The organism is Pseudomonas sp. Irchel s3f7 (assembly GCF_900187615.1).
Lineage (GTDB): Bacteria > Pseudomonadota > Gammaproteobacteria > Pseudomonadales > Pseudomonadaceae > Aquipseudomonas.
In genome coordinates this window covers 115,343-230,685 of the sequence record NZ_FYDO01000001.1, presented here as the reverse complement: position 1 = coordinate 230,685, position 115,343 = coordinate 115,343, and the positions used below count along the sequence as shown (strand labels likewise).

Here is a 115,343-nt window from a genome sequence, read left to right as displayed (position 1 = left end):
TGGGCCAGTTGCGCCAACTCGGCGGTCGGCACACTCGTGGTGAATCCCTGAATGCTGTAGTTGCTCGCGTGCACGCGCATGATCAAGCCGCTGCGCGGGCTGATGGCCGCTTCATAGTCGCGGGCGTGGGTGCGGTTGGTGGTGCCGACTTCGTGCAGTTTTACCCCGGCACGGGCCATGATGTCGGGGATGCGAAAAGCGCCGCCGATTTCGATCAGCTCGCCCCGGGAAATGATGCCTTCCTTGCGCGCCCCCAGGCTGTTGAGGGTCAGCAGCACAGCGGCAGCATTGTTGTTGACCACGGTCACGGCTTCGGCGCCGGTCAATTCGCGGATCAGGCCCTCGATCAAATCGTCGCGGTCGCCACGCTTGCCGGTTTGCAGGTCAAATTCCAGATTGAGCGGATAGCGAGCGGCCATTTGTACGGCCTCTATCGCTTCTTCGGGCAACAACGCCCGGCCGAGGTTGGTGTGCAGGACGGTGCCGGTGAGGTTGAATACCCGCCGCACATGGCTGCGGTGTTGGCTGGCCAACCGCTCGCCGACCCTGCCCGCCAGCACCTCGGGGCTGACTTCAACCGGCGCGAGCAAACGCTGCTGAACATCGTCGCGCAACTCGTCGAGCAATTGACGCAGGGCGGCAAGTAACGCGTCGCGTCCAAAGCGCTCGGCCAACGGCTGGTACGCCGCATGACGCAACAGACTGTCAACGGAAGGCAAACGCAGGTGATGGCTGGCACCGCTGGCGGACATCTGGCACTCCTGAAATCGAAAGACCGTCGCGCCAGAGTGTAGACGCTGTGGTCATTCGTCTCCCGGAGCCAGCAACAGATTCGGCGCCAGGCGCTGGTAGCCGTCCTGGGCCAGGCGCATGTCGAGCATCAGGCTGGACAGGTCCGCCGACAGCGCTTCGGCATGGGCGTCGTTTTCCAGGTACAACAATTTCAGATACGTGTTGCAGCTCGGGCACATCTCGGCGCGCAACGGCGCCTGATTGGCGGCGTGGCGATCGTCCTCAAGACTGAGGTAATCCAGACCCTTGCTCTGTTCGCAGTACACGCATTTGACCCGCACCACATGCCATTCGCAGGCACACAAGGAACAGGCCAGATAGCGCAAGCCGTTGTGTTTGCCACGATTGCGAATCACCCCGGCCATGGCCGGTGACCCGCAGGCCGGGCATTGGCTGAGGCTGTCGCCGGGCTTGAGTTGCAGGTTGGGCGTGCTCAACAGCCAGTGGCTCCAGGCCGTTTGCAGGGCCGCACCGAGAAACGGCACCAACGCTGCCGGCACCAGCGAAAACTGGCCGCTGACCAGTGCCACCGCCCAGGCGCGTCGTTGGCCGGGACTGGCCTGGTTCAACGCTGCCAGAGCGTCGGTCACAGCCGGTTGCGACGGTGCCGGGTAGCTTTCCAGCAATGCATCGAGATACGGCTGCCAATCGTCCTCGCGCACCAGGCTGTCGGCCGCGAATGGCGGAAAGCCGTGTTGCTTGCACACCTCGATGCGTTGTAGATCCAGCGGTTCGCTCAGCGGCGGGTTGTCCAGCACATGCTGTTGCACCCGGCACAACCCGGCGATGAGGCGCAGATAATCGGCCAGCGGATGCCCCTCGGCCAGCTGTTCCAGGCGCTGGGCGCGCAGATCGAAAAGAGTGTGCGGCGGCAGGTGCAGAAACGGCGGCGAACTGGCCGCCGCTTCGATTTGTCCGGGTTCGAGGATGGTTGGCAACGGTCAGCCCTTTTTCGTGATCGGTGGTTTAGATGCCTCGTCACGGGTCACCTCGCGGTACCAGAGTTCATGGTGTTTCTTCGCCCAGGGACGGCTGACCCAGCCATGCAGCATGGCGCTGACCGAACCCTTGATCCAGAGTCCGGCGTAGATGTGCACGATGATGCTCAGGATCAGCACGAACCCGGCCAGCGCATGCAGCAACATCGCCCAGCGAATCGAGGTAATGCCGAAGTACTCGCTGAAATACGCCCGCCAGATCACCAGACCGCTGAACAACAACACCAGCATGCACAGCAGTAAAGTCCAGAACAGCAGCTTCTGCCCGGCGTTGTATTTGCCCACCGCAGGCACATCTTCCTCGTCATTGGCCATCACCCGATCGATCCGCCTGAGCCACAGGCGATCATTGGCAATGAAGAAGTTGGCGCGCCAGAAGCTCAACACCAGACCGAGGAAAAACACGAACATCAGCACCCCCATGAACGGATGCAGAATCCGCGTCCAGGGTCCGCCGCCGAACAGGTTGCTCAGCCAGAACAGCGCCGGATGGAACAACGCCAGCCCGGACAACCCGGCCATCAGGAACAGAATCGCCACCAGCCAGTGATTGGTCCGCTGGTTGCTGGTGTAGCGCAGGATGGTCTTGTTGCTCATGGCCTGTCCTCCCCGCGTGGATCGAAGGTATGGACCGCCGGATCAACCTCATGCACCGAGGTGTCCGGTGGACTGGGGTGCTCATCTTCCCCGACCCGGTTCGGCCCGATGCGCACATAGTGGAAGAACCCGGCCAGCACCGCTGCCCCCATGGCCAGCAGCGCCAGGGGTTTGCTGATGCCCTTCCACAATCCTACCAACGGGCTGATCGCCGGATGATCAGGCAACCCGGCATAAATCCGCGGCGTGTCGGCGTGGTGCAACACGTACATCACGTGGGTACCGCCAACGCCTTCGGGGTCGTACAGGCCAGCATTTTCAAAGCCGCGACTCTTGAGGTCGACGATGCGCTCGGCGGCATGTTCCTTCATGTCGTCCTTGGTGCCGAACACGATGGCGCCGGTTGGACAGGTCTTCACGCAGGCCGGTTCCAGCCCCACCGCCACCCGGTCCGAACACAACGTGCATTTGTAAGCTTTGTGATCCTTTTGCGAGATGCGCGGAATGTTGAACGGGCAACCGGTGATGCAGTAGCCGCAACCGATGCAATGATCCTGATCGAAATCGACGATGCCATTGGCGTGCTTGATGATCGCACCGGGGCTGGGGCACGCCGCCAGGCAACCGGGTTCGGCGCAGTGCATGCAACCGTCCTTGCGGATCAGCCACTCCAGGTTGCCGGCGTCGGTTTCGTGCTCGGTGAAGCGCATTAACGTCCAGGTTTCCGAGGTGAGGTCTTGCGGGTTGTCGTAGGTGCCATGGTTATGGCCGACCTCGTCGCGCAACTCGTTCCATTCCGAGCAGGCGACCTGGCAGGCCTTGCAGCCGATGCATTTGGTGGTGTCGATCAGCTTGGCGACTTCGTCCACGCCGCGCACCGAGGGCGCGGGTGTGGTGGTGGCCGAGCGGGCGATGATGTCTTGGCTGGCCATTTAGACTTTCTCCACGTTGACCAGGAATGACTTGGATTCCGGGGTCTGTGTGTTGCCATCGCCGAGGAACGGCACCAGGGTGTTGGTCAGGTAACCGTGTCGCGTGAGGCCGGTGAAACCCCAATGCAACGGGATACCGATCTGGTGCACCACCTGATTGTTGACCTGCAGCGGACGAATCCGCTTGGTCACCACCGCCACCGCTTCAATGAAACCGCGCTTGCTGCTGACCCGCACCCGGTCACCGGCGACGATGCCTTTCTCCTTGGCCAGCACTTCGCCAATTTCAACGAATTGCTCCGGTTGGGTAATCGCGTTGAGCTTGCAGTGCTTGCTCCAGAAGTGGAAATGCTCGGTCAACCGGTAGCTGGTGGCGGCGTACGGGTAATCCTTGGCCACGCCGAGGGTTTCCCATACCGAATCGAAGATTCGCGCGGCCGGGTTGCTGGTGGCTTTCTTGTTTTGCGGATGCAGCGGGTTGATGCCGATTGGCGTCTCGAACGGCTCGTAGTGTTCGGGGAACGGGCCTTCGTTCATCTTGTCGACGGCGAAGAACCGCGCCACGCCTTCGGGGTTCATGATGAACGGATTCATCCCCGCTTCCGGCGCCACGTCGGCCTTGTAGTCCGGCACATCGGTGCCGCCCCAGGCCTTGCCGTTCCACCACACCAGGCGTTTTTTCGGATCCCACGGCTTGCCGGACAAATCCGCCGAAGCGCGGTTATAGAGAATCCGTCGGTTCGCCGGCCAGGCCCACGCCCAACCTTGATGCTGATGCATGCCGAACGGATCGTTGTTGTCACGACGCGCCATCTGATTGCCCAACTCGGTCCAGCTGCCGCAGAAAATCCAGCACCCGGATGCCGTACTGCCGTCGTCCTTGAGTTGACCGAACCCGGCCAATTGCGCGTTGCCCTTGATCGCCGCGCCCGTCGCGTCGGTGAAATCCGTGGTGGCGTAGCCGTTGATTTCCTTGGCCAGTTCTTCCGGTGAAGGCTCGTGAGCAATCTTGTACGGCCACGACAGTTTCAGCATCGGATCGGGGTATTTTCCGCCCTCTTTCTCGTATCGCTGGCGCAGACGCAGGAACAGTTCACACATGATCCGTATGTCGGTGCGCGCTTCGCCGGGGCCATCGGCGCCCTTCCAGTGCCATTGCAACCAGCGGCTGCTGTTGACCAGAGAGCCGTCTTCCTCGGCGAAACAGGTCGTGGGCAAGCGAATGACTTCGGTCTGGATCTCGGCGCTGTTGACGTCGTTATACGGCCCGACCTTTTGCCAGAACTCCGAGGTCTCGGTGGCCAGCGGGTCCATCACCACCAGCCATTTCAGCTTGGCCAGTGCCGCCATCACCCGGTTTTTATCGGGCAGCGCGGCGATGGGGTTGAAGCCCTGGCACATGTAGCCGTTGACCTTGCCCTGGCCCATCAGGTCGAACACCTTGAGGATGTCGTAGTTGGGAATGTCCAGCTTCGGCAGGTGGTCGTAGGCCCAGTTGTTTTCGACCGTGGCATTGGCGCCGTACCAGGCTTTCATCAGGCTGACATGGAACTTGCCGTAGTTCTGCCAGTAGGACAGCTGCCCTGGGCGCAACGGTTTTTGCGTGCGCTTGACGATGTAGGCGTTGTAATCCTGCTCGGCATCGGTGGGCAGCGTGAGGTAGCCCGGCAGCGAGTTCGACAGCAGGCCCAGATCGGTCAGGCCCTGGATATTGGAGTGCCCGCGCAAGGCATTCACGCCCCCGCCCGGCATGCCGACGTTGCCCAACAGCAGTTGCACCATCGCCGCGCTGCGGATGATCTGCGCGCCAATCGAGTGCTGAGTCCAGCCCAGGGCATAGAGAATCGTCATGGTCTTGCCCGGTTGCGAGCACGTGGCGATCTCTTCCCAGATTTTTTGCATCGCATCGACCGGCATGCCACAGATCTGGCTCGCCAACTGGATGTTGTAGCGGCTGTAGTGCTGCTTCATCAGTTGATAGACGCAACGCGGGTCTTGCAGGGTCGGGTCGACTTTGGCGAAGCCGTCTTCACCTAGCTCATAACCCCAGCCGGACTTGTCGGTGTACGTCCGTTTGGCCGCGTCGTAACCGCTGAAAATCCCGTCCTCGAAGCCATACCCGGCTTTGACGATGAACGACACGTCAGTGTAATTGCGCACGTATTCGTGCTGGATCTTGTCCTCGGTCAGCAGGTAATTGATCAGCCCGCCCATGAAGGCGATGTCGGTGCCGGTGCGGATCGGCGCGTAAAAATCGGCCACCGAAGCGGTCCGGGTAAAACGCGGATCGACCACGATCAGCCGGGCGTTGTTGTGCGCCTTGGCTTCGGTCACCCATTTGAAGCCGCACGGATGCGCTTCTGCTGCGTTGCCGCCCATCACCAGAACCAGATTCGCGTTAGCGATATCGGTCCAGTGGTTGGTCATGGCACCACGGCCGTACGTCGGGGCAAGACTTGCCACCGTCGGGCCGTGTCAGACACGCGCCTGGTTATCAAACCCCAGTATGCCGAGACTGCGAATGACCTTGTGGGTGATGTAGCCTGCTTCGTTGGACGCCGCCGAGGCCGCGAGGAACCCGGTGGTGAGCCAGCGGTTCACCGTTTGGCCCTGGGCGTTTTTCTCGACGAAGTTGGCGTCGCGGTCGGCCTTCATCAGGTCGGCCACGCGGTCCAGTGCTTCATCCCAGGAAATGCGCGTCCACTCGGTGCTGCCGGGCTTGCGCATCTGCGGGTATTGCAGGCGTCCGGGGCTGTGAATGAAGTCCAGCAGGCCTGCGCCTTTGGGGCAAAGGGTGCCGCGGTTGACCGGGTGGTCGGCGTCACCTTCTATATGGATGATGTTTTGCGCGACATTCTTCGCATGATCGCCCTGGCTGTACATGATCAAACCGCAACCGACCGAGCAATACGGGCAGGTGTTGCGGGTTTCATGGGTGTGGGCGAGCTTGAAATGACGCACCTGTTCGGCAAAGGCAGCCGTTGGGGCCATGCCCAACGCGCCAAGGCTAGAGCCTGCAAGGCCGATACCGGCGACCTTGAAGAACTGACGACGGCTGAGATCCATCGTGCACTCCTGATCAGGTGGAACCCGGTACATGGCCGGGTCTTTTTGAACAACCACGGTGGCGGCAGTCTGAGTGCCGACACTTCAACTTTAGCCAATGCTGTCGAATTCACCATGACAACCGACCGTCGGACAAAATCAGCTTGCTGCGAAGACCCTTGTGGGAGCGAGCCTGCTCGCGATGGTGTGTCAGTTGACATCAGCGTATCTGACCCACCATCGCGAGCAGGCTCGCTCCTGCAGTAGGTTGGCGCTTATCATTGGCGCATGTTCAACCCCGCCTTACGAGACCGCGCATGACTTTCGACTTTGATCAGGTGTTCGACCGCCACAACACCGGCAGCACCAAATGGAGCCGCTACCCGGCCGACGTGTTGCCGATGTGGGTCGCCGACATGGACTTCGCCGCGCCGCCGGTGATTGTCCAGGCCCTGCAAAAACGCCTGGAGCACCCGATGGTCGGCTACAGCGTTGCCCAGGACGACTTGCGCGAAGCGATCGTCGCCGATCTCTGGACCAAGTACGCCTGGCGCGTCGAGCCGCAAGAGCTGATCTTCCTGCCGGGGGTCGAGTCGGGCTTCAACATGGCGCTCAAGGCGCTGGTACAGGCACAACAGAATGTCGTCGTGCAGGTTCCAAACTATCCGCCGCTGCGCCATGCGCCGGGGCATTGGGGGCTGAACAAGGTAGAGCTGAGTTTCGATTCGCTGCCGGACGGCACCTATACCACGCCGCTGGCAACGTTGAGCGAATCCTTGCAGGGCGGCGGCGCGCTGCTGCTGAGCAACCCGCACAACCCGTTGGGCAAAGCCTTTCCCCGGGAAGAGCTGCAAGCCATTGCCGATATCTGCATGGAGCACGACGCCTGGATCATCTCCGACGAGATCCACGCCGAGCTGTGCTTCGACGGCCGCACGCACATTCCGATGGCCACCCTGAGCCCGCAAATCGCCCAACGCACCATCACGCTGATGTCGGCGAGCAAGGCCTACAACATCGCGGGGCTGAAAACCTCGTTCATGATCATTCAGGACCGCCACGTGCGCGAGCGCGTCAACCACGCCCGATGCGGCATGGTCGACAGCGTCAACCCGCTGGGCATGGAAGCCACTCGCGTGGCCTACAGCGAAGCGGCGCCTTGGCTCGCCGAGTTGAAGGTTTACCTGCAAGGCAACCGCAATTACCTGGTCGACGCCGTGCGCACCCGTTTGCCGGGCATCACCATGAACGTTCCGCAAAGTACCTACCTGGCCTGGCTGGATTGCTCGGCGCTGGGGCTGGACAATCCGCAGCAGTTCTTCCTTGAACAGGCCAAGGTCGGCCTGAGTGCCGGACTGGATTTTGGCGATGACTGCAAGCAGTTCGTGCGCCTGAACTTCGGCTGCCCACGCTCGCTGCTGGAAGAAGGCCTGGCGCGGATGGAGCGCAGCTTGCGCAACCTCAAGGCCTGATTCTCCCCGAAGCCCCCCGCTACCCCCCCCCTGTAGCAAGCTTGCTCGCGATGGCGGTATCACAGTCAACATTTTTGTTGATTGACACACCACTTTCGCGAGCAAGCTTGCTCCTACAGGTTCTTGTGTGTGTCATTAAATCGATGCTGTTACGCGGTGGAATAATTGAACCCGTGGCGACCTCCAGGGCTCAACACCCTATAGGTCTTGATACCTGGAGGTCGTCATGTCCGCGCCCGTCTTCAAGCTGTTCACTCAACCGAACTTCGTCTGGACGGATATTCGCCAGGAAGAGGAAGCTCATCGCTGGATGTCACGTACCTTTGAGTCCATGCCCACGGTCAATCAATGCATCGGGTTTACCGCGCTCAACGTGCTTACCCCTGAGTCCCTGCGCGCTACAGTCAGTTGATGGACTTCACCGCCTGGGTGGCGGTGTTGGGTGCGGTGTTGCTGACACTGGCACTGACATCGTCTTACCTGCGCTGGCTGCCGGTGACCACTTCCGCGGTCTGCCTGGTGCTGGGTGTGGTTATTGGGCCGACTGGGCTGGGATTGCTCAGGCTCGATATCAAGGAAGCGGCGTTCTGGATGGAGCATCTGTCCGAAGTCGCCGTGCTTTTTTCACTGTTTGTCTGCGGCTTGAAACTGCGCTTGCCCCTTCGCGACCTTCGATGGCGAGTGGCATTCATCCTGGCGGGACCGGTGATGGTCCTGACCATTATCGGTGTCGGCTTATTGCTGCACTTCGGTTTTGCATTACCGTGGGGACCGTCGCTGTTGATCGGGGCGATCCTGGCGCCCACCGACCCGGTGCTGGCCTCACTGGTGCAGGTCAACGATGCCAAGGACTACGATACGGTACGGTTCGGGCTGACGGGCGAGGCTGGTCTCAACGACGGGATCGCCTTCCCCTTTGTCATCCTCGGGTTGCTGCTTATGCAGCACAGCGGCGACACGTACGCCTGGCTTGATAACTGGGCATTGAAGCAACTGTTGTGGGCATTGCCCGCAGGTTTGCTGACCGGGTACTGGATGGGGCGCGGCATTGGCCGCCTTACGCTGTTCATGCGCATCAGGAATGCCGACAGCACCTTCTCGCCCAATGATTACCTGGCCCTTGCCCTGATTGCCTTGGCCTATGTCGTGGCCGAAGCGATTCAGGGCTACGGTTTTCTCTCGGTGTTTGCCGCTGGCCTGGGGTTGCGTCAGGCCGAGGTCAGGACAGCGGGCGATGCCCACACACCGGCGGAGCATCTGGTTAAAGCGGTGGTAGGCCATCAGAACGTCGAACCCGAGGACGCGGTGCACGGTGACGTCGACAACCTTGAGGAATCTCAGGTTGCGGCCGGGATCATGATGGGCGATATGCTTTCATTTGGCAGCTTGGTGGAGCGCGCCATGGAAGTGTTTCTGGTGACGCTGCTGGGGGTGGTGCTGATCACCCACTGGGACTGGCGAGCCCTGGTGATTGCGCTGGTGTTGTTCGGGATAATCCGCCCCCTGAGCGTCGCGCTGATGCCGTGGGGCCGGTTGATCGATGGCCCGCAACGCCTGCTGATCGGCTGGTTCGGTATCCGCGGCATCGGTAGTTTTTACTACCTGTTCTATGCGTTGAACCATGACTTGATGCCGTCGGTCGCGACGTTATGCGCCGATATCACGCTCTCGGTCGTGGCGCTGAGCATTCTGGTACATGGCATCAGCACCCAGCCGATGCTGGCCCGCTACGAGCGGCGCAAGCGCCGTGTCACTTCATCGCCCGGGCGATGATTTCCACCAGGTTGAGCTGGGTAAACGGTTTGGACAGCCGGGGTAAATGAGCCGCAAACCCCTCAAGGCGCTCGGCATAACCGGTAGCGAGGATGATTGGCAACGCAGGATTCATCAGGCGGATGGCGTGGGCCAGTTGCGCACCACTCATCTGCGGCATGGCCATGTCGGTGATGACCAGATTGATATCCGGTTCGCTGTCGAACAGCTCCAGAGCCCGGGCCCCGGAAGCGGCACTGACGACCCGGTGTCCCAAGTCCTCCAGCAACAGGCTCGTACTGGTCAGTACCAGGCTGTCATCGTCCACCACCAGCACACACAGGCGAGGCACCGTAATGGCCGCCTCCTGCACCGCCGGTTTGGCGGCAGAGCCGTTGGTGGCAACCGGCAACCAGAGCTCGGCGGTCGTGCCAAAGTCCTTCCGGCTTTTGAGGATAAAGCGCCCACCCAGTTGCTCAATGAACCCATGCACCATCGACAGTCCGAGCCCTGTGCCTTTGCCGACACCCTTGGTGGTAAAGAACGGATCCATCGCAGAGGCCAGCGTGACTTCGTCCATGCCCTCCCCGGTATCGGTCACATCCAGGCAGACATAGCGCCCAACTGCCAGGGATGAACGGCTGCTTTCAGCGACCTCCTCTGTTCTTGCACTGATCAGGATTTTTCCGCCGAGGGGCATCGCATCCCGGGCGTTGGTCGCCAGATTGAGCACGGCCAGTTCCAACTGATTGACGTCAGCCAGCACGGGCTCCAGATCCCTTGGAAAACGGATCTCGACTTCCACAGAAGGCCCCAGCGAACTGCGCAACAGTCCGGAAATACCTTCGATCAGCTTTGGCAGCTGTACCGGTTCGGATTTGAGTTCCTGTCGCCTGGCAAAGGCCAGCATTCGCTGGGTCAGGGAAACGCCTCGCAAGGCGCCTTGGGTTGCGTTGTCGATCAGGCGGATGAGTTTTGAATCGTCTGTCACGCGTTTGCGCACGATTTCCAGATTGCCGAGGATCACCGTCAGCAGATTATTGAAGTCATGGGCGATCCCGCCGCTGAGCTGACCGATTGCCTGCATTTTCTGCGCCTGGAACAGCGCTTCGCGAGTGGTCTCGAGTGCTTGTTGGGCTTGCGTGACTTCGGTGATATCCCGGGTAATCTTGGCAAACCCGAGCAAGGTCCCGGTGTCGCCCCAGATCGGGTCCACGACCACATGGGCGAGGAACCGCGTACCGTCCTTGCGCACCCGCCAGCCTTTGTTTTCAAAGCGCCCCTCTCGAACAGCGACCTCCAGCGTGCGTTGCGGCTCGCCGGCAGCGCGGTCCTCGGGGGTGTAGAACATCGAAAAATGCTGGCCGATGACCTCCTCGGGAAAATAGCCCTTGATGCGCTGAGCCCCCGGATTCCAGTTGGTCAGCCGTCCATCCGGGGCAAGCATGTAGATCGCATAGTCCGTCACGCTTTGCACCAGCAGGCGAAACTGTTGCTCGCTTTGCTTGAGCACTTCTTCGGCCATTTTGCGGTCGGTCAGGTCCCGAGTGATCTTGGCGAACCCCAGCAAGGTGCCCGACGAGTCGCGAATCGGGTCGATCACCACATGGGACCAAAAGTGCGTGCCGTCCTTGCGCACCCGCCAGCCCTCACCTTCGAAACGCCCTTCAGTGAGAGCCGTGTCAAGCGCGCGCTGGGGCAACCCGGCACGGCGATCGTCTTCGGTATAAAAACGCGAGAAATGCTGGCCGAGAATCTCGGCTTCTTCATAGCCCTTGAAACGCCTGGCGCCAGCGTTCCAGCTGGTGATGATGCCATCGGGATCAATCATGTAGATCGCGTAGTCGATCACTGCATCGATCAGCAGTCGAAAGCGACTGTCGTCGATTGCGTTGGACCTGGTTCGATCTTCACTCATGGATGCGCCACCTGATTGTTTCTGTGGAGTATGCGACAAACCACCAAATTGGAAAGCTCGATTAACCGCGAACGGTAACTCGCATGAAAGTCTTCACCTGGTTGTCGCGGTCAATCGGAGTGTAGACAGGCCATGGGATCGCTCACATCGCAGGGTAAAGAGGCGAAGTAGAAATCGACCACCAACGGGGCAACAACTGCCTGACCTTGCCCTCGCCAAAGCGGTCATCAATCAACATCACCACCCCTTGATCCTGCTGGGTGCGAATCACCCGCCCCGCCGCCTGAACCACTTTCTGCACACCGGGAAACAGGTAGGTGTAGTCGTAACCGGCACCGAAGATCGCCGCCATACGATGTTTCAACTGTTCATTGACCGGGTTGAGTTGTGCCAGCCCCAAGGTGGCAATGAACGCACCGATCAGCCTCGCACCGGGCAAATCAATACCTTCTCCGAACGCCCCGCCGAGCACCGCGAAACCGACGCCTTGACCGTCGGCGCTGAACTGGTCGAGAAACTGCTGGCGTTGCTCTTCCGCCATGCCTCGGGACTGCGACCATAACTTGATATGCGGATGCCTCTCGCCCAGCAACTGCGCCACCTGCTGCAAATAATCGAAGCTGCTGAAAAACGCCAGGTAATTGCCGGGACGTTCGGTGAACTGCCTGGCGATCAGCGCCACTATCGGTTCAAGGGATGACTGGCGGTGAACGAACCGCGTGGAGATCTGGCTGACGATGTGTACTTGCAGTTGGTCGGCGTGAAACGGTGATTCAACGTCGATGCACACCGTGTCTGCCGGGGTACCCAGCAAATCGGCGTAATAGTGTCGGGGGCTGAGGGTCGCGGAAAACAGCACGGTACTGCGGGCAGCGGTCAGGCGGGGACGGATAAACCCCGCAGGCACCACGTTGCGTAAACACAACTGCGAGAGCGGGCGTTTGCGGTCGAGATCGCGCTTGCTGATATCGAACAGAAACTGCTCATCGAACAACTCGGCCACCCGGCCAAATTGCAGGATGTCGAAATAGAAGCTTTGCAGTGCGCTATCGAGTCCCAGGGGGTGATCGTTCAGATAGTCGCCAATGCTGGCGCTGCACGAAGACAATGCCTGAAGCAGTTTTTCCGGGGCCTTGTCATAGGCCTGATAGATGCCGATTTGCAGGTTATGCAGCGCATTCCATTCACGATTGACCCGTTGCAAAGGCTTTTTCAGTGCTTCGGGTGCCGATTTTCGCACGTCATTGAGTGCTGCTTGATCAAGGCTGGCGCTGTACATCTGGCGACCACGCTCCACCAGGTTGTGAGCCTCGTCGACCAGCACCGCGACTTTCCAGTTATTGGCCTGCGCCAATCCGAACAGCAAAGCGCTGAAATCGAAGTAGTAGTTGTAGTCGGCAACCACGACGTCCGCCCATCGCGCCATTTCCTGACTCAGATAATACGGGCAGACATCGTGCGCCAGGGCGACTTCGCGCAAGGCCCCCTGGTTCAACAGGCTCAACTGGCTGGCGGCCTGACGCGCCGCCGGCAGACGATCATAGAAGCCGCGAGCCAGCGGACAGGATTCGCCATGACAGGCCTTGTCCGGGTGTTCACAGGCCTTGTCCCGGGCGATCATTTCCAAAACCCGCAAGGGTGGCGCATCGACGCCTTCAAGAATCACCTGGGCGGCATCCAGTGCCAATTTTCGCCCCGGGGTCTTCGCCGTGAGAAAAAACACCTTGTCCAGTTCCTGCGGCGCCATAGCCTTGAGCATGGGAAATAACGTACCAAGGGTTTTGCCGATTCCTGTTGGGGCCTGGGCCATCAGGCAGCGGCCGGTGCTGACGGCCTTGTACACCGACTCGGCGAGGTGACGCTGCCCCGGTCGAAAGTCGGCATGGGGAAAGGTCAACTGTTGCGCCGCCCGATTGCGCCTTTCGCGATGGGCCATCTCCTGCTCGGCCCAATGCAGGAACCGCGCGCAATGCGCCTCGAAAAACGCTTGCAGCTCATCGGCGCCAAACGCTTCGGCCAGACAGGTTTCCTTCTCGCTGACGATATCGAAATACACCAGCGCCAGATTGATGTGTGCCAGATCGAGTTTTCGGCACATCAGCCAACCGTAGATTTTCACCTGGGCCCAGTGCAACTCCCGGTGGTTGGCGGGTTGCTTGCTCAAGTCGCCACGGTAGGTCTTGACCTCTTCCAGGCAGTTTTGCGCCGGGTCATAGCCGTCCGCCCTGCCCTTGACGGTCAATGTCTGAAAGCATCCTTCAAGGGCCACTTCGTTTTGATAGCTATCACTGCGACGAGACGCCACCGTGCGATGCCCGACAATGCCTTCCAGCGCTGTCGGTGACGGAGTGAAACGCAGATCGAGGTCGCCGACCTTGGCTGTGAACTCACACAGCGCCCGTACCGCAATGCTGTAGCTCAAGTGTCCGGCTCCGCCCATTGCACATAGCAGACGGCAATCGGCATCTGGTGTTCATGGCAGAATTCGAGCCAGCGAACCTGGTTGTCCTGAAGTCGATCCCCCGGCCCCTTGACCTCGATCATGCGGTAGGTCTTTTCCTGCGGCCAGAACTGGATCAGGTCCGGCATGCCGGCACGGTTGGCCTTGATGTCCAGCAACAGGCGGTTGAACCAGTGTTTGAGGTGCTCGGCAGGCAAGCAGTCCAGAGCCTGTTCGAGCAGTTCTTCGCTGAGCACGCTCCAGAACACGAACGGCGACTGCACGCCCCATTTGCTGGCATAGCGTTCGCGAATGGTCTGGCGGTAACGCCCGTCGTCGAGTTCATCAAGGCACGCCTGAAACAACGCTGCCCGACGGCCATGGAAGTCTTCGTTCAGCAAATCCACGGGCCCGCGCTGGAACGGGTTGAAAAAGGCCCCCGGCAACGGCGCAAAAATCGCCGGCCAGCACAGCAGCCCGAACAGCGAATTGATCAGGCTGTTTTCGACGTAATGCACCGGCGCCGTTTCTTCCGACAAATGCGCCTGAACATGAAACTCCACCGACAACGCCGGTTCGCCTCTGGGCAATTGCAGATCCAGCCGCTGCATGGACCGAGGTGACGCGCGTTTTATCGGCGGCCCGCCGAGCTTGCGACGTAACCTGGGCAACACGCGGAGCATTTGCTGTTGTTCGGCGGCACTTTCCGGCGCCTGTTCGGCTCGCGTCGCCAGTTCCAGGGCCAACTGGAATTCACCGCAGCGTTCCAGCACCCGAATCAACCGAGCGCGTGCGCCGGGATAGCTACATTGGCGGTACAGGTTCAAGGCCGTGGAGAAATCCGCAATGCGTTCACAGTGTTGGGCCATCTGGAACAGCAGCTTGCCACGTCGTCGTTGCAGCCAGGGGTTGTCCAACACCAACCCCGAAATCCGTTCAACCACTTCGTCCAGCGCCTCTGCGGCCTCGAACTGTTGCTGATAGTCGTGCAGCAGCAGGCAGGCATCCACATCGTCACGGCTGCGCAAGCCCCGTGAATCTGCGCAGAACTCGACTTTTTCGTAGGTGTAGACACCGAGGTCGGCCAACACGAACTCCGACCAGTCCTGATAAAGATTGCCGAAAAACATCAAGCGCAGTCGATCGCACAGGCCCATGATGGTCAGGCTGAACAAGCGCTCCTCCAGAGACGGGCACCAGTCGTTGAAGCTTTGCGTTTGCGGGAACTGTTCGCGCAATGCAGGCAGCCAATCGGTTTTTTTGCCCTTGGGCTGGTCGATGGCAGCGCTGAAACACTGGAGGATTTCCGCCTTGAGCAGCACCTCGAACAGCGTATCGATCGACAACGGCATGTGTTCATCGACCCACCCCAGTTCAAGCAGTGGTCCGGCTGCGGTGTCGATATCACCGATTTCGTCGTAATGCAGTTTGCTCGCCCTGAAGTGAATGCCTTTGCGCATCACCATCCTGACCAGGAGTGCCTTCGATTCACGGGGCAAGCGTTTGAAATCGCCAATGAAGGACTGCTCCTCGACGCTCAGCACATCGGCGTAGCGAAGCTCAAGCCAATCAAGCACTTGCATGAAGTTGTTGAGGTAATAGAACGGATCGTTAAGAGGGTTTGCAGTCACGGGTCATCGGGCCAAGGCTATCGAGTACTGGTTATGCATACAGATACCAGTTTCACTCAGTCCGGTGCAAACGGAAAAGGATCAATGGCAGCACAGTCCGCTATATTTTCAGGATGGGAGAACTTTCATCCGATCCACGACACCAATCGCGATAGCGCTGCAGCGGATCGGACTGGCCGCGCTGTTTCCTTTACGCAGGAGAGATGAACATGAACATCAAGACTCTGGGTCTACCCTTGGCAATAGCCGCTATTCTGGCGTTGGCCGGTTGCTCGACGCCAACCGTCGTAACCCTGCAGAACGGCACCCAGTATTTGACCAAGGACATGCCGAAAACCAAGACCAAAGACGGCTTCTACGAGTTCGAGGATATTTCCGGAGCGACGGTAAAGGTCAGGTCCGATGAAGTGGCTACGATTCGTCAGGAAGACTGATTTTATGGGCCGCGAGTAAAACCGACATGTTAAAGGTCACACCATTGCTGGTCTCCCTCCTCGCCGCCGCTGCATGCGCTTCGGTGAGCCTAAGTGCGGTTGCCGCCAAGCGTGCCCCCACCTTCAAGACCAGCTTCGACTGCGCGACAGCCCGTTTGCCGGTCGAGAAGCTTGTCTGCCAGGACGCTCGACTGGCACAGATGGATCTGGAACTGTCGCGGTTGTATCAGCTGGCGCTCACGGACCAACGCTCTGTTCCGCCCCCGGACAAGGTCGAAATCGACCAACGGTTCTGGATTGCCACCCGAAACCAGTGCGGCACCCAGGCAGACATAAAGACGTGTACGATCCGCAGTTATGCCGAGCGCGCCCATCAACTGCGCCAGGGCTCGGCCATTGCGAGGACCAAGGATCCAAGCCGGCAGACCGAGGGTCCGCTGGCCTTCCGTTGCGCAGGCTTGAACGCGCTCGTTGCAGCGACCTTCTTTACCGTCGAGCCGGGCGTGGTGTTCCTGGCATGGGCGAACAACTCGGTCGCCCTTACCCAGGCCCCCGGCAATCCGGGAGGCCAGTACGCGGGTAAAGATGTCAGGGGCAGTTACAGGTTTTGGCAGAACGGTAGCGACGTACTGTTCCAGGTCCCCGGTTCGGGGCAGATGAGTTGTGCGGCTGAACCCACGAGTTGATTGTCGAATTCCACAGCAATGGCAGCGGGACGTCCTGTCCCGGCTGCCTGATCAACAGTTTCAGCTACCGGTGCGAATCTTGTTCCACACCCGCGTCCGAACCCGGTCAATATTCAGCGGCATCGCCTCAAGCGCAAACAACTTGCCCATCATTTCCGGACTCGGATACACCTTGGTGTCGTTCTTGATCGCCGGGTCGATCAGGCTGTCCGCCTGTTCGTTGCCATTTGCGTAGTGCACGTAGTTGCTGACACCGGCCATGACGTCCGGGCGCAGCAGGTAGTTCATGAATGCGTAGCCGGCCTTCTCGTCCGGCGCGTCGACCGGCATGGCGACCATGTCGAACCAGATGGCGGCGCCTTCCTTGGGAATCGCGTAGCCGATGTCGATGCCGCTCCTGGCTTCCTTGGCACGGTTTTCCGCTTGCAGGATGTCGCCGGAGAAACCGACCGCCACGCAGATATCACCATTGGCCAGGTCACTGGTGTACTTGGACGAGTGGAAGTAACTGACATACGGCCGCACTTTCATCAGCAGGGCTTCGGCCTTTTTGTAGTCGTCCGGATTTTTGCTGTGAGGCGGCAACCCGAGGTAGTTCAGTGCGGCGGGCAGCAGTTCCGGGCCGTTGTCCAGGATCGCTACGCCACACTTCTGCAACTTCTCCATGTACTCGGGTTTGAAGATCAGGTCCCACGAATCCACCGGCGCGTTGTCGCCCAGCACCGCTTTGACTTTGGCAATGTTGTAGCCGATGCCGGTGCTGCCCCACAGGTACGGGAAGCCGTGTTCGTTGCCCGGATCGTTGGTCTGCAAGGCCTTGAGCAACACAGGATTAAGGTGTTTCCAGTTCGGCAATTGGCTCTTGTCGAGTTTCTTCAGCGCCCCGCCTTCAATCTGCCGGGCCATGAAGTGGTTGGACGGGAACACCACGTCGTAACCGGATTTGCCGGTCATCAACTTGCCATCGAGGGTTTCGTTGCTGTCGTAGACGTCGTAGGTGAAGGCGATGCCGGTTTCTTTCTGGAAGTTTTTCGTGGTGTCCGGCGCGATGTAGTCCGACCAGTTGTAGATTTTGACGTTTTCGGCCGCCTGGCTGATGGAGGCGACCAGCATCAATGGGGCCAGGGCGAGTGTCTTTCGGATCATGAGTCGATTCCTGAGGGTTGTTGTTATTGGCAGGCAATCAAAGGATCAAAAACCAGGCTTTTTAAAGAATCAGCACGTAGGTTTTGCGCACGGTTTCCTGGATATCCCAGATACCGAGGCTATTGGCAGGCATCATCAGTGCATCGCCGGCTTCGATGTGCAGCGGTTCGCCGCCATCGGGGGTGAAGGTGCAGCGACCCTGGATGAAGTGGCAGAACTCCTGGGCAACGATCTGCCGCCGCCAACGTCCCGGGGTGCATTCCCAGACGCCGGTTTCGACGCCGTCGTCGCGCTCGACGCTGGTGGTCGATGCCACGGCCACGGGTGTCCCCAGCGGCACGGCGACGGGGTTCGACTCTTCCAGCTTCAGGGTGGCGGTGTTCTTGAATTGCGTAATGCTCATGGGAATACCTGTCGAGAATAAAAGCCGTTAGTGCATGAAGCCTTCCATGAAACCCGCGACCCCGCTGGCCAGCTTGCGCCGCCAGGGTGCGGTGGCCGGGTTGGCCAGCGTCTGGTCTTCATGGACAAAGCTGCGGATGATCGCGTTGTAGCCGAGCCAGCGGACGGGCTCTGGCTCCCAGGTCCTGAGTGAGTCGAGACCGCCCTCGGGGATAACCCATGGCTGACGGACCCGTTCACTGTCCTGTTCAAGAATCAGGTCGGCCAAGGTGCGTCCACCGAGGTGGCTGGCCCCGACACCCTCCCCGCCATAACCGCCGGACAGCGCGATGCCATTGGCCCGATCACAGAGCATGTGTGGCTGGAACCGGCGAGACATGCCCAGATTGCCGCCCCAGGCATGGGTGATCTGCACGTTTTTCAATTGCGGGAACAACTCACCGAACAGATAGCGACGCAGCTCCTTTTCGTCGGTACTCAGGTCAAAATCGTGACGCAACTGACCCGCGAATTGGTAGCCGCCCCTGGCGCCGAAAATCAGTCGGTTGTCCGCGGTGCGCTGGCCGTAGGTCACTTGGCGGCTGGCTTCGCTGAACGCCTGGCCACGACTCAGACCGATTTCGTCCCAGGTGGCGGCCGACAGCGGCTCAGTCGCGACAATCAGGCTTTGCACCGGCAACTGATAGCGCCCCAGCGGCGGTAAGGTGACGGAGTAACCTTCCACTGCCGGCACTGTCCAGCGGCTGCGCACCGAGGCTTTCGCCGTGCGCAGGCTGCCCGACTGCCAATGGCTGACCGGGCTGTTTTCGTAGATTTTAACGCCCATGCGCTCAATGGTGCGGGCCAGCCCGCGCACCAGTTTGGCGGGGTGAATGGTCGCCACGTGTGGCGCGTAGATGCCGCCATAGGGTTTGGCTACGCGAATCTGTTGCGCCAGTTGCTCGGGGCTGAGCCAGCGGTAATCGCTTTCGTTGAGGCCTTGGCGGTAGAGGTCGTCCAGATAGGTGCGCAGGCTGGCTTCCTGCTCGGGATAGCGGGCAGCGCAATACAGCGCCCCGCCTTTGCGATAATCGCAGTCGATGCCTTCACGTTCGATGACAATTTCCACTTCATCGGGAATGCTGTGCAGCAAATCGTAGGAAGCCCGGCGATCCTCCGGCGACAAACCGGCAAGCAGGCGATCCTCACCCAGCAGGTTACCCATCAGCCAGCCGCCGTTGCGACCGGACGCGCCAAACCCGGCGGTTTGCGCTTCAACGATGGCAATGCTCAGGCCGGGGGCCTGGCGCTTGAGGTAGTAAGCCGTCCAAAGTCCGGTGTAACCCGCGCCGATGATCGCGACGTCGACATCCAGATCCTGTTCCAGCGATGGGCGCGCCAACAGGGGCTCGTCGAGCTGGTCCATCCACAAACTGATAGTGCGCCACGCCGACATGCAAGACTCCGCCACTCAAAACTTCGATGGCGTTGATCCTAGTGCGTGGCTTCAGTCGCTGTCTTGCGCGCGTGCACGCAAAGAAATTTGTTTGACGTAGGCCTTCGGTGACTGGCCGGTGTGCTGGCGGAAGCAACTGTAGAACGCGGACAGCGAATTGAAACCGGCAGCGAAGGCCAGATCGTCGATACGCAGCGGCGGCGTGGCGGCATCCAGCGCCGCGAGCAAATGCTGCAAACGGGCCTGGTTGACGTAACGGTAGAAGCTCTGGCCCAGCACTTGATTCAGCAGATAGGAAATCTGATTACGGCTGTACCCGCACTCCTTCGCCACCCGCTGCAGGTCGAGCTCCGGATCAAGATAGGGTTGCTGGCGCTGGAAATACTGTTGCAGGTCGTCCGCCATAAAGCTCAATTGACGCGGCGACAGGCCGAGCCGGCTGACGGCCGGGCGCTGATTGCCGGCGGTCTTGCTGACCGGTTGCTCACGCACCAGCGAGGCGTACTCATTGACGCGCCAGATCAGCCCGTCCTTGACGGTAATCGCCTCGCTGGCACGGAACGACACCAGCCCCTCGCCGCCGCGCAGGGTAATGCGGTATTGAATGAACGCGGTGTTGCCATCCAGGCGAATGCGATCGGAGTGTTCCAGCGCTTCGTCCGGGTCGCGCGGCATGCTGCTGCGCACGTATTCGCGCAACTCGCCCAGGCCCATGACGCGATTCTGGAAAAAATCGTTGTACTGGACGTCAGGATGATAAAGCGCCATGACGCCATCCAGATCCCGGTGCTTCCAGCGCAGGTGATAGCGCATGACCGTCTCGCCTGTCGCCTGGGTTTGCAGCGGGCCATCATCATCGGCGTGCATAACGGTCTCGACGAAAAAACGTCGAGCTTGCCCAAGTTCTGCCGAGGCATCAATGACTAAACCGGGGCTCATGTCCGTTCAACTGTCGGCATAACGTGACCTGCATCAAAAAAGTCGCAGCAATCGCTAAACGGTTTGAAGATTCCACATTTATTTCACACTGCGGTGCTACTTTTAAAGACTGTCACTGGTTGAACCAATGAAGGTTCTTCCCCCCTGGCATGAGCTAAAGGAAGCGCTCGATGAAGAAGGTGGGCAACACATGAATAAAGGGTTCAGTAAGGTCACGTTTCCAAACGCCTGCCAGCTGATGCGCTGGCATTTTCATCCCATGGGTTTCGAGGCGAGCATGGATGCGCCGGGCAGCATGATTGCCCGTCTGTTTGACCGTGCCACTGGCGAGACCATGATCGCCATAGCCGGCATTCCTTGCGCGACGGTCATGAATGCTGCGGATGTAGAGCGAATAATCGAAGCGGTGGAGGATGAGCTTGAAGCGTTCATTCCACCGGTAGCCCTCAGGAGCTATGCCTGAAGGCTGACTTCTCAATAAAAAACCCACTCATGTGGGTTTTTTATTGTCCAGTGCAAGGATCGTAGCCTGCGGCGTGCCTACCCGGCAGGCGCTGCCGAAGGCTGCGATCTTTTCGATTCACCCCGACACGTTGCCCAGCCGATGGTCGGCAAAGAAAGCCTTGCCCTTACCTATCCGGTCAGACGCCTTGGGCATGTTCGCCGCCTGGTTGTCCTGTGAATCGACATACCAATAGCAATGGCTGACAGCCCGGGTAATGCCTACGTAGGCCAATCGCAGGATCTCGTCTTTTTGAGCGCTGTCGTAAGGCTCACTGTCGCCAGCCTTGCCCAGGGCCGCCATGCGATACACCTGATTCTTGTAGGGTGAACTGGTCAGGTGCTGGCAATCGCCGAGCAGAAACACAGCGTCGGCCTGAAGGCCTTTGGCGCTATGGTAGGTCAGCTGTTTCAACCGTCGAGACTCATACGGCAAGCTAGAATCCACATTAACTACAGATTTAATATGCTCTTCAATCAATGACTTATCGCTACTTTTCCGATAAAGCATCAGGATTGAATCGCCCTTCCTGTAGTGTTCCATCAGACGCTGGGCCATGCCTTGATCATCCCGATCAAGCACGTTCACCGGCAGCAACGCCTTCGGCTCCCCACTGGCTTTGGCCTTTTTGCCGGCAATTGCGGGCGCCGCACGCACGATGTGCTCGGCCGCATCAATGATGTGCTGGTGACTGCGATAGTTGTCGCTGAGCATGACCTTGGTGGTACTCGGCGACGGGAACTCCTTGTTGAACTCCATGAAGTACGTCGGCGAACTGCCGCGCCAACCGTAGATGGATTGCCAATCGTCCCCCACGCACAGCAAGGATGAACTCTGGGCACCGCGACCGACGTGCATGGCTGGCCCTCGACTGCGAATTTCCGCAAGACTGGCCCTGATCCAGGAAACGATTTGCGGCGATACGTCCTGAAACTCGTCGATCATCAGGTGCGATAACGGCCGAAGCAGGTCATCGCTCAAAAGCTTGAGGTTTTCCGGGGAGTGCTCGCTGAACAACGCGAACATGCGGTTGTAGGTCATGACCGGCGGTTTCTGGTCAAGCAAATGATCTTCCAGGGCCCGCCAGTAAATGCTCAAGGCCTCGAAGAAAAACCGGTCTGGGTCGTCCTTGGCAAAGCTCATCTGCCCCACAGCAGCAGGTACGTCCAGGCCGAGGTTTTCGATAAACCCGGCGGCGGTGACGAAACAATCCAGCAAGGGTGTGGAACCGAGTTCGCCCTTGACCTTGTAATCGAAGCCCGGCCCCGCACTGGCATCACCGGCCAGTGAAGCTAAAACGCGCTTTGATGACTCGTAACTATCTAGCCAAATCAGTGGTTTACGACAGAAAGCTTGAAACAGGGTGCGCTTTACAGCCCACTCCGCGCGCACTGTCAGCTTGGCGTTTGGCCGCGTCACCTGGGGATTTTCCCGAGGATCGAAGCCCAATACCACCCAGGCATCCAGCGACGGGATGTAGCCATGACAATGAAATTTCGCGCCATTGATCTCGAACGACTGACGGTTGGGCTCGATCCCTTTGATCGGCCACGCACCTGCACGCAACCACAGATCCTCGACAACATCGCACAGTTCTTCATCACGCTTGGCGGCCAATTCGGTCACGCCAATCCGCTTTTGCACATCCGGGTGATCGCGCTCCAGCTCTTTGAGCTGCAAGGCATGGCGCGACAACGGCTTGATCAGCTCGCGGAAATGCTCATCCCGACTGTGCAGCTGGTGATAGCAGGCATTGAGTTGCTGGCGCTGCGCGTCATTGATGCGCAAGTCGAACGGGTTGCTGTCGACCTCTTCATCGCCGTTTTGCGTTCGAAAGCTGAGGTTCTCGAAGGCTTGCAACCGTTCGAAACCCGGCAAGCTGCGCACCATCGGCAAAATCCGCGAGTGGAAGGTGCGCACCAGATCACGCGCTTCCTTGAAGCTGATCGCCCGCCCCCAAAGCGCAAACAGTTCGATCAATTTATTGATGAAATCCTTGCGCGACTCACGGGTGAACGTCACGACCGTCATCGAACTCAGCTCGAACCCCAGATAATGCGTCAGCAGCAAAATACGCAGCACCAGGGTGGTCGATTTACCTGCCCCGGCTCCGGCAATGACCGAAGTGGATGGCGTATCGCTGAAGATCATTTTCCACTGTGCGGCGCTGGGCTGGGCATGCGGCGGCAGCCATCGGGCGACGTCGGCTTTCATGCGTTTCTTCAACTCGGCGCTCAACGGCAGGCGCCAATCGTCAAACAACAAGTCATCGACGTTCGGTGGACGGTGCTCGGTGCAGCGCGAATCGCGGATCAGCAAGACTTGCCGGCCTTCCTCCAGACCTTCGAGCTTGCCTTCCTTGTAGCCGTAATCCACACCGGCGCTGTGGCCACTGCGAAACCCGTCGGCCTGACCGTGCAACCACGACGCCCGGTGCTGTGCATGCAAGCGCGTGAGGCTGTAGCCGAAGAACCGGGCCAGCAGGCGCTTGATCAGCGGCATCTCGGCCAAGGGGCGAAGCTCGGGAGGAAGATCGGGGGTGTGTTGCGGCACGCGGACTGACTCCAGGGTGTGAGGCTGTTGAGCGCTATGGTGTCTGCATTTGCCGATGAGTTCTAGTGAAATGCTTATGACTCATTGGCTTATGCGATGAAGTGAAAGCTGTGTGAGAGTTTTTCGAGCCCGTTTAATATCAATATATTAGATAAGAATGCTGCATTTTTTACGCTTTTTATCGATGTTTGCCTGATGGATGATGGCCGTCATCAACCACCGGTCTTGCTTCGTGGCTCAGGCGCTTTGCCCCATGACGGACCTTTCAGGAGACGATCATGCTTGAACTCAGACCTTTCAATTCGCTCGGCGGTGCTCACCATGGCTGGTTGGATGCCCACCACCATTTTTCGTTCGCCGAGTACTACGATCCAAAGCGCATGAACTGGGGCAACCTGCGGGTATGGAACGACGACGTGATTGCCCCGGGCACTGGCTTCCCGCAGCACCCGCACCGGGACATGGAAATCATTACCTATGTCCGTGAAGGCGCCATCACCCACCAGGACAACTTGGGCAACAAGGGACGCACCGAAGCGGGTGATGTTCAGGTCATGAGCGCCGGCACCGGGATCGCCCACAGCGAGTACAACCTGGAAGCAACCGAGACGCGGATCTTTCAGATCTGGATCATCCCCAACGAATCCGGCCTGGCGCCGTCCTGGGGTGCCAAGCCGTTCCCGAAAGGCGAGCGCGAAGGTTTTGTGACATTGGCCAGTGGCAAGGAAGGTGACGATCAGAGCCTGCGGATTCGTGCCGATGCGCGCCTGGTGGCGGCGAACCTGAAGGCTGGCGAGTCGGCCGAGTACCGGCTGGACACTGGCCGTCGCGCCTATCTGGTGCCGGCGACGGGCGTGATTGAAGTCAATGGCTTGCGTGCTCAAGCTCGAGACGGTGTTGCGATTGCCGATGAACAGGTTCTGCGCGTTACGGCCTTCGAGGACAGCGAGATCGTTCTGGTGGACCTGGCGTGATTCGGTAAATGCGAAAAAAGGGGCAACCGTGATGGTTGCCCCTTTTTTTCGATTAACTTGTGGCGAGGGAGCTTGCTCCCGCTCGGCTGCGCTGCAGCCGCAATTTGGTGAATGCGGTGCCGTCAATAAATCGCTATCACTGAGATGGGGTCGCTTCGCGACCCAGCGGGAGCAAGCTCCCTCGCCACAACAGCTACATCAGTCACGGATCACTTCGCGGAAATGGCGCTGTCCACAAGCGTCTGCGCTTCGCCCACCAACTGCTTGAGGTGATCATCGCTGACAAAGCTTTCGGCGTAGATCTTGTAGATGTCCTCCGTGCCCGAAGGACGCGCCGCGAACCAGCCGTTTTCGGTCATGACCTTCAGCCCGCCAATCGCCTGGTCGTTACCTGGCGCATGGCTGAGGATGCTCTGGATCGTTTCGCCGGCCAGCTCGGTCGAGGTCACCTGTTGCGGAGACAACTTGCTCAACAGGGCTTTCTGCTCAGGATTGGCCTTGGCATCGACCCGTACCGAGAACGGTTCGCCCAGTTCATCGGTCAAGGCCCGGTAGGCCTGACTTGGATCGCGACCAGTGCGAGCCGTCATTTCAGCGGCCAGCAATGCCGGGATCAACCCGTCCTTGTCGGTGCACCAGACACTGCCGTCCTTGCGCAGGAACGACGCGCCGGCGCTTTCTTCACCGCCAAAACCCAGAGAACCGTCAAACAGACCATCGGCAAACCACTTGAAGCCAACCGGCACTTCGTACAGGCGACGCCCCAGGCGCTTGGCCACACGATCGATCAAGCCGCTGCTGACTACGGTTTTACCCACGGCAGCGTCAGCACGCCATTGCGGGCGATTCTGGAACAGGTAATCGATGCACACAGCGAGGTAGTTGTTCGGTGCCAGCAAGCCACCGGACGGGGTGACGATGCCGTGGCGATCGTGATCCGGATCGCAGGCAAATGCCACGTCGAAGCGTGATTTGAGGCCGATCAAACCTTGCATGGCATGGCTGGACGATGGGTCCATGCGGATCTGGCCATCCCAGTCGACGGTCATGAAGCGGAACGTCGCATCGACTTCCTTGTTCACGACATCCAGGTCCAGGCGGTAGTGTTCGGCAATCGCCGACCAGTAGCGAACCCCTGCGCCACCCAGCGGATCGACACCCAGACGCAGCTTGGCGTCACGGATGGCATCGAAGTCGATCACATTGATCAGATCGGCCACATAGGTGTTCACGTAGTCGTGGCGATGCGTCGTGCTCGCCTTCAGTGCCTGTTCGTAGCTGATGCGTTTGACACCGGCCAGCTTGTTGGCCAGCAGTTCGTTGGCCTTGGCTTCGATCCACTTGGTGATGTGGGTATCGGCCGGGCCACCGTTGGTTGGGTTGTACTTGTAGCCACCGCTTTGCGGCGGGTTGTGGGACGGCGTGATGACAACGCCATCGGCCAGGCCGGTGGTGCGTCCACGGTTGTAGCAAAGGATCGCGTGGGAGACTGCCGGCGTCGGCGTGTACTCGTCACCTTCGGCGATCATCACGGTCACGCCGTTGGCCGCCAGGACTTCAAGGGCACTGGCCCCGGCGGGAGTAGACAGCGCATGGGTGTCGATACCGACGAACAGCGGGCCATCAATGCCTTGAGCCTCGCGGTACAGGCAAATTGCCTGGCTGATGGCCAGAACGTGCCATTCGTTGAAACTCAGGTCGAACGAGCTGCCTCGGTGCCCGGACGTGCCAAAGGCAACGCGCTGGGTCGAAATGGCGGCATCAGGTTGGCCGGTGTAATAGGCCGTTACCAGTCGCGGGATGTCGACCAACAATTCTGCCGGTGCCGGTTTGCCCGCAAAAGGACTGAGTGTCATGCAAAACCTCTGGGATCGAGTGGTTCAGGAATTGGGACGGAGTTTACTGGCAGTTTGACCGTAACGCGACGGGATCGATCCAGGACGTTAGAAGATGTCATTGCGCCCTCCTCAGTCGATGGCCTCCAGACGCAGCGCATCCCCCAGAAAACCCAGGGCCAGAGCGAGGTCGTGCTCACTGCCCAGGGTATGACTCAAGCGCAGATGCTGTGCGTGCAAGCCCTGAAGGCTGAACAATTCACCCGGGGCAATGACCACCTCGTGCGCCAACAAACGCTGGAACACTCGACGCACATTCACCTGCCGCAGGGAGCGAACCCATATAGTCGCGCCGCCCTGAGGCTCGACAACCTGCAAGGCATCACCCAGCCGTTCCTGCAACAGTTGGGTCATCTGACTCTTGCGTTCTTTGAGCAGCCGTCGCAGCACGTGCAGGTGCTGATCGATGCGGCCATTGCCGTACAACCGTGCAATGGCCTTCTGCCGAATGGGTGACAGGCGGAACGAACGCAACAGAAAATGCCGTTGCAGGTCGGCGCTGAAGTGCTTCGACAGCAGATAGCCATAGGGCGCTTCCGGACCGATGATTTTCTCGAACGTGGAAAACACCATCAGCCGCTCGGGATCCAGCAGATCGCGGAATCGCAGCCGCCCTACCTCGAAGCAAAGCTCCCCATAACAGTCGTTCTCCAGCACCCAACTGTGGTGTTGGCCCAACAGCTGCGCGATGGCCCGGCGATTGTCATCAGGCGCCAGACTGCCTCGCGGCATGTTCAAGGCCGAGGAAACCATAACCAGCCGCACCGATTCGGTTTCCAGCAACGCCTTGAGCCGATCGAAATCCAGGCAACCGTTCGCCAGCACTGGCAACTCGATCACCCGCACGCAAGCGGCCTGGAGCAAACGCAATATCGCCCAGTCGCACGGCGATTCAACCACCACTGTCGCGTCGTTCAAGCCCAGTACGATGATCAGTATTTCCAGCACACCCCGTAGATCGGCGCCGATAAAAACCTCTTCGGCATGCCAGCAGCGAACCGGCGAAGAGGTGTAGCGAGCCGCCAGGGCTGTGCGCAGTTCCAGCTCACCAAACGGTTGCGACGTTGGCAACGGCTGGCGCGGATACTGACGCAGCAACTCCCGCTCCATCAGTAACAAAGGACTGTCGAGCGGCTGCAATAACGCTGGCTCATCGGCACTCAGGACAAACATTCCCGGGCGCCGGGCGTTGACGTACACGGTTTCGAGCAAGTCGTTGCCGCTCTGAATCAGATCGGTCGAGGACACTGGCACCGCGAAGTAGCCAGACTTGGCCACCGAATAGACCCGCCCTTCTTTTTCCAGCAATGAGTACGCGTACTGGATAGTCGAAATCGACACATTGAGACGATCCGCGAGGTGTCTCAAGGAGGGCAGGCGCAAATGCCCATGACCAATAGACTCATTGATCAGCGTGTTGAGATATCGGTACACCGCCTGATAGGCGAAGTCCGTTTCTCGTAGACCTTTCATGGACCAAGTCCAATTGCACAGCCCCGCAAACCGCGCACGGTCAACGCCCCGTAGACCATTCATCCGCCACAGCAAGACCGGCTGCATCCGCGCTGGCGACTGCAATTTCAGGTGCCATGCATGGCGTTTCGGACACCGACGCCATTTGATAAAGCCGGCCAATCAGCCTCACCGGCAGTCCGCTGACATCAATCATCCACTGCATGATTTGTTCGGCCACGGGCTGCCCCTGCATGGCCCGGTGCAGATCGGGCAGCGCCACCAGCATGCCCGGATGGCATAGACGAAGAAAACGCTCAAGGCGGGCCCCGTTGTCGATAAAAGGCGCAAAGAGCAGACATACCAGCTGTGCGTCACTCAGACCGAGGGCCTTTTGTGCTTCAGACGCTGCCCGTGCCCGCAACTCACCCTGCGTTGCCGGATTGCAAAAGGTTTCGATGACTTGTTCGCACAACTGATCGGGCAACTGCTTGCGACGCATCATGATCAAGGTTCGTTGCAGGTGTTCGGCGACTCCCGCCTCGTAACTGCGCCCTTGCAGGCAACAGGCTTGCAGCCCCCGCAGGTGCGCCGAGATCGGCAGGCTCACGTATTCGTTGTCGCCGGTTTGCGCACCCGGTTCGTCAGGCTGGTATCCAAGAAACTCGTTCAGCAACGGCCAGCGCTCTTCCGGGGGGCTGACCAACATGTCGTGAATATCAATGCAGGTCGCGCGACGGCAGGTTTCAAAGCGATCTGCCGGACGCCATTGTGCGTGGCCTTGATCACCATAGAACTCGCGATAACAGTCGCTGCCCAGTTCATCGAGCAATGCGAACAACCCGCTGTAAGCGGATTCACCGATGTTCGACGACCATAACCCCGCCTTTGCGGCAGCGCGCAACAAACCGTCGGTAAACTGTTTTTGCTGACGCGGCGATTCGCTGCTGAGCAACGCATCGACGCCACCGTCCCAACGCGCGATTTGCCCATAGAATTCGCCAGTGGCCAGGTACCCGCTGTCCCATGGATTCAGCAGCTCATTGCGGATAGGGCAATGGCCGATCAACAGCATTTGAGTCCGATTCGATTCGCGGCCGGCGCTGGACACGGGCGCCTGATGATCAAAGAGTAGAACCTCACGGTCATCCACCATCAACACCTCGACCCGCGGATCGTCATAGATGAACAAAGCACTGTTGGTGCGATGCATGTTTTCCAAAGCCACCACGCTGGCCCCATTCATTCGCAATGAGGCGATGCGCAACTGAAACGTCGCAGGTGACCGGGTTGCAATCGTCAATTGGGCAGCCCGCAGCAGCGCCAGGGTGTAGCAGTTGTCGCGGGTGCCGGTCTGAATCAACAGCACCTTGAAATCGCCGATGTGGGCCATCCCCCCCGCCGCTACCACCAGACGCTGGATCAACAACTGCAAGGCCGTACGTTCGGCCCGCGAAAAAAATCCGAGCAATCGCTGCAGCACTTGTTGATAGACATAGTTCATCGCTTGATCATGAATGCTGGTCATTTAAATTTACCTGATACTTGTAAGTTCTATATCGCACCAACAGTCAAGCGCAACGAGCGGACTGCACGGCGGTAGTGATGGAATTTACTGTCAAATACTAACACTGGAATGGAATGAGGTTGCTTTCAACAAATTAGTGGAGCGGCCACACGAAAGCACCGACCGCAACCATCTATTCCATTGATTTTTATGAATTTTACCAAACCAATTATCGATCCTATGAAATGTCCGACAACGTCCCACAGACGTTTAATACAAGAAATAAAGAAAGAAGTTATCGTCGCGCCTTCTATAACTACGCAACAACTTGCGCTTTTTGAAAGATGCAATGGGCATTGACAAGTATCAGCCTGACACACAGACATGACTCATTCCTTGAGATGAAAGTAATCATTCAATTATCAGGGCTGAGTGGCTGATTAGAAGCTACAGATCAAGAGTAAAAACCAGTTCAGTTGCCGAACTGGCCCAAGGCTCCGCCATCAGGGCAATGGGTATTTAGGTGGGGCTGAACGCAAAAGAGTCCGTGGGGACACGGACTCTTTGAGGATGTACGACAGAAGTGATCGTTACGCCGGTTCGACCTGAAGGGCAACCCGTTCACGACACGGACACTCGTCCATGTAGCGGTGTGCTTCGACAAACTCGGCAAACGGGAAGACCCGGGTCTTGAGCGGCAACAGCACGCGATCAGCCGTCAACTGGTTGATGTCGCGCAAGGCGCGCTGCAGTGCGACCTGGTCCTGGGTAATGCCCAGTTCCGGCTTCCCGGTGAAGTTGCCGATGCAGTGCACGAAGAACTGAATGTTCTTCTGGAACGCTGCGCATGCCGGGAATGGCGTCTGGTTGCCGCCCTGCAACCCGTAGAGCACCAGGCTGCCACGCGGTGCGAGCACGTCACCCAGCAACGACATTTGCGGACCGCCCAAACCATCGAACACCACGTCCACGCCGCGGTTGTCGGTGATTTTGTTGATGCGTATCAGCAGATCTTCTTCCTCGGTGACGATGACTTTATCGGCACCGAGCGACAGCAGGTATTCACGTTCTTCCGCCGTTTTGGTCGCGGCAATCACTCGCACACCCAGGGCTTTGCCCAGTTGTACGAAGGAAGGGCCGGCGCAGTGGCTGGCGTCGGTCACCAGGACAAACTGCCCCGGCTTGACCCGTGCCAGGTCGGCATACGCGAAATAGGCGATCAACAGCGGCGTGTAATGCACGCTCGCTTCAATCGGGCTGAGTACGTCCGGGTAACGGGTCAAGGCTGTGCGCGGCAGAACAATCTGCTCGCCGTAGACCGGGTAGTCGTTCGGGCTTTCGGCCGGAAAACTGGCGACTTTGTCGCCGATAGCCAGGTCTTCAACGCCCTCACCCAGGGCCGTGACGATACCGGCCATTTCCTGGCCAATGCCAGAAGGCAGGCGAGCATGGGAAGGTGCCAGGTTCTGGCGCCAGAGTGTGTCATACCAGCTGATGCCAATCGCCTCGACGCGCACCTGCACTTCGCCTGGTGCAGGCTGAGCGGCCGCATGCTCTTCGCATTTGAGCACCTCGGCTGGACCAAACTTGTGAAAACGGATCGTGCGGGACATCGCAAACCTCGCCAAATGAACCTCTAATGCCTTGAACTCTAGCCGGGCTTTTAACCCAAGACTATCTGTGGCTATTAATAGTCGACATGCCTGTCATTGATTCCGTCGTCTCGGAAACATCACTAGATACAGTATGAATCCGACGCAGCCTTTGTAGGAAATCTGAATTTCTCGGTGCAGAGTACCAGCCTTTCCCCGTAAGATTCCTGCGGGCCATTGTTCTCATATGGCCGCCCACGTCAAGTTTGCTGACTCTGCCAGGACTCCAGATGAATCGTAATGACCTGCGTCGTGTCGACCTGAACCTGTTGATCGTTTTCGAAACATTGATGCACGAACGCAGCGTGACCCGCGCGGCGGAAAAACTTTTCCTCGGCCAGCCTGCCATCAGTGCGGCGCTTTCGCGCCTGCGCGGGCTGTTCGATGATCCATTGTTCGTGCGCACCGGCCGCAGCATGGAGCCGTCTGCTCGGGCGATCGAAATCTTCGCCCTGCTCTCCCCGGCGCTGGATTCGATTTCCACAGCGGTCAGCCGTGCGGCCGAGTTCGATCCTGCCACAAGTACCGCCGTGTTCCGCATCGGCCTTTCGGACGACGTCGAGTTCGCCTTGTTACCGATGCTGCTCAAGCGCCTGCGCGCCGAGTCACCGGGGATCGTGCTGGTCGTGCGTCGCGTGAACTACATCCTCATGCCGGGGTTGTTGGCTTCCGGGGAGATCTCCATCGGTGTCAGCTACACCACCGACCTGCCGGCCAATGCCAAGCGCAAGGTGCTGCGCCGCAGCAAGCCGAAGCTATTGCGCGCCGACACCGTGCCGGGACCGTTGAGCCTGGATGATTACTGCGCCCGCCCCCATGCCCTTGTGTCGTTCGCCGGCGACCTCAGTGGCTTTATAGATGAAGAACTGGAAAAGCTTGGGCGCAAACGCCATGTCGTGCTCGCCGTGCCGCAGTTCAACGGGCTGAGCACCTTGCTCGCCGGAACCGACATTGTCGCCACGGTGCCGGACTACACCGCCGATGCGCTGACCGCCGCAGGCGGCGTGCGGGCGGAAGATCCGCCGTTGCCGGTGCCCAGTTTCGAACTGCACATGGCCTGGCGCGGGTCGCAGGATAACGATCCGGCTGAGCGCTGGTTGCGCTCGCGGATTCAGATGTTCTTCGGGGATCCGGACAGCCTGGCCTGATCCGGATTGTTCTCCGAACTAATGGCCGCAACACGGCCCCAAGCAACTATTGCATCCAATGCAACACACAATTGTCATCAATCCCGTTGATGACAATCGAATGCAAACCGCAGGCTAGAGGGCTTGGTCGAGTCTTATATCATTCCGAATGATAGTTACCTTCGCCCCATTCGATTCGTGACATACCACCCCGCCGCGCATCATTCGCCAATCTCAACACATTGGCGGATGCATCCATGGAACAGTCACTCAAACATTTGCGCTTCCCGTTGGCCTTGTTGGCCGTACTGGTGATGAGCGCCTGCGGCAAGGCGCCGGAAAGTGCCGCCACGATGCCGGCCGCCAAGGTCAGCGTGGCCAAGGTGCTGGAACAACCGGTCAACGAGTGGGATGAATTCACCGGACGCCTCGAAGCCCCGGAAACCGTCGAGATCCGTCCACGGGTTTCCGGCCAGATCGATGAAGTGGCGTTCACTGAAGGCGCCCTGGTCAAGAAAGGTGACCTGCTGTTCCAGATTGACCCCCGCCCATTCCAGGCTGAGGTCCGCCGCCTCGAAGCACTGGTCGCCCAGTCGCGTGCCAATGCCACTCGCAGCGAAAACGAAGCCCAGCGCGGCGAGCGTCTGCGCACCAGCAACGCGATTTCTGCCGAACTGGCCGATTCGCGGACCAGTGCCGCACAAGAAGCCCGCGCCGCCGTCGGCGCGCTTCAAGCGCAACTGGACCTGGCCAAACTGAACCTGAGTTTCACCCGTGTGACCGCCCCCATCAGCGGCCGCGTCAGCCGTGCGGAAATCACCGCCGGCAACCTGGTAACCGCCGACACCACGCCGCTGACCAGCGTCGTTTCCACCGACAAGGTCTATGCCTACTTCGACGCCGACGAACGCGTGTTCCTCAAGTACACGCAGCTCGCTCGCCAGGGCAAACGCGGCGCCACCACCCCGGTTTACATGGGCCTGTCCAACGAAGACGGCAACCCGCACCAGGGTGTCATGAATTTCATCGACAACCAGGTCAACCCGAAAACCGGGACCATCCGCGGTCGCGCCGTGTTCGACAACAGCGACGGCAGCTACACCCCGGGCCTGTACGCACGCTTGAAGCTGGTCGGCAGCGGCACCTACAGCGCCACATTGATCAACGACGAAGCGGTCGGCACTGACCTGGGCAAAAAGTTCGTGCTGGTCATGGATGCCGACAACAAGACCGCCTACCGCGCGGTGGAGCTGGGTCCGAAGATCGAAGGGTTGCGCATCGTGCGCAGCGGCCTGAACAAGGACGACACGATCATCGTCAAGGGTCTGCAACGGGTGCGTCCGGGATCGCCGGTCACGCCTGAAGTGATTCCGATGGCCAACGAACAAACGTTGGCGGCTCTCGCACAACAACGCCAGGCGCTGGAAGCCAGCAACCTGCCCCAAGTCGCACCTGCCAAGGTTGCGCCGGGGACGGCTGTGAAGCTGGCTGCCACGACTCCACGCGACTAAGGGCTCTCTACGATGAATTTTTCCCAGTTCTTCATTTCGCGGCCGATCTTCGCGGCAGTGCTGTCGCTGCTGATCCTGATCGCCGGGGCGATCTCGCTGTTCCAGTTGCCGATCAGCGAATACCCGGAAGTCGTGCCACCCACCGTTGTGGTCCGCGCCAACTTCCCGGGTGCCAACCCGAAAGTCATCGGCGAAACCGTGGCCGCGCCGCTGGAGCAAGCCATCACCGGCGTCGAGAACATGCTGTACATGTCCTCGCAGTCCACCGCTGACGGCAAGATCACCCTGACCATCACTTTCGCGCTGGGCACTGACCTGGACAACGCCCAGGTGCAGGTGCAGAACCGCGTGACCCGGACCGAGCCAAAACTGCCCGAGGAAGTGACGCGCATCGGTATCACCGTGGACAAGGCGTCGCCCGACCTGACCATGGTTGTGCACTTGACCTCGCCGGACAAACGCTACGACATGCTGTACCTGTCCAACTACGCCCTGCTCAACATCAAGGATGAGCTGGCACGCCTGGGCGGTGTCGGTGATGTGCAGCTGTTCGGCATGGGCGATTACTCGCTGCGGGTATGGCTCGATCCGAACAAGACCGCTTCGCGCAATCTGACCGCGACCGATGTGGTGACTGCTATTCGTGAGCAGAACCGTCAAGTGGCGGCCGGTGCGTTGGGTGCACCGCCAGCGCCGAATGCCACGGCGTTCCAGCTGTCGGTCAACACTCAGGGCCGGCTGGTGTCCGAGGAAGAGTTCGAGAACATCATCATTCGCTCTGGCGACAACGGTGAAATCACTCGCCTCAAGGACATCGCCCGCGTTGAACTGGGTTCCAGTCAGTACGCCTTGCGCTCCCTGCTGAACAACCAGCCGGCGGTGGCGATCCCGATCTTCCAGCGTCCGGGTTCCAACGCCATCGAGATCTCCAACGAGGTTCGGGCAAAAATGGCCGAGCTGAAGAAGAACTTCCCCGAAGGCATGGACTTCAGCATCGTCTATGACCCGACGATCTTCGTGCGCGGCTCCATCGAGGCGGTGGTTCACACCCTCTTCGAAGCGCTGATCCTCGTGGTGCTGGTGGTGATCCTGTTCCTGCAAACCTGGCGCGCCTCGATCATTCCATTGGTCGCTGTGCCGGTGTCGCTGATCGGTACGTTTGCGGTGATGCACCTGTTTGGCTTCTCGCTCAACGCCTTGTCGCTGTTCGGCCTGGTATTGGCGATTGGTATCGTGGTGGACGATGCGATCGTGGTGGTGGAAAACGTCGAACGGAACATCGAACTCGGACTCACTCCCGTCGAAGCCACCAAGCGCGCCATGCGTGAAGTGACCGGCCCGATCATTGCCACGGCGCTGGTGCTGTGTGCGGTGTTTATTCCGGCGGCGTTCATCTCCGGGTTGACCGGGCAGTTCTACAAGCAGTTCGCCCTGACCATTGCGATTTCGACGGTGATCTCGGCCTTCAACTCGCTGACCCTGTCGCCGGCATTGGCCGCGGTATTGCTCAAGGGCCATGACGCACCGAAAGACCGTTTCTCCAAGGTGCTGGACAAGATTTTCGGTGGCTGGTTGTTCCGACCGTTCAACCGCTTCTTTGAAAAGGCCAGCCATGGTTACGTCGGCACCGTTGCCCGCGTGATCCGCTCCAGCGGTATCGCCCTGCTGCTGTACGCCGGCTTGATGGTGCTGACCTTCTTCGGTTTCTCCAGCACCCCGACCGGTTTCGTACCCGGCCAGGACAAGCAATACCTGGTGGCCTTCGCGCAATTGCCGGATGCCTCGAGCCTGGACCGCACCGAAGACGTGATCAAGCGCATGTCCGAGATGGCGCTGAAGCAACCCGGCGTGGAAAGTGCCGTGGCCTTCCCGGGCCTGTCGATCAACGGTTTCACCAACAGCCCGAACGCCGGCATCGTGTTCGTGACCCTCAAACCATTCGACGAACGTAAAGACCCGAGCATGTCTGCCGGTGCGATTGCCGGTGCCTTGAACGGCCAATACGCGGACATCCAGGAAGCGTACATGGCGATCTTCCCGCCGCCGCCGGTACAAGGCCTGGGCACCATCGGTGGTTTCCGCCTGCAAATCGAAGACCGGGGCAACCTGGGCTACGAAGAGCTGTACAAGGAAACCATGAACATCATCAACAAAAGCCACAACGTGCCCGAACTGGCTGGGCTGTTCACCAGTTACACCGTGAACGTGCCGCAGGTCGATGCCGCCATCGACCGAGAAAAAGCCAAGACCCACGGCGTGGCCGTCAGCGACATCTTCGACACCCTGCAGATCTACCTGGGTTCGCTGTATGCCAACGACTTCAACCGCTTCGGTCGCACCTATCAGGTCAACGTTCAGGCCGAGCAACAGTTCCGACTCGAATCCGACCAGATCGGCCAGCTGAAAGTGCGTAACAACAAGGGCGAGATGATCCCGCTGGCGACCTTCATCAAGGTCACCGACACCTCGGGGCCGGACCGCGTGATGCACTACAACGGCTTCATCACCGCTGAAATCAACGGCGCGGCCGCACCCGGCTACAGCTCCGGCCAGGCCGAAAAAGCCATCGAGAAACTGCTCAAGGAAGAACTGCCGAACGGCATGACCTACGAATGGACCGACCTGACCTACCAGCAGATTCTGTCCGGCAACACCGCACTGTTCGTGTTCCCGCTCTGCGTACTGCTGGCGTTCCTGGTACTGGCGGCTCAATACGAAAGCTGGAGCCTGCCACTGGCGGTGATCCTGATCGTACCGATGACCCTGCTGTCGGCCATCACCGGGGTGATCGCTTCCGGTGGCGACAACAACATCTTTACCCAGATTGGCCTGATCGTTCTGGTGGGGCTTGCCTGTAAGAACGCGATCCTGATCGTCGAGTTTGCCAAGGACAAACAAGAGGAAGGCTTAAGCCCGCTGGCGGCGGTACTCGAAGCGTGCCGTCTGCGTCTGCGGCCGATCCTGATGACCTCCTTCGCGTTCATCATGGGTGTGGTGCCTCTGGTGTTCTCCAGCGGTGCCGGTGCGGAAATGCGTCATGCCATGGGTGTGGCGGTGTTCTCCGGGATGCTCGGGGTGACCTTCTTCGGTCTGTTGCTGACGCCGGTGTTCTACGTATTGATCCGTAACTTTGTCGAGCGCGGTCAAGCGCGCAAGGCCGCCCGGGCGCTGAAACTGGAGTCGCAACAATGAGTCTGAAAGCCTTCCTGCCGAGCCTGCTGGTACTGGCGCTGAGCGCCTGTGCCGTCGGCCCGGACTACAAGACACCAGCCACGGAACCGGCCAATATCACCACCGCCACCGATGGCGCCGCCGGCCAGAAAAACTTCGACCGCTCGCGTTTCGAAGGCATCTGGTGGCAGCAGTTCGAGGACCCGACCCTTGACCAGTTGGTGCTCGAATCGCTCAAGGGCAACCGTGATTTGCGCGTCGCTTTCGCTCGCTGGAAAGCGGCCCGGGCGATCCGTGATGACGTCAGCAATGACGCCATGCCGACCATCACCAGCCGGGCCAGCAGCGATCTGGGCAAAGGCCAGATTCCGGGACAGACCACCGACCGGGTCAATAGCGAACGCTATGACCTGGGGTTGGACATGGCCTGGGAGATTGACCTGTTTGGCCGCATCCAGCGCAATCTGGAATCGGCCAACGCCGAACAGCAGGCCATCGAGGCTGACCTGTATCAGCTGCAAGTCACCATGATTGCTGAGCTGGTGGACGCTTACGGTCAACTGCGCGGTGCACAACTGCGGGAAAAGATCGCATTGGCCAACCTGCAGAACCAGCAGGAGTCACGCAAGATCACCATCAGTCTGCGTGATGCCGGGGTGGGTGATCAGCTCGACGTCGAACGCGCCGATGCGCGTCTGGCGTCGGTTGAAGCCAGCGTGCCGCAATTGCAGGCCGAACAGGTCCGGCAGAAAAACCGTATCGCTACCCTGCTGGGTGAGCGTCCGGACAAGCTCACCGTGGACCTGAGCCCGAAAGACCTGCCGGCGATTGCCAAGGCCCTGCCGATTGGTGATCCGGGCGAACTGCTGCAACGCCGTCCGGACATCCTCAGCGCTGAACGCAAACTGGCTTCGGCCACGGCGCGCATCGGTGTGGCCAAGGCTGATTTGTTCCCTCGGGTCAGCCTCAGCGGTTTCCTTGGGTTCACCGCCGGGCGCGGTTCGCAGATTGGTTCCTCGGCGGCCAACGCCTGGGCGCTTGGCCCGAGCATCACCTGGGCGGCGTTCGACCTTGGCAGTGTGCGCGCCCGTTTGCGCGGTGCCGATGCCGATGCCGAAGGCGCCTTGGCGACTTATGAGCAACAAGTGCTGCTGGCCCTGGAGGAATCGGAAAACGCATTCAGCGACTACGGCAAACGCCAACAACGGCTGATTTCGTTGATTCGTCAGAGCGAGTCCAGTCGTTCGGCCGCCGATCTGGCGGAGATCCGCTATCGCGAAGGCACCGCCGATTTCCTGGTGTTACTCGACGCCCAGCGCGAACGCTTGGCCGCCGAAGACACCCAAGCCCAGGCCGAAGTTGACCTGTATCGCGGCATCGTGGCGATCTACAAGGCACTCGGTGGCGGCTGGCAACCGGAGACGGTCGCCAGCAAGTAACTCGGTTTTAAAGCGCTCCTTTGGTTGGCCGCAACCAACCAATTTCTTAGCCCTGCGTCTCATTCGGTCGCGGGGCTTTTTTTGTCTTCTCAAAAACACCACCTGCCCTCTTGCGGGAGATTCTATGTTGCCCGGCAAACCTGATTCACCTCGTCGTCATCGAATATTTCGCGAGCTGGCTCGCTCCTACAGGGGTTAGCGGTGATTTTCTTCGACCGTCACCGTAGCCGTTGTCCCGGCCCTCAGTTTGTCTTTACCGGCATAGTCAGCATCAATCTCAATCCGCACCGGCACCCGCTGTGCCAGTTTCACCCACGTATAGCTGGGATTGATATTCGCCAGCAGGCGCCCGCCCGGCAGGTTTTCCCGGTCGGCGATGGCGTAGGCAATGCTTTGCACGGAGCCATAGAAGGTCTCGCCGCTCATCAACTCGATTTTCACCCGGTCGCCCTGCCCGATCCGGGGCAGCTTGGTTTCTTCAAAATAGCCGCTGACATAAAACGAACTGCTGTCCACCAGCGCCAGCAAAGGCCCGCCGGTGGAAGCGTAATCACCCTCTCGGGTCAACAGGTTGGTGACAAAGCCCGTGACCGGCGAAATCACCCGCGTGCGCTGCAAATTGAGCTCGGACTGGGTCAATGCGGCGATGGCCAATTGCACATTGGCCTGCGCCAACACCAGATTGGCCTGATTTCGCAGCAAGTCCGCCTGGGCGACGGCGGCGTCCGTATTGGCTTTCTCCCATTCTTCGCCGGAAATCGCCGAACGATCCTTGAGTGTGCGTCGACGTAGTTCCTCGCTCTGACGTTGTTTGAGCAGTGCTTCACTGGCCGTAATCGATGCCTCGGCCTGCCCGAGGGAAGCTTTCGCCACTTCCACTCCGCGCTTGGCATGTTCCACCGCCAGGTTGTACCGCGCCGGGTCGATCTCCAGCAGCAGCTGGCCCTTGTCCACGTGCTGGTTGTCCTGCACGGCCAAGCTGACAATCCGCCCCGATACATCGGCGGACAGGGTCACCACATCCGCACGCACTCGTGCGTCCCGGGTCCAGGGCGCGCGGGTGTAATGCTCCCAGGCAAACCAGCCCAGGACCAATGCCAGCACCACCACTGCGACGGTCGTGAGTCGAGAAAAAAGGGTCTTCAATGGCTCAAACTCCCATCAACAAAATCAAGGTTGCACAGACACAGACATACAACGCGCCTTCGAACAGCGCCTCATGCCAGACGAACTGCAACACGCCAAGGCGCCGCAAGACCCAGTCCAGCAGCAGGAAAACCGGGAGCCCCAGAATCAACGCCTGGGCTATCGGGGGTAGATAAACACCTCCTATTTCCAGATCAATGGGCAAGTGCGGGTTCTCCTTGGTCAGGTGCGGGTTCAAAATAGTGGCGATAGCGTTCAACGAACGACACCACGATCAACAGCGCGACGCGCATCCGGAAGACCGACCACAGATGTTCGTGAACGCTTGAGTGCAAGCCATCCAGCTCATCACCCAAGGTACGCAGGTCTGCAAGGACCGCTTCCGGCTCAACTCCGGGGCGCCCCGCAACCAGGCGCCCGGTTTGCCGGACCGCTGCGAACAGGCGACCTTGAATGTCCGGGCTCAGCAAGTCGTTGTTTTGTCCCTGCTGCCTGAGCTGATTCAAGGCAATGCCCAGTGCCATGCTGCCCAGGCTGACCTGAAACAGTTCCCGCGACTGCGGGTCCTGTGTCGCCGGCAGCAGTCCCAGCATCATGGTCAAGCGGTCGACCATCCGGCTTTCGAAGGCAAATTGCTGCTCATCGGTGGCTGACGTCTTGAGCAAGGCGTACACCTGCTCGCCGTTCTCCTGATGCAGGCGACGCAGACGCAGGTCAGGCCGGAACGGGAAGATCAACGAATAAACACTCAGCGCCAGTACCGTGGCGCAGGTATAGGCCCCGGCAAATTCGAACCACTGGATAGCGGTGTTTTGACCGAGCCCGATGTTTTGCGGGCCGAACATCAGAAACGTCGTGAGACCCAGCCCAATGCCGGTCCCGGTGGTGGGCGGACTGGAAAGCCCCACCGCGACGGCGTAAAGCAAGGGCACCAGCAACAATGCCAGCAACTCGAAGTTGCTGATCATGGGCACAAGCATGAACTGAAGCAGCGCTGAAACCACCAGCGCCAGTCCGAATCCTCGCGCGTAGCTCTGAACAGCCAGCAAGGGCCGTGGAAATGTGGCCATCAGCGAGCAGAGAATCCCCACCAGCACCATCCCGCCCCGCGCTCCGTCCCAGCCGGTTTCGATCCAGATCAGGCCGGCCACCAGTAACGCGGAGAATGCACGAACAGCGTTCATGGTCGCCAAGGTGAAATCCAGGTGCAGCGGGTTTTCCTGACCTCGATACATGCTGCTGGCTGCACGTCCGCTCTGGATCGCATCGCTCAATTCGAGAATCTGTTCAAGCTGCTGCAACATGCGCGCCTGTTCCCAGCGCAGCGACCAGGCGAGGGAGCGCAAGGTGGCCGGCATGGTCTCGGTGAGTTGTTCGGCGCGGTAGGCCAGTTCATCGAAACGCTGTTGCAGCGTCGTGAAGTGGTGGCGTTTCTCGGCTGACAGCGAACGCCCCTGCTGCGCCAGTTCATCGAGAAAGGCCAGCTCTTCGGCACGCAAGCGCTGAATCTCTTCCGGCAACTCGCCCTCCCAGCGCTCGGTCAGCAGCAGGCGCTGGTGGCGCAATGCGGTGAGTCGCGCCGTCAACAACACCAACTGATTGCCCAGCAATTGCACCAGGCCATTGGCGCTGCGCAAGCGTGGCGCGTCGAAATACAGATGCCGGCGCACACCTTCCAGCGCGCTGATTTCGCCCAAGAGCTGCATTTGCCGACGATGAAAATCCTCTTCGGTTTCTTCGGTACGGATGACGGCGCTTGCATGGGTGGCCAGTAACTTGGTGATTTGATCGATTTTCGCAAAGTAGTCCCGGGCGACGGACTCCGGTCTGGCCGTCAGCAGGCTGACCACACACACGCACGCGACGGCCAGCAGCGTCTCGGTCACACGGGTCACGGCCAGTAAAAAAATGCCGTCCTGATCCGGTACAGCCAGTAATGCCACCACTACAGCGGTGTAGCCACTGAGCACGAACGCCTGGGAACTGGTGTAACGCAACAGCGTGCCGCCGGCGGTGCACAGCGCCAGCCACAAGGCCAGCGTGGTAATGAACGGTAAAGGCGCCTGGGGAAAAATGCCCATGATCACCACCGCGACGACCGCCCCCAGCGTTGTGCCGATCACCTGGCCAAAACTGCGGGCCAGCACCATCCCGCCCAGCGGCTGACTGATGATGACCACGGCCATGATCGACCATTTGGGTTGCTCCAGGTCGAACAGAAAGGCCAGGTACAGTGTCAGCAGCCCCGCGGCGATGGTTCGCAGGGCGAACAGCAACACCCCGCGCCCGGGATTGATCATCATTTTGAAATACTGCAACAACGCTTGCATGGGAGTGCTCATCGAGTCATCTCCAGCAAGCGTAGTCACTGCTTCGCTGCCTCGACAGGTTTCACTGTCGACAGCGCATGCAGGGCTATTCATCGGCCGCTGAAGGCCCGTTCGTACCGATGAAGTGCGATTCACCCACCCAAGGGTTTGACTCACAGCCCGGCCTGACCGAAGCTGGCGCCTTTGCAAAAGCTTGCCAGCTCCCGGATTCTGCATGCCCACGTCCCGCCGCTATCTGCTCATCAGCCTCTGCGCCCTGTTTGTCATCGGCCTTGCGTGGGTTTCCCTGCGCAGCACCGCCCCGGTCATTCCCGAGGCGATCAAGAACGGTTACAGCGAAGCGTTGGCCAAAGCCAAAGCAGGCCAACCTGGCGCCGCGCGAGTGCTTTACCAGCAACTGGCGCGCCCGGACCTCAAGCCCAAGCGTCGGGTCTGGCTGCATGCCGAACTGCCCAACTACCCAAGCTCGGTCGCCCTGAAACTGGCGGATGCCGACTTGCAGCACGAGTCGCCCGAGGTTCGCATCGCGGCGATCAAGAGCATCAGTGGCCTGGTGCCCAATGGCCAGCGCAGCCTGTTGATCGGGCCATTGCTCGACGACAGCGAGCAAAGCGTGCGCCTGGCGGCGATCAACGCGTTGCTGGGTTTGTCGCCCGATGACCTGGGTTTGTATTTCGGGCCCTTGCAGCAGGCCATCGATGCGTGGGAGCAAGTACTCAAAAATGCACCGCAAAGTGCCGAAAACCAGTATCAGCTGGCCCGATTGCACCTGCACAACGCCGAATTGAAAGAAGCGCAGCAGGCTCTGGAAAATACGTTGCGACTGGATCCCGCCAATCTGCCCGCACTGGTGATGCAGATCGACGTACTGGATAAGCAAGGCCAGAACGACGCCGCCGGGCAATTATTGGCCAAGCAACTCCAGGCCCAACCCAACTCAGCCTATTTGCAACATGCTCTGGGGCTTTGGTTGCTGCATCACGGGCAAAGCGAGTTCGCCCTGCTCGGCCTGTCCAAAGCCGTCGAGCTTGAGCCGAACAACAAGGACTACCGCTACGACCTGGCCACCACGTTGTATGCTGAACACGAGCTGGAAGCCGCGCAAAAGCAACTGCAGGAAATCGTTCAGCGCTACCCCAATGATCGCAAGGCACGGGTCTTGCTGATCAATTACTGGAAGGAAAGCGGTCAACTGCAAAACGTGCAGATTCTCCTGGCGCAACTCGAACAGCTCAATCCCGACGATCCGGCCCTTCAGCAAGGGCTTTGACCCCGTGAAAATTTCGTTGAACCGTCGTCTCGGCCAACGGTCAAGTGAACAGGCAGCCCATTACGGCACTTCGCACGGCAGCCTCGTTTCCCCTGATCATGAGAGGGCATTTTTTGTCTACATCCAACGAGTTCACGTGTGAAAAAGCGGCCACTGGTATCGAAGGCCTGGACGATATCCTTGATGGCGGGCTGTCCCGCAGTCATCTGTTTTTACTGGAAGGCGAGCCGGGCACCGGCAAGACCACTGTCGCGCTGCACTTCCTGTTAGCGGGTGCGCAAGCCGGCGAGCGGTCGTTGTACATCACCTTGTCCGAGACCGAGCGCGAGTTACGCCAGGGCGCCCGGTCCCATGGCTGGGAGCTGGACGAAAACGTCCACATTTTCGAACTGACGCCTCCGGAAAGCCTGCTCAACGCCGAGCAGCAGCAAACCTTGCTGTACTCCTCCGACCTGGAACTGGGTGAAGCCACACGTCAGATCTTCGAAGTGGTCGAACGGGTCAAGCCGACGCGCGTCGTCCTCGACAGCCTTTCCGAAATCCGCCTGCTGGCCCAGAGCTCATTGCGCTATCGCCGGCAGATTCTGGCGATCAAACACTATTTTGTGCGCTATGACGCCACGGTGCTGCTGCTGGATGACCTGACCGCCGAATCGTTGGACAAGACCGTACACAGCGTCGCCCACGGGGTCATTCGCCTGGAAGAACTGACGCCGAATTACGGCGCTGAGCGGCGCCGTATTCGTGTGGTGAAGTACCGGGGCCAGAAATACCGCGGCGGCTATCATGACTTCACCATCATGAGCGACGGCGTACACGTGTTCCCGCGCCTGGTCGCGGCCGAGCACCGCGGGACTTACACGCGTCAACAGTTGACCAGCGGCATCCGCGAGATGGATGCCCTGCTCGGCGGCGGCATCGAAACCGGCTCCAGCACGCTGATCCTCGGCCCTGCCGGCACCGGTAAATCATTGATCTCGATGGTCTTCGCGGCGGCGGCCGTGGCCCGTGGCGAAAAAGCCGCGCTGTTTATCTTCGATGAAGAGCTGGGGTTGCTGTTCGAGCGCATGAAAAACATCGGCATCGACCTCAAGGCACTGCAAGACACCGGCAACCTGCTGATTGAGCAAGTGGATGCTGCGGAGCTGTCACCCGGCGAGTTTTCCCATCGGGTCCGGTGCTGCGTGGATGAAGGCAATATCAAGACCGTGGTGATCGACAGCATCAACGGCTATCAGGCTGCGATGCCGGAAGAAAATGCCCTGGTGCTGCACATGCACGAGTTGTTGCTGTACCTCAATCGTCAAGGCGCGGCGACGTTCATGACCGTTGCCCAGCACGGATTGGTCGGCGACATGCAGGCGCCAGTGGATATCACGTACCTGGCCGACACGGTGATTCTGCTGCGTTATTTTGAGGCTCTGGGCAAGGTGCGACGGGCGATTTCGATCATCAAGAAACGCACCGGCAGCCATGAATCTACCATTCGCGAATACCGCATCAGCGCGCAAGGCATGACCATCGGCGAACCGTTGGAAGCGTTCCAGGGCGTCTTGCGTGGCGTGCCCACGTACCTGGGCGCCAGCAATCCATTGCTAGCGGATGAAATCCGGTGACGAATGTGCAAGCAACGTCCGAGCGCGCCATCATCCTCGCGCCGCTCGGGCGTGACAGCCAGATCGCCTTGATGATGCTCAATGAGGCCGGTGTCGACGGGGTCATCTGTCGCGACCTGTTCGGGTTGTGCGCCGAATTGAAGCACGGTGCAGGCCTGTTGCTTGTTTCGTCTGAAGCTTTGCTGGGCAGTGATCTTGAACCGCTGCTGCGCCTGATCGAACAACAACCGGCCTGGTCGGACCTGCCGATTGTCCTGATGACCCACCATGGAGGTCCGGAAAATAACCCCGCGTCACGCCTTGGCTCGCAATTGGGCAACGTCACCTTTCTGGAGCGCCCTTTTCATCCCGCTACCCTGATCAGCCTGATCACCACGGCGCTGCGCGGACGCCGAAGACAGTACGAAGCCAGGGATCGGCTGATCGACTTGAGCCAAAGTGAACTGCGCCTGCAAAACACGCTTGAAACCCTTGAGCAACAGGTGGAAGAGCGTACGGCACAGTTGCGGCACAACGAAGAGGCGCTGCGCCAGTCGCAGAAGATGGAAGCGGTCGGACAGCTCACCGGCGGGATCGCCCACGACTTCAACAACATGCTGACCGGCATCATCGGCAGCCTGGAGCTGCTGCGTCGGCGTCTGGCCCGTGGTCGTACCGAAGATCTGGACAGCCTCATCGATCTGGGCGTGACGTCGGCCAACCGCGCCGCCGGCCTGACCCATCGGCTGTTAGCGTTTTCCCGACGCCAATCGCTTGATTCCAAACCGGTGGAAATGAATACGCTGGTGATTTCCATGGACGAACTGCTGCAACGCAGCATCAACGAAAGCATTCGCCTGGACATGCAGCTCCACGAGCAACTGTGGGTCGCCGAAGCCGACCCCAATCAACTGGAAAGCGCCCTGCTCAACCTCGTGATCAATGCCCGGGATGCCATGCCCGATGGCGGGAGCTTGCTGGTCAAAACCTGGAATGAGCATCTGGACATGGGTTTCACCGAAGCCCATAACAATCTCGAGCCCGGTGACTATGTGGTGCTCAGCGTCACGGACACCGGCTGCGGCATGCCGCAAAGCATTATCAACCGGGCTTTCGATCCGTTCTTCACCACCAAGCCGATTGGCCAGGGCACCGGCCTTGGGTTATCGATGATTTATGGCTTCAGCAAACAATCGGGCGGTCACGTCGCCATTCAAAGCGAAGTCGGTAAAGGCACCACGGTGAACCTGTATTTGCCGCGCTTCGGTGGCGAGTTGCCACAGGACAGTCCGATCAATATCCAGCATGCGCCTTACGCGCAAAAAGGCGAGACCGTGTTGATTGTCGAAGACGATCCGGCAGTACGGGTACTGGTCAGTACCGTGTTGAGTGATCTGGGGTATGCCTTCGTCGAGGCCCGTGATGCCGACAGCGCGGTGCCGATCCTGGATTCGCTCCAGCGCATCGACCTGCTGATCAGCGACGTCGGCCTGCCCGGCATGAATGGCCGGCAACTGGCGGAAATCGGCCGACAGCTGCGGCCTGACCTGCGGGTCTTGTTCATCACCGGTTACGCCGAACATGCGGCGGTGCGCGGGGGCTTCCTCGATCCGGGCATGCAGATGATCACCAAGCCGTTCACCTTCGATCTGTTGACGGCGAAGGTGCGGGAGATGATCAGGGTTTGATGCCTACGAAAGCATGTCCTGCATCAGCTCTTGCAGCTTGTCCAGATCAAACGGCTTGTCGAGAATCGGCGCCTTGCGCGTGATCGGGCTGTCCGTCTCGCGGATTTCCTGGGCGTAGCCGCTGATGAAAATCACCTTGAGTTCCGGTCGCAGCTTCACGGCAGGATCGGCGATCTGCACGCCGGAAATGCCACCCGGCAGACGGAAGTCGGTGATCATCATGTCCAGGTGCGGTTTGCTGGCGAGAATCTCAAACGCCTGCTCACCGTTTTCGGCCTGCAAGACGCGGTAGCCCTCGCCCGATAGATAGGCCGACAACACCATCAGAATCGACGGATCATCCTCGACGACGAGTACTACATCTTGCGCATCTTCACTCATGGGAAGCCTTTGTTCAGTCAATTGCTGCTGATACGACCTTGGAGTCGCTCAGAGGTTGCGTTTTTTGGGCTGTTTTCCTACAGCGGCAGACAAACGCGAAACAAGGCGCCTTCGCCAATCCTGCTCTGGACGGTAATAGTACCGCCATGGGCGGCCACAATCTGTTCTGAAATAAACAATCCCAGGCCCAGCCCGGCGACGGCTTCTTTGACCGACACCCGTTCGAACTGCTGGAAAATTCGCTTCTGGTTGTCTTCGCTGATGCCGATGCCCTGATCCTGCACCTCCACCAGCGCCTGATCGCCGTCACTGTACACCTTCACCGTGATCGGGCTCTTGGCGCCGTACCGAAGGGCGTTGGTCAACAGATTGGAAATCACCTGCTCAATCCGGAATTCATCCCAGCTGCCGTTCACCGGCTGCTCGGCATCAAGGCTGACGCTGGCCTCGGCGGCTTCGAACTGCTGGGCAAAATTTTGCAACAAACCACGAACCAGCGCTGCCAGATCAAAGTGTGTGGGCCGAATCGACAACTTGCCGGTGCGAATGCGCGACACGTCGAGCATGTCCTCGATCAGGCGGATCAGGCTGTTGATCTGCCGCTCGTCGCGGTCGACCATAGCGTGCATTTTATCCGGGGTGAACGCGGCGGCATTGTTCCGGGCCAGGTGCATCTTGCGCAGCTGGGTTTCGAGGATCAGGCCATTGAGCGGCGTGCGCACTTCGTGGGCGACGATGGACATGAAGTCATCGCGCATACGCACCGCCTGCTCCAGTTCCAACTGAGTGCTTTGCAACTGTTGCAACAGCGCTTCCTGCTCGCGGCGGCTCTGCTCCAGGGCCAGGACCTGTTCTTTCATCGCCTTGCTCTGTCGGTACAGCTCGACGAACACGTTGACCTTGCTCTTGACCGCCTGGATATCCAGCGGCTTGTGCAGAAAGTCCACGGCGCCGCTTTCATAACCCTTGAAGGCGTAGTTCAACTCACGGCCGGCCGCACTGACGAACACAATCGGGATGTTTCTGGTCTTTTCAGTGCCGCGCATCAATTCGGCGAGCTCGAAGCCGTTCATGCCCGGCATCTGCACGTCGAGAATGGCCATGGCAAATTCGTGCTGCAACAGCAGCGACAAGGCTTCATCGGCAGAGAGCGCCTTGAACACCAAACGGTCTTCACGCTTGATCAGCGCTTCGAGCGCCAGAAGATTCTCCGGCAGATCGTCGACGATCAGCAGTTTGGCCTGGACAGTACTTAACATGCGATTCGTTCCAGCTCGACAAGCAGACGGCCAATGCCGCGTATAGGGAGGATGTGGTCTGGCAGGTGCATTGCCAGTGCCGCCTGCGGCATGGTGGCGACTTGAGCTTCTTGCGGGTCTTGCACGATGGTCAGGCCACCCTGCTGTTTGACATGAGTCAGTCCGCGCGCGCCGTCGCGGTTGGCTCCGGTCAGCAGTACGGCGGCCAGGTGGGCTCCGTAGGCATCGGAGGCCGATTCGAACAAGTAATCGATGGCCGGGCGCGAGTGATGCAACCGAGGCTCCAGGCTCAGGGAAAAACTTCGATCCTGCTCCACCGACAAGTGATAACCCGGCGCCGCGAAATACAAGGTGCCAGCGTCGACCGGTGTTTTGTCGCACGCCTCAATCACCGGCAAGGCTACCCGCCTGGCAAACACTTCGGCCAAATGACTGCAGCGCTGGTCGGGCAAGTGCAGCACCACGATAATCGGCAATGTGAAGCCTTCGCGCAGCGTGCCGAGAATGCTCAACAGCGCCTCGACGCCCCCGGCGGAGGCACCGATCACGATTGCTTCGATAGCAGTTAAATCCGTTGCGCTGCTCATGATTTACGGTAGATCCGCTCCTGTTTGACCAACGGCTCGAACTGATCGCCGAACGCCGAAAAATCCGGGGTTTCCTTGCTCCCCAACACCAGAAATCCACGATGGCAAAGGGATTCGTGAAACAATCCAAATGCTCGATCCTGAAGTCTTTTATTAAAGTAAATCAGTACGTTACGGCACGATATCAATTGCGTTTCCGAGAAAACACTGTCCGTTGCCAGGCTGTGATCGGCGAAGGTCACGTTCTCACACAATGACTTGTCGAAAATGGCGTAGCCATACGCTGCCGTGTAGTAGTCGGCAAACGAATGCTGGCCACCGGCCTGCTGATAGTTAGCAGTGTAGGCGCGTACGTTCTCCATCGAGAAAATCCCTTGCTTGGCTTTTTCCAGCGAGCGCGGATTGATGTCGGTGGCATAGATGATGGTACGGTCCAGCAAGCCCTCCTCGCGCAGCAAAATGGCCATCGAATAGACCTCTTCACCGGTACTGCAACCGGCGATCCAGATCTTGATCGAAGGATAGGTCCGCAGCAGCGGCACCACTTCCTTGCGAATCGCCAGGAAGTGCGAAGGGTCGCGGAACATTTCGCTGACCGGGATCGTCAACAATTGCAGCAGCTGCATGAACGCCTTCGGATCGTGCAGGATCTTTTCCTGCAAGGCCGAGATGGTATTGCACTCGAACTGGCTCAACGCATGAGTCACCCGGCGCTTGATCGAAGCGCCGGCGTAATCGCGAAAGTCGTAGCTGTACTTGAGGTAGATCGCTTCGATCAACAACCGCAATTCAATCTCGGTATTACGCTCCACTTAGATACGTTCCATTTTCGGTAACCACACACGAATCAGTGAAAACAGGCGATCCAGGTCAATGGGCTTGGCCAGGTAATCGTTGGCACCGGCCTGCAGGCATCGTTCCTGATCGTCCTTCATGGCCTTGGCCGTCACCGCAATGATCGGCAGCTTGCGCCAGCGCGGGTCCTTACGGATCTCGATAGTGGCCTCGAAGCCATCCATCTCCGGCATCATCACGTCCATCAACACCAGATCGATGTCGTCGACTTCATTCAATCGTTCGATCGCTTCCCGGCCGTTGCGCCCGATGAGCACCACCGCACCCTTTTGCTCCAGCGCACTGGTCAGGGCAAAAATATTGCGGACATCGTCATCAACCAACAGCACCTTGCGCCCCTCGAACACTTTATCGCGACTGCGGGCGACCTTGAGCATTTGCTGCCGCTCATGGGACAGCCGCGATTCGACTTTGTGCAGAAACAGCGTCACCTCGTCGAGCAGGCGTTCGGGCGAGCGTGCGCCCTTGATGATGATCGACCGCGAATACTTGCGCAGTTCGGCCTCTTCATCCCGGGTCAGGTTGCGACCGGTGTAGACGATGACCGGCGGAAACGAGCAGATGTCTTCCGTGGACATGCGTTTGAGCAAGTCGTTGCCCAGCATGTCCGGCAACTTGAGGTCGATGATCATGCAATCGAAAACCGATGTACGCAGCAAGTCCAGCGCCTCTTGCGCCAGGCCAACGGCGGTGATTTCGATGTCATCGTCGCCGATCAGGCGGGCAATGCTGTCGCGCTGCAAATCATCGTCTTCGACCAGCAACACCCGTTTGACCTTCTGGGTCAGCTTGGCCTCAAGGCGGGTAAACACGTCCTTGAGCTCTTCGCGAGTGGTCGGTTTAACGGCATAACCTACGGCGCCCATGTGCATCGCGGCTTCAACACGATCTTCGACCGAAATCACATGCACCGGGATATGCCGGGTTTGCGCGTGTGCCTTCAGTCGTTGCAGCACGGTCAAGCCGGAATAGTCGGGCAAGCGCATGTCCAGCAGGATGGCGTCCGGGATGAAGGTCTTGGCCAGGTCGTAGCCCTCGTCGGCACCATGGGCCACCAGGCAGTGATAGCCCAACTCATGAGCCAGGTCATAGAGGATGTGCGCGAAGTTCGGTTCATCTTCCACCACCAGGATGCAGCGACTGGAAAACGGCCCTTTGTGGCGGTCATCGTCGAAGCGCGGAATGTCGACCTCGGCAATCAACGACGACAGCGCCTCGGGTTCTACGCGGGCGGGCGCCATGGCAGGCGCCATCCTCATCGGCTCGACCGGATTTTCGCCCGGTTCCACATAATGTAGCGGCAACACCAGCGTAAACACGCTGCCCTGCCCCGGCGCACTGCTGACGCTGATGGAGCCGCCCAGCAACGTTGCCAGATCACGGGAGATCGACAGGCCCAGCCCGGTGCCGCCGTAACGGCGGTTGGTGGTGCCATCGGCCTGACGGAACGCTTCGAAAATGCTTTCCTGCTGGTTCCCGGCGATGCCGATACCGGAATCTTGAATGATGAATGCAATACCATCGTTTGGCGCCGTATCGACCCGCAGGCTGACGCTGCCGTTCTCGGTAAATTTCACCGCGTTGGATAACAGATTCTTGAGGACTTGTTCCAGGCGTTGACGGTCAGTGAACACCATCCCGGGCGCGCCGTCCTGCAGCGTTATCTGGAACTCCAGCTGCTTGTCCGCAGCCAACGGCTGGAACATCCCGCGCAAGCCATCCACCAGGCGTGCCACGCTGGTGTTCTCGGGACGGATCTCCAGCTTGCCGGCCTCGACCTTGGAAATGTCGAGAATGTCGTTGATCAGGTTCAGCAGGTCATTACCGGCGGAGTAGATCGACTCGGCGAACTTGACCTGTTCGGCGCTGAGATTTTCCTGAGCGTTTTCTGCCAGCAGCTTGGCCAGGATCAACGAGCTGTTAAGCGGCGTGCGCAGCTCGTGGGACATGTTGGCGAGGAATTCGGACTTGTACTGGCTCGAACGCTGCAACTCGTCAGCACGCTCTTCGAGCTGGAGCTGGGCCAGATTGAGTTCGGTGTTCTTCAGGTCCATGGCGTCGCGTTGCTCGGCCAGCACCTCGGCTTGCTCGGCAAGTTGTTCGTTGGTTTGCTCGAGCTCCACTTGCTGGGTTTCAAGATGCGCCTGGGATTCCTTGAGGATGCGCGACTGCTCCTCGAGCTCTTCGTTCGCGGTCTTGAGTTCTTCCTGTTGCACTTGCAACTCTTCGTTGAGTCGCTGGGTCTGGGCCAGTACTTCCTGCAAGCGATGACGATAACGCGCAGCCTCGATGGACGTTCCGATGTTGCTGGCGATCAACTCCAGCAACTCGATGTCACGGTCGTTCAGCGGGCGCAGAAAACCCAGTTCGATGACACCGTTGACCCGGTCGTCGTCGCTGGTCGGCACCACCAGCACACTGCGCGGCAAACCTTCGCCAAGCCCGGAACTGACCTTGAAGTAATCGGCCGGAACCTCGTCGAGGCGGACCAGCCGTGCCCGTTGCACCACTTGGCCGATTATGCCTTCGTCACTGTCAATCTGTTGGTCGAGGGCCTCCTGTTCACGGGAAAAACCGTAGGACGCCATGCGTTTGAGGCCGCCGTGCTCTTCGCGTACATAAATCGCCCCCACCGCCATGCCAAGGTACTGCGCGCAAAATAGCAGGATGTTGCGACCCAGCATGTTCAGGCTCAGTTGCCCCAGCACTTGCTCGGCCAGCTCGGTCTGCCCGTTGCGCAGCCAGGCCTGTTGCTCCAGACGCGAAGCGCTGGCTTTTTGCGCAGCCAGCGTAGCGCTGTAACTTTGCGAAAGCTTGAGCAAATCCCGGCGACCGATGTAGGACAACAAGCCACTGACCCCGGCGATAAACAGCAGATAAAAGCTGATGCTCATGATGGTCGTGCGACGGACCTCTTCGTTGCGAGAGATCCGCAACTGCTGCTCGGTGTCGATAACGGCTTCAAACTGTTTGCGGATTTCATCGGTCAGCCGCTTGCCGCGCCCCGAGCGGACCGCACCACGGTAATCCCCACTGACACGCTGCAAATCGATCAGTGATTGCGCGTAGTTGGTCCATTCCAGCTGCAATGCCTGCAATCGGCGCAAACGGTCGGTCTGCACCGGGTTGTCAGCCGTCAGTTCGAACAAGGTGTTGAGGGCGACGTTTATACGCGGCTTGCCGGTCTCGTAAGGATCGAGGAAGTGTTCGTCGCCACTGAGCAGAAAGCCGCGCATGCCGGTTTCCAGGTCAACCGTCAGCTTGACCGCTTCATTGGCGTTATTGATCACCCGGTCGGAGTGCTCCACCCATTGGATCGTCGATAACAGATAGGTAATCAGCGAAACGAAGAACACCGCACTGATAACGCCCAGCCCCAACGGCAGGCTGATGTTGCGGCTCAGGAGTTTACGAAATCGTTGCTCATCAACCAAAGAACCGGGGGTCATGGGGCAGGCCTTGTCGAACCGTCAGAATGCAACGAGTTTGCCCCAAAAACGGCAAAGGGATCCAATTTTCTGACATGTTTTCGCGCAAAGTCCTACGTTCCAGTGCTACCACACGAGGGCACGGGTTATCCTAGCCCGCGCTGTACCGCTATTCTTTTTTACGGCACGGGGAACTTGTCGGGATCCGCCACTTACTGATGCAAGAGGCCGGTGATTTCGACCGAACCGAGTCATCCATTTTTTCAGGAATGCCCACTATGTCCCACGCCGATGTGCATACCATCCTTGTTGTCGAAGACGATGCCATCGTGCGCATGTTGATTGTCGATGTGCTGGAGGAATTGGAGTTCAAGGTGCTTGAGGCCGATGGCAGCGAACAGGCGCTGGAAACGCTCAAGGATACGAGCCAACACATCGACTTGATGATGACGGATGTCGGGTTGCCCGTTATGGACGGTCGCGAACTGGCCACAGAAGCACGCACATTGCGTCCTGCCCTGCCCGTTCTGTTTGCCAGCGGTTATGCCGACAGCATTGAGGTGCCCGCTGACATGCACGTCATTGGCAAGCCGTTTTCGATTGATCAGTTGCGGGACAAGGTCAAAAGCATCCTTGGCTGATCCTCCTGCACGTTGTGGTTAAATGACGCCCTTTTCAGCCAGCCCCGTGCCCGCGTCAAGGAACCCTTTCATGAGTCAACCCCGCGCCACCCAAGTTTTGGTCATTGGTTACGTCTGGCCTGAACCCCGCTCCTCGGCCGCCGGCGGGCACATGATGCAAATCCTGCAAACCTTCCTGCAGCAAGGCTGGGACATTACGTTCAGCAGCCCCGCCAGCGACGGTGAGCACCCGGCCGACCTGACCGCGCTGGGCATTCGCCAAGTGCCGATCGAGCTCAATAACAGCAGCTTCGATGCCTTTGTCAGCGAACTTGCACCGGACATCGTGCTGTTCGACCGTTTCATGATGGAGGAGCAATTCGGCTGGCGCGTTGAAAAACACTGCCCGAATGCGCTGCGGGTGCTTGAGACGTCCGACCTGCAAAGCTTGCGCGATGCGCGGCAGCAACGACTCAAGGATCGATTGAAGGCCAGCGACGACACCAACGACTTCAACGACCTTTTTGCACCGGCGTTACGCGAAGAGTTTCAGCTCATGGCCGATACCGATGTGGCCAAACGGGAAATCGCGGCGATTTATCGTTGCGACTTGAACCTGATGGTCTCCGAAGTGGAAATCGAACTGCTCGTCGAACAGTTTCAGGTGCCCCGCAGCCTGCTGCATTGGTGCCCGTTGATGGTGGATCCACCAACCGAGCCACCGAGAACCTTTGAGGAACGGGCGCACTTTCTGCACATAGGCAACTTCCGCCATGCGCCTAACTGGGATGCCGTGCTGTGGTTGAAAACGGCGATTTGGCCATTGATCCGCGAGCAGATCCCCGGAGCGCAGTTGCATATCTACGGCGCCTATACGCCGCCCAAAGCCACGGCGCTGCACAATGCAACCCAAGGGTTCCACGTGAAGAACTGGGCCGAGGATGCATTGGAGGTCATGTCGGCGGCACGGATCTGCATGGCCCCGCTGCGTTTTGGTGCTGGCATCAAAGGTAAAATCGTCGACGCCATGCTGTGCGGCACCCCGATTGTCACGACACCGATGGGGGCCGAAGCCATGCATGACCAGGAGCCATGGCCCGGCGCTGTGGCGCTGACCGCCCAGGAGTTTGCCGACTGTGCCGTTCGGCTGCATAACGATAAAACAAGCTGGAACGTCGCCCAGGATAACGGGCGTGCGTTGTTGGTCGAACGTTATCAGCAGTCCGTTCACGGTAATGCATTGATCAAAAAGATAATCGAGAGCCAACAGCAATTAGCGCAACTTAGAAGAGACAACTTCACCGGCAGCATGTTGCGCCACCACCAGCACAAGAGCACCCAATACATGTCGCAATGGATAGAGGTTAAAAACAAAGTCCAATAACAACATCCTGAAACCACCACGCCCTTGCGCAGTCTATAAATTACAACCAAAAATAAAGAACTCGATAACCGTTACTACGTCGAGAGTTCTTTCATTTTCATTCAGCAAAGGATTGCGCAATGACAAATAACCACCCCCATAAAAACTGGATGGCGGCGTCACCCGCTATTGATAACTTGACCCTGATGGAATTGGTCTGGCCTGGGGCCCATAACGCGGGTATGGATTATGACTTCCCTTATCTTCCGCACCTTCAACCGTTCCAAGGCTGGTTTGTCTGCCAGGAGGGTCCCTTTATCCAGCAACTCAATGAGGGCGTGCGGGCACTTGATTTACGATTTCTTTCAGACGAGCACTGGTTGGGCATAAGAAAATTTCATACCTTTCACGGCTATGAGATGCTCACAGGCCGATCGTTGGCTGAATTGTTCAAAAGCCTGAACTTTTTCCTCAATGAAAACCCCGATGAATTCGTCATTCTGGATATACATAAACTCCAGGGCCGTGATGAGCGACAATTCGACTACCAAGGATTTCACGATGCCGTCATCAGCGAACTGGGTACCCGGCTTATTCCGAAGAAAAACCGTTATTTGACATTGGGCGAACTTAAGAAAACGAGTAGTTTGCAAAGAGTTGTATTGGCCTGCGATAGGCATCCAGATTTGGATTCCCCCCTCTATTGGCCAAAAATAAATCATCGCTGGAGTGGTAGCGACGTCACATCACCCGCAGCGCTAAGACACTTCATTGAACACACCCTCATCAGCCCTCCTGACGAAGACTTGCTTTGGTCGTTATCCGCCACCAGTTATACCAAGTCGATAGGTGTCATGCGATTGACCCAAGAGCTGAACGATTGGTTTGGTCCGAACTCCGGGTGGGCACCAAAATGCAGCATCATTAATGCCGACTATATTGGAGACACACAATTGGTCGCCTATTGCAGGGAAATCAACTTTTCCAGGGGACTGCAAAGGACATAAGGGAAGCGAACTGGAACTGTCTTGGGCGGGGGTGCATGATTGGCGCCTGGAAAACAAGAAGACCACACCGGACATGACACGCACCGCCAGAGTCACCGACCCTTCCTACGAATTGATGGACGACCACAACGGCCTGTCCATCATCTACCGTCAGCATGGTTTTCCCTGCCCTTTGGTGCGCTGGCATTTTCACAAGGAATACGAGTTGCACCTGATCGTCGCCAGTTCCGGGAAGGTGTTCATCGGCGACTACATCGGCAACTTCTATCCCCAAACCCTGTTCCTGACCGGCCCCAACCTGCCCCATAACTGGATCAGCCAGGTGGCCGAAGATGAAGTGGTGCCCAAGCGCGACATGCTGGTGAATTTCACCGACGAGTTGTTCGACAGCGGCACCCAGGTATTCGCCGAATTGAAGACCCTGGTGCCGCTGCTGGAGCGTGCGAGGTACGGTATCGAGTTTCGTTCCCAAGACACCATTCGGCAGGCAATGAGCTTGATGCAACGCATTGCCGACACCACGGGCATGACGCGGCTCGGGCATTTTTTCATCCTGCTGGAATTGCTCGCCGCCACAGACGACTACCAATTGCTGTCCGGTGCAACGACGCCGCAGCTGACCGACGAGCACAACATCGATCGCACCAACCGCGCGGTGGACTACATCTTCGCTCACTACGCACGTGAATTACCGCTGGAAGAAGTCGCCGACCATTTGGGCATGAAGCCCACGTACTTCAGCCGGGTGTTCAAGCAGGCTACCGGGCGGTGCTTCATCGAGTTCGTAAATCGCCTGCGTATCAGCAAGTCCTGCGAATTGTTGGCAGACGGCAACAAATCGGTGACCGATGTTTGCTTCGAGTCGGGGTTCAATAATATTTCCAATTTCAATCGGCGTTTTCAGCAGCTCAGAGGCATGACCCCGTCGCATTATCGACGCCTGGCCGTGCAGCGACTGACCGAGCAAAACTTGGGTTAAAAGATCAAAAGATCGCGTTCCAACGGTAGGAGCTGCCGGAGGCTGCGATCTTTTTTGCGTTCCATCGATGTAACCCCTCCCCGTGCGTCTACCGCTCCAGAACCCAGTGCAAAATAGTATCGATGAAAGTGCGACGGACGATTTGTCTCGCCCTCGATAGAACGTTGTAATCAGCGCACTTCTTCCTGCCCTCGGAAGACACAAAAACAATAACTGTCCTTCTGCAACCTACCGGGTGCAGAACAGGAGTGCACGATGCGACCTTCCGTAAAAGCTGTGCTTGCCCTCACCTGCCTGACCGTCAGCAGCGTCAGCCTCGGCGCCCAGACACTGACCATCGCCACCGTCAATAACAGCGACATGATCCGCATGCAAAAGCTCTCGAAAACCTTCGAGGCCGAGCACCCGGACATCAAGCTCAATTGGGTGGTGCTGGAGGAAAACGTCCTGCGCCAACGCCTGACCACCGACATCGCCACCCGGGGCGGGCAGTTCGACGTGCTCACCATCGGCATGTACGAAGCCGCACTCTGGGGAGCCAAGGGTTGGCTGGAGCCGATGACCGACCTGCCGGCCAGTTATGCGCTCGATGACGTGTTTCCATCAGTTCGTGAAGGCCTGTCGGTAAAGGGTTCGCTGTATGCCCTGCCGTTCTACGCGGAGAGTTCCATCACCTATTTCCGCACCGACCTGTTCAAGGACGCCGGCCTGACCATGCCCGAACAGCCGACCTGGGAACAGATCGGCGAGTTCGCCAGCAAACTCACCCACAAAGACAAAGAGCAGTACGGAATATGCCTGCGAGGCAAGGCCGGTTGGGGCGAGAACATGGCGTTGATCAGCACCGTCGCCAATGCCTATGGCGCACGTTGGTTTGATGAACAGTGGAAACCGGAATTCAGCGGACCAGAGTGGAAAAACGCGCTGAACTTCTACGTCGACACCATGAAGGCATCCGGCCCGCCGGGGGCGTCGAGCAATGGTTTCAACGAAAATCTGGCGCTGTTCAACAGCGGCAAATGCGCGATCTGGGTCGATGCCAGCGTCGCCGGCTCGTTCGTTACCGACAAGACCCAGAGCAAGGTCGCGGATCACGTCGGTTTCACCTATGCGCCGCATCAGGTCACCGACAAGGGCTCGGCCTGGTTGTACTCCTGGGCACTGGCCATTCCCACCAGTTCCAAAGCCAAGGACGCGGCTAAAATTTTCAGTGCCTGGGCCACGTCCAAGGAATACGGGGCCCTGGTCGCGAAAAAAAACGGCATCGTCAACGTACCACCGGGCACGCGGGCCTCGACCTACAGCGAGGCGTACATGAGCGCCGCGCCGTTCGCCCAGGTCACCCTGGAGTCGCTCAAAGCCGCCGACCCGAGCAAGCCGGGCGCCAGGCCGGTGCCTTACATCGGGATTCAATTGGTGACCATTCCCGAGTTCCAGGGCATTGGCACCCAGGTCGGCAAATCCTTCTCGGCGGCACTGATCGGCCAGACCACAGTCGACCAGGCCCTGGCGGCGGCCCAGCAAACCACTGAACGCGAAATGAAGCGCGCAGGTTATCCCAAGTAACCCCACCCCCTCCTGTAGGAGCCAGCTTGCCGGCGATGAACGATAACGCGGTACGTCTATAGATCGGCGTCGCATCCATCGCTGGCAAGCCAGCTCCTACAGGTCTTGCGCCAAGCATCCTCTCGTTCCCAATCGGTTTAACACCATGAATACTTTAACTGCCAAAGCTCATATGGATATTGCCCAGCCCCAGCGCAAAAGCCGCGTGGCCAACCCCGGCTGGTTCCTGGTCAGCCCTTCGGTAGCGCTGCTGCTGTTGTGGATGATCGTGCCTCTGGGCATGACCCTCTACTTCTCGATGATCCGCTACAACCTGCTTGATCCGGGTGAAAACGAATTTGTCGGGCTGGAGAACTTCTCTTATTTCCTGACGGACTCGGGCTTCCTGCCCGGCGCCACCAATACGTTGTTGCTGGTGGGCAGCGTGCTGCTGATCAGCGTGGTGTTCGGTGTGTTGATCAGTGCGTTGCTGGAGGCCAGTGAGTTTCTCGGTCGCGGCATCGTGCGGGTGCTGCTGATCTCGCCGTTCTTCATCATGCCCACGGTGGGCGCACTGATCTGGAAGAACCTGATTTTCCATCCGGTGTCGGGGATTCTCGCCTACGTCTGGAAACTGTTCGGCGCGCAACCGGTGGACTGGCTGGCGCACTACCCGCTGCTGTCGATCATCATCATTGTCTCGTGGCAATGGCTGCCGTTCGCCATCCTGATTTTGATGACCGCCATGCAGTCCCTCGACCAGGAACAGAAAGAAGCCGCACGCCTGGACGGTGCCGGCCCCATCGCGATCTTCTGGCACTTGACCCTGCCGCACCTGGCACGGCCGATTGCGGTGGTGGTGATGATCGAAACCATCTTCCTGCTCTCGGTGTTCGCCGAAATCTTCACCACCACCAACGGCGGCCCCGGCTATGCCTCGACCAACCTCGCCTACCTCATCTACAACCAGGCGCTGGTGCAGTTCGACGTCGGCATGGCGTCCGCTGGCGGCTTGATTGCGGTGGTCATCGCCAATGTCGCGGCCATCGTGCTGGTGCGGATGATCGGTAAAAACCTGACAGACAAAGCCTGAGGCCTGCCATGACCCTTCAACAATCCCGTCGTTTGCAAAGCCTGTTGCTCGGCACGCTGGCCTGGGCTATCGCGATCCTGGTTTTTTTCCCGATTTTCTGGATGGTGCTGACCAGTTTCAAAACCGAGATCGACGCCTTCGCCACACCGCCGCAGTTCTTCTTCATGCCGACCCTGGAGAACTACCTGCACATCAACGAGCGCAGCGATTACTTCAGTTTCGCCTGGAACTCGGTGGTGATTTCCTTCAGCGCCACGGCCCTGAGCCTGCTGATCGCGGTGCCGGCGGCCTACTCGATGGCGTTCTACGAAACCCAACGCACCAAAGGCACCCTGTTGTGGATGCTCTCGACCAAGATGCTGCCGCCGGTGGGCGTGCTGATGCCGATCTACCTGCTGGCCAAGAGCTTCGGCCTGCTCGACACGCGCATTGCGCTGATCGTGATCTACACGCTGATCAACCTGCCGATTGTGGTCTGGATGATTTACACCTACTTCAAGGACATCCCCAAAGACATCCTCGAAGCCGCTCGTCTCGATGGCGCCACGTTGTGGCAGGAAATGGTCCGGGTGCTGCTGCCGATCGCCAAGGGCGGACTGGCCTCCACAGTGTTGTTGTCGCTGATCCTGTGTTGGAACGAGGCGTTCTGGTCCTTGAACCTGACCTCGTCGAAAGCCGCGCCACTGACCGCGCTGATCGCATCGTACTCAAGCCCCGAAGGGTTGTTCTGGGCCAAGTTATCGGCGGTCTCGACGCTGGCCTGCGCACCGATCCTGATCTTCGGCTGGATCAGCCAGAAACAACTGGTACGCGGGTTGTCGTTCGGCGCCGTGAAATGAATCGACCCGGATTGCTGCCCCAACGCAATCCCTTGTAGGAGCCGGCTTGCTGGCGATGCGGCCCTCGAAATTTGCATCGCGCTTGTGGTCGTCATCGCCAGCAAGCCGGCTCCTACAAAAAGCCTGATCGGCTCAATTGAATAACAACAAACGGAGGCTCATCGTCATGGCCAACCTGAAAATCAAGAATCTGCAAAAAGGCTTCGAAGGCTTTTCCATCATCAAGGGCATTGACCTTGAAGTGAACGACAAAGAGTTCGTGGTCTTCGTCGGTCCCTCGGGTTGCGGTAAATCCACCCTGCTGCGCCTGATCGCTGGCCTGGAAGAAGTCAGCGGCGGCGCCATCGAGCTCGATGGCCGCGACATCACCGAAGTCAGCCCGGCCAAGCGTGACCTGGCGATGGTGTTCCAGACCTACGCCTTGTACCCACACATGAGCGTGCGCAAGAACATGTCGTTCGCCCTCGATCTGGCCGGAGTCCCCAAGGCCGAAGTGGAAAAGAAAGTCGGCGAAGCAGCGCGCATTCTCGAACTGGGGCCGATGCTGGAACGCAAGCCCAAGCAACTGTCTGGTGGCCAGCGTCAACGGGTGGCGATCGGCCGGGCAATTGTGCGCAACCCGAAAATTTTCCTGTTCGACGAACCGCTGTCCAACCTCGACGCGGCCCTGCGGGTGCAAATGCGTCTGGAACTGCTGCGCCTGCACAAAGAGCTGCAAGCGACGATGATCTACGTGACGCACGATCAGGTCGAAGCCATGACCATGGCCGACAAAGTCGTCGTGCTCAATGGCGGCAGGATCGAGCAGGTCGGTTCGCCGCTGGACCTGTACCACCAACCGGCCAACCTGTTTGTCGCAGGTTTTCTCGGCACACCGAAAATGGGTGTCCTCAAGGGCAAGCTCACCCGCGTCGACAGTCAGTGTTGTGAAGTGCAACTGGACGCCGGCACCCGCATCAGCCTGCCCTTGAGCGGCGCAACGCTTAGCGTCGGCGGCGCGGTGACACTGGGCATTCGCCCGGAACATCTGGCGTTGGCCGAATCGGACGACTGCACGTTGCAAGTCACCGCCGATGTCAGCGAACGTCTGGGCAGCGACACCTTCTGCCATGTGCGCACCGCCTCCGGCGAAGCCTTGACCATGCGCGTGCGCGGCGACCTCGCGAGTCGTTACGGCGAGACCTTGAGCCTGCACCTGGACGCCCGGCACTGCCATTTATTTGATGCAGACGGCGTGGCGCTGACCCGTCCCTTGCGCGTTGCCGCCTGAACTCAGAGAGCCTGCGATGAAACTCAACCAACAGAATCTCTACCGCCTTGCGCCTGAGGTGGCCCTGCCCGCCTATACCTTGAGCGACACGCGCCAAGGCATCGCCCACATCGGCGTCGGCGGCTTCCATCGAGCGCATCAGGCGTATTACACCGATGCCTTGATGAACACCGGCGAAGGCCTCGACTGGGCGATTTGCGGCATCGGACTGCGCCGTGAAGACCGGCGTGCCCGCGACGATCTTCAAGAACAGGATTATCTGTTCACCCTGTTTGAATTGGGTGATAGCGGCGAAACCGAAGTCCGGGTCGTCGGCGCCATTCGCGACATGTTGCTGGCCGAGGACAGTGCTCAAGCGCTGATCGACAAGCTCGCCAGCCCTGAGATCCGCATCGTCTCGCTGACCATCACCGAAGGTGGTTACTGCATCGACGACAGCAACGGCGAATTCATGGCGCACCTGCCGCAAATCCAGCACGATCTGGCGAACCCGGCTACTCCGCTCACCGTGTTCGGGTTTCTCTGCGCCGCGCTGGCCAAACGCCGCGCGGCAGGCACGCCGGCATTTACCTTGATGTCCTGCGATAACCTGCCGCACAACGGCGCAGTGACCCGCAAGGCCCTGTTGGCCTTCGCCGCGTTGCGCGGTGACGATTTGCAGGAGTGGATCGAACATCATGTGAGCTTCCCCAATGCCATGGTCGACCGCATCACCCCGATGACCAGCATCGAACATCGCCTGCAATTGGCCGACAAGCATGGCGTCGACGATGCGTGGCCGGTGGTCTGCGAACCGTTTGCGCAGTGGGTGCTGGAAGACAAGTTTGTTAGCGGTCGTCCCGCCTGGGAAAAAGTTGGCGTGCAGTTCACCGACGACGTCACGCCCTACGAGGACATGAAGATCAAACTGCTCAACGGCAGTCATCTGGCCCTGACTTACCTCGGTTTCCTCAAGGGTTACCGTTTCGTCAACGAAACCATGAACGACCCACTGTTGGTGCGTTACATGCGCGCCTACATGGACCTGGACGTCACCCCGCAACTGTCGCCGGTGCCGGGCATTGAATTGACCGCGTACAAAAACACGCTGGTCACGCGTTTCTCCAATCAGGCGATTGCCGATCAACTGGAACGCGTGTGTTCGGACGGTTCGTCGAAATTTCCCAAGTTCATTGTGCCGACGATCAATCGCTTGATTGCTGACGGGCGAGACACAAAACGCGCAGCGCTGGTGGTGGCGGCTTGGGCGTTGTATTTGAAGGGGGTGGATGAAAATGGCGACACCTACGCCATTGCGGATCCGCGAGCGGCGTTCTGCCAGGCCTTGGTGCTCGACGATGCGTTGATGGCCCAGCGACTGTTGGGTGTCGAAGAGATTTTCGGGACAGTGATTCCCCGTTCACCTGAGTTCGTCGCGGCGTTCGAATGGTGCTGCGACAGTTTGCGGGAGGTCGGGGTTTCGCGGACGTTGGAATGGGTTTTGGTGTGAGTTTTGGGGTGTAACAACTGGCGCCTGCTCGCGAATGGCATCACAAAAACCGACCTGACACACCAAGGACCTGCCATGCCAACCCAACCATTATTCCTCGGCATCGACTGCGGCACCCAAGGCACTAAAGCCATCATTCTCGATGCCGTCAGCGGCGAGGTGCTGGGGTTGGGCGCCGCCGCTCACACGCTGATCAGCGACGTCAATGGCCGTCGCGAGCAGGACACGGGCCAGTGGCTGGAGGCCTTCGCCCTCGCCACCCGTCGCGCCTTGCTGGCGGCCGATGTCGATGGCCAGGACATCCTTGGCATCGGCGTCTCGGGCCAGCAACACGGCCTGGTGTTGCTCGATGAACAAGGCCAGGTCCTGCGCCCGGCCAAGCTCTGGTGCGACACCGAAACCACGGCGGAAAATGACCGTCTGCTCGAACATCTGAGCGGCGAACAAGGCTCGCTGGAGCGCTTGGGCTTGGTCATCGCGCCGGGCTACACCGTTTCAAAACTACTCTGGACTCGGGAGCAGCAGCCCGAGGTTTTCTCGCGCATCGCCCACATTCTGCTGCCCCATGATTACCTGAATTTCTGGCTCACCGGGCGCTGTTGCAGCGAGTACGGTGACGCATCAGGCACCGGTTACTTCAACGTGCGCAACCGGCAGTGGGACTTGCAACTGCTGCGCGATATCGACCCAAGCGGGCGCCTGGCACATGCATTACCGGAACTGATCGACGCTCACGAGGCGGTGGGCACGATTTTGCCGGATATCGCCCAACACTTGGGCATCAACCCGCAGGCACTGGTATCCAGCGGTGGCGGTGACAACATGATGGGCGCGATCGGCACCGGCAACATCCAGCCCGGTGCTATCACCATGAGCCTCGGATCCTCCGGCACGGTCTATGCCTGTACCGATCAACCGCAGGTCTTCCCCGAGGCGGCAGTCGCGACATTCTGTTCATCCAGCGGCGGTTGGTTGCCGTTGATCTGCACCATGAACCTGACCAACGCCACCGGGCTGATTCGCGAACTGCTGGACCTCGACATCGAGCAGTTCAATAAAATGGTAGGGCACGCGCCGATCGGTGCCGAGGGCGTGCGCATGCTGCCGTTTCTCAATGGTGAACGCGTCCCCGCCCTGCCCCACGCCAGCGGCAGCCTTTTGGGGCTGACCATGACCAACCTGACCAAAGCCAATCTGTGCCGTGCGGTGGTCGAAGGCACGACCTTCGGGCTGCGATACGGACTGGACCTGCTACGGCACAATGGCATACAAAGCCTGCGCATTTGCCTGATCGGCGGTGGCTCGAAAAGCCCGGTGTGGCGCCAGATCGTCGCCGACACCATGAATACACCGGTGATTTGTACCGAACAAAGCGAAGCCGCTGCCCTCGGGGCGGCGATTCAAGCGGCGTGGTGTACGTCCCTGACGAATGGGCATGAGGTCAGCCTGGCAGAACTGTGCGCACGTTGCGTGAAACTCGATCCAACCAGCGAAACGCTACCGATCGCCGAAAACGTGGCGGCCTCTCAGCAGGCCTATGAACGCTATCAACAGCATGTCGCAACCCTTTAAAGAGTGATCAACTATGTATCTGGTGTGTGGCGAAGCGCTGTTCGACTTCTTCAGTGAACACGACGCGAGCGGGCTGGCTTCGACAGTGAATTTCAAGGCGATTGCCGGCGGGTCGCCCTTCAACGTGGCCGTGGGCTTGCGCCGCCTGGGTGTAGAGGCCGGGTTGCTGGCCGGCCTGTCGACCGACTATCTCGGCCGCCGCTTGCTGCAAGTGCTGCAGGACGAAGGCGTATGCACCGATTATCTGCTGGACTTCGATGCGCCGAGCACGCTGGCGATGGTCGCTGTCGGGGCCAATGGTTCGCCGCAGTACAGCTTTCGGGGCGAAGGCTGCGCCGACCGACAACTGAAACCGGAACACCTGCCGACACTGGGGCCAGAGGTGCGTGGTTTGCACATCGGATCATTTTCGCTGGTGGTGCAGCCGATTGCCGACACGCTGCTGGCATTGGTGCGCCGGGAAAGCGGCAAGCGCCTGATCAGCCTCGACCCGAACGTTCGACTCAACCCGGCGCCGAACATCGAGCTGTGGCGTGAACGCATTGCGACGCTGGTGGAAATGGCCGACCTGATCAAAGTCAGCGACGAGGATCTGCATTTGTTGTATCCCGGACAGGACCCGGCGCGGGTGATCGACGGCTGGTTGCAGCACCGCTGTCAGCTGGTATTCCTGACCCGGGGCGGTGAAGGCGCGAGCGTGTTCAGCCGCGTCCACGGTTCGTGGTCGATCCCGGCCCTTGCGGTGAAGATCGCCGACACGGTGGGTGCCGGCGATACCTTTCAGGCGGCGTTGATTGGCTGGCTGACCGAGCACCAGCTGGACTCGGTGGAAGAGTTGGCACGGCTCCGTCGCGATCAGATCGATGCCATGGTTCGGTTTGCTGTGCAAGCAGCTGCGCTGACATGCAGCAAGACCGGGCCGGATCTGCCTTATCGGCATCAGATAGGCATGGACTGAATCTGAGGACTTCATCGCGAGCAAGCTCGCTCCTACAGAGATCGTGTGAGCCGACAAGCGGCGTTCAGTCGGGTTAACGATCGCTTAACCGTGCGGTCTAATCATTCACTGGACCGCACGCCCTCAGTTCTCTCTGACGCCCAGTGCGGCAGGTTCGACGACACGTCGAACTGTCTTTCCGACCGCACCGGAGATCGTTCATGAATACGCGCACATTGCTGCTGACCGCCGCACTCGCCTGCACCGCGTTTGCCGGCCTGGCCCAGGCCAACGACACCTCGACCTCACAAGCCGTGCCTTATTACTACGGCATGCCCCTGCACGTCAGTAAAGTCATCTCGCTGACCGAGCCCTCCACCCTGGAGTGCAAAGTGGTGAGCGCCGATATGAAGTACCTCGATGAAAACGGCCAGCCCGCAGAAATTTCCTACCGCAAACTGTCCGATGCCTGCGAGAACCAAGGCTGACCGACTACACCGATACCAAAACCGGCCTAAAGTGCCTTATCCAGCGTCGAACGCGGTTCGACCTCGATGGGGTGCTTACTGGTGCGCAAACGAGCAATCAGCTCGTTGATTTCCCGACAGCCATTCAACTGCGAGGCATCGATATCGGTGACCGAAAAATCAAGTTGATCGGTTCGCCCATCGGCAAAGACCTTAATAGTCATCATGAGCTCGGGAGACAGGGTGCATTGACAGCGCTTGGGCAGAAAACTGCTTTCAATGATGTTGCGAAGTTCCAAGGCAGATAAAAACATGGCGACCCTCTCCTTTATGACACTGCCGGTAAAAACCAGACGCCCGCTCAAATAAAATTCCGGCGGACTTAAGAACAGATACAGCATAAAACATGCCTTGATTTTCGTAGCTCGGTTCGTCGGTAAAACAAAAGGTTAGCCGAAGCGCTCGAACAGACTGTCGTGCAACTTGCAAGAACGCCCTAGCCGCGTACTGCACTTTGCACGTTCACGCCGGATTTGCATTCACCGCTGACGGCAGAGAGAATGCGGCCATTCATCACAGCAAGGAGGCAACATGGGTTCTTTGACCGTAAACACGACTCTCGGGTTGATCGCTGTGGGGCTGTCCAGCCTGGTGCAGGCCGCGAAACTGGAAACGGTCGCGCCCTTCCCCAAAGCCGAGAGTGGTTTCACCCGCCAGGTCATTCATTTGGCCCCGCAATCACGGGAAGAGGACTTCCAGGTCGAAATCCTCGCCGGCAAGACCCTGCCCGTGGACTGCAATCGCCCACGTCTGGGCGGCATCCTCGAAGAAAAAAATCTCGAAGGCTGGGGCTACCCGTTCTACCGCCTGGAAAATGTCATCGGCCCGATGAGCACCCTCATGGCCTGCCCGGACGGCAAGAGCCAACCGGGCTTTGTCCCGGTGGTTGGCGACGGCTTTCTGCTGCGCTACAACAGCAAACTGCCGATTGTACTGTATGTGCCCCAAGACATCGAAGTGCGCTATCGAATCTGGTCGGCATCGAGCAAGGTTGAGAAAGCCGTTCAGGAATAACCGTCCGCCGCTGCCCGCCCTCAAGCGAGTGCGCCGCTCAACGCGGCGCGTTCGGCCACATACCCCAGGCTATCGAAATTGATGTTGGCTCCCGAATCGATCGCCACCAGCGTCTGCCCCACAGCACCGGTGCGAGCCACGTAGTTTTTGATCCCGGCCACCGCCAATGCACCGGAAGGCTCGGTGATCGAGCGGGTATCGTCGTAGATATTCTTGATTGCCGCGCAAAGCTCGTCATTGCTGACGGTCACCACTTCATCGACGCAGAAACGGCAGACCTCAAAACCGTAAGCGCCGACTTGTGCAACGGCCACACCATCGGCAAAAGTGCCGACACTGGGCAGGACGACGCGCTCACCCGCCTGCAACGCAGCGTGCAGGCACGCAGAGTGCTCCGACTCGACACCAATGATCCGCACCTCGGGCCTCAAGTATTTGACATAGGCTGCGATGCCCGCGATCAAACCGCCGCCACCGACCGGAACGAAAATCGCATCCAGCGGGCCTTGATGCTGACGCAGGATTTCCATCGCGACAGTGCCCTGCCCGGCAATGACGTCCGGATCGTCAAAAGGCGAAACAAAGGTACGACCGGTTTTGCGCGCAAGGTCCAGCGCATAGGCCAGCGCAAACGGGAAGCTCTCGCCATGCAACACCGCGTCGGCGCCCCGACTGCGAACGCCGAGCACCTTCAATTGCGGTGTCGTACACGGCATGACGATGCACGCATCGATTCCCAACTCCCGTGCGGCCAGCGCCACGCCCTGAGCATGGTTGCCGGCAGAGGCCGTCACTACACCGCTCGCCTTTTGCGCATCGCTCAGTTGCACCAGCTTGTTGTAGGCACCCCGAATCTTGAACGAAAAGGTAGGCTGCAAATCTTCGCGCTTGAGCAGGATCTGGTTACCCAACATCTCCGACAATGCGTGCGCAGGTTGCAACGGCGTGCGCACGGCCAACTCGTACACCGGCGCCGCAAGGATCTTTTTGACGTAGTGTTCCAGCAAGGTCTGTTGTTCGGTTGTGCAATTCATATCGTCTCCTGACATTGATTGGGACCCGGAGACAGAAAATGAAAACCCGCCTCTAGGGCGGGTTGGGTGCTGCAGATGTGAGCTAGCCCGCCAAATGAGGAATGGCGGTAATAATGCTTGGCTGGCAGCGCAATACGAGGGAAGTCATGGCTCGAAATTAGCCGGGCGTTGATAGCAAGTCAATGGCAAGTTTGTGGCGACCACCGTAGTCTGGTCATTCCGCTCATCATCCCAAGGAAGGAAAGCATGAAGACCATTGCCCTGCCGCTGATTGCCCTCATCGCCTTTGCCGGCTACACCCTTTCGGTGATGCTCGCAGCCGAACAGTCGCTGATCGACTTCGGCATCAGCCTGATGTCGCGCCCGGACACGGCGCAAGTGGTGATTGATCTGTATTTACTGGCGACGCTGGCGGGCATCTGGATGTACCAGGATGCGCGCAAACGTGGGCAGTCGGTGTTATCGGTACTGCCCTATCTGTTGATCACCGCCATTTTTGTATCCATCGGGCCGTTGTTGTATCTGGTGGTTCGTGGGATTCAAAACCGCAAGCAACCCGTGAGTGCGCCTCAGCAACGCTGATCCGCCAGCTCACCCATTGCCGAACCACTCACTGCTTGAGGCCGACCTTGTAGAGCCCACCGTTTTCCTCATCGGTGAGTACATACAAATACCCGTCCGGCCCTTGACGCACATCGCGAATGCGCTTGTTCCAATCTCCGAGCAAGCGCTCCTCGTGCACCACTTTATCGCCGTCGAACTCCAGACGGATCAGTTCCTGACTCACCAACGCGCCGATAAACACGTTGTGCTGCCACACCTTGAAACGATCGGCGTCGTAGAACGCCATGCCGCTCAGCCCCGGGGATTTTTCCCAGACATGGTGCGGGGCAGCGGTGCCTTCGGCGGTTTCTCCTTCGGCTTCGGGAATAGGCTGCCCGGAATAGTTGATGCCGTGGGTCGCCAATGGCCAGCCGTAGTTTTTCCCACGCTCAATGATGTTGATCTCGTCACCTCCACGCGGACCGTGTTCGTTTTCCCACAACGTACCGGTCCATGGGTTCAATGCTGCGCCTTGTGGGTTGCGCTGGCCGTAGGTCCAGATTTCCGGGCGAACGTTGGCCTGACCGACGAAAGGGTTGTCTTTGGGCACCTTGCCGTCCGGGAAGATGCGCACCACCTTGCCTTGCAGCTTGTCCAGATCCTGGGCAGTCGAGCGGTCGTTGTTTTCCCCCAGGGTCACGAACAGATAACCATCGCGGTCGAACACCAGCCGTGAACCGAAATGGTTGCCCACCGACAGCTTGGGTTCCTGGCGCAGGATCACCTGAAAATCCTTCAGGCCCGAAAAGTCTTCGGTCAACCGACCGCGCCCCACCGCTGTACCTGCCTTGCCGTCCGGACCACCGCCTTCTGCGTAGGACAGGTACACCATTCGGTCTTGCTTGAAATCGGGTGACAACACCACGTCGAGCAAACCGCCCTGCCCCTTGGCCCAGACCGTGGGCACGCCGTTGAGTGGCGCGGACAGTTTGCCATCGACCGTCACCCGCCGCAGATTGCCGGGCCGTTCCGTCACCAGCATCCCCTGGCGGTCAGGCAGAAACGCCACTGCCCAAGGGTGCTCCAACCCCGTCACAACCGGGGTGACCTCAAGGGTGCCCTGCTCACTTTTGATGTCTTGGGAGGCCTGCGCCAATGACACGGTTGCGGTGGTGATCAATGCACTGGCACACACGGTGCCCAGTAAAATTTTACGCAACATGCACAATTCCTTTTCTCGTCAGAGTGGCCAGCAAGGCATCAGCCCTGCCGTTCAACGGTTGCTGCTACCGGTATCTCGGGGAGGCGGATTGGGGATGAATTTCGGCGGGCCGGCGGGGGCTGGCTGGGCGGGATAGCGATTGCCGATTCCGCCGTTATCGAGTGTCGGCGGACGCGGCACCGGCACGGTGTTGGGACTGCGGATCGCCGGAGCGTTGGGTTGCGTGCCCTGCATGCTGTTGGGGTTGGCCCGGCGAATCGGGCTGTTGTAAGGATTGTTGTTGGCGCCGCCCGGCAGGTTCTGAGCCACCATCAACATGGTCGCGGCATCCGCGCGGGCCACGGGACTCAATACGCCACTCAAGGCCAGCACAAGGGTAGCGGGCAGGAAACGATTCATGAGGGCCTCGTTGTATCAGGTCGATAGGGTCTTCGATGCCACGCTACGCCCGGGGTTCGCATTTGTTAACAAAAACCTCCCCCGCAAGATGTAACACGACGTTGATCCGACCTCGGCACCTGACCGAAAACAGCGGAAACTTTTGCCCGGCGCTACGGGTCACCTGAACACATCACTTGCGAGTAGACCACCATGGCACGGGCAATCTGGAAAGGTGCGATCAGCTTCGGATTGGTACACATTCCCGTAGCGCTGGTCTCGGCGACATCGTCCCACGGGGTGGATTTTGACTGGCTCGACAGTCGCAGCATGGACCCCGTGGGTTACAAGCGAATCAACAAGGTCACCGGCAAGGAAGTCACCAAGGAGCACATCGTCAAAGGCGTGCAGTATGAAAAGGGTCGGTACGTGGTGCTCAGCGAAGAGGAAATTCGTTCGGCGCATCCGCTGTCGACGCAGACCATCGATATTTTCGCGTTTGTCGACAGCACTCAAATTCCGCTGCAGAACATCGACACGCCCTATTACCTGGCTCCGGACAAACGCGGAGGCAAAGTCTATGCGCTGCTGCGCGAAACCCTCGACAAAACCGGCAAGGTCGCTCTGGCCCGCGTAGTGCTGCATACCCGCCAATACCTGGCGGCGTTGATGCCTATGGAATCGGCCATGGTGTTAGTGAAATTGCGCTGGCCAGCGGAAGTCCGCAGCCTGGACGAATTGGCGCTGGGCCCTGACGTCACCAAGGCCGAACTGACCAAAGGCGAGTTGGACATGGCCAAGCGCCTGGTGGCCGACATGAGTGTCGAATGGTCACCGGACGATTATCGGGATGAATTTGAAGACAAGATCATGGCCCTGGTGGACAAGAAGGCCCATGAAGGCAAGATCGAAGACGTGGAAACGGCCACCGGTGAGGAAGAGCGCAAAACGGCGGATGTGATTGACCTGACGGAATTGCTCAAGCGCAGTTTGGGTGGCAAGACTACGGCCAAACCCAAAGCGGAAAGCAAGCCGACTGCGCGAAAAAAAGCCAGCAAATGACGCTCAGTGTCTGTAGGAGCTGCCGACCTCAAATCAAAACGAATACCGCCAGCAGCCCGGCAAAAATCGACCATTTCTGAGCGTAGTAAAGTTTGCGATTACGCTTCTTCAGCGCCTTGCCGTGCAGGCGAATCTTGTAGATCTTGCCGAACAGGCGATTGATCCCGCCCGTCTTGTCGCCGACATCATTCGGCGCACCCGCCGCCGACATCACGTTGCGACTGAACCAGCCATTGAAGGCTGCCGCCCAGCGATACTTCATCGGACGCTCGACGTCGCAGAACAGAATGATGCGGTTCTGATGCGTGGTGTTTTCGGCGTAATGAATGAAGGTCTCGTCGAACATCACTGCCTCGCCGTCACGCCAGTGATAATTCTCGCCATCGACATTGATGTAACAACCGGCATCATTGGGCGTTTCAAGGCCCAGGTGATAGCGGTAGGAACCGGCATACGGATCACGGTGGCGCACCAGTTTGGAACCCGGTGGCAACTCGGCGAACATCGCCGCCTTGATCGAACCGATGCTTTGCACCAGCTCCGTGGTGCGCGGGCAAAGTTTCATGGCTGACGGGTGACTGTCGCCGTACCACTTGAGATAGAAGCGTTTCCAGCCGGTCTTGAAGAACGAGTTGAACCCGACATCGTCATACTGGTTTGAACGCTTGATTTCCCCGGTCCGAAGCAAATTCTGACCTTCGGCACGAATTTCTTCCCAATGGACCTGCAATGGACTCAGGTCAGGGAAGTCGGCCGGATCGAGGTAGGGTTTGTTGGGGATCTTCGAAAACAGGTAAAGGAAGCAATTGATCGGCGCCAGAAACGTCGAATGATCGCTGAGCTGACGCCCGAGTTTATGCCGCACTCGTCCCCGCAGATGAACATACGCAATCGATACAACGTAGATAACGGCAATGATGATTTTCACGGAATCGTCACACGTCAGAGGTGAACAAACTGCGCCCCTTTTTGGCCGGTATGCCGTCGGGTCTTGTGCAGTGACTGAATTCGAACAGCGTCCCGCAGTACGCCGTTGAGCCTTGCCGTCATCCGGCACCGGGCTGATAGATGGCATTTTAGCCACAATTTGTAACCAATAGTTAACCTGAAACGCTGAAAATCTATCCTCTTGTACAGCCATTGCGTCGCGCAGACCTCGACGCCCTATCGGCTAAGAGCCAGATGGGTTCCTGGCACCAACGCCTTGCACACTCCCGGATCAAAGGTCATGGATTGTCATGAATAGAAAAAGCGTTGTCGCCAAATGAAATGTCGGCCGCCGCCCCATCTATATGCTCCTGAAGTTCTGTGTGGCGAGCCCTGCCTTTCTGCGGCCCGCCCGGCCGGCATGTTGCTCGGTCGCTTGCCAGTAGCCATATAACTTCCGGGCCCCGCCTTGGGTGCCTTACCGGGTGTCAAAATGAACAAGAAAAATAAAGACCTTTCCCAGCAAGCTGCGTTGCACACGTTGAGCCTGAACCCAGCGTTCGGTCCTCGCGGGCGTGATCTGCTCGGCACCGCCCGCATGGTCCTGCGACAAGTGTTGAAGCAACCGGTGCATAGCGCCAAGCATATGGCGGCATTCGGCGTTGAGCTGAAAAATGTCCTGCTCAACCGCTCACAACTCACACCTGCGGCGGGAGACAAACGTTTCGACGAACAGACCTGGCAGCGCAACCCGCTTTACCGGCGCTACATGCAGACTTATCTGGCCTGGTGCCAGGAAATGAACGACTGGATCAGCACGAGCAACCTCAGCGAACAGGACGCTCAACGTGGTCAGTTCGTCATTGGCCTGCTGACCCAGGCGATGGCGCCGACCAACACCCTGGCCAACCCGGCAGCGCTCAAGCGTTTCTTTGAAACCGGCGGCAAGAGCATTCTGGATGGTTTCTCGCAGCTGACCCGTGACCTCATCGAAAACGGCGGCATGCCCAGCCAGGTCGACAAGACGGCGTTCGAAGTGGGCCACAATCTGGGCATCACCGACGGTGCGGTGGTGTTTCGCAATGAAGTGCTGGAGTTGATCCAGTACAAACCTCGTACCGAGCAAGTGCAGGCGCGTCCATTGCTGGTGGTGCCGCCACAGATCAACAAGTTTTACTTGTTCGATCTGACGCCGGAGAAAAGCCTGATCCGTTTTCTCCTCGACAGCGGTATCCAGACGTTCGCTATCAGTTGGCGCAATCCGGGCAAGGCACAACGCGAGTGGGGGTTCTCCAGCTATGTAGAAGCCCTGAAGGAAGCGATCGACGCAGTGCTTGCGATTACCGGCAGCGCCGACCTGAACACCTTCGGCGCGTGTTCCGGAGGCTGCACCATGTCCTCGCTGTTGGGTCACTATGCCGCCCTGGACGAAAAAAAGATCAATGCCTTTACCCTGGCCGTCAGCATGTTGGACATTCGCCCCGACACCCAGGTCGGGCTGTTCGCCGACGAGAAAACCCTGGAAGCCGCCAAGCGCCGTTCCTATCAGGCGGGCGTGCTGGAGGGCCGCGAACTGGCCAAGGTCTTCGCCTGGATGCGCCCTAATGACTTGATCTGGAATTACTGGATCAACAACTACTTGCTCGGCAACGAGCCACCGGCATTCGATGTCCTCTATTGGAACAACGACACCACCAACCTGCCTGCCAATCTGCACGGCGAATTCATTGATATGTACCAGACCAATCCGTTCGCCCGTGCCGGCGCCCTGGAGGTCTGCGGCACACCGATAGACCTGAGTCAGGTCACCAGTGACTACTACTGCATAGCAGGCCTGACCGACCACATCACCCCGTGGGACGCCTGCTACCGTTCCATGCATCTGTTTGGTGGTCAGGGCGAGTTCGTGGTGTCTAACAGCGGGCATATCCAGAGCATCCTCAACCCGCCGGGCAACCCAAAGGCGCGCTTCATGACGGGCAGCGACCTGCCCGCAGACGCTCAGGACTGGATGGAAGCTGCCAGTAAACAGGCAGGCTCGTGGTGGCCTCACTGGTTGGCCTGGCTGCAGGCTCGCTCAGGCGATCGCAAAAAAGCTCCCGCTAAACTGGGCAACAGGAAATATGCCCCTGCGGAGGCTGCGCCGGGCACCTACGTGCACCTGCGCTGAACCTGCAATCAACGTAATGGCCGTTTTCTGCCGCTCACCACGGGCAAAAAACGGCCAGGAGCGGTCGCTCACTTAAGGCGGTTTTCGATCCTAACGGCGCTTAACGCCAGGTTGAGGGGCGTTGCGGCGCAATCACAAGGAGAGTTCATGCAGTTGCACGAAGCGTATGAACTGAAAGAAATGTATAGCGTGGACACTGCCAATCGCGCGCTTCGGTGCCGCACCCGGAACCAATAAAAAAAAGCTCCACGGCGCGGGCCACTGGACTAGGCTAAGTGAAATACTCAAGCTGACTTGACGAAAGCCCCCGCCATGAGCCAGAACGAACAAATCTACCAGCAGTTGCAGGCGTATATTGCCGAACTGGAGGCGCAGTATCGAACGCTCCAGGACAACTACGATGATGAGATCCTGCTGTGCGTGAGTGTACTGCGCACCTTGGTTGATGATGACTATGAATACTCTAAATCACTGGTGAAGCGCGCTGGCTGTTCTACTGAGCGCAGGGCTGACGCGCTGCAGTTTATCGAAGACGTGCGCAACGGCCATTAATCAGCGATTCACAGCAACCTACGACAAAGGACCGACACCTCGCCGGTGCCGCCGTATTGCTCCGCTTCCAAGATCCTTGGCTCGCACAATCAAAACAGACCTTCCAGCGTCTTAAAATGAAAGCCCTCGAACACTCGCCGAATGTCTGAATAGAGACGTCAAACCGGCACAAGCAATGGGGCTGCGTGTTAAAGAAGCTGATGATCCGTTATCGGCCGCCGTACAACTGCCGTCATACTTATGCGACAATATGCACAATGTCTGGCATGAATCCCGCCTTTATTGCCCAACAGCTCGGACACAGCGTCCAGATGCTGCTCTCGACTTATGCGCGCTGGTTGAACGCTAGCGGCGACTGGGGCGAGATGGAACAGCTACAAAATGCCCCAGGAATGGCCAAAACGCCAAATGCGCGGCTCGCAACCCATTGATAGGTAAAGTAATTGATCTCCACAGCTAACATCACGATGCAGTTCGGCGCCAAGCCGCTCTTCGAAAACGTTTCGGTCAAATTCAACGGTGGCAACCGTTATGGCTTGATCGGTGCCAACGGTTGCGGCAAGTCGACCTTCATGAAGATTCTGGGTGATGACCTCGAGCCTTCCGGTGGTCAGGTCATGCTCGAGCCGAACGTGCGCCTGGGTAAATTGCGCCAGGACCAGTTCGCCTACGAAGAATTTACCGTGATCGACACCGTGATCATGGGTCACGAAGAGTTGTGGAAGGTCAAGGCCGAGCGCGACCGCATCTACTCGTTGCCGGAAATGAGCGAAGAAGACGGCATGGCCGTGGCCGAGCTGGAAACCGAATTCGCCGAGATGGACGGCTACACCGCCGAATCCCGCGCCGGCGAACTGCTGCTGGGCCTGGGTATCCCCCTGGAACAGCATTTCGGCCCGATGTCCGAAGTCGCTCCAGGCTGGAAGTTGCGTGTGTTGCTGGCTCAGGCACTGTTCTCCGATCCGGAAGTGCTGTTGCTCGACGAACCGACCAACCACCTGGACATCAACACCATTCGCTGGTTGGAAACGATTCTCAAGGCGCGTAACAGCACCATGATCATCATTTCCCACGACCGTCACTTCCTGAACAGTGTGTGCACCCACATGGCTGACCTGGACTACGGTGAGTTGCGCCTGTTCCCGGGCAACTATGACGAGTACATGACCGCGGCCACCCAGTCCCGCGAGCAGTTGCTGTCGGACAACGCCAAGAAGAAAGCCCAGATTTCCGAACTGCAGACGTTCGTCAGCCGCTTCTCGGCCAACGCCTCGAAAGCCAAGCAGGCCACCTCCCGCGCCAAGCAGATCGACAAGATCCAGCTGGCCGAGGTCAAGCCATCGAGCCGCGTGAGCCCGTTCATCCGTTTCGAACAGACCAAGAAGCTGCACCGCCAGGCCGTGACCATCGAGCAGATGTCCAAGGGCTTCGACGGCAAGACCCTGTTCAAGAACTTCAGCTTCACCGTCGAAGCCGGCGAGCGCCTGGCGATCATCGGCCCGAACGGTATCGGCAAGACCACCCTGCTGCGCACCCTGATGGGCGAGCTGACCCCGGACGCCGGTTCCGTGAAGTGGACCGAAAGCGCGGAACTGGGCTACTACGCCCAGGACCACGCCCATGACTTCGAAGACGATGTCAGCCTGTTCGACTGGATGGGCCAGTGGACCCAGGGCGAGCAGATCATCCGTGGCACTTTGGGCCGCATGCTGTTCTCCAACGACGAGATCCTCAAGTCGGTCAAAGTCATCTCTGGTGGTGAGCAAGGTCGCATGCTGTTCGGCAAGCTGATCCTGCAAAAGCCGAACGTACTGGTGATGGACGAACCGACCAACCACTTGGACATGGAATCCATCGAAGCACTGAACCTGGCGCTGGAAAACTACCCGGGCACGCTGATCTTCGTCAGCCACGACCGTGAGTTCGTATCGTCCCTGGCCACCCGCATCATCGAGCTGAGCCCGAATGGCGTGACCGACTTCAGCGGCACCTACGATGACTACCTGCGTAGCCAGGGTGTGGTGTTCTAAAGCAGCTACAAGCGTTTAGCTGCAAGCTTCAAGTGAAAAGCCCTGTCTTGGTGACGGGGCTTTTTGCATTAAGAGGCTGCGATCTTTTGATCGTTAGCCTGCTTTCTTTTAATTCAGCGCCAAGCCAAGATGCAACTCTCCCAACGCCGCCCGCGAAAGAGTTCACATGTCTGTGCAGCAAGCGCCTCCGCAAAGCTCCCTGGCGATCACCCTGCAGATCGTCTCTATCGTCTTCTATACCTTTATTGCCTTCCTTTGCATCGGACTGCCGATTGCGGTGTTGCCGGGTTATGTCCATGACCAGCTCGGGTTCAGCGCCATCGTCGCGGGGTTGACCATCGGCTCCCAATACCTCGCCACCCTGCTGAGCCGCCCCATGGCCGGGCGTATGTCGGACAACGTCGGCACCAAGCGCGCCATCATTTATGGTTTGTCCGGGATTGTGTTGAGTGGCGCGCTGACGTTGCTCTCGACCTTGCTGCAGGGCTTTCCCCTGCTCAGCCTGTTGATCCTCATCGCCGGGCGCCTGCTGCTCGGGATCGCCCAAGGTTTGATCGGCGTCGGCACCATCAGTTGGTGCATGGGCCAGGTCGGCGCGGAACACACGGCGCGGTCGATTTCCTGGAACGGCATTGCCTCCTATGGCGCGATTGCCATCGGTGCGCCGTTGGGTGTGGTGATGGTCGGGCAACTCGGGTTTTCCAGCCTAGGGATCGCACTGTCGCTGCTGGCGCTGGCCGCACTGCTGCTGATCCGCAACAAACCATCAGTGCCGGTGATTCGCGGTGAGCGCCTGCCGTTCTGGGCCGTGTTCGGGCGCATTGCACCGTTTGGCGCGAGCCTGAGCCTAGCGTCCATCGGCTACGGCACCCTGACGACCTTTATCACTTTGTATTACGTCAGTCGTGGCTGGAGCGGTGCGGCTTACTGCCTGACGGTATTCGGGGTGTGTTTCATCCTGGCGCGGCTGCTGTTCATTTCCAGCATCAGCCGCTTTGGCGGATTCTCATCGGCCATTGCCTGCATGTGTATCGAGACTGTTGGCCTGGCGCTGCTATGGCTAGCCCCTTCGACCGGGTACGCATTGCTGGGTGCCGGCCTGACCGGTTTCGGCCTGTCGCTGGTGTACCCGGCGCTGGGTGTCGAAGCCATCAAGCAGGTACCGAATTCCAGTCGCGGCGCGGGGTTGAGTGCTTATGCGGTGTTTTTTGATCTGGCATTGGCGATTGCCGGCCCGCTGATGGGCGCGGTGGCGCTGAACTTCGGGTATTCGTGGATTTTCTTCAGCGCGGCGTTGTTGTCGGTGACGGGATTAGGCCTGACGCTGCTGCTCAAACGGCGTTCGATGACGTAAGACTTGGTACTGACCTCTGTAGGAGCGAGCTTGCTCGCGATGGCGGAGTATCTGTCGACACCAATGTTGGATGTGATGGTCCCATCGCGAGCAAGCTCGCTCCTACAAGGGGCATGTGTGAATTACTGGTCCGCAGTCTGCATCCCGGCCCGAGTCGCTTTACCCAGCGTGCGCGAGAAAAATCGTCCGGCCTCGGAGATCAGGTTGCGGTGAATGTCTTCGCGGTCGACGCCATCGGCATCGGTGCACAGCGCAGGCATGATCACGATTTGCTCATCATTGCACGGCGCCATGAACACGAAGTGCCCTGCCCCGGCCAATAATTTGAAGTCTGGCGCTACAGGCAGTTTGCGCGCTAGCGCGGCGGCATTCTTATCCACCGCCACCAATTTGTCGCCATCGCCACTGTAAAGCAGCACCGGCACGTGCACGTCGGCCAGGGTGTGGCGGCCAAACTTCAGGCTCAAGGGTGCCATCAACATCAGGGCGTGGACCCGTGGATCTGCGACGGGTTGCAAGTCATCGCGATCGACAATCAACTCGCCTTGGGTATTGCAGGCATCGCGATCATCCGGGCGTTCTTTGCAATAACGCCGCAGGCGATCCAGATCCGGGGTCGCACCGGAAAGAATCAACGCCGTCTCGCCACCCGCCGAATAACCAATGACGCCCACCTGATCGGCATGGACGAAAGGCGCGAGCATGCGGTCGCCCAAGGTCGCGGTGATGGCTTCGGAAATCTGGATCGGCCGGCCGTAAAGGTTACTCAAGGTACCGAGTCGGCTGTGGTCTTTGGAGTTGTCACCGGGATGGATCACCGCCACCACCACAAACCCTTTGCGCGCCAGTGATGTCGCCAGATCGTGCAAGGCCAGCGGCGTACCGGTGTTGCCGTGGGAAAGCATCAGCATCGGAAAGCGGCCGATGGCGACTTTGGTGTCCTCCCCGGCTTCGACCGTGTAACCCTCGAGTTGGCTGGTGTGCTCCCGGTCGCTGGAAGGATAGAACGCGATGGCGCGCATCGGCTGCAGGTCCAGGGGATCGAGAAAGCTCATTTCATGGTAGCCGACGCTCCAGTGCAGATGCGGCGCAGGCGCGGCGTGCACCGTTATCAGGCTGCCGAACAAGCAGATCAGCAATGTTGCACAAAGACGCACCATGGGATGCCCCACCTTGTTACCCGAACGGAGACGCTGACCCTTGAGTGCATAACTCAGGCCAAAATCCGCAACGCCCAGAAACAAAAAACTCCGCATCTGGTGCTTGCGCATCCAGAATACAGAGTTTTTTTGGCTTTGCCTGAACGGCTCTGCTTCTTTACTGAAGCCTTACGCCGCTGCGAACAATTGCTCGCTGATGTGCGTATGGGCAGCGCTCATCGCCTTGCTGCGAACGTCGTCACCGTAAGACAGGCCTTCGGCGCGAACGATTTCGATGTCGGTGATGCCGATGAAGCCGAACAGCACTTTCAAATAGTCTTCGTGGGCAACACCGGTCGCCTGACCGGCGTGAATGCCACCGGAGGTCGAAACAATCACGACTTTCTTGCCACCGCACAGGCCTTCAGGGCCGGCTTCGGTGTAACGGAACGTCTGGCCGGCAACGGCAATGCGGTCGATCCAGGCCTTCAATTGCGTCGGGATGGTGAAGTTGTACATCGGCGCTGCAATCACCACGGCGTCGGCGGCGAGGAATTCGGCCAGGGTCTGGGCGCTCAGGTCGGCTTCGTGCTGTTGAGCGGCGTTGCGCAGTTCAGCGGTGGTGCCGGCAGCGACCAGGGTCGTGGCAGAGAAGTGGCTGATGGCGTCAGCGGCGAGGTCACGGTAAGTCACCACGGCGCTTGGCTCGGCACCCTGCCAGGCTTTGACGACTTCGCTGCTCAACTGACGGGAAGCCGAATTGTCACCAAGGATGCTCGAATCGATATGCAGCAATTTCATGTGGGATCTCCAAGTGAGGATCGCTACAAGGCGATCTGATGGAGACAATCCTACAGAACAAACCAATAGCTGATTAGATGGCAACAATGCGATAGTTCGTCCCATGTATAGAACAATCAGGTAACCCTCATGCAAGACCTAAACGACCTCTATTACTTCGCCAAGGTCGTGGAAGCCGGTGGCTTCGCGGCGGCCGGACGTTTGCTGGGGATCCCCAAGTCGCGACTGTCGCGCCGTATTGCCGAACTTGAAGAACGCCTGGGCGCACGCTTGCTGCAACGTACCACCCGCCAGTTGAAGCTGACGGCCGTAGGCGAGCGCTACCTCCGGCACTGTCAGGCCATGCTGCTGGAAGCGGAAATGGCCGACGAGGCCGTGGCGAGTATGTCCAGCGAACCCCGTGGACGATTGCGGGTGTCCTGCCCCGTCGGACTGGCCCATGAAATATTGCCGGGGGTGATCAGCGACTTTCTGGAACGGTTTCCGCAAGTCCAACTGGAGGTCATGTTGCTCAACCGACGGGTCGATCTTGTGAACGAAGGCATCGACGTCGCCTTGCGCGTGCGGGAACTGGGCGACGAAGACCCGTTGCTGGTCACCCGCCGTCTGCGTCAGGCGCAGACGCTGATGGTCGCCAGTCCCGAGTTCCTGCAAGGCCGCGAGATCAACCACCCCGAAGACCTGAAAAGCATCCCGGTACTCGGTGCGCTTGAAGCCGATCGCATGGTGCACATTCGTTTACTGGACCAAAAAGGCAAAAGCTTCGAACTCGCAATGGAAGCACGCCTGGGTATCGATGACTTTATCGTGCGCAAGGCCAGCACCCTCTCCGGCCTCGGCTTTACGATGTTGCCGATGATGTATTGCGAACAGGAGCTGGCCAGCGGTTCACTGGTGCAATTGTTGCCCGAATGGTCGTTACCTGGCGGGTGGTTGCAAGCGGTCTACCCTCATCGACGCGGCGTGATGCCCGCCGTACGCGCCTGGATCGATCATTTGGTCGAATCCTTCAATGCCTGTGGAGAGCGATTGTTATGAAGGCTGGACGCATGAGCGAAGCGGATGTCGCGGCATTCTGCCTGGCCCTGCCCGGGGCGCGGGAGGATTACAAATGGGGTGGCGTGCGGGTGTTTTCGATTGCCGGCAACAAGATGTTCGCCTTGCAGGGCCTAAGGGGATCGTCCCTGGCGTTCAAGGTCGACAAGGACCTGTTTCTCGGCCATTGCGACCGCCCGGGAATCCATCCGGCGCCTTATCTGGCGCGCGCCCAATGGATCATCATGGAACCGCCCTACCCGCTGGGCCGCGAAGAGCTTCAAGGCTTGCTGCAACGTTCCCACCAATTGGTGGTGAGCAAACTGCCCAAGCGTACGCAAGTCGGGCTATTGCTGTAGCGCCTTGCCGATCAGGACAAGGCGAACAGGTGTGCACCAAGGAACAACAGGTCGATCCAGAACACCTGGTGCAGCACCACAATGATCCAGAACACCAGTTGAAACGAGACCTTGCGCGTTTTGTGACGAAACACCTGCTGGGCCAGCAAGGCGCCGGGCCAGCCCCCGGCGAACTCCAGCGCATGCAGAACGTTCTCCGGTGTGCGCCATTGATTCGCGAGGGCTTTGCGCTTGTCACGCCAGTACAGCGCGAACGCCAGGACGCTGAAAAAGCCATAGGCTGCGAGCGGAATCAGAGAAACCCCACGCAGCCATAACGACACCGACCCCCACAGCGGCAACGCGCACACGATCGCGAACACCAGCCATTTCAATCGCGGATTGCGAATCTGCCCACCAGGCTGACGCCCGGGATTGTTGCGCGTGCGGGAGTCATTCATGGCTTGGCGGCGGTCCAGTCGACCCAGCCGAACTGCCAGGTGGCCAGGATCAACAGGCCGAACGCGATGCGATACCAGGCGAACGCCGCATAACTGTGACTGGCAATGAACTTGAGCAAGCCACGCACGGCGATCATCGCGAAGATGAACGCCGTGACGAAGCCAATCGCAAACACTGGAAAGTCAGACGGAACGAACAGGCCGCGGTACTTGTAACCCGAGTACACCGCGGCACCGACCATGGTCGGCATCGCCAGGAAGAACGAAAACTCGGTGGCGGTCTTGCGCGACAAACCGAACAACAGGCCGCCAATGATGGTCGAGCCCGAACGCGAAGTCCCCGGAATCATCGCCAGGCACTGGGCGAAGCCGACTTTCAGGGCGTCCTTCCAGGTAATGTCGTCGACCGTTTCGGCGTGTACTTCATGCTGACGGCGCTCGGCCCACAACATGATGATCCCGCCCACGACCAATGCACTGGCCACGGTGATCGGGTTGAACAGGTACTCGTGGATCAGGTCGGCGAATATCACCCCCAGGACCACGGCCGGCAGGAAGGCAATCAGCAGGTTCGCGGTGAAACGCCGAGCGCTTGGCTGGGTCGGCAAGCCGATGACCACGTCGAAAATCTTGCGCCGAAACTCCCAGACCACCGCCAGGATCGCACCCAGCTGGATGATGATGTTGAAGGCCATCGCACGCTCGCCACCGAAATCGAGCAAGTCGGCCACGATGATCTGGTGGCCCGTACTGGAAATGGGCAAAAACTCGGTCAGCCCTTCTACAACCCCAAGTATCAACGCCGAAAAGGCAGTCCAAAGATCCATCAATCCCCCAAAAGGCAATGCGCGCCGGCATGCCCCGTCAGTATTTTTTCAAAGCGTTGATTGCGATCGGCGTGGCTGAAATCCCACGCGTCTCTATTCCCGCAAAACCGTAAAGTTCCAGTGCGATTCAGGTTTTCCCCTGCGGGGCCGAAATCCTATCAGACAAGCCCGATAAACGCTGCGGCGTTATTCGACACAGGTCGCATAGGTCCATGGGGCAAGGTGTGATTGGATGCTGGCGCGGGTTTACTACAAGAACAAGAAAATGGAGTGAATGGGGTATGAACAGCTTGCGCAATATGTCGATCAGCCGCCGCTTGTGGCTCATCCTGATCGTGGCCGTAATGATGCTGTTGACCTTGGGCCTGTTGATGCTCAAGCAGATCCACAATGACCTGTATCACGCCAAGGCAGAGAAAACCCAACACGTGGTGCAGACCGCCAGCGGTGTCCTCAGCTATTACCACAGCCTCGAAACCGCCGGCACGCTCAGTCGTGACGCGGCGCAGAAACAAGCCCTGACGGCGGTCCGCGGCCTGCGTTACGACCAAAACGATTATTTCTGGATCAACGACCTGACGCCCGTGATGATCATGCATCCGGCCAACCCGAAACTCGATGGGCAGAATCTCTCGGCGATCCGCGACCCGGATGGGTTTGCCGTGTTCAACGAAATGGTCGCGGTGGTCAAATCCAGTGGCGCCGGTATCGTCAACTATCGTTGGCCGAAACCGGGCGCCGATGCCCCGGTGGAAAAAACCTCCTACGTGAAACTGTTCGAGCCTTGGGGCTGGGTCATCGGCTCGGGCGTTTACATCGATGACATGCAGGCCGAATTCTACGGCCAGGTGTGGAAAGCCACGTCGATTGGTCTGGCCATTGCGCTGTTCATGGCGTTGCTGGTGATCCTGATCGCCCGCAGCATCGTCCACCCATTGCAGGAAGCGGTGAACGCCATGGCCAACATTGCCAGTGGCGAAAGCGACTTGACCCGCAGCCTCGACACCCATGGCCAGGACGAAGTCACGCAACTGGCCCGGCACTTCAACGCCTTCACCGCCAAGCTGCGCCGAGTGATCGGCGAGCTTCAGGAATCCGCCGGTGCGCTGGGCCAGTCCTCCACTGAGTTGGGCAACGACGCCGCCCAGGCACAACAACGCAGCCAGCAGCAATCCGAGCAAATGGAACTGGTTGCCACGGCCATCAACGAGGTCACCTACGGGGTGCAGGACGTGGCGAAAAATGCCGAGCACGCCGCCAGCGAAATGCGCGACGCCGAGGCGCAGGCGCAACAAGGCCAGGTCAATATCGAAGGCAGCCTGAAGCAGATCGACACCTTGTCCTCCACCATCGACCAGGCGGTGGACGTGATGCGTACCCTGGCGGCTGAAAGCACCCAGATCGGCAGTGTGCTGGAAGTCATCCGCTCAATCGCCGAGCAGACCAACCTGCTGGCCCTCAACGCGGCGATTGAAGCCGCACGGGCCGGTGAGCAAGGTCGCGGTTTCGCCGTGGTGGCCGACGAAGTTCGCTTGCTGGCCCAGCGCACGCAGAAATCCACGGCAGAAATCCAGTCGATGATCGAGCGTTTGCAAAGCCACTCTGAAGCCGCGGTCAAGGTGATCGGCGACAGCAGCCGGGCCTCGCAGTTGACCATCGAACAGGCTGGCCTGGCCGGTGCAAGCCTGCATGCCATCGGCCAGGCGCTGCGCAACCTCAATGGCCTGAACGCATCCATCGCCAGTGCGACGCTGCAACAGGCCCATGTGGTCGAGGACATCAACCAGAACGTGACTCAGGCGGCCGGGTTGTCCCATAGCACGGCATTGGCGGCCGAGCAGTCGAGTGCGTCGAGCGTTCGCCTCAAGGCGTTGAGCGAACAGTTGAACGGGTTGCTCAAGCAGTTCCGCGTGTAACCCCTCGCTGTTGTGTAGGAGCGAGCCTGCTCGCGATGGTCGTCAACGATAACGCGTGTTTGCTGTTTAAACGCGGCGCTCTCAAGACCATCGCGAGCGAGCTCGCTCCTACAGGATGGAACGGCTTATTCGCACCACAGCCATCCCCACGCCAATCCGGTTACAATCCGCCCCCTCTTCGATTTCCCCAAGGAACCTTCATGTCAGGGCTTGAACTGTTTGCCGCCACCCTCGGCGTCATTGCCGTCTGGTTGACGGTCAAACAGAACCCTTGGTGCTGGCCGATTGGCCTGGTCATGGTGCTGATCTACAGCTGGATTTTTTTTGAGGTGAAGCTGTATTCCGACATGCTGCTGCAAGTTGTCTACGCCGCTTTGCAGCTTTACGGCTGGTGGCAGTGGACGCGCGCAGGCCAGTCGCATCAAGGTCGCGAGGTCAGCCGGCTGGGCGGGCAAGCCGTGGCGTCGGGCCTCGCTCTCGGCACGATCGGCAGTTTGTTGCTGGGCGCCGCCATGGCGCACTGGACCGACGCCGCCCAGCCCTGGCTCGATGCGGCCCTCACGGCGTTCAGCCTGGTGGCGCAATGGTGGATGGCGCAAAAACGCGTGCAGTGCTGGCCGCTCTGGATTGTCCTGGACGTTATTTTTGTCGGCCTGTTCTTGTACAAGGGGATGTACCTGACGGCGGCCCTGTATGGCCTGTTCACCCTGCTGGCCATTCAAGGCTGGCGCACATGGCGCAGCGACCCGCTGCTGTGCCCATGAAGGTTTTGGTGCTGGCAGGCCCGGAATCCAGCGGTAAAAGCTGGCTTTCGAGTGAGATTCACGCCAATTTCGGCGGCATATTGGTCGGCGAGTACGTTCGGCACTTCATCGAACGTGAATCCCGACTAACGTGCTATGAAGACATCTCGCCGATAGCACAAGGCCAGCTGACTTGGGAAGATCAAGCACGCGCCAAGCAGCCACCGCTGCTGATTCTCGATACGCATCTCCTGAGTAATATTCTCTGGAGTCGCACATTGTTCGGCGATTGCCCGCCGTGGATCGAGCAAGCACTGCTGGCACGGCACTACGATCTGCATTTGCTGTTGAGCCCTGAAACCGTCGCGTGGCATGACGACGGGCAACGTTGCCAACCGCAACTGGCAGAACGTCAGGCATTTTTCCAGGCCAGTCACCAATGGCTTGAACTGCATTGCCAGCCTTGCCAGGTACTGCAAGGTGACTGGAAACAGCGCAAGGACGCGGCATTCGAGGCGGTGGCACGCTTGCTCAAGGCCTGACAGCGCCCTGAAGAAAATGTCCATTCCTGATACACCAACCTCTGTCGAAAGCCGCGAGACAGAGCGTCCCGAGCACTCTTGCAAGATAGTGTAAATCCTCTGATACAGCCTGCCCTCACCCCCCTTAGCAAGCAATGCCGCCAACATGGGCGGGCGTTTTTTGCGTAGCGCTGTCTCAGTGGCGTTACAAAATCTTTTTAACCACTTCACCACTCCAAGCCAACCCACTGTTCTTAAAAGAAAAACAAAAAGCGGCACACCTTCTGCTCTCTGCACTTGCAACGCTGAATAGGGCCAGCGTTCCACTTACAGAAGGAATTGCCGCCGTGGGGAAACTCGATAGCAGCATCTTTAGCTTCTTGCTGATCGGATGCGCAATGAGCTTAACGGTCTGCCTGCCCGTACAGGCTGACAATGGCATCATCACAATCAAGCGTGACGTCCAGACGCGTAACGCGGTGATTCCACCGCTCGTGCCCGACCCAAGCCCCACCACCGTCAATGCCAACCCGTCGAAACAGATTCTTGCTCAAACGAACGAGTTGAGTGACGGGGATTTTGCCAGCGTTGCCAGCGGTTCAGGCATCACTCAACTGGTCACCCAAGGCACCAACAATCTGGGCGGCAATATCACCAACCAGACCCAGCTCGCCAACATGCCCTCCGGACGTTCGGGAAATTCCGGCAGCGGCATTGCCAACATGGTCAATTCAAACGTCCAGCAAGGCCTGGGCGCTCTGAAAATCCTGACGGGAGACCGTTGAGATGAATCGTACGTTGCTGATTCTCGCCATGTTTTGCAGCGCTTCGTCCTTTGCCCAACCTCCCGTCATCAATAACGCCAACATTGATGACTCGGGCATGCGTTACCAAGGCAACCTCACAGTCAACCAGGCAGCGGGCGATCAGCAGCAACAGGCCAATGCCCGGGCCATCGCCATTGGCCATGGAGCCAGCGCGACCACCCAGATTCGCCAACGCCTGCGCAGCCATGTCGACCCCGCGATCGATGCCCAATCCAGTATCAAGGGCGATTCCTTCAGTCACGGCAACGGCGTACTGGGCGTGAACCAGAGCGCGGGCGCCAGCAACCAGCAAGCCAATGCACTGCGAATCAGCATCGGCAGCCAGCCGCAAAGTATCGATGACAGCGTCCTCATGCAACAGAACGTGGCGCTGCTCAACAACTCCGATCCAACTGCTTCTGCACCAGGCTATCGCCAGGTCACCACAAGTGACCAGGCTTTCACAGGTAGCCGCGGGGTAATTCAGTTGAATCAGAGCGCCGGGGTGGGAAACCGAACGGCCAACACCCTAAGCGTACGGGTCGTGGATTGACCCAAAAAAAAGGTAGTTACAACACTTAACCTAAAAAATAAGTACGGAGAATCACCATGAAACCTTCGATGGCAATCAAGCCTCTGGTTTTCGCAATTGCTGCGGTCATGGCTGTTGCTGTACACGCTGGGCAAACCAACAACGAAGACGACAACGGCCATGGTAATGGCCACAGTAACCACGGCAATGGCCACGGTAACGGCCATGGCAATGGGCATGGCAACGGGCACGGTAACGGTCACGGCAATGGCAACAACCCACCTGACCCTACAGTGATCTCTATCAGCGCGACTGCAAATGCGTACGATAAACAACGCAGTACCGGCAACCGCATCCTTAACGAAGGAACCCGCAACGACGCCAAGATGAGCAGCTCCGCCTCTGGCACCAGCGGCAACGTTGGCGTCAACATAGCAGCAGGCGCTGGCAACCAGCAGGACAACGCCGCCGCCATTGCGAACGCAGCGTCCGAATCCAGCCTGGATAACAGCTTCGTATTCGGCACTGCCACGGCTACCGCTCAAGTCACGCAATACAGCAACAATAACAAGGTCAACAACTATGGCAGCACTAACTCTGCCGTAATGAGCGCCTCGGGGAGTGGCGGCAGCGGCAACATGGGCATCAACATTGCTGGCGGTGACCTTAACCAGCAGAAAAACACCATGGCCATTGCCAACACCCATGCTCCACTCGGTAACGCAACCGCCACTGCTTCTGCCGACCAGAACGGTCCTGGCTTGATCGTGAACAACAACGCTGATCGGACATACCGCATTGATACGCTGTCATTTACCAAATCGGTCAGTGGCAGTTCCAACTACGATAAGTCCTCCAATCTGAGCGGTTCAAAAAGCGCGTCTTCCAGCTTTGAGGTCGCCAGTGACTCGAGCTTTGACGTGAGCGGTTCCAAGGGCTTTGAGGCAAGCGGCTCGAAGAGCTCTGAATCCTCCGCCTCCTCGAGTGCTTCTTTGAAAGCCTCCCTGGAAGCTTCCCTGGAAGCTGAGGTGGAAGCAACCAAGAGCTCTAGCTGGTCTCATGGCCATCATGAACACAGCAAATCCAAAACCAACGGTGCATCGCTGAACGCTTCGCTTGATGTAGACGTGGACGTAGAAGTCGAAACATCGCACGAGAAATCGAAAGAGTCCTCCTGGGCAAAAGCCTATGACTCGTCGTTCGAAAAATCGGGCAGCAAGTCGTACGAAAAATCAGGCAGCAAATCGTCCGAGTCTGAGTACGAAAAAGCGAAAAGCTACACTGAGAGCACTTCATTTGACTTGAGTAATACCTACTCCCTCCAAGTGCTGACTCCAACTGGCTGGGCCAACCCTGTGACCAACACTGCAACCCTGAGTGGTTCGGTGAATGGCGGCAGTGGCAACCTGGGCGTCAACGTAGCTGCTGGTGTGGGCAACCAACAAAGCAACTCGCTGGCCATCTCCAACAACTCGTTCTAGTTGTTGACTCTGGAGGCCCCCTCTTTGGGGGCCTTTCAACACAACGGGAAGGGACCCACCATGCGCATTATCGCCTTGGCATTTTTGCTTTGCGTGGCCAGTGTGATCGAGGCTGCACAGATGCCGCTTTCCGTCCTGCCGGGTGGTGCGGTGGTGTTCAAGCCGATCCAGAGCGTACGTGAGCGTAAATTTTCGGACCTTGTGCAACAAAAAACCGACTTCAGTTGCGGCGCTGCTGCGCTGGCGACCATTCTGCGCCAGGCCTATTGGCTGGACGTGAATGAAGAACAGATCATCGAAGGCATGCTCGCGCACTCCGATCAGGATCTAGTCCGCGTGCAGGGCTTCTCGATGCTCGACATGAAACGCTACGTGGAAAGTATTGGCATGCGGGCCCGGGGCTACCGGGTGGCGCACACAACATTGAGCGAGATCAAAATTCCGGTTGTGGTGCTCATGGATGTCCGCGGCTACAAACATTTTGTGGTCATGCAGAGAGTCCATGACGGCTGGGTATACATCGGCGATCCGGTGCTCGGTCATAAACGTTACAAAGTCGACGAGTTTGTCAAAGGCTGGAACGGCATCATCTTTGCCGTCATCGGTCAGGGCTACGACAAGACCAATGCGTTGCTCGACCCACCCGTGCCGCTGACCGCCAGGAACCGCGCCAATACCTTCGGCCCGGTGCAGGACGCAGAACTGATGGATTTCGGATTCATCCAAAGTGACTTCTTCTAATAAAAAGGAGCACGACGCTCCGGGAGCATTCAATGAAGACTCCAATCTGGCTTGCCGTCATCTGCCTGGCCGCCAGCCTGCCGATCCAGGCAGAGACGCTCAAGCCCATTGAACTGAACGATCAGGAACTGTCGGTCTTGCGAGGCCGTTATGTGATGCCGGGTCGAATCATCAGCTTCGGCATCGCGATGTCCAGCACCTGGCAAAATGCCAACGGTGAAGTGATCGGGGCAACGTCCACGATGCAGATTCAACAATCAACCATCACGCCACAATTCTATGTGTCGGTGATCGACAAAAAAGGTAATGGCTCAACGGGTTCGCCAGGCACCGGTACCGTCACTGGCGGCAGCGGCCTCAACAGCATCGAAGGCGTCACTCAAGTGGTGCGGGCCGCCGGCGACCGTAACACCGCCTACAATGACGTCGATATCAACGTCACCAAGGGTAGCCAGGCACCCGCCGTGCAACAGCAGGGCGAAGTATTGGCCGCAGGCACAACGATGGTCCGCGGCAATGGCGCAGGTTCGTTGAGCGTGTCCTCGACCGGTTCTGGCGTGCAGTTCAACATCGTGGCCAACAACAACCAGGGCAGTTCCGTACAGCGGCTGGCCCAGGGAGGGCTGATGCAGAACACCACGTTGCTCGGCGGGGGCAACCAGGTCCGCAACCTCACATCCCTTAATGTCGTGCTGCGTGACAACGTACCGTCAGCCGGTTCGGTGAACGGTAATCTGGATCAGCTTAAAGGTCTTCGCACTCTCGGATTCTGATCTACGCTCAGTCTCACCAGATGTAGTCAGAAGGGACGGCTTACCCATGCACCGGTCTTTTACGTTCAGGGCTATCGTTTGTTTGAGTAGCCTGGCTCCGGCAACATTGTTATACGCAGCATCGGACCCCCAGGTCGAAGCACTAAAACAAGAACTCATGGAGTTGAAACAGCGTTACGAAGCACAACAGAACGCGTTGATGGTACTCGAGCAACGCGTTCGCCAAGTCGAAGAAACACCGGCAACACCCGTTCCCAAACGCTTGACCAAATCCCCTGCCGAAACGACCCAGGGAGGTCAGTCTGTAGCCGCCGGTGCGCCAGGAACCACAGGCAGTTCATACGGCCAATCGCTCAAGGATGATTCGCAGCCTGCGCAAAGTGTTTCCAACCTGTATGACGAAGCCAGCGGCTTCTTCGGTGGCGGCAAGTTCAGCGTCGAAACGGGTCTGACCTACACGCATTACGATACCCGGGCGCTGACACTCAACGGCTTCCTGGCACTGGACTCGATTTTTCTCGGCAACATCAACCTTGACCGCATCAAGGCCGACAACTGGACGCTTGACCTGACCGCCCGCTACAACGTGGCTCAACGTTGGCAGTTCGACATCAACGTCCCCGTGGTGTATCGCGAATCAACGTACTCCTCCGGCGGTGCCGGTGGCGCAGGCCCGGTGTCGTCGGACGCATCCGTAACCCGCGACCCGACCATCGGCGATGTAAACGTTGGCCTTGCCTACAAGTTTCTGGACGAATCGGCCAATTGGCCCGACTCGGTCTTTACCCTGCGCATCAAGGCGCCGACCGGTGACGACCCTTACGGCATCAAACTGGTCAGTGACCCGACAAACGATAACCTTGCGGTGCCCGAAGACCTGCCTACCGGCAATGGTGTCTGGGCTATCACCCCGGGTATCTCGCTGGTCAAGACCTTCGACCCGGCGGTGCTGTTCGGCAGCCTGGCCTACACCTACAACATGGAAGACTCGTTCAGCGACATCAGCCCTCAGGTCAACTCCAAGGTGCCTGGCGACGTGAAACTGGGTGATTCCTGGCAGGTGGGCGCCGGTATTGCATTCGCCTTGAACGAGAAGATGAGTATGTCGTTCTCGTTCACCGATCAGTTCGCCCGCAAGAGCAAGATCAAGCCGGATGGTGGTGAATGGCAATCGATTTCCAACAGCGATTACAACTCGGCCAACTTCAACATCGGCATGACCCTGGCAGCCACCGATAACCTGACGATCGTTCCCAACCTGGCCATCGGCCTGACCGACGACTCGCCAGACTTCTCCTTCAGCCTGAAATTCCCGTACTACTTCTGATCCGGCACCCACAAAAAACCCGCCTGTTTGGCGGGTTTTTTATGCTGATGTCAGCAAGATGGCTCAACGTATCTGGTGCTTGTGCAACAACCGGTAAAAGGTAGGTCTGGATATCCCGAGTACCCTGGCGGCGATGCTCAAATTATCGCTGTGACGGTTAAGTACGTCGCACAAGGCCTGGCGCTCTGCCCGGTGTTTATAGTCTTCCAGCGTGGCAATCGGCGTGGCGACTGCCTGATGACTGATCAAGCCCAGGTCTCGCGCTTCGATCTGCCGGCCTTCAGCCAGTACCAACCCGCGACGCACCCGGTTGGCCAACTCGCGAACATTGCCTGGCCAGTCCTGCTTGCTCATGGCAAGCAACGCGTCTTCACTGAAGCTGCGCGGGCGGCGCCCGGTTTCATGGCTGTAAAAATGGGAAAAATGGTTGGCCAGCATCAGCAGATCGCCATTGCGTTCACGCAGGGGCGCGGTCACGACCTGCAACACGTTCAAGCGATAATAAAGATCTTCACGAAAGCGTTTCTTCTCGATCGCGGCCTCCAGATCAACATGGGTCGCGGCCAGCACTCGCACATCCACAGGAATCGGCTGACTGCCGCCCACCCGCTCGATGTGTTTTTCCTGGAGGAAGCGCAGCAGATTGGCTTGCAGCTCCAGCGGCAGGTCACCGATCTCATCAAGAAACAGCGTTCCGCCATGTGCGGCTTCGATCCGTCCGATCTTGCGCTGGTGCGCGCCAGTAAAAGCGCCTTTTTCATGGCCAAACAGTTCGGACTGAATCAGGTGTTCGGGGATCGCACCGCAGTTGATCGCGACAAACGGTTTGTCGCGGCGCTGGGACTGGCGGTGCAACGTCCTCGCCACGAGCTCTTTACCGGTGCCGCTTTCACCCCGAATCAACACCGGAGACTCGGTGGGCGCCAGTTTGCTCAGCAGCTTGCGCAGTTCACGGATCGGTTTGCTGTCACCCAGCAGCTCGTGCTCGGGCTGATCAATATGAACCGTACCCTGCCCTCGCAGCCGCGCCATGCCAAAGGCCCGGCCCAAAGTGACCTGAACCCGGGAGACGTCAAATGGCAAGGTATGAAAATCGAAAAACCACTCGCACACAAAATCGCCGACATTTTGCAGTCGCAAGACTTCCTGGTTCAGTACGGCGATCCACTCAGTGCCACTGCGACTGATCAATTCTTTGACGGCATCTGGCCGGTCGAGGTGTAAGGGTTGCAAACGCAGCAATCCAACGTCGCAAGTTCGGTCGACGGCGTTTTCCAGCGTACAGCTGTCAACATCCCACCCCACTGACCGTAATCCCGGTAACAGGCGATGACAGTCGTCGCAGGGGTCCACTACCAACAAACGTCGTAAAGCTGGCACGTCATTCATGACTGTTCCTTGGCGCCAAATTTATGAAAATTTAATAAAAAACAGTCATTTGGCGGACCTGGCTGTAACATTAGCAAGAATTTGACGGAGCCTTGTACCGTTTGACTATAAGACTATTACTTAAGTAGTTATAAGAAACACAGAATCACCGAGTTCCCTAACGCGCCTTTTCTTTCGCTAAGCTTTCAATCTCAAGCACAATCTTGAGTTATGAAAGAAAGTTGAAATTTCTTTTGATTGTGTGTGACCCAACCCCCTGTTGCGGGCATCAGTACAAGTAACCAGCCGAACGGTCAGCCCAACCGACGGCACATCACTTGATTGGGCATACAGAGAGAAGACCCTATGAACGCCCCGCTCCGTATCAACGAAGCTCTTTTGATTGCCGACCGCGCATTTAAACCTTTCAAGTGCGTGGCCTGGGCGCCACAGGACGGTAACGGTGAACTCACGCTGACCGTTATCGACCGCACCAGCACCAGCATCGGCCGCAAGCAGATCCCGAGCAGCGCCTATACCGACCCTGCGCAACTGGAGCACTTGCTGGAACAGGCCCGCGCCGAATTAAGCGAAGAAGGTTACACGCTGCAGTCCTGGTCAATGCCGCACTAACCTTTTTGCGGATTACTCTAGAGTAATCCGCGCCCCCTTTCGCTAACTGGCTGATTTTTTAGCTGTTTGTACTTATCTGATTGAACTTTCGTAAACCGGCATTCTTTGCAGGCTTGCCATTGGTTCGCAAAGTCATTGTTGTGGCACATTACGACCCTCCGCCTGTTAGTGCCGACAGTTGTGCATCCCGTCATTCAGGGATTGAATGTTTTCCGTACAAAGTCCGACCCCTCCAAACTTTCGGAGCCAGGACGACTCGCAAGGAGATGCGTGCATGTCAATCCAGTCCGCTCTTGCCCTGCCCACCCCACTCCAGAACGCAGGACAACTCGATCCAGCCTTTGCCGGCAACGGCAAAACCCAAGTGTATTTCGCCGGTAGCCTTTGCAGCATGGCCCATGGGGTCGCGATTGATGCGCAAGGCCGTTTGCTGGTAGCAGCGAAGGTCGGAATGTCGGACGGCAGCCATTTCGGACTTGCCCGGTTGCTCAAGGATGGCTCGGCGGACCTTTCGTTCGGCATACAAGGCAGTGTCATCGGGCAATTCGAGGCGGGCTACGAAGCCATGGGCGCCAAGGTTCATGTACTGCGTGACGGAAACATCCTGCTGGCCGGCCTGCACTACGAAAACGCCCATCGCACGCTTCCGGCCCTGGCATTGATTGATCAACAGGGGCGCCTGGTACAGCCATTCGGTGATAACGGGCGCCGCGTTGTGCGTTTGCCGGGCGGTCTTTCCCTGGGCATGCGCGATACCTGGCTGCCTCCCGGTGTGCCTGGCGCAGAAACTTGTGACGTCGCCGTGCAAGAAGACGGTCGAATCCTGCTGTTGGCCAATCATCACTTCGAAATGGCCGATCACGTCGGCCTGCTGATACGACTCGACATCGAAGGCTCGCTGGACAGTTCATTCAATGGACATGGTTTCGTCATTGTCCGGCACTTGCTGATGAATACCTGGCTCAGCAGTTTACGGGTGCAACGCGACGGACGAATCCTGGTCGGCGGTTCAATCAACTTTCCCCACGAAGGCCTGCTGGCCCGTTATCACGCAGACGGTCGTCTGGATGAAAGCTTTTCCCTGGATGGCTTTATGGCTTTCAAGGCGCAAGACTACAGCGCGCAAGTCAGTCAGGTGGTACAGCAGGATAACGGCGACATCCTTTGCTTTGGCAGCAGTCGCGAGCCGATGCACTGCCTCACGTTTAAAGTTCACAGCAGCGGTCGCCCTGACAACCATTGCAACGCTGGCCAACCCCAACGCCTGGAAATCGGCCATAGCGGCTGCCAATGGACATGCGCCCAGGCCCAACCGGATGGCTCCGTGTTGACCGCGGGCGCAACGATTGGCGGCATAGAGGCCGATTTCCTCCTCGCTCGATACCTGCCCGACGGCTTGCTCGATGCAGACTTTGGCGATGGCAACGGTTGGACACGCACCCGCCTCGGTCGTAGCCTGGACACAGCCACGGCGATCGCGGCGCAAGCCGATGGAAACATCGTGGTGGCCGGCTATTCTCTCGATGGCAACTATAAAGCCGTCGTCACACGCTTCCTGGGATAAACACAGCCACTGCGCCTGCGCTTGATCTTCTGTCTCGCTTGCGGCAACTTGCGCGCTTCTTAAACAAGGAGCAACCGATGTCCGGTTCGATGGCCCAGGCGTTCGCGCACAACTTTCTCGGGAACTCACCCCGCTGGTACAAGGCCTGCATTGTCGGCTTCCTGATCCTCAACGCCCTGGTCCTGTGGACCGTCGGCCCGGTCGCGGCCGGATGGCTGCTGGTACTGGAGTTCATTTTCACCCTGGCCATGGCGCTCAAGTGCTATCCGTTGATGCCCGGCGGACTGTTGCTGATTGAAGCCTTGCTGCTGAAGATGACAACGCCCCAGGCCCTGTATGACGAACTGCTGCACAACTTTCCGGTGATCCTGCTGCTGATGTTCATGGTGGCCGGCATTTATTTCATGAAAGACCTGCTGCTGTATCTGTTTTCGCGCCTGCTGCTCGGGGTTCGCTCCAAGACGTTGCTGGCGCTGATGTTCTGCTTCTTGTCGGCATTCCTGTCGGCGTTTCTCGATGCCTTGACCGTGACGGCCGTGATCATCAGCGCAGGCGTGGGGTTTTACTCGGTCTATCACCGGGTCGCCTCCGGCAACGACCCACGCCAGGACAGCGAATACAGTGACGATCAGCAACTCCCCACGCTGCATCATGGTGACCTCGAACAGTTCCGGGCTTTCCTGCGCAGCCTGCTGATGCATGGCGCCGTGGGCACCGCGCTGGGCGGCGTGTGTACTTTGGTGGGCGAACCCCAGAACCTGTTGATCGGCCATGAAATGGGCTGGCACTTCGGGGAGTTCTTTTCCAAGGTCGCACCGGTTTCCCTGCCGGTGTTGGTGGCAGGCCTGGTGACGTGCGTCCTGCTGGAGAAGCTTCGCTGGTTCGGCTATGGCACATTGCTGCCGGACAACGTGCGCAGCGTGCTGGGCAGCTATGCGGCCGAAGACAACGCCGAACGCACCACTCGCCAGCGCGCAGCGTTGATTGTGCAAGGTCTGGCGGCGCTGCTGCTGATTGTCTGCCTGGCGTTTCACCTCGCGGAAGTGGGCCTGATCGGTTTGATGGTGATTGTGCTGATTACCGCGTTCACCGGCATCACCGACGAGCACCGCCTGGGCACCGCGTTCAAGGACGCCATGCCGTTCACCGCCTTGTTGGTGGTGTTCTTTGCCGTGGTAGCGGTGATCCACGATCAGCAGTTGTTCACGCCATTGATCCAGTGGGTACTGGCACTGCCGGCAGATCAGCAACCGGGCATGCTGTTTATTGCCAACGGTTTGCTGTCGGCCATCAGCGATAATGTGTTCGTGGCGACCATCTACATCACTGAAGTGAAACGCGCGTTCCTGGCGGGCGAGATGACCCGCGAGCATTTCGAGACATTGGCCATCGCCATCAACACCGGTACCAACCTGCCGAGCGTGGCGACACCCAATGGCCAGGCGGCGTTTCTGTTTTTGCTGACTTCGGCGATTGCACCGCTGGTGCGTCTGTCGTACGGGCGGATGGTGTGGATGGCCCTGCCGTACACCGTGGTGATGGGTACGTTGGGCTGGTATGCGGTGAGTTACTGGTTGTAATCCCCGCCCCTCATGCGTCCAACTTTGTGGCGAGGGGGCTTGCCCCCGCTCGCCTGCGCAGCAGGCGCATAACCTTCGCGTTCGGTGTGATTTTGGGGCCACTTCGTGGCCCAACGGGGGCAAGCCCCCTCGCCACAATGGCTCGCTCCAACAGGGGGATACGTGTTATCCGAGGCGATGCCAGACGCGTCCGTCGCGGGTCAGCAATTCGTCACCGGCCTGTGGGCCGTTCTCCCCGGCGGCATAGCTCTGCACACTGGCGTCCTGTTGCCAGGCATCAAGGAATGGCTGCACCGCTCGCCAGCCATTCTCGATATTGTCGGCACGCTGGAACAAGGTCTGATCGCCGGTGAGGCAATCGTAGATCAAGGTTTCGTAACCGGTAGACGGCTGCATCTCGAAGAAATCTTTATAGGCAAACCCCAGCTCGATGTTGTCCATCTTCAGCGCCTGGCCCGGCCGCTTGGCCAGCAGGTCGAACCACATGCCTTCGTTCGGCTGGATCTGAATACGCAGGTAGGTTGGTTGCAGCTCATCGACCTCGGTGTCGCGGAACTGCGCATACGGCGCCGGTTTGAAACAGATGACGATCTCGGTGTCGCGCACGCTCATACGTTTACCCGTACGAAGGTAAAACGGCACGCCGACCCAGCGCCAGTTATCGATCATGACCTTGAGGGCTACATAGGTTTCGGTATTGCTGTCGGGCGCCACGTTGTTTTCCTCGCGATAGCCCGGCAATGATTTGCCGTCGAGTTCACCGGCCGTGTATTGCCCACGTACTGAGTTGGCCTTGGCCTCCTCGACCGACCAGGGACGAATCGCACCCACCACCTTGGCTTTCTCGCCGCGCACCGCGTCGGCACCGAAAGCGGCTGGCGGCTCCATGGCCACCATCGCCAGCAACTGAAACAGGTGATTGGGCACCATGTCCCGCAACGCGCCGGTGTGTTCGTAAAAACTGCCACGGGTTTCCACACCGACGGTTTCGGAGGCGGTGATCTGCACGTGGTCGATGTAGTGGTTATTCCAGAACGCTTCGAAGAGGCTGTTGGAAAACCGGCTGACCAGAATGTTCTGCACGGTTTCCTTGCCCAGATAGTGGTCGATTCGGTAGATCTGTTTTTCCGTCATCACCTTGAGCAGGCAAGCGTTCAAGGCTTCAGCCGTATGCAAATCGGAGCCGAACGGTTTTTCGACCACCACCCTTCTGAACGCTTCCGGGGTTTCTTCCAGCAAACCGGCGCTGCCCAGGCGGCGCACCACTTCACTGAAGAAACGCGGCGCGGTGGCCAGGTAGAACACCGCATTGCCGGTTCCGCTGTCGGCGATTTTCGCCGCCAGCGCTTGATAGGTGCTGTCGTCCAGGAAATCGCCCTGAACGTAGCTGATGCCTTTGGCAAGTTTGGCCCACACCACCGGATCAAGGGCTTGATCGCCCTTGCCGGTCTTGGTGGCCACTTCATTGCGAATGAAATCTTCGAGTTTTTTCGCGAAGCCTTCGTCGCTGATGGCGTTGTGGTCAACGCCGATGATCCGCAGTCCATCCCCCAGTAAACCGTCACGACTCAGGTTATACAGCGCCGGCATCAGCAGGCGCTTGACCAGATCACCATGGGCACCGAACAGGAACAGTGTGGTCGCCGGAGCGGGTTCAGGCCTGGATTTTCTGCGGACCGGATGGGTCATTTTTTCGGGGTCTCCACATGGCCGCCGAAGCCGAAGCGCTGGGCCGAAAGCACTTTGTCGCCAAAGCTGCCTTGGCCACGGGAACGGTAGCGCGAGAACAGCGAGTTCGACAGTACCGGCACCGGAACCGCTTGCTCCATCGCCGCTTCGATGGTCCATTGACCTTCACCGCTGTCAGCCACGGAGCCAGAAAAACCGTCGAGCTTCGAATCACTGGCCAGGGCGTCAGCCGTCAGGTCGAGCAACCACGACGACACCACGCTGCCACGACGCCAGACTTCGGCGATGTCGGCGACGTTCAGGTCGAAGCGCTGGTCTTCCGGCAACTTTTCGCTGTTTTTGGTCTTGAGGATGTCGAAACCTTCGGCGAAGGCCTGCATCATTCCGTATTCGATGCCGTTGTGGATCATCTTCACGAAATGCCCGGCGCCCGCAGGACCTGCGTGGATGTAGCCACGCTCGGCGCGATCGTCATCGGACTTGCGGTCCTTGGTTCGCGGAATGTCGCCCATGCCCGGGGCCAGGGTGTCGAACAGCGGGTCCAGACGATTGACCGTGTCGGCGTCGCCGCCAATCATCATGCAGTAACCGCGCTCCAGGCCCCAGACGCCGCCGGACGTACCGACGTCGATGTAGTGCAGGCCTTTTTCCGCCAGGGTTTTCGCCCGGCGAATGTCGTCTTTATAGAACGTGTTGCCGCCATCGATGATGGTGTCGCCGGCTTCAAGCAAGGTGCTCAGGGTGTCGATGGTCTCTTCGGTCGGCGCGCCGGCCGGCAGCATGACCCAAATCGCTCGCGGCTTGGTCAGGCCGGCCACCAGGGCCGGCAAGTCGGCCACACCGGTTGCGCCCTCGGCGGCCAGGGTTTCGATGAAGGCGGTATTGCGGTCGTAAACAACGGTCGTGTGTCCGTTGAGCATCAGGCGCCGCGCAATATTGCCGCCCATGCGGCCCAGTCCAATAATCCCGAGTTGCATGTGCTGATGCTCCCTACTACAAATAAATGTGTGTCAAAGGTATAGCCCAACGCGACTAATGAAGCTTAGTCCAGAGCGTCGGGATGAAGTTTCCGGGCATTGTGCCCGATCCAGACTGATAACGTCGGGAATCAAGCCCAAGACACAACGACATTTGAAAATAAAAAAGTTCCCTTCAGGGGAAAAAGAAATCAAAATTGGCGCCGATAGTAGTTCTGCCGCTCAAATCGAGGCGGTTCTACAGTTGAGATACGCCATTTGCGAGGTGAGCAATGGGCACAGTACATACCGCACTGCCAGCACAAACCCTTTACGTCACAATCCGTCGTGATGAACTGCGCCAGTTGAAAGACGAACGCGATCAATTGAAGCAAGAGCTGGCGCAACTGCGACTGGTGCTGCAAGACACTCAAAATCCATCCGCAGTCGTCACTCAACGCGCCCCGCACGCCTGATCACCCCCGATTGATCTGGTAGCAGCCGACGCTGCTTTCCCCCTGCCTCTGAGCTGCCATTCAAAGCAGCTCACACAATTTTCACATTTGCTTTCCGATACTTACCTGTTTATGGCTGTTCGTTGCTCGGATGGTCACCGTTTCGTCGTCAGTGATATTTAACGTCCGGCGATGGAAGTGTTTTCTCGGCTGGAGCGCTGAATGACTTTGTTTAAACGCAGCAAGACGACTGCGAAAGGTTTCGACTGGGCCGGGTTACTCTGGTTGTTCGTATTCTTCTGGTACTTCTCCGGAATCACCCAGCTACTGATCCAACTGACAGGCACTTCCGGTTTCACGGGGTTCCGCCAGGCGTTCGTGATGAGCGCCATCTGGCTGGCGCCGATGCTACTGTTCCCCAATAAAACCCGTGTCATGGCCGCCGTGATCGGGGTCGTGCTGTGGGCCTGCTCGATGGCCAGCCTGGGTTATTTCTTCATCTATCAGCAGGAATTCTCCCAGAGCGTGATCTTCATCATGTTCGAGTCGAACGTGTCTGAAGCCGGCGAATACATGACCCAGTACTTTGCCTGGTGGATGGTGTTCGCGTTCCTCGCCCACACCGCATTCGCCTGGTTCCTGTGGACGCGCTTGCGCCCGGTGTACTTGCCACGCGGCAAGGCCTTGTTGGCTGCGACGGCCATTGTAGTCGCGGTGGTCGGCTACCCACTGGTCAAGCAAACCCTGCGCACAGGCAGTCTCGCTGAAGGTTTCGAGAAATTCGAAACCCGCATCGAGCCGGCCGTGCCTTGGCAGATGGCCGTGGCGTATCACCGTTACCTCGACACCCTGGCCAACATGCAGGACATGCTCGACAGCGCCAGCAAGATCCCGCCCCTGCACAACCTCAAGGATGCGATGGCCAACCAGCCCGCGACCCTGGTGCTGGTGATCGGCGAATCCACCAACCGCCAGCGCATGAGCCTGTATGGCTATCCGCGTCAAACCACGCCGGAACTGGACAAGCTCAAGGATCAACTGGACGTTTTCGACAATGTCATCACGCCGCGTCCGTACACCATTGAAGCGCTGCAGCAGGTTCTGACCTTTGCCGACGAGGAAAAGCCAGACCTCTACCTGTCGACGCCGTCGCTGGTCAGCATGATGAAACAGGCCGGGTACAAGACCTTCTGGATCACCAACCAGCAGACCATGACCAAGCGCAACACCATGCTCACGACGTTCTCCGAGCAGGCCGACGAGCAGGTGTACCTGAACAACAACCGCAACCAGAACGCCGCCCAGTACGATGGCGACGTGATCGAGCCCTTCAACAAGGCCCTGGCCGATGCCGCGCCGCGCAAGCTGATTGTTGTGCACCTGCTTGGCACGCACATGAGCTACCAGTACCGCTACCCTTCGTCCTTCGACAAGTTCAAGGACCGCAATGGCGTGCCGGCCGGTGTACGTGACGACCAGGTGCCGACGTACAACAGCTACGACAATGCCGTGCTGTACAACGACTTCGTGGTGTCCAGCCTGATCAAGGACTACGCCAAGACTGATCCGAACGGCTTCCTGCTGTACCTCTCGGACCACGGTGAAGACGTATTCGATTCCGCAGGCCACAGCACCCTCGGGCGCAACGAGAGCAAGCCGACAGCGCCGATGTACACCATTCCGTTCATGACCTGGGCCTCGCCAAAATGGCGTGAGAACCACAATTGGAACGTCGCCGGTGATGTATCGCGCCCATACAGCAGCTCGCACCTGATTCATACCTGGGCCGACCTTGCAGGCCTGAGCTTCGATGAGCTCGATCGCAGCAAGAGTCTGGTCAGCGACAGCTTCAAGGCGCGACCGTTGCTGATCGGCAACCCTTATGAACGCCAGCAGCGGGCCTTGATCGACTTCAGCCTGATCAAGCCTAAAGTCGCGCCAGCGGTGGTTCAGCAGTAATCCTTTCAGGGGCCGGTTCCGGCCCCTTTTTCATACTGGCTTTGCGGCCATCAGCGTTTGTTCCCATCTCATGTAATCGGCGGATATGACTGTAAGCTACAGGCCGAAATAAAACCGGGGACTTGTGTCCATCGCGAGCAAGCTCGCTCCTACAGGCGCCAGACGCTAATTCAAAGCGCCTTGGTCCAGAACAGCATCCGGCCATGGGCCGGGTCGAACATGCCTGCTGCAAAACCGGCTTTTTCGTAAGCCGCTTGCGCCACGGCGTTGCCTTCCAGCACCTCCAGGGTGAGCTTGCAGCAACCGCGCTGACGGGCGATTTCCTCGACCTTTTGCAACATGCGCTGACTCAAGCCCAACCCGCGAAACTTATTCACCACCGCCACATCGTGCACATTCACCAATGGCCGGCAGGCAAAGGTCGAGAAACCCTCGAAGCAATTGACCAACCCGGCCGGTTCGCCACCGACAAACGCCAACACACTGAAGGCGTGGGGACGTCGAGCAAGCTCTGCTGGTAATTGCTCCAGCACATTGGCAGGCAGGGATTGGCCGCCGCCCATCGGGTCCTCGGCGTAGTGGTTCAATACCAGACCAATCGCTTCGGCATGCACCGGGTTGGTGTAGCTGGCCTGAAGAACAAGAATTTCTGCGAAATCCATTTCCATCCTCGATCACACATAAAGTAGCCCCCGCCGCGTATGTCGCGCCGAGGTGCCGGGCGACCATAGCGCGAGCGCTGTGCTGCCGACAATCAGTTGTGCTGAAAATAATTGACGCTCAAACGCCCCAGATCAGCGTTTCGGTCCAACCCAACTCGGCAAAGTCCTCGGCCCGCAGGTACGACTCACCGGCACAGAAAAACTCGTCGTGTTGCGGATTTTCGCGGGCGATAGTCAGCAAATGGGGCGACAGCGGTTGATTCATCTTCCCTCCTCCTGATCACGCTTCGGCGAACCGTTGCAGTTGCATCTCCTGCAGCCGACTCAGGGTGCGACGGAACGGAAACTCCAGATACCCGTCGGTGTAAAGCGAGGCCATCGGCACCTGAGCTTCCAGGTACAACGGCACCTTGCGGTCATAGCATTCGTCCACCAGAGCAATGAAGCGTCGCACACCGTCGTCATGCACCGACAATTGCGGCAACTCGCGATCCCCCGCCTCTACCCGCTCGACGCCGTCCTCAGTGCCACGGGCAATGCGTCCTGCGCGCTTTTGTGCACTCAGGTTGGGGACGTCGCTCAACAGGACTGCGCTGTAGGTGTCACACAGGGTCATGAAATCCATGGCGGCGAAAGGCTGCTCGCAAAGATCGGAGTAACGGGTCCAGAGCACGCTCGGGCTGGCCTTGATCACATTGAGAGAACGATAACCGACCTTGATCGGGTCACTGGAGACCGATTGGCCGATGGTCAGTGCGGCGAACACCTCATCCAGCGCGCAATCCTGCCCGGGCTCCGCCACCCAGTATCGTTGCGAACCGACGCCAGGGTGCAGCCGGTGGTCTTCCCCGCCGTCCACGGCGATCACCTGCATGTGCTGCTTGATTGCGGTGATTGCGGGCATGAACCGGTCGCGGTTGAAACCGTCGGCGTACAGTTGATCCGGCGGCAGGTTCGAGGTACAGACCACGACCACACCCTGCTCGAACATGACCTGAAACAGACGCCCGAGAATGATTGCGTCGCCGATGTCATTGACGAACAACTCGTCGAAACACAGCACGCGCACCTCCTCGCTCAACTCCCGGGCCAGTGCCTTGAGCGGGTCGGCGGTGCCGGTCAACTGGAATGAACGCTGGTGCACCCACCCCATGAAATGGTGAAAGTGCTGGCGCCGCGCCGGGACCCGCAAGCTTTGGTAGAACTGGTCCATCAGCCAGGTCTTGCCCCGCCCGACCGGCCCCCACAAGTAAACACCCGTGATCGGCGAGTGACCGGCATGCAAGGCTTCGTGGCATTTCTGCAATGCCCAGACGGCATGTTCCTGAGCCTCGTCCTGGACGAAGCCCTTCTGTTCGATGGCCTGCTGCCAGGCACTGAGGGGAGAGTCGATAGTCATGCGCGGCAGTATGCCATTGCGAAACACCCAAAAGGCAAGACAGGCCCTGTGCCTCCCTCGCCACTGGCTTAGTTTTTATCACTGACAACGCCAATGGTCGGGAGCATCTTGACGGTGAATATTACCGGCATCATATTTAATTCATGTCACCGGCATCTAAATTAAGTCCCATCCTTCTGGAGCCATCCCATGCATTACAAAGTGTTCGGCCGTAAAACAGGATTGCGCGTTTCCGAACTGGCGCTGGGCGCCGGTAACTTCGGCACTGGTTGGGGCCACGGCGCCGAGCGCGACGAAGCCAAACGCATTTTTGATGGTTACCGGGAGGCTGGCGGTAACTTCATCGACACTGCCAACGGCTATCAAGGCGGACAATCGGAAGCCATGCTCAGCGAGTTCATCGTGGCGGATCGGGATAGCCTGGTGATCGCCACCAAATACACCCTCGGGACGACACCGGCAGCGGGTATTTCCCACACCGGCAATAATCGAAAGAACATGGTTCGCGCCGTCGAAGAGAGCCTCAAGCGCCTGAAGACAGACCACATCGATCTGTTCTGGGCGCACATGAGTGACGGCGTAACACCGATGGAAGAGATCCTGCGCGGCTTCGACGATCTGGTACGCGCGGGCAAGATTCATTACGCCGGTTTGTCGAACTTCCCGGCCTGGCGCATCGCACGCGCCGATCTGCTGGCCGAGGTTCGCGGCTTCGCGCCGATTGCCGCCATCCAGGTTGAATACAGCCTCGCCGAACGCACCGCCGAACGCGAGCAATTGCCGATGGCCGAAGCCCTGGGCCTGGCCGCTACGCTGTGGTCGCCACTGGGCGGTGGTTTCCTCACCGGTAAATACCGCAACAGTGAAGGCGATAACCGTGCGACCAAACTCGGCATGCTGATTCATGCCGAAAAAGGAACCCGCGAAACCGCCCTGCTCGACACCTTGCTGGGCGTCGCCGCCGAACTGGATGTCAGCCCGACCCACGTGGCCATCGCCTGGCTGCGGGAAAAGGCCAAGCGTTCGACAACGGCCCTGATTCCAATTCTCGGCTCCCGCACCCGCGAGCAACTCGACGCGACGTTAGGTGCGCTGGACGTGCAGTTGAGTGCTGAACAAGTAGTGCGGCTGGATGCGGTCAGCGACGTGGCTAAAGGCGTGCCGCATGAATCCATCGCCGGTTCGGTGGCGCGATTCAGTGGTGAGGCCATTCTGGATTTGCCTATGATTCCAGTAGCCTGACACCCTTCAAAACTGTAGGAGCGAGCTTGCTCGCGATGAGGTTCTGCCAATCAACAGAGAGGTTGAATGCACGACCGTGATCGCGAGCAAGCTCGCTCCTACAGGGTTTATCGCTTACTGATCGACCTTGTGTTTTGCCGCATACAAACACAGCATTTCCATCGCTAGCGTCGCCGCTGCCAGTGACGTGATTTCTGCGTTGTCATACGCCGGCGCCACTTCCACCACGTCCATGCCGACCAGATTGATCCCGCGCAGGCCACCGAGGATGTCCAGCGCCTGCGCCGTGCTCAAGCCGCCACACACCGGCGTTCCGGTACCGGGGGCGAAGGCCGGGTCGAGGCAGTCGATGTCGAATGTCAGGTACACCGGGTTGTCACCCACCCGCGCCCGAATCGCCTCGACAATCGCATCGACGCCACGACGATGCACTTGACGCGCATCCAGCACCTGAAAGCCCTGATGATCATCGTTGGTGGTGCGCAAACCGATCTGCACCGAGCGCGATGGATCAACCAGCCCTTCCTTGGCCGCATGCCAGAACATGGTGCCGTGGTCGATGCGCTTGCCGTCCTCGTCCGGCCAGGTGTCGCTGTGGGCATCAAAGTGAATCAACGACAACGCCCCGTGCTTGCGCGCATGCGCCTTGAGCAGCGGATAAGTGATGAAGTGATCGCCACCAAAGGTCAGCATCGCGCTGCCGGCATTGAGGATGTGCTCGGCGTGGGCCTCGATACTTTCCGGGACCGATTGCGGCGAGCCGTAGTCAAAGTCGCAATCGCCAAAGTCGACCACCGCCAGATGATCGAACGGGTCAAACGTCCACGGCCAGTGGCGCTCCCAGGCAATCGCAGTAGACGCGGCGCGAATGCCACGAGGCCCGAAACGCGCGCCGGGGCGGTTGCTGGTGGCAGTGTCGAACGGCACACCGCTGACTGCCACATCGACACCCCGCAAGTCGCGGCTGTAGCGACGACGCATGAAACTGGTGATGCCGGCGTAAGTGCTTTCGGCAGCCGTGCCGTAGAGGCTGTCGCGGGTGATGGCTTGATCGTTCTGCACAGGGACGTCCATTGAAAATCCTTACTGTTGACGGCTACGGAAGGTGGTCCACAAGCGAGTGCGCTGACGCATGTCCTTGAGGCTCATGCTGCGGTCGGCGTACAACCGGTCACGCACGTCGGCGGGTGGGTAAATGTCCGGGTCGGTGCGCACCGCCTCATCCACCAACGGCGTGGCCGCCTGGTTGGCGGTGGCAAAGAACAACGTATTGGTCAGCGCCGCGACGGACTCGGGGCGCAACATGAACTCGATGAACTGGCGCGCGGCCTCGGGGTGCGGCGCATCTTTTGGGATCGCCAGGTTGTCCTGCCAGACGATGGTGCCTTCCTTGGGAATCCGGTAGGCGATCTCGTACGGTTTGTTGGCCTTGCGTGCCTGATCGGCGGCCATGCTGGCGTCGCCGTTGTAGGTCAATGCCAGGCAAAGACTGCCGTTGGCCAGATCATTGATCTGCCGGCCGCTGGCGACGTACACCACCGAAGGCTGCAACTGATGCAACAACGTCTGGGCAGCGTCGAGATCGTTTTTGTCGGTGCTGTAGGGATCCTTGCCCAAGTAGTGCAGCGCCAGGCCGATGACCTCTTGCGGTGAATCAATGACCGCGATCCCGCAGTCCTTCAGCTTGCTGGCGTATTCCGGTTTGAACAGCAGATCCAGGCTATTGAGCGGCACGTCCGGCAGGCGTTTGCGCACCTCATCGACATTCATCCCAAGTCCCAGGGTGCCCCATGTATAGGGCACGCCGTATTTGTTGCCGGGATCGACCGCCGCCATCTTTTCCAGCAGATCGGGATCGAGATTGGCGTAGCCCTTCAGGCCTTCGTGGGGAATCGCTTTCAGCGCGCCCGCTGCCAGGCCACGGGCCAGAACGCTGGAGGACGGCACCACCACGTCATAACCGCTGCCGCCGGTCAGCAGTTTGGTTTCCAGTACCTCCGGCGCATCGAACGTGTCGTAACGCACGTGAATGCCGGTCTCCTGTTCGAAACGCTGCAAGGTTTCAGGGGCGACGTAATCCGCCCAGCTGTAAAGGTTCACAACCTTGTCCTCGGCCTGGACCGAAGCAGCAACGGCAAGCAACAGCGCGGGCAAACACAGCTTGAACATGGGAGCCATGACGAACACCTGACCAGAAGGAAGTGGTGGCAGGATGCGTCGTCCGATACATTGGTAAAATACCAAGTTTGTTAACCTGACTTTATGCAGGAGTAATGTGTGATGCTCGGCCAACTCCACGATCTGGACCTCCAATTGCTGCGCCTGTTTGTCCGCGTGGTGGAGTGCGGTGGATTCAGCGCCGCCCAGGGTGAGCTGGGCCTGAGCCAATCGAGCATCAGCCAGCAAATGGCCAAGCTGGAGACGCGCCTCGGCTATCGCCTGTGCAGCCGAGGCAAAAGCGGATTTCAGGTCACCGCCAAGGGCGAACAATTGCTCAGCGCCACGCGCGGGTTGTTCGAATCCATCGAAGCGTTCCGTCATCAATCCAACGGCGTGGCCGGGCGCTTGATTGGCGAAGTGCGCCTGGGCTTGTCCGAAGCGCTTGATCAATCGGTGCTGCAACGGGTCGCCGAGGCGATCCGGCGCTTTCGTGAACGGGACGAGTCGGTGCGCATCGAGTTGATCAGCGCGATGCCCGGGGAAATGGAACGCCTGCTGTTGCAACAACGGCTGGACCTCGCCATCGGCTACTTCTCGCAGGTGCAAAACGCGTTCGACTACCGCGAACTGTTCATCGAAACCCAGCACCTCTATTGCGCGCCCGGCCACCCGTTGTTTACCAATGAAGCGCCGGACGACCAGGCGTTGCAGGCCAGCGACCGGGTCGATCACCCCTACCGCTTCCTGCGCAGTGACGAACCGTTCCAGGGCAAGCTGTGCTCGGCGCGCTCGGAACAGGTCGAAGGCACCCTCGCCTTCATTCTTTCCGGCAAGCACGTGGGTTACTTGCCCAGCCACTTCGCCCGCCAATGGGAGGACAAAGGGTTGCTCAGGGCCGTGCGGCGCAGTGACATGAGCTTCGATGTGGCGTTCCATCTGGCCCGCCATCGGGCGCAAGTGCCGGGGGATGCGCAGAAGGCGTTCGAAGAGGATCTGCTGGCGGCGTTTGCCTGATCAGACCTTGGTGTACGCTGAATCAACGCCCGTAATCACCATGCAAAAATGCACAGAGAACCTGCACTTATCCGGGTTGTACAAGGCAAATTTGCACTGCTACGATCCGACATCGCTCGCGCGCGAGCATAAAAAACAACAAAAGCAGGGAGTTAGTGATGACTGCTCAGGTTTCTTCACCGGGGACTCAGTCCATGGATGCCACGCAAAATGAAGTGCTGGCCGAAGTTCGCAACCACATTGGTCACCTGACCCTCAACCGCCCCACCGGCCTCAATGCCCTGACCCTCGACATGGTGCGCAACCTGCACCGGCAACTCGACGCCTGGGCCCAGGACTCGCAGGTGCATGCAGTGGTGCTGCGCGGTGCCGGTGAAAAAGCCTTTTGCGCCGGTGGCGACATCCGCTCGCTGTACGACAGCTTCAAAAGCGGCGATACCCTGCACGAAGATTTCTTCGTCGAGGAATACGCCCTCGACCTCGCGATCCACCATTACCGCAAACCCGTGCTGGCCTTGATGGACGGTTTTGTCCTCGGCGGCGGCATGGGCCTGGTGCAAGGCGCGGATCTGCGCGTAGTCACCGAAAAAAGTCGCCTGGCGATGCCGGAAGTCGGCATCGGCTACTTCCCGGACGTCGGCGGCAGTTACTTCCTGCCGCGCATCCCCGGTGAACTGGGGATTTACCTGGGCGTCAGCGGTGTACAAATCCGCGCGGCCGATGCGCTGTATTGCGGCCTGGCCGACTGGTATCTGGACAGCGCCAAACTGAGCACGCTGGACGAGAAACTCGATAAGCTGGAATGGCACGACACGCCGCTCAAGGACCTGCAGAGCCTGCTGGCGAAACTCGCCGTCCAGCAATTGCCGGATGCCCCGCTCAGTGCATTGCGCCCGGCCATCGACCACTTCTTCGCCCTGCCCGATGTGCCGAGTATTGTGGAGCAATTACGCCAGGTGACGGTTGCCGACACCCATGAGTGGGCGGTCACCACCGCCGACCTGCTGGAAACCCGTTCACCCCTGGCCATGGGCGTCACCCTGGAAATGCTCCGCCGCGGACGCGAGCTGCCCCTTGAACAGTGCTTCGCCCTTGAGCTGCATCTGGACCGCCAATGGTTTGAACGCGGCGACTTGATCGAAGGCGTACGCGCCTTGCTGATCGACAAAGACAAGAATCCGCGCTGGAACCCACCGACCCTTGCGGCACTGGACGCCGAGCACGTGGCGAGTTTCTTCAGCGGGTTTGACCGGAGCGGGAGCTGAACCATGCACGATATCGAATTGAGCGAAGAGCAAGTCATGATCCGCGACATGGCCCGGGACTTTGCCCGTGGCGAAATCGCCCCCCACGCCCAAGCCTGGGAAAAGGCCGGCTGGATCGACGACGCGCTGGTGGCGAAGATGGGCGAACTGGGCTTGCTGGGCATGGTGGTGCCCGAGGAATGGGGTGGCACTTATGTCGACTACGTTGCCTACGCCCTGGCGGTGGAAGAGATTTCCGCAGGCGACGGCGCGACGGGCGCGTTCATGAGCATCCACAACTCTGTCGGCTGCGGGCCGGTGATGAACTACGGCAGCGAAGAACAGAAACAGACCTGGCTGGCCGATCTGGCCAGCGGCAAGGTCATCGGCTGCTTCTGCCTGACCGAACCCCAGGCTGGGTCCGAAGCGCACAACCTGCGCACCCGCGCCGAACTGCGCGACGGCCAGTGGGTGATCAATGGCGCCAAACAGTTCGTCAGCAACGGCAAGCGGGCAAAACTGGCGATTGTGTTTGCCGTCACCGATCCGGATTTGGGCAAGCGCGGTATCTCGGCCTTTCTCGTGCCGACCGACACGGCCGGTTTTATCGTCGACCGTACCGAACACAAGATGGGCATCCGCGCTTCCGACACCTGCGCCGTCACCCTGAACAACTGCACCATTCCCGAGGCCAACCTGCTTGGCGAGCGCGGTAAAGGTCTGGCGATTGCGCTGTCCAATCTTGAAGGCGGACGCATCGGCATCGCGGCGCAAGCGTTGGGCATCGCACGTGCGGCGTTCGAAGCAGCGCTCGCCTACTCTCGCGACCGTGTGCAGTTTGGCAAACCGATCAATGAACACCAGAGCATCGCCAACCTGCTGGCCGACATGCACATGCAGTTGAACGCTGCGCGGTTGATGATCTTGCACGCGGCACGGTTGCGCACGGCCGGCAAGCCTTGCCTGTCAGAAGCGTCACAAGCCAAGCTGTTCGCGTCGGAAATGGCTGAAAAGGTCTGCTCGTCCGCGATTCAGATTCATGGCGGATACGGTTATCTGGAAGACTATCCGGTGGAGAAGTACTACCGGGATGCGCGGATCACGCAGATCTATGAAGGGTCGAGCGAGATTCAACGGATGGTGATTGCCCGCGAACTGAAGAACTATTTGGTGTGAAGCTCTAAAAGCATCGCTGGCAAGCCAGCTCCTACAGTGGATTCGGTCGTACGCACATGTTGTGTATACCCGAAAACCTGTAGGAGCTGGCTTGCCAGCGAAGGGTCGAGCGAGATTCAACGGATGGTGATTGCCCGCGAACTGAAGAACTATTTGGTGTGAAGCTCTAAAAGCATCGCTGGCAAGCCAGCTCCTACAGTGGATTCGGTCGTACGCACATGTTGTGTATACCCGAAAACCTGTAGGAGCTGGCTTGCCAGCGATAGCGTCAGCAGCTACGCCACATTACTGACCGACGAACTCCGCCTCGCGCTTGGCAATAAACGCCGCCATCCCTTCCTTCTGATCCTGCGTCGCAAACGCCGCATGGAACACCCGACGCTCGAAGCGCACACCCTCGGACAGGCTCACTTCGAATGCACGGTTGACGCTTTCCTTGACCATCATCGCAATCGGCAACGACTTCTTGGCGATCAACGCTGCGACTTTCAGCGCTTCGTCCAACAGTTCATCACTCGGCACGATCCGCGCGACGATACCGCAACGTTCCGCTTCCACCGCATCGATCAAGCGCCCGCTCAGGCACATTTCCATGGCCTTGGCCTTGCCCACGGCGCGGGTCAGGCGCTGGGTGCCGCCCATGCCCGGCAGCACGCCGAGGTTGATTTCCGGCTGGCCGAATTTGGCGTTATCGCCGGCCAGAATGAAATCGCACATCAGCGCCAGCTCACAGCCACCGCCCAACGCGAAACCGTTGACCGCCGCGATGATCGGTTTGCGGCGGTTGGCCACGCGATCGCTGTCGCTGAACAGGTCATCGAGGTAGATCTGCGGGTAGGTCAGCTCGGCCATTTCCTTGATGTCGGCACCGGCGGCGAAGGCCTTTTTCGAGCCTGTCAGCACAATGCAACCGATGTTCGAATCGGCTTCCAGGCCATCGAGGGCATGGTTCAGTTCGCCGATGATCTGCGCGTTCAACGCGTTCAGGGCTTGCGGACGGTTGAGCGTGATCAGGCCGACGCGGCCGTGGGTTTCCAGCAAAATCGTTTCGTAGTTCACAAGGGACTCCTTCTTATAAGTTGCGCGAAATGACCATGCGCTGAATATCGCTGGTGCCTTCGTAAATCTGGCAGACCCGCACGTCGCGGTAGATCCGCTCCAGCGGGAAGTCGTTCAGGTAACCGTAGCCGCCGAGGGTTTGCAGCGCCGAAGAGCATACCTTCTCGGCCATTTCCGAGGCGAACAGTTTGGCCATAGACGCTTCGACCAGCGCCGGTTTGCCGCTGTCTCTCAAGGCTGCGGCGTAATGCACCATTTGCCGCGCAACGGCAATCTGGGTGGCCATGTCGGCCAGGCGGAACGCTACAGCCTGATGCTCGATGATCGGTTTGCCGAAGCTTTCGCGCTCACGGGCATAGTCGCGAGCCGCTTCAAACGCGGCGCGGGCCATGCCTACCGATTGCGAAGCGATGCCGACTCGACCGCCTTCGAGGTTGGCCAAAGCAATCTTGTAGCCTTCACCCTCCTCGCCCAAACGGTTGGCCACCGGGACTTTTACGTCTTCGAAAAGGATCTGGCAGGTGTCGGAGGCGTGTTGACCGAGTTTGTCTTCGACCCGCGCAACTTTGTAGCCCGGCGAATCGGTCGGCACGATGAACGCGCTGATCCCGCGTTTGCCGGCGCTCGGGTCGGTCACCGCAAACACGATCACCACCCCGGCGTTCTGCCCGGAGGTGATGAACTGCTTGCAGCCGTTGAGCACGTAGTGGTCGCCGTTCAGTTTGGCCCGGGTTTTCAAACCACTGGCATCGGAACCGGCCTGGGGTTCGGTCAGGGCGAATGCGCCGAGCATCACACCGCTGGCCAGCGGCTTGAGGAAGCGTTCTTTCTGGTAGTCGTTGCCGTAGTGCAGGATCGGCACGCAACCCACCGAGTTGTGCACGCTCATGATGGTCGAGCAGGCACCGTCGCCCGCAGCGATTTCTTCCAGGGCCATGGCGTAGGCCAGGTACCCGGTGTCGCAACCGCCCCACTGTTCCGGCACCAGCATACCGAAGAAACCCAGCGCGGCCATTTCACCGATGGCTTCCTTGGGGAATCGATGCTCACGGTCCCACTCGGCAGCGAACGGTTTCAGGCGTTCCTGGGCAAAGTCCCGGGCCGCGTCGCGAATCTGCTGTTGTTCGTCATTGGGAATCATGACAAGTCCTTAATGTGTAATTGTCCCCTGTAGGAGCTGCCGCAGGCTGCGATCTTTTGATGTTGATCTCCAAGATCAAAAGATCGCAGCCTGCGGCAGCTCCTACAGGGATTGTTCATGCTTTAGTAGAGGCATTCCACGGCCATGGCCGTGGCTTCACCGCCACCAATGCAAATCGCCGCAACACCACGCTTCAAGCCTTTCTGCCGCAGGGCCGAGAGCAAGGTCACGATAATCCGCGCACCGGACGTACCGATCGGATGGCCCAGGGCACAAGCACCGCCATGAACGTTGAGTTTTTCATGGGGGATTTCCAGCATGGTCATGGTCACCAGGCTCACCACCGCAAAGGCTTCGTTGACTTCGACCAGATCGACATCGTTCAGTGACCAACCGGTTTTCTTCATCAGCTTCTTGATCGCACCCACCGGCGCCACCGGAAACAGGCTCGGGGTGTCGGCAAACGCCGCGTGCCCATGAATCACTGCCAGCGGTTTGAGGCCGCGCTTTTGCGCTTCGGAACGACGCATCAGCACCAGAGCCGCCGCACCGTCGGAGATCGAACTGGAGTTGGCCGCCGTCACGGTTCCGCCGTCGCGGAACGCCGGTTTCAGCAAGGCGATCTTGTCGAGCTTGGCCTTCGGCGGCTGCTCGTCGTTGCTGATCGTCACCTGCTCTTTGCCGACCGTCACGGTCAGCGGCACGATCTCGTCCTTGAAGCTACCGTCCTTGATCGCCTGCTGTGCGCGGGTGGTCGAGGCAATGGCGAAGGCGTCCTGAGCCTCACGAGTGAAGCCATGGGTTTGCGCGCAATCTTCGGCGAAGGTGCCCATCAGGCGACCTTTGTCGTAAGCGTCTTCCAGACCGTCGAGGAACATCGAATCCAGCACCCGGCCGTGGCCCATGCGGTAACCGCTGCGAGCGCGGTCCAGCAGGTACGGCGCATTGGACATGCTTTCCATGCCACCGGCGATCACCACGTCGGCGCTGCCGGCGAGCAGCATGTCGTGAGCCAGGATGGCCGCTTCCATGCCGGAACCGCACATCTTGTTCAGGGTGGTGCAGCGGGTCGATTTATCCAGCCCGCCGCCCAGCGCTGCTTGACGCGCCGGGGCCTGGCCGAGGCCAGCAGGCAGCACACAGCCGAACAGCACTTCATCGACCGCATCGCTGGCGACGCCGGCGCGTTCCACTGCGGCCTTGATGGCCGCGGCACCGAGTTGCGGCGCGGTCAGGCTTTTCAGTTCGCCCTGAAAAGCACCCATCGGGGTACGCACGGCGCTGACGATGACAATTGGATCGTTGGATTGAGTCATGACAAATCCTCCTTACTTGGCCGCCATGCGCAAGGCACCGTCGAGACGGATCACCTCGCCGTTGAGCATGCTGTTTTCAATAATATGCTTGACCAGCCCGGCATACTCGCCCGGTTTGCCCAAACGCGGCGGGAATGGCACGCCAGCGGCCAGGGAATCGCGAACTTCCTGGGTCATGCCGGCCATCATCGGCGTTTCGAAAATGCCCGGTGCGATGGTCATCACGCGGATGCCGAAGCGCGCCAGTTCACGGGCGGCAGGCAAGGTCAGGCTGACAATCGCACCTTTGGACGCCGCGTAAGCTGCCTGACCGATCTGGCCGTCGTAAGCCGCCGCAGACGCGGTGTTGATGATCACACCGCGCTCGCCATCGGCGTCCGCTTCGGTTTCGGCAATTGCCGCCGCCGCCAGACGCAGCATGTTGAAACTGCCGATCAGGTTGACGTTGATCACTTGGCTGAAACTGGACAGCGCATGCGGGCCGTTCTTGCCGAGGATCTTTTCGCCGCGCACGATACCGGCGCAGTTGACCAGACCGTTGAGACCACCGAAGGCTTTGACCGTGGCCTGCACCGCGGCTTCGGCAGCCGCTTCGTTGCTGATGTCGGCGACAACACTCTGCGCGCCCAGGCGCTGGGCCTGCGCCGCGACCGCTTCGGCGTTCATGTCCACCAGCATCACCTTCGCGCCGGCTGCGACCAGCACTTCAGCGGTGGCTGCACCGAGGCCGGAAGCCCCGCCGGTGACGATAAAAACCTTGTTCTCGATCTGCATCACTGTTTCCTTGAATTCAAGCTGAAACGTTCTTCGCCGCGGC

Annotated in this window: 99 protein-coding genes and 3 pseudogenes (2 of these 102 running past the window's edge); 55 read left to right on the top strand and 47 right to left on the bottom strand. The window is 59.0% G+C overall.

What is annotated here, in order from left to right:
• The 5 genes in view from selA to fdnG are tightly spaced (at most 51 nt apart) and all read right to left on the bottom strand, a layout consistent with a single transcriptional unit that may run on beyond the window.
• A protein-coding gene (gene selA, locus CKW19_RS01055; protein ID WP_095056166.1) for an L-seryl-tRNA(Sec) selenium transferase crosses the window boundary here: on the bottom strand, positions 1 to 752 show its 5' portion. It extends 679 nt beyond the left edge of the window; 752 of the gene's 1,431 nt are visible here — the first part of the coding sequence; the start codon lies at positions 750 to 752; the stop codon falls past the left edge of the window.
• A 51-nt stretch (positions 753 to 803) separates the two neighbouring features.
• Positions 804 to 1,730 (bottom strand): formate dehydrogenase accessory protein FdhE, encoded by a 927-nt coding sequence (fdhE, locus tag CKW19_RS01050; RefSeq protein WP_095056165.1) that lies wholly within the window; start codon positions 1,728 to 1,730, stop codon positions 804 to 806.
• A 3-nt stretch (positions 1,731 to 1,733) separates the two neighbouring features.
• Positions 1,734 to 2,387, bottom strand: a complete 654-nt coding sequence (locus CKW19_RS01045; RefSeq protein ID WP_095056164.1) for a formate dehydrogenase subunit gamma — start codon at positions 2,385 to 2,387, stop codon at positions 1,734 to 1,736.
• Complete coding sequence (gene fdxH, locus CKW19_RS01040) at positions 2,384 to 3,319, bottom strand: formate dehydrogenase subunit beta (RefSeq protein WP_095056163.1); 936 nt, start codon at positions 3,317 to 3,319, stop codon at positions 2,384 to 2,386. Before fdxH ends, CKW19_RS01045 begins: the two co-directional genes overlap by 4 nt.
• Positions 3,320 to 6,385, bottom strand: a complete 3,066-nt coding sequence (gene fdnG / locus CKW19_RS01035; RefSeq protein WP_143500279.1) for a formate dehydrogenase-N subunit alpha — start codon at positions 6,383 to 6,385, stop codon at positions 3,320 to 3,322. It abuts the gene before it with no gap.
• Between the two features lie 296 nt (positions 6,386 to 6,681).
• On the opposite strand from fdnG, the gene CKW19_RS01025 reads away from it, so the two are divergent.
• The 3 genes from CKW19_RS01025 (at position 6,682) to CKW19_RS01015 (ending at position 9,609) form a co-directional block, all read left to right on the top strand.
• Complete coding sequence (locus CKW19_RS01025) at positions 6,682 to 7,836, top strand: MalY/PatB family protein (protein WP_095056160.1); 1,155 nt, start codon at positions 6,682 to 6,684, stop codon at positions 7,834 to 7,836.
• Positions 7,837 to 8,062: 226 nt separating this feature from the next.
• Positions 8,063 to 8,248 carry a hypothetical protein gene (locus tag CKW19_RS01020; protein ID WP_095056159.1) on the top strand — a complete coding sequence of 62 codons (186 nt, stop codon included), beginning with the start codon at positions 8,063 to 8,065 and terminating at the stop codon, positions 8,246 to 8,248.
• On the top strand, positions 8,248 to 9,609 hold the full coding sequence (locus CKW19_RS01015) for a sodium:proton antiporter (RefSeq protein ID WP_095056158.1): 1,362 nt from the start codon (positions 8,248 to 8,250) through the stop codon (positions 9,607 to 9,609). The genes CKW19_RS01020 and CKW19_RS01015 overlap by 1 nt, the downstream gene beginning before the upstream one ends.
• On the opposite strand, the gene CKW19_RS01010 is transcribed toward CKW19_RS01015, so the two are convergent.
• The 3 genes from CKW19_RS01010 to CKW19_RS01000 all read right to left on the bottom strand — a co-directional run bounded on the left by CKW19_RS01010 (position 9,587) and on the right by CKW19_RS01000 (position 15,577).
• Complete coding sequence (locus CKW19_RS01010) at positions 9,587 to 11,506, bottom strand: PAS domain-containing sensor histidine kinase (RefSeq protein WP_095056157.1); 1,920 nt, start codon at positions 11,504 to 11,506, stop codon at positions 9,587 to 9,589. The two genes, CKW19_RS01015 and CKW19_RS01010, sit on opposite strands and share 23 nt — an antisense overlap.
• 142 nt (positions 11,507 to 11,648) lie before the next feature.
• Positions 11,649 to 13,928: an ATP-dependent DNA helicase gene (locus CKW19_RS01005; protein WP_095056247.1), complete on the bottom strand. Its 2,280-nt coding sequence runs from the start codon at positions 13,926 to 13,928 to the stop codon at positions 11,649 to 11,651.
• Positions 13,925 to 15,577 (bottom strand): VRR-NUC domain-containing protein, encoded by a 1,653-nt coding sequence (locus tag CKW19_RS01000; RefSeq protein WP_095056156.1) that lies wholly within the window; start codon positions 15,575 to 15,577, stop codon positions 13,925 to 13,927. Before CKW19_RS01000 ends, CKW19_RS01005 begins: the two co-directional genes overlap by 4 nt.
• Before the next feature lie 209 nt (positions 15,578 to 15,786).
• Between CKW19_RS01000 and CKW19_RS00995 the strand changes: the two genes are divergently transcribed.
• Both CKW19_RS00995 and CKW19_RS00990 read left to right on the top strand, forming a co-directional pair.
• Entirely contained in the window at positions 15,787 to 16,011 is a 225-nt protein-coding gene (locus CKW19_RS00995; protein ID WP_095056155.1) for a YgdI/YgdR family lipoprotein, read from the top strand.
• 26 nt (positions 16,012 to 16,037) lie between these two features.
• Positions 16,038 to 16,697, top strand: coding sequence for an MliC family protein (locus CKW19_RS00990; RefSeq protein ID WP_095056154.1), 660 nt, complete (start codon positions 16,038 to 16,040; stop codon positions 16,695 to 16,697).
• A 60-nt stretch (positions 16,698 to 16,757) separates the two neighbouring features.
• Here the strand turns inward: CKW19_RS00990 and CKW19_RS00985 are convergent, their stop codons facing one another.
• From CKW19_RS00985 to CKW19_RS00970, 4 genes are all read right to left on the bottom strand, one after another.
• A complete protein-coding gene (locus tag CKW19_RS00985; RefSeq protein ID WP_095056153.1) occupies positions 16,758 to 17,843 on the bottom strand; it encodes a polyamine ABC transporter substrate-binding protein in 1,086 nt (361 codons plus the stop codon).
• 61 nt (positions 17,844 to 17,904) lie between these two features.
• Positions 17,905 to 18,246 carry a cupin domain-containing protein gene (locus tag CKW19_RS00980; RefSeq protein ID WP_095056152.1) on the bottom strand — a complete coding sequence of 114 codons (342 nt, stop codon included), beginning with the start codon at positions 18,244 to 18,246 and terminating at the stop codon, positions 17,905 to 17,907.
• Between the two features lie 27 nt (positions 18,247 to 18,273).
• The gene (locus CKW19_RS00975; RefSeq protein ID WP_095056151.1) at positions 18,274 to 19,680 is read right to left on the bottom strand and encodes an FAD-binding oxidoreductase; all 1,407 of its coding nucleotides are present in this window, start codon (positions 19,678 to 19,680) and stop codon (positions 18,274 to 18,276) included.
• A gap of 51 nt (positions 19,681 to 19,731) precedes the next feature.
• On the bottom strand, positions 19,732 to 20,547 hold the full coding sequence (locus tag CKW19_RS00970) for an AraC family transcriptional regulator (protein ID WP_095056150.1): 816 nt from the start codon (positions 20,545 to 20,547) through the stop codon (positions 19,732 to 19,734).
• A 262-nt stretch (positions 20,548 to 20,809) separates the two neighbouring features.
• Between CKW19_RS00970 and CKW19_RS00965 the strand changes: the two genes are divergently transcribed.
• A complete protein-coding gene (locus CKW19_RS00965; RefSeq protein ID WP_034148820.1) occupies positions 20,810 to 21,082 on the top strand; it encodes a DUF1652 domain-containing protein in 273 nt (90 codons plus the stop codon).
• Positions 21,083 to 21,199: 117 nt separating this feature from the next.
• Here the strand turns inward: CKW19_RS00965 and CKW19_RS00960 are convergent, their stop codons facing one another.
• Positions 21,200 to 23,674, bottom strand: coding sequence for a UvrD-helicase domain-containing protein (locus CKW19_RS00960; protein WP_095056149.1), 2,475 nt, complete (start codon positions 23,672 to 23,674; stop codon positions 21,200 to 21,202).
• 278 nt (positions 23,675 to 23,952) lie between these two features.
• Here CKW19_RS00960 and CKW19_RS00955 point away from each other — a divergent pair, with 278 nt between their 5' ends.
• Positions 23,953 to 24,648 (top strand): pirin family protein, encoded by a 696-nt coding sequence (locus tag CKW19_RS00955; protein WP_095056148.1) that lies wholly within the window; start codon positions 23,953 to 23,955, stop codon positions 24,646 to 24,648.
• A gap of 209 nt (positions 24,649 to 24,857) precedes the next feature.
• Here CKW19_RS00955 and pgm read toward each other — a convergent pair whose 3' ends face one another.
• The 4 genes from pgm to CKW19_RS00935 form a co-directional block, all read right to left on the bottom strand.
• Positions 24,858 to 26,504, bottom strand: a complete 1,647-nt coding sequence (gene pgm / locus CKW19_RS00950) for a phosphoglucomutase (alpha-D-glucose-1,6-bisphosphate-dependent) (protein WP_095056147.1) — start codon at positions 26,502 to 26,504, stop codon at positions 24,858 to 24,860.
• 111 nt (positions 26,505 to 26,615) lie between these two features.
• Positions 26,616 to 28,016 carry a PLP-dependent aminotransferase family protein gene (locus CKW19_RS00945; RefSeq protein ID WP_095056146.1) on the bottom strand — a complete coding sequence of 467 codons (1,401 nt, stop codon included), beginning with the start codon at positions 28,014 to 28,016 and terminating at the stop codon, positions 26,616 to 26,618.
• Between the two features lie 40 nt (positions 28,017 to 28,056).
• Positions 28,057 to 29,523: a hypothetical protein gene (locus CKW19_RS00940; protein WP_256580276.1), complete on the bottom strand. Its 1,467-nt coding sequence runs from the start codon at positions 29,521 to 29,523 to the stop codon at positions 28,057 to 28,059.
• Positions 29,524 to 30,092: 569 nt separating this feature from the next.
• On the bottom strand, positions 30,093 to 31,115 hold the full coding sequence (locus tag CKW19_RS00935) for a zinc-dependent alcohol dehydrogenase family protein (protein ID WP_095056145.1): 1,023 nt from the start codon (positions 31,113 to 31,115) through the stop codon (positions 30,093 to 30,095).
• 269 nt (positions 31,116 to 31,384) lie between these two features.
• Between CKW19_RS00935 and CKW19_RS00930 the strand changes: the two genes are divergently transcribed.
• From CKW19_RS00930 to CKW19_RS00915, 4 genes are all read left to right on the top strand, one after another.
• Positions 31,385 to 32,302: a LysR family transcriptional regulator gene (locus CKW19_RS00930; RefSeq protein ID WP_095056144.1), complete on the top strand. Its 918-nt coding sequence runs from the start codon at positions 31,385 to 31,387 to the stop codon at positions 32,300 to 32,302.
• Positions 32,303 to 32,538: 236 nt separating this feature from the next.
• Positions 32,539 to 33,792, top strand: coding sequence for a multidrug efflux RND transporter periplasmic adaptor subunit MexE (gene mexE, locus CKW19_RS00925; RefSeq protein ID WP_095056143.1), 1,254 nt, complete (start codon positions 32,539 to 32,541; stop codon positions 33,790 to 33,792).
• A gap of 12 nt (positions 33,793 to 33,804) precedes the next feature.
• Positions 33,805 to 36,984, top strand: a complete 3,180-nt coding sequence (locus CKW19_RS00920; RefSeq protein ID WP_095056142.1) for an efflux RND transporter permease subunit — start codon at positions 33,805 to 33,807, stop codon at positions 36,982 to 36,984.
• Complete coding sequence (locus CKW19_RS00915) at positions 36,981 to 38,402, top strand: efflux transporter outer membrane subunit (protein WP_095056141.1); 1,422 nt, start codon at positions 36,981 to 36,983, stop codon at positions 38,400 to 38,402. The genes CKW19_RS00920 and CKW19_RS00915 overlap by 4 nt, the downstream gene beginning before the upstream one ends.
• 195 nt (positions 38,403 to 38,597) lie before the next feature.
• Here CKW19_RS00915 and CKW19_RS00910 read toward each other — a convergent pair whose 3' ends face one another.
• From CKW19_RS00910 to CKW19_RS00900, 3 genes are read right to left on the bottom strand one after another with little or no spacing between them, the layout of a single operon-like run.
• Positions 38,598 to 39,548, bottom strand: a complete 951-nt coding sequence (locus tag CKW19_RS00910; RefSeq protein WP_095056140.1) for an HlyD family secretion protein — start codon at positions 39,546 to 39,548, stop codon at positions 38,598 to 38,600.
• Positions 39,549 to 39,552: 4 nt separating this feature from the next.
• Entirely contained in the window at positions 39,553 to 39,753 is a 201-nt protein-coding gene (locus tag CKW19_RS00905; RefSeq protein WP_095056139.1) for a DUF1656 domain-containing protein, read from the bottom strand.
• Entirely contained in the window at positions 39,743 to 41,890 is a 2,148-nt protein-coding gene (locus CKW19_RS00900) for an FUSC family protein (RefSeq protein WP_177408756.1), read from the bottom strand. Before CKW19_RS00900 ends, CKW19_RS00905 begins: the two co-directional genes overlap by 11 nt.
• A 202-nt stretch (positions 41,891 to 42,092) precedes the next feature.
• On the opposite strand from CKW19_RS00900, the gene CKW19_RS00895 reads away from it, so the two are divergent.
• The 3 genes from CKW19_RS00895 (at position 42,093) to CKW19_RS00885 (ending at position 46,431) form a co-directional block, all read left to right on the top strand.
• On the top strand, positions 42,093 to 43,148 hold the full coding sequence (locus CKW19_RS00895) for a lipopolysaccharide assembly protein LapB (protein WP_095056137.1): 1,056 nt from the start codon (positions 42,093 to 42,095) through the stop codon (positions 43,146 to 43,148).
• A 113-nt stretch (positions 43,149 to 43,261) separates the two neighbouring features.
• The gene (locus CKW19_RS00890; protein WP_095056136.1) at positions 43,262 to 44,764 is read left to right on the top strand and encodes an ATPase domain-containing protein; all 1,503 of its coding nucleotides are present in this window, start codon (positions 43,262 to 43,264) and stop codon (positions 44,762 to 44,764) included.
• The gene (locus CKW19_RS00885; protein WP_095056135.1) at positions 44,761 to 46,431 is read left to right on the top strand and encodes a response regulator; all 1,671 of its coding nucleotides are present in this window, start codon (positions 44,761 to 44,763) and stop codon (positions 46,429 to 46,431) included. Before CKW19_RS00890 ends, CKW19_RS00885 begins: the two co-directional genes overlap by 4 nt.
• Before the next feature lie 3 nt (positions 46,432 to 46,434).
• Here the strand turns inward: CKW19_RS00885 and CKW19_RS00880 are convergent, their stop codons facing one another.
• From CKW19_RS00880 to CKW19_RS00860, 5 genes are all read right to left on the bottom strand, one after another.
• Positions 46,435 to 46,812, bottom strand: coding sequence for a response regulator (locus CKW19_RS00880; protein ID WP_095056134.1), 378 nt, complete (start codon positions 46,810 to 46,812; stop codon positions 46,435 to 46,437).
• Between the two features lie 77 nt (positions 46,813 to 46,889).
• Positions 46,890 to 48,071, bottom strand: coding sequence for a hybrid sensor histidine kinase/response regulator (locus CKW19_RS00875; protein ID WP_095056133.1), 1,182 nt, complete (start codon positions 48,069 to 48,071; stop codon positions 46,890 to 46,892).
• Positions 48,065 to 48,658: a chemotaxis protein CheB gene (locus tag CKW19_RS00870; RefSeq protein ID WP_095056132.1), complete on the bottom strand. Its 594-nt coding sequence runs from the start codon at positions 48,656 to 48,658 to the stop codon at positions 48,065 to 48,067. Before CKW19_RS00870 ends, CKW19_RS00875 begins: the two co-directional genes overlap by 7 nt.
• Positions 48,655 to 49,470: a protein-glutamate O-methyltransferase CheR gene (locus CKW19_RS00865; RefSeq protein WP_095056131.1), complete on the bottom strand. Its 816-nt coding sequence runs from the start codon at positions 49,468 to 49,470 to the stop codon at positions 48,655 to 48,657. Before CKW19_RS00865 ends, CKW19_RS00870 begins: the two co-directional genes overlap by 4 nt.
• Positions 49,471 to 52,962: a response regulator gene (locus CKW19_RS00860; protein WP_095056130.1), complete on the bottom strand. Its 3,492-nt coding sequence runs from the start codon at positions 52,960 to 52,962 to the stop codon at positions 49,471 to 49,473. It lies immediately after the preceding gene.
• Between the two features lie 257 nt (positions 52,963 to 53,219).
• Here CKW19_RS00860 and CKW19_RS00855 point away from each other — a divergent pair, with 257 nt between their 5' ends.
• The 12 genes from CKW19_RS00855 (at position 53,220) to CKW19_RS00800 (ending at position 66,143) form a co-directional block, all read left to right on the top strand.
• Positions 53,220 to 53,582: a response regulator gene (locus CKW19_RS00855; RefSeq protein WP_095056129.1), complete on the top strand. Its 363-nt coding sequence runs from the start codon at positions 53,220 to 53,222 to the stop codon at positions 53,580 to 53,582.
• A gap of 70 nt (positions 53,583 to 53,652) precedes the next feature.
• Complete coding sequence (locus CKW19_RS00850; protein WP_095056128.1) at positions 53,653 to 54,945, top strand: glycosyltransferase; 1,293 nt, start codon at positions 53,653 to 53,655, stop codon at positions 54,943 to 54,945.
• 119 nt (positions 54,946 to 55,064) lie between these two features.
• Complete coding sequence (locus CKW19_RS00845) at positions 55,065 to 55,931, top strand: phospholipase (protein WP_095056127.1); 867 nt, start codon at positions 55,065 to 55,067, stop codon at positions 55,929 to 55,931.
• A gap of 73 nt (positions 55,932 to 56,004) precedes the next feature.
• Positions 56,005 to 56,910, top strand: coding sequence for an AraC family transcriptional regulator (locus tag CKW19_RS00840; RefSeq protein WP_095056246.1), 906 nt, complete (start codon positions 56,005 to 56,007; stop codon positions 56,908 to 56,910).
• A gap of 255 nt (positions 56,911 to 57,165) precedes the next feature.
• Positions 57,166 to 58,476: a sugar ABC transporter substrate-binding protein gene (locus tag CKW19_RS00835; protein WP_095056126.1), complete on the top strand. Its 1,311-nt coding sequence runs from the start codon at positions 57,166 to 57,168 to the stop codon at positions 58,474 to 58,476.
• Positions 58,477 to 58,621: 145 nt separating this feature from the next.
• Complete coding sequence (locus CKW19_RS00830; RefSeq protein ID WP_095056125.1) at positions 58,622 to 59,548, top strand: carbohydrate ABC transporter permease; 927 nt, start codon at positions 58,622 to 58,624, stop codon at positions 59,546 to 59,548.
• 8 nt (positions 59,549 to 59,556) lie between these two features.
• Complete coding sequence (locus CKW19_RS00825; protein WP_095056124.1) at positions 59,557 to 60,387, top strand: carbohydrate ABC transporter permease; 831 nt, start codon at positions 59,557 to 59,559, stop codon at positions 60,385 to 60,387.
• Positions 60,388 to 60,553: 166 nt separating this feature from the next.
• Complete coding sequence (locus CKW19_RS00820; RefSeq protein WP_095056123.1) at positions 60,554 to 61,657, top strand: ABC transporter ATP-binding protein; 1,104 nt, start codon at positions 60,554 to 60,556, stop codon at positions 61,655 to 61,657.
• Between the two features lie 16 nt (positions 61,658 to 61,673).
• A complete protein-coding gene (locus CKW19_RS00815) occupies positions 61,674 to 63,146 on the top strand; it encodes a mannitol dehydrogenase family protein (RefSeq protein ID WP_095056122.1) in 1,473 nt (490 codons plus the stop codon).
• Positions 63,147 to 63,221: 75 nt separating this feature from the next.
• Complete coding sequence (gene xylB / locus CKW19_RS00810; protein WP_095056121.1) at positions 63,222 to 64,718, top strand: xylulokinase; 1,497 nt, start codon at positions 63,222 to 63,224, stop codon at positions 64,716 to 64,718.
• A gap of 13 nt (positions 64,719 to 64,731) precedes the next feature.
• Positions 64,732 to 65,676, top strand: coding sequence for a carbohydrate kinase (locus tag CKW19_RS00805; RefSeq protein ID WP_095056120.1), 945 nt, complete (start codon positions 64,732 to 64,734; stop codon positions 65,674 to 65,676).
• A gap of 200 nt (positions 65,677 to 65,876) precedes the next feature.
• Positions 65,877 to 66,143: a DUF2790 domain-containing protein gene (locus CKW19_RS00800; RefSeq protein ID WP_095056119.1), complete on the top strand. Its 267-nt coding sequence runs from the start codon at positions 65,877 to 65,879 to the stop codon at positions 66,141 to 66,143.
• 26 nt (positions 66,144 to 66,169) lie between these two features.
• Here CKW19_RS00800 and CKW19_RS00795 read toward each other — a convergent pair whose 3' ends face one another.
• Complete coding sequence (locus tag CKW19_RS00795) at positions 66,170 to 66,436, bottom strand: DUF1652 domain-containing protein (RefSeq protein ID WP_095056118.1); 267 nt, start codon at positions 66,434 to 66,436, stop codon at positions 66,170 to 66,172.
• A 277-nt stretch (positions 66,437 to 66,713) separates the two neighbouring features.
• Between CKW19_RS00795 and eco the strand changes: the two genes are divergently transcribed.
• A complete protein-coding gene (eco, locus tag CKW19_RS00790) occupies positions 66,714 to 67,196 on the top strand; it encodes a serine protease inhibitor ecotin (RefSeq protein WP_095056117.1) in 483 nt (160 codons plus the stop codon).
• A 20-nt stretch (positions 67,197 to 67,216) separates the two neighbouring features.
• On the opposite strand, the gene ilvA is transcribed toward eco, so the two are convergent.
• Entirely contained in the window at positions 67,217 to 68,230 is a 1,014-nt protein-coding gene (ilvA, locus tag CKW19_RS00785; RefSeq protein ID WP_095056116.1) for a threonine ammonia-lyase, biosynthetic, read from the bottom strand.
• A 246-nt stretch (positions 68,231 to 68,476) separates the two neighbouring features.
• Here ilvA and CKW19_RS00780 point away from each other — a divergent pair, with 246 nt between their 5' ends.
• Positions 68,477 to 68,812, top strand: coding sequence for a DUF2834 domain-containing protein (locus CKW19_RS00780; protein WP_095056115.1), 336 nt, complete (start codon positions 68,477 to 68,479; stop codon positions 68,810 to 68,812).
• 28 nt (positions 68,813 to 68,840) lie between these two features.
• Here the strand turns inward: CKW19_RS00780 and CKW19_RS00775 are convergent, their stop codons facing one another.
• Together CKW19_RS00775 and CKW19_RS00770 are read right to left on the bottom strand one after the other, a co-directional pair.
• Complete coding sequence (locus tag CKW19_RS00775; RefSeq protein WP_095056114.1) at positions 68,841 to 69,995, bottom strand: PQQ-dependent sugar dehydrogenase; 1,155 nt, start codon at positions 69,993 to 69,995, stop codon at positions 68,841 to 68,843.
• A 51-nt stretch (positions 69,996 to 70,046) separates the two neighbouring features.
• Positions 70,047 to 70,394: a hypothetical protein gene (locus CKW19_RS00770; protein WP_095056113.1), complete on the bottom strand. Its 348-nt coding sequence runs from the start codon at positions 70,392 to 70,394 to the stop codon at positions 70,047 to 70,049.
• A gap of 192 nt (positions 70,395 to 70,586) precedes the next feature.
• On the opposite strand from CKW19_RS00770, the gene CKW19_RS00765 reads away from it, so the two are divergent.
• Positions 70,587 to 71,435, top strand: a complete 849-nt coding sequence (locus tag CKW19_RS00765; protein WP_095056112.1) for a Ku protein — start codon at positions 70,587 to 70,589, stop codon at positions 71,433 to 71,435.
• Positions 71,436 to 71,463: 28 nt separating this feature from the next.
• Here CKW19_RS00765 and lpxO read toward each other — a convergent pair whose 3' ends face one another.
• A complete protein-coding gene (lpxO, locus tag CKW19_RS00760) occupies positions 71,464 to 72,363 on the bottom strand; it encodes a lipid A hydroxylase LpxO (RefSeq protein ID WP_095056111.1) in 900 nt (299 codons plus the stop codon).
• Positions 72,364 to 72,855: 492 nt separating this feature from the next.
• Between lpxO and phaC the strand changes: the two genes are divergently transcribed.
• From phaC to CKW19_RS00735, 5 genes and pseudogenes are all read left to right on the top strand, one after another.
• Positions 72,856 to 74,532: a class II poly(R)-hydroxyalkanoic acid synthase gene (gene phaC, locus CKW19_RS00755; protein WP_095056110.1), complete on the top strand. Its 1,677-nt coding sequence runs from the start codon at positions 72,856 to 72,858 to the stop codon at positions 74,530 to 74,532.
• Between the two features lie 312 nt (positions 74,533 to 74,844).
• Complete coding sequence (locus tag CKW19_RS00750; RefSeq protein ID WP_095056109.1) at positions 74,845 to 75,084, top strand: hypothetical protein; 240 nt, start codon at positions 74,845 to 74,847, stop codon at positions 75,082 to 75,084.
• A 152-nt stretch (positions 75,085 to 75,236) separates the two neighbouring features.
• Positions 75,237 to 75,515 (top strand): annotated as a pseudogene (locus tag CKW19_RS00745) (site-specific integrase); the annotation flags it as partial.
• A gap of 12 nt (positions 75,516 to 75,527) precedes the next feature.
• Positions 75,528 to 77,114: an ABC-F family ATPase gene (locus CKW19_RS00740; protein ID WP_008053703.1), complete on the top strand. Its 1,587-nt coding sequence runs from the start codon at positions 75,528 to 75,530 to the stop codon at positions 77,112 to 77,114.
• A gap of 166 nt (positions 77,115 to 77,280) precedes the next feature.
• Positions 77,281 to 78,468 (top strand): MFS transporter, encoded by a 1,188-nt coding sequence (locus CKW19_RS00735; protein WP_095056108.1) that lies wholly within the window; start codon positions 77,281 to 77,283, stop codon positions 78,466 to 78,468.
• Between the two features lie 122 nt (positions 78,469 to 78,590).
• Here the strand turns inward: CKW19_RS00735 and CKW19_RS00730 are convergent, their stop codons facing one another.
• A complete protein-coding gene (locus CKW19_RS00730) occupies positions 78,591 to 79,628 on the bottom strand; it encodes a dienelactone hydrolase (RefSeq protein WP_095056245.1) in 1,038 nt (345 codons plus the stop codon).
• A 168-nt stretch (positions 79,629 to 79,796) separates the two neighbouring features.
• Positions 79,797 to 80,408 (bottom strand): FMN-dependent NADH-azoreductase, encoded by a 612-nt coding sequence (locus tag CKW19_RS00725; RefSeq protein WP_095056107.1) that lies wholly within the window; start codon positions 80,406 to 80,408, stop codon positions 79,797 to 79,799.
• A 129-nt stretch (positions 80,409 to 80,537) separates the two neighbouring features.
• Here CKW19_RS00725 and CKW19_RS00720 point away from each other — a divergent pair, with 129 nt between their 5' ends.
• Positions 80,538 to 81,446, top strand: a complete 909-nt coding sequence (locus CKW19_RS00720; RefSeq protein WP_095056106.1) for a LysR substrate-binding domain-containing protein — start codon at positions 80,538 to 80,540, stop codon at positions 81,444 to 81,446.
• Complete coding sequence (locus CKW19_RS00715) at positions 81,443 to 81,802, top strand: MmcQ/YjbR family DNA-binding protein (RefSeq protein ID WP_095056105.1); 360 nt, start codon at positions 81,443 to 81,445, stop codon at positions 81,800 to 81,802. Before CKW19_RS00720 ends, CKW19_RS00715 begins: the two co-directional genes overlap by 4 nt.
• A gap of 11 nt (positions 81,803 to 81,813) precedes the next feature.
• Here the strand turns inward: CKW19_RS00715 and CKW19_RS00710 are convergent, their stop codons facing one another.
• Entirely contained in the window at positions 81,814 to 82,242 is a 429-nt protein-coding gene (locus CKW19_RS00710; protein ID WP_095056104.1) for a DUF1294 domain-containing protein, read from the bottom strand.
• Positions 82,239 to 83,069, bottom strand: coding sequence for an undecaprenyl-diphosphate phosphatase (locus tag CKW19_RS00705; protein ID WP_095056103.1), 831 nt, complete (start codon positions 83,067 to 83,069; stop codon positions 82,239 to 82,241). Before CKW19_RS00705 ends, CKW19_RS00710 begins: the two co-directional genes overlap by 4 nt.
• A 212-nt stretch (positions 83,070 to 83,281) precedes the next feature.
• Here CKW19_RS00705 and CKW19_RS29380 point away from each other — a divergent pair.
• The 10 genes and pseudogenes from CKW19_RS29380 to CKW19_RS00660 form a co-directional block, all read left to right on the top strand.
• Positions 83,282 to 84,127: pseudogene (locus CKW19_RS29380) on the top strand (cache domain-containing protein); the annotation flags it as partial.
• A 123-nt stretch (positions 84,128 to 84,250) separates the two neighbouring features.
• On the top strand, positions 84,251 to 84,985 hold the full coding sequence (locus CKW19_RS29375) for a methyl-accepting chemotaxis protein (RefSeq protein WP_371856296.1): 735 nt from the start codon (positions 84,251 to 84,253) through the stop codon (positions 84,983 to 84,985).
• Between the two features lie 200 nt (positions 84,986 to 85,185).
• Positions 85,186 to 85,749 (top strand): nicotinamide riboside transporter PnuC, encoded by a 564-nt coding sequence (pnuC, locus tag CKW19_RS00695; protein WP_095056101.1) that lies wholly within the window; start codon positions 85,186 to 85,188, stop codon positions 85,747 to 85,749.
• Positions 85,746 to 86,270, top strand: coding sequence for an AAA family ATPase (locus CKW19_RS00690; RefSeq protein ID WP_095056100.1), 525 nt, complete (start codon positions 85,746 to 85,748; stop codon positions 86,268 to 86,270). The genes pnuC and CKW19_RS00690 overlap by 4 nt, the downstream gene beginning before the upstream one ends.
• Positions 86,271 to 86,596: 326 nt before the next feature.
• A complete protein-coding gene (locus CKW19_RS00685; protein ID WP_095056099.1) occupies positions 86,597 to 87,034 on the top strand; it encodes a hypothetical protein in 438 nt (145 codons plus the stop codon).
• 1 nt (position 87,035) lies between these two features.
• A complete protein-coding gene (locus CKW19_RS00680; RefSeq protein WP_095056098.1) occupies positions 87,036 to 87,608 on the top strand; it encodes an adhesin in 573 nt (190 codons plus the stop codon).
• Positions 87,609 to 87,664: 56 nt separating this feature from the next.
• A complete protein-coding gene (locus CKW19_RS00675) occupies positions 87,665 to 89,068 on the top strand; it encodes a heme utilization protein (protein ID WP_095056097.1) in 1,404 nt (467 codons plus the stop codon).
• 60 nt (positions 89,069 to 89,128) lie between these two features.
• Positions 89,129 to 89,809: a C39 family peptidase gene (locus CKW19_RS00670; protein WP_095056096.1), complete on the top strand. Its 681-nt coding sequence runs from the start codon at positions 89,129 to 89,131 to the stop codon at positions 89,807 to 89,809.
• A gap of 32 nt (positions 89,810 to 89,841) precedes the next feature.
• Complete coding sequence (locus CKW19_RS00665) at positions 89,842 to 90,582, top strand: hypothetical protein (protein ID WP_095056095.1); 741 nt, start codon at positions 89,842 to 89,844, stop codon at positions 90,580 to 90,582.
• A gap of 46 nt (positions 90,583 to 90,628) precedes the next feature.
• Complete coding sequence (locus tag CKW19_RS00660; RefSeq protein WP_095056094.1) at positions 90,629 to 91,909, top strand: hypothetical protein; 1,281 nt, start codon at positions 90,629 to 90,631, stop codon at positions 91,907 to 91,909.
• 63 nt (positions 91,910 to 91,972) lie between these two features.
• Here the strand turns inward: CKW19_RS00660 and CKW19_RS00655 are convergent, their stop codons facing one another.
• On the bottom strand, positions 91,973 to 93,298 hold the full coding sequence (locus tag CKW19_RS00655; RefSeq protein ID WP_095056093.1) for a sigma-54 dependent transcriptional regulator: 1,326 nt from the start codon (positions 93,296 to 93,298) through the stop codon (positions 91,973 to 91,975).
• A 345-nt stretch (positions 93,299 to 93,643) separates the two neighbouring features.
• Here CKW19_RS00655 and CKW19_RS00650 point away from each other — a divergent pair, with 345 nt between their 5' ends.
• The 3 genes from CKW19_RS00650 (at position 93,644) to nhaB (ending at position 97,054) form a co-directional block, all read left to right on the top strand.
• Positions 93,644 to 93,910: a hypothetical protein gene (locus CKW19_RS00650; protein ID WP_095056092.1), complete on the top strand. Its 267-nt coding sequence runs from the start codon at positions 93,644 to 93,646 to the stop codon at positions 93,908 to 93,910.
• Positions 93,911 to 94,184: 274 nt separating this feature from the next.
• Complete coding sequence (locus tag CKW19_RS00645) at positions 94,185 to 95,474, top strand: hypothetical protein (protein WP_095056091.1); 1,290 nt, start codon at positions 94,185 to 94,187, stop codon at positions 95,472 to 95,474.
• Positions 95,475 to 95,551: 77 nt separating this feature from the next.
• Complete coding sequence (gene nhaB / locus CKW19_RS00640; RefSeq protein WP_095056090.1) at positions 95,552 to 97,054, top strand: sodium/proton antiporter NhaB; 1,503 nt, start codon at positions 95,552 to 95,554, stop codon at positions 97,052 to 97,054.
• A gap of 165 nt (positions 97,055 to 97,219) precedes the next feature.
• Here the strand turns inward: nhaB and zwf are convergent, their stop codons facing one another.
• Together zwf and gnd are read right to left on the bottom strand one after the other, a co-directional pair.
• Complete coding sequence (gene zwf / locus CKW19_RS00635) at positions 97,220 to 98,743, bottom strand: glucose-6-phosphate dehydrogenase (protein WP_095056089.1); 1,524 nt, start codon at positions 98,741 to 98,743, stop codon at positions 97,220 to 97,222.
• Positions 98,740 to 99,720: a phosphogluconate dehydrogenase (NAD(+)-dependent, decarboxylating) gene (gene gnd / locus CKW19_RS00630; protein ID WP_095056088.1), complete on the bottom strand. Its 981-nt coding sequence runs from the start codon at positions 99,718 to 99,720 to the stop codon at positions 98,740 to 98,742. The genes zwf and gnd overlap by 4 nt, the downstream gene beginning before the upstream one ends.
• A gap of 272 nt (positions 99,721 to 99,992) precedes the next feature.
• On the opposite strand from gnd, the gene CKW19_RS00625 reads away from it, so the two are divergent.
• Positions 99,993 to 100,175, top strand: a complete 183-nt coding sequence (locus CKW19_RS00625) for a DUF6026 family protein (RefSeq protein WP_095056087.1) — start codon at positions 99,993 to 99,995, stop codon at positions 100,173 to 100,175.
• A 201-nt stretch (positions 100,176 to 100,376) separates the two neighbouring features.
• Positions 100,377 to 102,113 (top strand): phosphoethanolamine transferase CptA, encoded by a 1,737-nt coding sequence (locus tag CKW19_RS00620; protein ID WP_095056086.1) that lies wholly within the window; start codon positions 100,377 to 100,379, stop codon positions 102,111 to 102,113.
• Positions 102,114 to 102,283: 170 nt separating this feature from the next.
• On the opposite strand, the gene CKW19_RS00615 is transcribed toward CKW19_RS00620, so the two are convergent.
• The 3 genes and pseudogenes from CKW19_RS00615 to zapE form a co-directional block, all read right to left on the bottom strand.
• Positions 102,284 to 102,775: a GNAT family N-acetyltransferase gene (locus CKW19_RS00615; RefSeq protein WP_095056085.1), complete on the bottom strand. Its 492-nt coding sequence runs from the start codon at positions 102,773 to 102,775 to the stop codon at positions 102,284 to 102,286.
• Between the two features lie 118 nt (positions 102,776 to 102,893).
• Positions 102,894 to 102,992 (bottom strand): annotated as a pseudogene (locus tag CKW19_RS28695) (damage-inducible protein DinB); the annotation flags it as partial.
• A gap of 63 nt (positions 102,993 to 103,055) precedes the next feature.
• The gene (gene zapE / locus CKW19_RS00610; RefSeq protein WP_095056244.1) at positions 103,056 to 104,174 is read right to left on the bottom strand and encodes a cell division protein ZapE; all 1,119 of its coding nucleotides are present in this window, start codon (positions 104,172 to 104,174) and stop codon (positions 103,056 to 103,058) included.
• Positions 104,175 to 104,363: 189 nt separating this feature from the next.
• Here zapE and CKW19_RS00605 point away from each other — a divergent pair, with 189 nt between their 5' ends.
• Positions 104,364 to 105,416 (top strand): aldo/keto reductase, encoded by a 1,053-nt coding sequence (locus tag CKW19_RS00605; RefSeq protein WP_095056084.1) that lies wholly within the window; start codon positions 104,364 to 104,366, stop codon positions 105,414 to 105,416.
• Positions 105,417 to 105,530: 114 nt separating this feature from the next.
• On the opposite strand, the gene speB is transcribed toward CKW19_RS00605, so the two are convergent.
• A complete protein-coding gene (gene speB, locus CKW19_RS00600) occupies positions 105,531 to 106,490 on the bottom strand; it encodes an agmatinase (protein WP_095056083.1) in 960 nt (319 codons plus the stop codon).
• Between the two features lie 9 nt (positions 106,491 to 106,499).
• Complete coding sequence (locus CKW19_RS00595; RefSeq protein ID WP_095056082.1) at positions 106,500 to 107,594, bottom strand: polyamine ABC transporter substrate-binding protein; 1,095 nt, start codon at positions 107,592 to 107,594, stop codon at positions 106,500 to 106,502.
• Between the two features lie 102 nt (positions 107,595 to 107,696).
• On the opposite strand from CKW19_RS00595, the gene CKW19_RS00590 reads away from it, so the two are divergent.
• From CKW19_RS00590 to CKW19_RS00580, 3 genes are all read left to right on the top strand, one after another.
• Positions 107,697 to 108,590, top strand: a complete 894-nt coding sequence (locus CKW19_RS00590) for a LysR family transcriptional regulator (protein ID WP_095056081.1) — start codon at positions 107,697 to 107,699, stop codon at positions 108,588 to 108,590.
• A 158-nt stretch (positions 108,591 to 108,748) separates the two neighbouring features.
• Positions 108,749 to 109,855, top strand: a complete 1,107-nt coding sequence (locus CKW19_RS00585; protein ID WP_095056080.1) for an enoyl-CoA hydratase/isomerase family protein — start codon at positions 108,749 to 108,751, stop codon at positions 109,853 to 109,855.
• 3 nt (positions 109,856 to 109,858) lie between these two features.
• Positions 109,859 to 111,010: an acyl-CoA dehydrogenase family protein gene (locus CKW19_RS00580; RefSeq protein ID WP_095056079.1), complete on the top strand. Its 1,152-nt coding sequence runs from the start codon at positions 109,859 to 109,861 to the stop codon at positions 111,008 to 111,010.
• A 285-nt stretch (positions 111,011 to 111,295) separates the two neighbouring features.
• On the opposite strand, the gene CKW19_RS00575 is transcribed toward CKW19_RS00580, so the two are convergent.
• The 5 genes from CKW19_RS00575 to CKW19_RS00555 all read right to left on the bottom strand — a co-directional run.
• Positions 111,296 to 112,069 carry an enoyl-CoA hydratase gene (locus tag CKW19_RS00575; RefSeq protein WP_095056078.1) on the bottom strand — a complete coding sequence of 258 codons (774 nt, stop codon included), beginning with the start codon at positions 112,067 to 112,069 and terminating at the stop codon, positions 111,296 to 111,298.
• A gap of 13 nt (positions 112,070 to 112,082) precedes the next feature.
• Positions 112,083 to 113,210: an acyl-CoA dehydrogenase gene (locus CKW19_RS00570; protein ID WP_095056077.1), complete on the bottom strand. Its 1,128-nt coding sequence runs from the start codon at positions 113,208 to 113,210 to the stop codon at positions 112,083 to 112,085.
• 122 nt (positions 113,211 to 113,332) lie between these two features.
• A complete protein-coding gene (locus tag CKW19_RS00565) occupies positions 113,333 to 114,526 on the bottom strand; it encodes an acetyl-CoA C-acyltransferase (RefSeq protein WP_095056076.1) in 1,194 nt (397 codons plus the stop codon).
• A 12-nt stretch (positions 114,527 to 114,538) separates the two neighbouring features.
• Positions 114,539 to 115,300 (bottom strand): SDR family NAD(P)-dependent oxidoreductase, encoded by a 762-nt coding sequence (locus CKW19_RS00560; protein WP_095056075.1) that lies wholly within the window; start codon positions 115,298 to 115,300, stop codon positions 114,539 to 114,541.
• 16 nt (positions 115,301 to 115,316) lie between these two features.
• On the bottom strand, positions 115,317 to 115,343 hold the 3' portion of the coding sequence (locus CKW19_RS00555) for an AMP-binding protein (RefSeq protein ID WP_095056074.1). The gene runs 1,638 nt beyond the window's last position; the window shows 27 of its 1,665 coding nt (coding positions 1,639–1,665); its start codon lies beyond the right edge, outside the window; its stop codon occupies positions 115,317 to 115,319.

Excerpts from the sequence above, each read along its gene's own strand:
- CKW19_RS01045 (WP_095056164.1), bottom strand. The coding sequence starts at position 2,387 with ATGAGCAACAAGACCATCCTGCGCTACACCAGCAACCAGCGGACCAAT.
- fdxH (WP_095056163.1), bottom strand. The coding sequence starts at position 3,319 with ATGGCCAGCCAAGACATCATCGCCCGCTCGGCCACCACCACACCCGCG.
- CKW19_RS01025 (WP_095056160.1), top strand. The coding sequence starts at position 6,682 with ATGACTTTCGACTTTGATCAGGTGTTCGACCGCCACAACACCGGCAGC.
- CKW19_RS01020 (WP_095056159.1), top strand. The coding sequence starts at position 8,063 with ATGTCCGCGCCCGTCTTCAAGCTGTTCACTCAACCGAACTTCGTCTGG.
- CKW19_RS01015 (WP_095056158.1), top strand. The coding sequence starts at position 8,248 with ATGGACTTCACCGCCTGGGTGGCGGTGTTGGGTGCGGTGTTGCTGACA.
- CKW19_RS01010 (WP_095056157.1), bottom strand. The coding sequence starts at position 11,506 with ATGAGTGAAGATCGAACCAGGTCCAACGCAATCGACGACAGTCGCTTT.
- CKW19_RS00995 (WP_095056155.1), top strand. The coding sequence starts at position 15,787 with ATGAACATCAAGACTCTGGGTCTACCCTTGGCAATAGCCGCTATTCTG.
- CKW19_RS00990 (WP_095056154.1), top strand. The coding sequence starts at position 16,038 with ATGTTAAAGGTCACACCATTGCTGGTCTCCCTCCTCGCCGCCGCTGCA.
- CKW19_RS00985 (WP_095056153.1), bottom strand. The coding sequence starts at position 17,843 with ATGATCCGAAAGACACTCGCCCTGGCCCCATTGATGCTGGTCGCCTCC.
- CKW19_RS00980 (WP_095056152.1), bottom strand. The coding sequence starts at position 18,246 with ATGAGCATTACGCAATTCAAGAACACCGCCACCCTGAAGCTGGAAGAG.
- CKW19_RS00975 (WP_095056151.1), bottom strand. The coding sequence starts at position 19,680 with ATGTCGGCGTGGCGCACTATCAGTTTGTGGATGGACCAGCTCGACGAG.
- CKW19_RS00970 (WP_095056150.1), bottom strand. The coding sequence starts at position 20,547 with ATGCACGCCGATGATGATGGCCCGCTGCAAACCCAGGCGACAGGCGAG.
- CKW19_RS00965 (WP_034148820.1), top strand. The coding sequence starts at position 20,810 with ATGAATAAAGGGTTCAGTAAGGTCACGTTTCCAAACGCCTGCCAGCTG.
- CKW19_RS00955 (WP_095056148.1), top strand. The coding sequence starts at position 23,953 with ATGCTTGAACTCAGACCTTTCAATTCGCTCGGCGGTGCTCACCATGGC.
- pgm (WP_095056147.1), bottom strand. The coding sequence starts at position 26,504 with ATGACACTCAGTCCTTTTGCGGGCAAACCGGCACCGGCAGAATTGTTG.
- CKW19_RS00945 (WP_095056146.1), bottom strand. The coding sequence starts at position 28,016 with ATGAAAGGTCTACGAGAAACGGACTTCGCCTATCAGGCGGTGTACCGA.
- CKW19_RS00940 (WP_256580276.1), bottom strand. The coding sequence starts at position 29,523 with ATGACCAGCATTCATGATCAAGCGATGAACTATGTCTATCAACAAGTG.
- CKW19_RS00935 (WP_095056145.1), bottom strand. The coding sequence starts at position 31,115 with ATGTCCCGCACGATCCGTTTTCACAAGTTTGGTCCAGCCGAGGTGCTC.
- CKW19_RS00930 (WP_095056144.1), top strand. The coding sequence starts at position 31,385 with ATGAATCGTAATGACCTGCGTCGTGTCGACCTGAACCTGTTGATCGTT.
- mexE (WP_095056143.1), top strand. The coding sequence starts at position 32,539 with ATGGAACAGTCACTCAAACATTTGCGCTTCCCGTTGGCCTTGTTGGCC.
- CKW19_RS00920 (WP_095056142.1), top strand. The coding sequence starts at position 33,805 with ATGAATTTTTCCCAGTTCTTCATTTCGCGGCCGATCTTCGCGGCAGTG.
- CKW19_RS00915 (WP_095056141.1), top strand. The coding sequence starts at position 36,981 with ATGAGTCTGAAAGCCTTCCTGCCGAGCCTGCTGGTACTGGCGCTGAGC.
- CKW19_RS00900 (WP_177408756.1), bottom strand. The coding sequence starts at position 41,890 with ATGAGCACTCCCATGCAAGCGTTGTTGCAGTATTTCAAAATGATGATC.
- CKW19_RS00895 (WP_095056137.1), top strand. The coding sequence starts at position 42,093 with ATGCCCACGTCCCGCCGCTATCTGCTCATCAGCCTCTGCGCCCTGTTT.
- CKW19_RS00880 (WP_095056134.1), bottom strand. The coding sequence starts at position 46,812 with ATGAGTGAAGATGCGCAAGATGTAGTACTCGTCGTCGAGGATGATCCG.
- CKW19_RS00875 (WP_095056133.1), bottom strand. The coding sequence starts at position 48,071 with ATGTTAAGTACTGTCCAGGCCAAACTGCTGATCGTCGACGATCTGCCG.
- CKW19_RS00870 (WP_095056132.1), bottom strand. The coding sequence starts at position 48,658 with ATGAGCAGCGCAACGGATTTAACTGCTATCGAAGCAATCGTGATCGGT.
- CKW19_RS00860 (WP_095056130.1), bottom strand. The coding sequence starts at position 52,962 with ATGACCCCCGGTTCTTTGGTTGATGAGCAACGATTTCGTAAACTCCTG.
- CKW19_RS00855 (WP_095056129.1), top strand. The coding sequence starts at position 53,220 with ATGTCCCACGCCGATGTGCATACCATCCTTGTTGTCGAAGACGATGCC.
- CKW19_RS00850 (WP_095056128.1), top strand. The coding sequence starts at position 53,653 with ATGAGTCAACCCCGCGCCACCCAAGTTTTGGTCATTGGTTACGTCTGG.
- CKW19_RS00845 (WP_095056127.1), top strand. The coding sequence starts at position 55,065 with ATGACAAATAACCACCCCCATAAAAACTGGATGGCGGCGTCACCCGCT.
- CKW19_RS00840 (WP_095056246.1), top strand. The coding sequence starts at position 56,005 with ATGACACGCACCGCCAGAGTCACCGACCCTTCCTACGAATTGATGGAC.
- CKW19_RS00835 (WP_095056126.1), top strand. The coding sequence starts at position 57,166 with ATGCGACCTTCCGTAAAAGCTGTGCTTGCCCTCACCTGCCTGACCGTC.
- CKW19_RS00830 (WP_095056125.1), top strand. The coding sequence starts at position 58,622 with ATGAATACTTTAACTGCCAAAGCTCATATGGATATTGCCCAGCCCCAG.
- CKW19_RS00825 (WP_095056124.1), top strand. The coding sequence starts at position 59,557 with ATGACCCTTCAACAATCCCGTCGTTTGCAAAGCCTGTTGCTCGGCACG.
- CKW19_RS00820 (WP_095056123.1), top strand. The coding sequence starts at position 60,554 with ATGGCCAACCTGAAAATCAAGAATCTGCAAAAAGGCTTCGAAGGCTTT.
- CKW19_RS00815 (WP_095056122.1), top strand. The coding sequence starts at position 61,674 with ATGAAACTCAACCAACAGAATCTCTACCGCCTTGCGCCTGAGGTGGCC.
- xylB (WP_095056121.1), top strand. The coding sequence starts at position 63,222 with ATGCCAACCCAACCATTATTCCTCGGCATCGACTGCGGCACCCAAGGC.
- CKW19_RS00805 (WP_095056120.1), top strand. The coding sequence starts at position 64,732 with ATGTATCTGGTGTGTGGCGAAGCGCTGTTCGACTTCTTCAGTGAACAC.
- CKW19_RS00800 (WP_095056119.1), top strand. The coding sequence starts at position 65,877 with ATGAATACGCGCACATTGCTGCTGACCGCCGCACTCGCCTGCACCGCG.
- CKW19_RS00795 (WP_095056118.1), bottom strand. The coding sequence starts at position 66,436 with ATGTTTTTATCTGCCTTGGAACTTCGCAACATCATTGAAAGCAGTTTT.
- eco (WP_095056117.1), top strand. The coding sequence starts at position 66,714 with ATGGGTTCTTTGACCGTAAACACGACTCTCGGGTTGATCGCTGTGGGG.
- ilvA (WP_095056116.1), bottom strand. The coding sequence starts at position 68,230 with ATGAATTGCACAACCGAACAACAGACCTTGCTGGAACACTACGTCAAA.
- CKW19_RS00780 (WP_095056115.1), top strand. The coding sequence starts at position 68,477 with ATGAAGACCATTGCCCTGCCGCTGATTGCCCTCATCGCCTTTGCCGGC.
- CKW19_RS00775 (WP_095056114.1), bottom strand. The coding sequence starts at position 69,995 with ATGTTGCGTAAAATTTTACTGGGCACCGTGTGTGCCAGTGCATTGATC.
- CKW19_RS00770 (WP_095056113.1), bottom strand. The coding sequence starts at position 70,394 with ATGAATCGTTTCCTGCCCGCTACCCTTGTGCTGGCCTTGAGTGGCGTA.
- CKW19_RS00765 (WP_095056112.1), top strand. The coding sequence starts at position 70,587 with ATGGCACGGGCAATCTGGAAAGGTGCGATCAGCTTCGGATTGGTACAC.
- phaC (WP_095056110.1), top strand. The coding sequence starts at position 72,856 with ATGAACAAGAAAAATAAAGACCTTTCCCAGCAAGCTGCGTTGCACACG.
- CKW19_RS00750 (WP_095056109.1), top strand. The coding sequence starts at position 74,845 with ATGAGCCAGAACGAACAAATCTACCAGCAGTTGCAGGCGTATATTGCC.
- CKW19_RS00735 (WP_095056108.1), top strand. The coding sequence starts at position 77,281 with ATGTCTGTGCAGCAAGCGCCTCCGCAAAGCTCCCTGGCGATCACCCTG.
- CKW19_RS00730 (WP_095056245.1), bottom strand. The coding sequence starts at position 79,628 with ATGGTGCGTCTTTGTGCAACATTGCTGATCTGCTTGTTCGGCAGCCTG.
- CKW19_RS00725 (WP_095056107.1), bottom strand. The coding sequence starts at position 80,408 with ATGAAATTGCTGCATATCGATTCGAGCATCCTTGGTGACAATTCGGCT.
- CKW19_RS00720 (WP_095056106.1), top strand. The coding sequence starts at position 80,538 with ATGCAAGACCTAAACGACCTCTATTACTTCGCCAAGGTCGTGGAAGCC.
- CKW19_RS00715 (WP_095056105.1), top strand. The coding sequence starts at position 81,443 with ATGAAGGCTGGACGCATGAGCGAAGCGGATGTCGCGGCATTCTGCCTG.
- CKW19_RS00710 (WP_095056104.1), bottom strand. The coding sequence starts at position 82,242 with ATGAATGACTCCCGCACGCGCAACAATCCCGGGCGTCAGCCTGGTGGG.
- CKW19_RS00705 (WP_095056103.1), bottom strand. The coding sequence starts at position 83,069 with ATGGATCTTTGGACTGCCTTTTCGGCGTTGATACTTGGGGTTGTAGAA.
- CKW19_RS29375 (WP_371856296.1), top strand. The coding sequence starts at position 84,251 with ATGGAACTGGTTGCCACGGCCATCAACGAGGTCACCTACGGGGTGCAG.
- pnuC (WP_095056101.1), top strand. The coding sequence starts at position 85,186 with ATGTCAGGGCTTGAACTGTTTGCCGCCACCCTCGGCGTCATTGCCGTC.
- CKW19_RS00690 (WP_095056100.1), top strand. The coding sequence starts at position 85,746 with ATGAAGGTTTTGGTGCTGGCAGGCCCGGAATCCAGCGGTAAAAGCTGG.
- CKW19_RS00680 (WP_095056098.1), top strand. The coding sequence starts at position 87,036 with ATGAATCGTACGTTGCTGATTCTCGCCATGTTTTGCAGCGCTTCGTCC.
- CKW19_RS00675 (WP_095056097.1), top strand. The coding sequence starts at position 87,665 with ATGAAACCTTCGATGGCAATCAAGCCTCTGGTTTTCGCAATTGCTGCG.
- CKW19_RS00670 (WP_095056096.1), top strand. The coding sequence starts at position 89,129 with ATGCGCATTATCGCCTTGGCATTTTTGCTTTGCGTGGCCAGTGTGATC.
- CKW19_RS00665 (WP_095056095.1), top strand. The coding sequence starts at position 89,842 with ATGAAGACTCCAATCTGGCTTGCCGTCATCTGCCTGGCCGCCAGCCTG.
- CKW19_RS00660 (WP_095056094.1), top strand. The coding sequence starts at position 90,629 with ATGCACCGGTCTTTTACGTTCAGGGCTATCGTTTGTTTGAGTAGCCTG.
- CKW19_RS00655 (WP_095056093.1), bottom strand. The coding sequence starts at position 93,298 with ATGAATGACGTGCCAGCTTTACGACGTTTGTTGGTAGTGGACCCCTGC.
- CKW19_RS00650 (WP_095056092.1), top strand. The coding sequence starts at position 93,644 with ATGAACGCCCCGCTCCGTATCAACGAAGCTCTTTTGATTGCCGACCGC.
- CKW19_RS00645 (WP_095056091.1), top strand. The coding sequence starts at position 94,185 with ATGTCAATCCAGTCCGCTCTTGCCCTGCCCACCCCACTCCAGAACGCA.
- nhaB (WP_095056090.1), top strand. The coding sequence starts at position 95,552 with ATGTCCGGTTCGATGGCCCAGGCGTTCGCGCACAACTTTCTCGGGAAC.
- zwf (WP_095056089.1), bottom strand. The coding sequence starts at position 98,743 with ATGACCCATCCGGTCCGCAGAAAATCCAGGCCTGAACCCGCTCCGGCG.
- gnd (WP_095056088.1), bottom strand. The coding sequence starts at position 99,720 with ATGCAACTCGGGATTATTGGACTGGGCCGCATGGGCGGCAATATTGCG.
- CKW19_RS00625 (WP_095056087.1), top strand. The coding sequence starts at position 99,993 with ATGGGCACAGTACATACCGCACTGCCAGCACAAACCCTTTACGTCACA.
- CKW19_RS00620 (WP_095056086.1), top strand. The coding sequence starts at position 100,377 with ATGACTTTGTTTAAACGCAGCAAGACGACTGCGAAAGGTTTCGACTGG.
- CKW19_RS00615 (WP_095056085.1), bottom strand. The coding sequence starts at position 102,775 with ATGGATTTCGCAGAAATTCTTGTTCTTCAGGCCAGCTACACCAACCCG.
- zapE (WP_095056244.1), bottom strand. The coding sequence starts at position 104,174 with ATGACTATCGACTCTCCCCTCAGTGCCTGGCAGCAGGCCATCGAACAG.
- CKW19_RS00605 (WP_095056084.1), top strand. The coding sequence starts at position 104,364 with ATGCATTACAAAGTGTTCGGCCGTAAAACAGGATTGCGCGTTTCCGAA.
- speB (WP_095056083.1), bottom strand. The coding sequence starts at position 106,490 with ATGGACGTCCCTGTGCAGAACGATCAAGCCATCACCCGCGACAGCCTC.
- CKW19_RS00595 (WP_095056082.1), bottom strand. The coding sequence starts at position 107,594 with ATGGCTCCCATGTTCAAGCTGTGTTTGCCCGCGCTGTTGCTTGCCGTT.
- CKW19_RS00590 (WP_095056081.1), top strand. The coding sequence starts at position 107,697 with ATGCTCGGCCAACTCCACGATCTGGACCTCCAATTGCTGCGCCTGTTT.
- CKW19_RS00585 (WP_095056080.1), top strand. The coding sequence starts at position 108,749 with ATGACTGCTCAGGTTTCTTCACCGGGGACTCAGTCCATGGATGCCACG.
- CKW19_RS00580 (WP_095056079.1), top strand. The coding sequence starts at position 109,859 with ATGCACGATATCGAATTGAGCGAAGAGCAAGTCATGATCCGCGACATG.
- CKW19_RS00570 (WP_095056077.1), bottom strand. The coding sequence starts at position 113,210 with ATGATTCCCAATGACGAACAACAGCAGATTCGCGACGCGGCCCGGGAC.
- CKW19_RS00565 (WP_095056076.1), bottom strand. The coding sequence starts at position 114,526 with ATGACTCAATCCAACGATCCAATTGTCATCGTCAGCGCCGTGCGTACC.
- CKW19_RS00560 (WP_095056075.1), bottom strand. The coding sequence starts at position 115,300 with ATGCAGATCGAGAACAAGGTTTTTATCGTCACCGGCGGGGCTTCCGGC.